We start from the raw sequence: 86,520 nt of genomic DNA, 5'->3' as shown, positions 1-86,520 counted from the left end.
ACGTCTATATAGCCCCGATAGGAGCCGGCTACCCTGCCTGTCGGCAGGCAGGCGTGTAGCGCGGATAGCGGGAGGGAGCGTGAACCGTTGCAGGGAGTGCTGCTGCCAAAAACAAAAAACGCCCCATGGATGGAGCGTTTTATTGGGTAAGTCTTACTATTTTATTTTTGATTGTAAACTTTCAAAGCATCTTTTAAAATGGCTACTGAACGTACTAAATCATCTTTTTTCAAGACATAGGCAATGCGCACTTCGTCCAAACCAACACCTGGAGTAGAATAAAAACCGGCAGCCGGTGCTACCATTACGGTTTCGCCATTGTTATCATAAGATTCTAAAAGCCATTGGGCAAAATCATCGGCATTTTCGACCGGTAATTGGGCGATGCAATAGAAGGCTCCTTTAGGAGTAGCCACTTTGACCCCCTCAATTTTTTGTAATTCAGTAATTAAAGTGTCTCTTCGTTCTTTGTATTCTGAAATCACATCGTCAAAGTAACTTTGAGGTGTTTCCAAAGCAGCTTCACTGGCAATCTGCGCATAGGTTGGCGGGCTCAGACGCGCTTGTGCAAACTTCATAGCCGTAGCCATGACCTCTTTGTTTTTGGAAACGATGCAACCGATACGGGCCCCGCACATACTGTATCTTTTAGAAACCGAATCAATCATGATGGCATGCTCTTCCAAGCCGGGAACATTCATGACTGAGAAATGTTTGTCATTTGCATCATAAATAAATTCACGGTACACTTCATCGGCAATCAGGAATAAATCGTGTTTTTTTACGATTTCAGCCAACTGCATGATTTCTTCTTTTGAATACAAATAACCGGTTGGGTTTCCGGGATTGCAAATCAGAATCGCTTTGGTTTTAGGTGTAATTAACTTTTCAAAAGCAGCAATAGGAGGCAAGGCAAAGCCTTCATCTATAGTAGAAATTACAGGAACCACTTTTACGCCTGATGCGGTTGAGAAACCATTATAGTTGGCGTAAAACGGCTCGGGGATAATAATTTCATCGCCTGAATCCATAGTACTTCCCATAGCGAACAACAAAGCCTCTGACCCCCCCGTGGTGATGATAATATCAGCAACATCTATAGGTAACCCGTGTGATTTGTAATACGCAGAGAGCTTGGTTCTGTAACTTTCAAAACCGGCCGAGTGGCTGTATTCTAATACTTTAATGTCGGCGTTTTTCACAGCGTTTAATGCCACATCAGGTGTTTTAATATCGGGTTGACCAATATTCAAATGGTATACTTTATGTCCTTTCTTTTTAGCAATTTCGGCATAAGGAACCAATTTTCTGATGGGTGATTCGGGCATTTGTTGCCCTTTTAAAGATATTTTTGGCATGATGATTTAGTTTGAGGTGCAAATTTGCGACTTTTTTAGCTTCCAAACAATTCCTGTGGCTACTTTATAAAGCGTTGAAAATTATTTTTTCTATAATAATTTTACTAAATTTATCCAAAATCATATGAGATGCGGATACCATTTGTCTTCTGTTTTATAGTATTCTCAATTACTACAGCTTTTGGTCAATCAAACTTTGAGATTGTTAATCACAAGAAAAAGATTGTTATCCCCTTCAAGTTCATTAATAATTTAATTTTTATCCCCATCAAAGTAAATGGAGAAGAGCTGACATTTTTGTTAGACACCGGAGTGGAAGAAACAATTCTTTTCAGCTTGGACGATAAGGAGCAAATACAGTTTTTCCATATTGAAAAATTAATGCTGAAAGGACTGGGCGGTCAGGATGCGATTGAGGCCTATAAATCTTCCAAAAATAAAATGGAGGTCAATGGTTTTACAGATAATGAACATGAAATCTACCTGGTATTGGATCAGGAATTTAATTTTTCATCACATGTTGGTATTCCGGTAAACGGAATCATAGGGTATCATTTCTTCAAAAACCATAAAGTCGAAATTAACTATGAGAGAAAAAAAATAATCGTCTATGCTAACGATAATGAGAAGATAGATAAAAAGCTCCAAAGAAACTTCTCCCGAAACACTATATATGTGGAAGAAAACAAACCGTATTATATTTCTAAAATAGAGCAATATGATAAAGTAGCACAAGCTAAACTACTGCTTGATACAGGAAACAGTGATGCCCTTTGGATTTTCCTGAACAAAACAAAAACCTTTGTCAAACCTGAAAAAACGATAAAAGACTTTTTAGGAAGGGGATTCAGCGGCGAGATATTTGGGCTTCGGGGGCGTATCGATAGTTTTAGTTTTGGTTACACTACATTCCATAATGCGATTACAACTTTTCCCGATTCAACGTCAATCCAAAATGTCAATTTCGTTCCCGACAGAATTGGCTCCATAGGAGGAGAGGTGCTGTCACGGTTTACGGTTGTTTTTGATTACCAAAACAATCTGATGTTTACAAAATCCAATGCCAAAGTAGATGATCCCTTTAATATTAATATGAGTGGAATAGAGGTGGAACATGCCGGATTGGAATGGACCAAATTAACAGAGGAAACCAACGGAATAAAAATTTATAAAGACGCGGATCAAGAACGAATCCAAAACAAACTTCAAATCCGTTTTGAGTTAAAACCGATTTTCAAAATTGCTAATGTGCGAGAGGGTTCTACTGCTGAAAAATGCGGGCTCAAAAAAGGAGACCGCATCCTCAAAATCAATGGACATACTACTCAGGAAATGACCATCGAGAAAATAAATGATTTACTCAAATCCGAAGAAGGAAAGACCATTCAAATGGAAATCGAACGCAATACGGTTCCCATGAATTTCAAGTTCCAACTCAAAAGCATACTATAAAAAAAAGCCCCGAAATTCGGGGCTTTTTTTATTGCATCATCGGACTGGTTTTCTTTTTCTCCAGCAAATTTACTACCGGTTTTTCAATGACCTCTCCTTTTATTTTCAACGCTATTCTGCCTTCCTCTACGTTTACAGCATTACTTTCTACTGTAATTGTTTTTCGGATAGGGCCGGTGTGCATATTGTATTTAACCGAAATCTGACCCGTTTTTCCCGGAGCTATAGGCTCTGTAGGTTTGGAAGGTACTGTACATCCACAAGTCGATTGCACATTGGTAATCACAAGCGGTTCGTCTCCTGTGTTGGTAAACACAAAAACTCTGACACCGTCATCATCTTCCTTGTTTACCGTCCCATAGTCTATTGTATTGTCCTTGTCCTTAAACTCAATCTTGGCACCCTTCTGTGCAAAAACCACGGTGTTTAAAAGGATGATCGTAATAAGTAAAACTTTTTTCATAGGTCAAATGTGTTATTTGGTTAGTAAAAATACTCTGTTTAAATTAATACACAAAAATTTAATTCTTAATTTTTTCTAAAGTAGTTATTAATTACTTTTGCAAATCAAATTACAAAAAGCATACCACCTTTTTTGAAGCGAATAGCCGGTGATTATCAGCTGTCCGTTTTCCCGCTTTCCACTCTTGCACGGCAACCGTTACAATCGGGGCTAAAAAGGAATTGTACCGCTCACTTGTAATCATAATGTCTAAATAATCTAAGAAGCTAATAATCTATATATGATTCCCGCACAGTTTAACGCCTCCGCCGTAGAAAAAAAATGGTACGACTACTGGATGAAAAACAACTATTTTCATTCCAAACCCGACCATAGAACGCCTTATACCATCACCATTCCGCCTCCCAATGTGACAGGAGTCTTGCACATGGGACACATGTTAAACAATACCATTCAGGATGTATTGATTCGTCGGGCGCGTCTCAAAGGATTCAATGCGTGCTGGGTACCGGGTACAGACCACGCTTCCATTGCTACTGAAGCAAAGGTTGTGGCAAAACTAAAAAGCGAAGGCATCAACAAAAACGATTTAACCCGTGAGGAATTCCTCAAACATGCTTGGGATTGGACAAACAAATACGGGGGTACCATCTTAGAACAGCTGAAACAATTAGGCTGTTCATGTGATTGGGACCGCACTAAATTCACCATGGACCCGGATATGTCGGCCTCCGTAATTCGCTCTTTCGTTGATTTGTATAACAAAGGCTATATCTATCGGGGTTATCGTATGGTCAACTGGGATCCGGAAGCCAAAACAACCTTGTCTGACGAGGAAGTAATCTATGAAGAACGTCAGGGGAAATTATACCATTTAAAATACCAAATCGTTGGCAGTAATGAGTTTGTAACTATTGCTACCACACGTCCCGAAACCATTTTGGGAGATACCGCCATTTGTATCCATCCTGATGATGAACGCTATACGCATTTGAAAGGAAAGCAAGCTATAGTGCCTATTTGTAATCGTTTCATTCCTATTATTTTCGACGAATATGTGGATAGGGAATTCGGAACCGGATGCCTTAAAGTAACTCCGGCACACGATGTAAATGACAAGGCATTAGGCGAAAAACACAATTTGGAAATTATCGATATTTTCAATGAAGATGCTACATTGAACAGTTTTGGTCTTCACTATCAAGGCAAAGACCGTTTTGTGGTACGCGAAGAAATTGCCCGCGAATTAGAAGATATTGGCGCTTTGGCTAAAACGGAAAACCACATCAACAAAGTGGGTACTTCGGAAAGAACCAAAGCCGTTATTGAACCGCGCTTGTCTGACCAATGGTTCCTAAGCATGGAAGAATTGGTAAAACCGGCCATCAAAGCGGTGTTAGAAACCGAAGAAGTAAAATTATATCCGTCACGTTTCAACAATACCTACCGTCATTGGTTGGAAAATATTCGCGATTGGAATATCTCCCGTCAATTGTGGTGGGGACAACAAATCCCGGCCTATTATTACGGAGACGGCAAAGAAGATTTTGTGGTCGCTGAAACGATTGCCGACGCAGTGGATTTGGCTAAGGCTAAAACAAACAATCCAAATTTATCAGCGGCTGATTTGACTCAGGATGCCGATGCGTTAGACACTTGGTTTTCTTCCTGGTTATGGCCAATGGCCGTATTCGGGGGAATCATGGATCCGGAAAACGAAGACTTTAAATACTATTACCCAACGAATGATTTGGTAACCGGACCGGATATCTTATTCTTCTGGGTGGCACGTATGATTATTGCTGGCTATGAATACACCGGAAAAAAACCATTTACCAATGTTTATTTAACCGGATTGGTACGCGACAAACAACGCCGTAAAATGTCTAAATCTCTAGGGAATTCTCCCGAGCCTCTCGAACTGATTGAAAAGTTTGGTGCCGATGGGGTAAGAGTAGGGTTGCTCTTGAGCGCTTCTGCCGGAAACGACATCTTGTTTGACGAAGAATTATGCAATAACGGTAAGGCTTTTGCCAACAAAATATGGAATGCTTTCCGTCTCATCAAAGGTTGGGAAGTAGCGGATATTGCCCAGCCGGAAAGTTCAAAAGTTGCCATCGAATGGTATGAGGCCAAGTTGCAGCAAACCTTAGCGGAAATTGAAGACCATTTTGAAAAATACCGTTTGTCTGATGCTTTGATGTGTATTTACAAATTGGTTTGGGACGATTTCTGTTCGTGGTTCCTAGAAATGATTAAACCGGGGTACCAACAACCAATTGACCGTACGACATTCAATAAAGCCATTGAAATGTTGGAAGCCAATTTGAAATTGTTACATCCTTTTATGCCATTCTTGACAGAAGAAATTTGGCAACATATAGCAGAAAGAACGCCTGAACAGGCTTTGATTATTGCAGAATATCCTAAAATGGCTTCTTATAATGAGAAGTTGATTGCCGATTTTGATTTTGCCATGGAAGTAATTGCCGGTATCAGAACAATCCGCAAAGACAAAAACATTGCCATGAAAGATGCTGTCGATTTAAAAGTGGTAAACCATGATAACGCCTCAACTTACTTTGATGCGGTGATTATGAAACTGGGAAATCTGGCGTCTTTGGAATACATTTCAGATAAGATTGACGGCGCTTTGACCTATCGCGTAAAATCAAACGAATATTTCATTCCGGTTTCGGGCAATATTGATATCGCCGCCGAAATAGCCAAGTTAACCGAAGAGCTCAAATATACACAAGGTTTCCTTCGTAGTGTTCAGGGCAAATTGGCCAATGAAAAATTTGTGGCCGGTGCACCACCACAGGTAATAGAAAACGAGCGCAAAAAAGAAGCAGATGCTTTGGCTAAAATTGCTACCATTGAGCAGAGTTTAGCCGGTTTACAATAATTAAAAAAGCCCCGATACATCGGGGCTTTTTTGTTTAAGTAAAAGGCTGTTGGTATTAAAACTTAAGTCCCAGTTTAAAGTACAAACCATTAAACTGTTCTATTTTTTGTTCGGCACCGTCTTTTTTCATTTTGCTGAAGTCGCTTTGGCTTTCCAATCCAATGCCTATGTTAAAGGCATCACTCAGGATAAATTTAAGCCCAACCTGACTGGACAGACCAAAATTCCAGCCCATGTTTTTGGTACTGGTTCTGTCAAGAGCGGTTTCTAATTCCTGTTTCAATAAGGTATTGGCATATACGCCTACACCAACGGTAAAGAATAGCTTGTCATTTTCCGGTTTTTCATTTTTAAACAAATTGAAATCCCCACTGAACTGCAAAGGAATACGGAGATAAGAGTTTTTGAGGCTGGCACTGTTGCCGGCAACGGTCGTATTCCCGTTGAATTCAAAATAACCGACACCGGTAGCGATATCAAACTTTCGGCCCAATTTAAAAGCAACCATAACGTCACTTCCGTTAATGTTTCCGTTAAGCGGGGCATTTCCGGTTGATTTCAAACGGGCAAATCCTAGTTTTCCGTTCACCGTAAATTCTGGGTAGTTGTTGGTTTTCTCCGGCGTAGTTTGTGCTACAGCGATGCCGGAAACTGCTACGAATAAAATAGCAAGTAATTGTTTTTTCATGATGATTGATTTTTGTTATTAATTGATGCTGCGAAAAAAAGAAATTTTTAGGTTACTAAACTTATTTTTATTAAAAAATTAACAAGTAGCATCGCCATTCACACAATACACTTTTTACTGCAATAATCCATCACAAATACGTCAGGCTTATTGTTTTCGTCTCTCAGGAGTGTTAGAGTACAGCAAATCTCTGGCTTCCACACAGGGTGAATCCTTTCTGCAATGGGGTGAAATCATTTTGCTATGGGATAAACCCATACTTCTTTGGGGTAATCCCATGCTTCTTTGGGGTAAACCCATACTTCTGTGGGGTAATCCCATGCTTCTTTGGGGTAAACCCATACTTCTGTGGGGTAATCCCATGCTTCTTTGGGGTAAACCCATACTTCAATGGGGTGGAATCATTTTCCAGAGGGGTAAAACCATTCTGCAGTGGGGTGAAATCATCCTGCAATGGGGTGAAATCGTTTTCCCATGGGGTTTTAACGTGCCCCCAAGCGCAGACGCTGCGAAACCAAATACATTTAATTTTTGAAATGAATGGTAAAAGTGGTACCCAACCCGGTTTGGCTTACGACATCAATATAGCCGCCCATATCCTGAACATGATGGTATACTAAATAAAGTCCGATACCCTTGCTGTCTTCATGATTATGAAAGGTTTGATTCAGCCCGAATATTTTATCCTTTACTTTCAGGATGTCAAAACCCCGACCGTTATCTGTAAAAATCAACTGGGTGGTATCGGTGTTTTTTTGAGAGGTAATGGTAATCACCGGAGGATGTTCCGGATTAGCATACTTGATGGCGTTGGTAATTAAGTTCAGGAAAATACTGTCCAGATAGGCTTTGTTGAATTGGACGGTTTCTGCCAAAGAAAAGTCATAAATCAAAGACGTTTTAGAATCTTTAATGAGTGACTGAATGGAACCGGTTACCGATTCCAGTGATTTTTCAAACGACAGTGATTCAGACTGTATAACCAAACTTTCATTATGACTGATGTTGTCTACATAATTGTCCAAGGTTTCTTTGAGTCCTTCGGTAGCTTTTTTCAACATGGCAATATATTCGCTGGTTTCTTCATCTACAATCTTAGATGTGTCCAGCAAACTGTAAACCGTAAGCAAATTATTCACTGGCGATCGCATATCATGAGAAGCCGTGTAGGTAAGTTTTTTTAAATCCTTATTGATTTTCTGAAGATTGGTCAAAAGAGCGTTGCGCTCTTCTTCCAGTTTTTTGAGATGAGTGACATTCTTGGCAATAGCATAAACCAGTTCCAATTCCCCCAAAGGCATAGAAGTCCATGATAACCAAACAATAGCACCACTTTTGGTTACATAACGATTTTCAAAATTCAATAAAGGTTTTCCGGCTCTGATATTGGCACGCATTTGTGAAGTAATCTCCCGATCTTCTTCATGAATAAAATGATTAATCGGTTCGGCCAATAATTCTTCAATAGAATATTCAAGCAATTGGCAGGCAGCAGGATTCACTTTTCTGAAGTAACCGTCAAAACCGGCAATGAATAATAAATCAGCCGAAAGATCAAAAAAAAGCTCCGTATTGTAGGTTTCGTACGGAATATTGTACTCTTCATTCATGGATAACAGTATTAGGGGGATGGTAAATTTAGAATAAAAAGTTTATAAAAGCGTTAATGCCGACAATAAAAAATCCCATTTCCGATGAAATGGGATTTAATATATTTATAAAGGGTTGAACACCGGGTAAAACCCAAGCAAACTCTTAGAATTGCTCTCTTCCTGCAAAGTGGAAAGCACCTTCAATAGCAGCATTCTCATCAGAGTCAGAACCGTGAACGGCATTCTCTCCAATAGAAGTAGCATATTTTTTACGGATAGTTCCTTCAGCTGCTTCCGCAGGGTTTGTAGCTCCAATTAAAGTTCTGAAATCTTCCACTGCATTGTCTTTTTCCAAGATAGCTGCAACAATCGGACCTCTTGTCATGAATTCAACTAATTCACCAAAGAATGGTCTGGCAGAGTGCACTGCATAAAATTTTTGAGCGTCAGCTACAGTCAATTGTGTTAATTTCATTGCTACAATTCTGAAACCTCCTTCAGTAATCATATTTAAAATCCCACCGATGTGTCCGTTTTCAACAGCATCAGGCTTAATCATAGTAAATGTTCTATTCGTTGCCATTTTTGTTTGTTTTATTTTAAAATTGGGTGCAAAAATAGACCTTATTTTGTGAAATAAAAAATCCTGCCCAATACTTGAACAGGATTTTTTTAATGATAGCCTTATAAAAGTTTATTCTTTTATCAATTTGGTAGTTAGGATTTTGCTCGCTGTTGTAATTTTAACAAAATAAATACCTTTACTCAGTCCAATAGCATCAATACTTACACTTTTTTCATTTGATTTGATAATCCCTAATTGTTTTCCGGTAACATCATATAGGGCAATTGATTCTATTGCTGCATCTGGTGTTGTTATTGTCCATCGATTTGAGGAAGGATTTGGGAAAACTGTAAATTCGGAAGAATCAAAATGAGCTGTTCCCAATAATTGATTGAATGAATAAGCCAAAGTATTTCGATTGAAAGTGACGTCATAAAAACCGTCTGCTATAACGGCAATATTGTTTGAGGAATTATAAATAGCCGTTCCCGACGGAAATGAGTTAGGGGTGTCGTTGCTTCCCCAATTCATCGTCCAATCCGAATTTTGACGAAACTTTACTTCTCCGGCCATCAGTGAAATGTTTGATAGGGTATATTCAATACCATCTGTTGTATTCATGAAAGTATCAGTAAACCAACTGCCGGATGTTGCAGAACCGATTAAGCCTATAGCTAAATAGGTAAAACTGTATAATCCTGATATTCTGTTGAAACTAACATTGTAAGTTCCGCTGGGAATGACGATGTTTTGAGCAGCATTGACTCCGGTTCCGTTTGGAAAACAAGTAGCTTGATCATTGGTACCCCAATTCAGTGTCCAACTGCTGTCTTGTCTGAATTTTGCCTCTCCGGCAGTAAAAGTATATCCGTTGAGCGTGTAATTAATACCATCATCAGTAAACATTTCTATATCAGTATCCCATCCGTTAAGGGCCGTACCAATAATACTAATTACAGGATAAGACGGATTTGTAAAGCTATAATCACCGGTATTTCGGTTAAACAAAACATCATAGGTCCCTCCGGTTACCTGAATATTAGGACCATCGTGAACGGCGTTACCGTTAGGAAAATTAACAGCTCCCCAATTGGTATCCCAAGTAGAGCCTTGCCTGAATTTTGCTTCACCGGTAACGAAAGTGTAGTCATTGAGTATATAATTAACTCCATCAAGAGTACTCATAGTTACATCATTATTCCATCCGTTAAGAGCATCACCCACCATATTTATGGTAGGATAAGCTGCATTACTAAAACTATAGGCTCCTGTATTTTTATTAAATACAACATTATAGGTTCCACCGGTCACAGCTATATTGGGTCCACCCAATGTAGCGCTTCCCACCGGAAAAAACGGAGCCCCCCAGTTTACATCCCAAGCACCGTTTTGTCTAAACTTTGCTTCACCAGTGGTGAAAGTATAATTGTTCAGGGTGTAAGTAATGCCATCAGTACTGTTCATTGTGATGTCGGTGGTCCAACCCGAAAGCGCTGTTCCAATCATGGAAACGGTTTGTGCATTAGTATGAAACGCTAAAAAAGATAAGAGTAAAAAAAGTAGTTTTCTTTTCATAATTAATAATTAAAGGATGCGGTTAATGGTATTAATTATAAAAGTAAGGAATGTTTTTTTAACATTTTTTAGTCTGCCCAAACGAAAACGTTTTCGTGTTGAAAACTTGTTTTAGAGGGTAATTATCGTAAAATGTTGATTCAAAGGCTGTAATTCGGCAAACAATTGTTCCAAAAAAGAGCCGTTGTGTTCTAAATAAAATGTCGAAAAATTGGCCTTCCGTTCTTGTAATGATTGGTTAGGGAAAAGCTCATTTTGCAATAGAAGAATACGCTCTAATTTCTCGGCATGAACTCTCTTTTCTGCTTTTAGAAATCGTTTTTCCAAATTCTCCAAACCTTTAATTTGTTTGGCTTCTTGTGCTTTTACAGCTCCAACAAAAGATTTATCCGTTTGTTGTGCTATGGCAGTCAGCTTATCAAATTGTTGCTTCAAGAATTCTTTTTGTGTGCTGAAATCCAAATTGATTTGAGAAAATTCAATGGCTTTCTTATTGTATAATTCCTGTTGATTACGGAATAGTTCCTGCCAGCTGAGATTCAGTTTGTCTGCTTTCTGAACTTGTTTATCAGTGGCTAAAAGGACAGAATTGCGCAAAAGCAATATGGGAAATGTAATTTGATTTGCTTCAAAATTGGAACGTAATTGCAACCAATAAGCCAACTCACCGCCACCGCCGATATAACAAAGGTTGGGAAGAATAACTTCTTGATATAAAGGTCTTAGAATAACATTAGGGCTGAATTTCTCTGGGTTTTGCTCCAATAAATCAAGAATTTCTTTTTCTGAGAAAGCCAAATCAGTATGATTCACTTTGTATTGCTGGTCTTCAAAAATAAGACGCTCTCTCAGATTATCCTCAATATAAAAAAGGTTGATTTCTCTCGGATTAACCTGTATCGTATACTCTTTTTCAAGAGCTGCATTGGTTGCTGTAACTTTTTGAAAAGACTTTTGTTCCGTCAATTCTTTTTGAATGTAAGGAATCATTATTTTTTTCAAAGAAACATCATCCCCGTCCAGAATAACCAATCCTTTTGCGCCAAATAGCTCATTCACCAAATAACGGGTGGCATCAGCTAAGGTGTTGTGATTCAGATAAGCTTCTTCAAACAAACTTCTTAAATGAGCGGCGTTTTCACCGAGACCTAATTCTTCGGTAAAAACGTCTAAAACTTCGGACAATCCTTCGTTGGTTAGTCTACCAACCGGACCTTGACTGGTACGGTCCCATTTTATTTTTACATTTTTAAAATGGAAATAGTTAATTTCTTCAAAATCATGATCCTCTGTAGCCATCCAGTAAACAGGCACAAAATGATGTTCCGGATAGGTTTGTTTTAAATCCTGACACAGCTTGATAACCGAAACTATTTTATACAAAAAATAAAGCGGTCCGGTAAACAAATTCAGTTGATGTCCCGTGGTGACCGTAAATGTTTGAGGGTCTGATAATTTTGAAATATTTTGGGAAGTAGCTTCAGTAAGGACAAAATTTTGATATTGCAGTTTCAAAGCTTCCACTAAAACAGTTCTGTTTGATAACGGAAAATTATTCCGTTTTTCATCTATTTGTGCCTTGAAATTTTCCAAAGAAGGAAATCGATTGTAAAACTTTTTCAACTCAGGTTTCTGATCTAAATAATCGACAATCAATTTAGAAAAGTATCCTGATTTTTGATAGCTGACAAAGTCGGTAGGCATAAGTAATAATGAATTATGGAGTGGTTATGAAACTTCCGAAAGTGTAAGTGTCTCCTAAGTAAAATGTACTGTTTCCCTTTTTCATAGTCACATTCTTTAAAACTATGGTGTGTTGAAAATCAGTACCTAAGGTTGTAGTGCTTACTTCAATAATTCCACTAATATTATCCACGCCATCTACACCATTCCATTCTTGTGATAGTATTGAAGTTGTAGGGGTTGGGGTGGTACACAAAAACTGGTCATTTATCACACCGGAATACAAACGGTAGGTTAACTTATGAGTGCTGTCAAGAAGTGCTGTACGTGGAGTAGTAGTTACTTCATTAGCAAATAAAGTAGCATAATCAGCTACATCCAAAATAAAGGCCTCACTACTGTTGAAATTAAAGATTCGGTTATCACAAGTGCTTTTTTGAGCCTGCTCATCAAAGCCCAATGCAAGTGGCGTAACATTTACGGTATAATTCCCGAAAACAAAAACACCGTTTCCATCGCCATACAATTGCGTGGTGCCGTCGGGTTTTAGGAAGGTCGTGTTCTTGAAAACAATATAATATTTGTAACCGATAATTTTAGTTTGATTGGTTGTTGCATTAGGAGCGCCATAAACTGCCGATACTGTTATTTGTAGGGTTCCGGATGTGGCTTCCCACTGCTCGCTTAATGCCGGCGTGGCACTGGGAACGGTTGGACAAAGATTGTCCTGACTCACATTGGCACTGTATTTTCGGTAAACCACATGAACACCGTTACCTATAGGAATTTCAAGAGGTTCTCCCGTTGGTGTAGGGTTGTTGGTAAAGACAGAAGAAGAAATTTCGAGATAAAGCATCTCATTGTCTTTAACTTTATACAAAACATCTTTATCTCCGCATTTTAGAATACTTCCTTCGGAAAAATCAATGACATCAACAGTTAAATTGCCGTCATCACAGGCATTGAAGATAAAAAGTAAAATCAGGAGGCTTAAAATGCGTTTCATTCGGATGCTAAATTTTTTAGCAAAAATAAGTTTTTTATACTATTAAAATTATCTTTTATCATTTAATTAGGACATGTCCTTTTTATATTTGCAACATGAAAAAAGTTTACCTTGATAATGCAGCTACTACGTCAATTCGTCAGGAGGTTATTGACGAAATGGTTAAAGTGATGCAAACGGAATATGGTAATCCATCGTCCACACATAGTGTTGGGAGAAGTGCTAAAGCGATAATTGAAACAGCCAGGAAAACCATTGCTAAATATTTACATTGTACGGCGCAGGAAATCCTCTTTACTTCGAGTGCCACGGAAGCAACCAATTGGATTTTAAGAAGCGCAGTCAAAGATTTTGGAGTAAGAAGAATCATTACTTCCAAAACTGAACACCATGCAACGTTGTATACCGTAAAGGCATTGCAGCAAGAGTTTGGCATTGAAATAGTTGAAGTAAATGTACTCCCGGACGGTAGTTTGGATTACAATCAATTCAAGGCATTATTTCCGAGTGAAAGAAAAACATTGGTTTCGTTAATGCATGTTAATAACGAAACGGGTGTTGTACATGATATTGCTCAAATAGGAGAGCTGTGTCACCAATATGATGCCTTTTTTCATTGTGATACCGTGCAGTCTGTAGGTAAAACAGAGTTGAATTTACAGGAACTGCCAATCGATTTTCTGGTAGCGAGCGCACACAAATTTCACGGTCCTAAAGGAATAGGGTTTGCTTTTGTTCGTAAAAATGTAGTATTGCAACCCATGTTGTTTGGTGGTGAGCAGGAAAAAGGCTGGCGAGCGGGAACCGAAGCAGTTCATCAGATAGCCGGTATGGCAAAAGCACTGGAACTGTCTTATGAACAGTTGCATGAAGAGAGAATTTACATAACCGAATTGAAGATGTATTGTCTCCAAAAATTACAGGAAGCTTTTCCGGAAGTGACAGTTAACGGTGAGAATACGTTATACAATATCTTAAATGTATTGTTGCCTTTTTCGGAGGCTAAAACAGCGATGATATTGTTCAATCTTGATATGAAAGGCATTGCAGTGTCACGCGGAAGTGCCTGTCAAAGCGGGAGCATAAAGCCTTCTCATGTTTTGGCAGAGATGCTTTCGGAAGCCGATTTGAAGAAGCCAAGCCTGCGTATTTCGTTCAGTCATGAGAATACCAAAGAAGAAATAGATTATCTGATAGAAGTTTTAAAAGAAATTTAAATTAAATTTGAATTTATAAAAAAGAAATCATCATGAGAAAAACAATTTTTACAATCATTTTAGCTTTAGGAATAACTACGATATCTTCCGCTCAGAAAAAAGGCGATGTTGAATTCGGGTTGAATATTGGATACAACAGTTCGAGTGTTTCGAATTCCAGAGAAACATCAGATTCAAAGTCAGGATTCAACTTCGGTGGATCAGCAGATTATTATTTTTCCAGAGCATGGAGTATCAAAGGAAAGTTGATTTACGATCAAAAAGGTTGGGACAACGGTTTTATTGAAGATTCACAAACCGGTTTTCAATACAATACTGACTACAGATTAAATTATTTAACAATCCCGATTATGGCCAATTGGCATTTTGGAAATGACAGAAACTGGTATTTACAGTTTGGTCCTTATATGGGTTTTTTGCTTAGTGCTGAAGAAACCCGTTTCGGGACTGATGTTAAAAAAGCTTTCAATACAAATGATTTTGGTTTGACACTTGGTATCGGTGTTAAAATTCCGGTTTCTGATAAAGTGAAATTGTTTTTCGAATTTGACGGACAAGGTGGTGTAGATGATATTTTTAAACAGAATGATTACTCTGCAGTAACCAACAGTCGTACCAGTATCAACTTCGGAGCTAACTTCTTATTGAAATAATTTCAAAGATTTATAAAAAAAGTCCCGATTTATCGGGACTTTTTTTATTTCACTAATACCATATATTGCCATGGTTTTAATTGTAAAGTGTCATCTCCTTTTAACGTTATTGGTGCTCCGGAAAACCATTCGGTGTAATTGCCTTTCTGGTGTTCAGCGTTTAGTTTTACAGTGGCCGGTTTGTCACTGTAATTGATTATTGAAATGATTTTATCTTTTTCTTTGGCTCTTGAAAATGAGATAACTTGTTCTTGTTTGTCGTTAAAAATACGAACCATAACGCCTCCTTCATTACCATTCCATAAAGCGCGATTGCGGTGTTTCAGTTCAAAAAGTTTTGTATACAATTCTTCATAAGGCATTTTGCTCCAGTCAATTTGGTCTTTATCGAAAAATTTGAGTGATCGGTCAAGTCCGGCTTCCTGCCCGCCATAAACTAATGGCATACCGTTAACAGTACCGCATAAAACCATGGAGGCTTTCAATCCGTCACCAAAATTGGCAACCATATTGCCGTTCCAGGAATTCATATCGTGATTGTCTGTAAACACCATCCGGTAACCGTCACGCGGAAAGGTGCTTACGTCGTGCGCCATATATTCTACCAAGCCGCCGATACTTTTTTTGTCGCGGGTTACAGCGGTCATTTTGTCAAATAAAGTCCAAGAATAGGTCATGTCGAAGGCCTTTTTATGCAAGTCGCGAGATTCCCATTCTGCGAGCATAAAAACCGGCTTCACAGCATCCATTTCGGCTCTTGCATTGTCCCAAAAATCAGTTGGGATAAAACCCGCAGTGTCGCAACGGTAGCCGTCAATATCAAAATCTTTAACCCAGTAAACCAAGGCTTCGGTCATGTATTTTCTGATACCGGGCTTTTCGTAATCAAAATCAATTACATCATCCCAATCATACCAAGGCGTGGGTTGAAAATGACCTTCTTCCGTTTTAGTATACCAATCGGGATGATCTTTCGCTAATTGATTATCCCAAGAGGAATGATTAGCCACCCAATCGATTATGACATGCATACCCATACTGTGGATTTTGTCTACCAAATGTTTGAAATCTTCTTTGGTTCCAAATTCCGGATTTATGCCATAATAATCTTTAACCGAATAGTAGCTGCCCAACGTACCCTTGCGTTTTTCAACACCGATAGGGTTGATGGGCATAAGCCAAATGATGTCGATTCCTATTGCTTTAATTCTCGGTAGATGGGATTCAAAGGCTTTAAAGGTACCTTCAGGGGTGAACTGTCTTACGTTAACTTCATATATGGTAGCATTTTTACTCCATTCAGGATGTTTGAGTTCTACATATTCATGGGGTTGGTATCTTTTGTCAGTATCGGAACCTTCTTTAGATTTGATACAGCTTACTAAAAACAATGAGATGAAAAGGAGTGTGGTCTTAGTTAAAGTTTTCATTTTAAATAAATAAGCCTAAAAGTAATAAAAAAACCGAAACTCATGTTTCGGTTTATATTATTTTCTTAATGACCCTTAATCGGTGAGTATGTCTGTTTTGTTCTGCATTATAAATACCTAAATGATCCAATCGGTCAATCCTAACTCTACCACTGGCATGGATGATGTAGTTGTTTTCCATCATGATACCCACGTGAATAATTTTGCCTTCTTCATTATCAAAAAAGGCCAAATCTCCAGGTTCACTTTCTTCAATAAAACTGAGAGCATCTCCTTGTGTTGATTGCTGCGAAGCATCACGTAAAAGCTTGTAACCGTTTAGTTTGTAAACCATCTGGGTAAAGCCTGAACAGTCTATTCCAAAAGGTGTTTTACCGCCCCATAAATAGGGAGCATTCAGATACATGTACGCAGTGCTAATTAAATCCGATTTGGGTTTGATACCGCTTATTCTCATGCCTTCAAATTCAAATCCTTCGGTGTTGATATCACTATGGTTTAAAAACGAAAGCGAGGCTCCCAGTGGAATCGGCAAAAGCATATTTTTTGCGTTGGTCACATATTCCACCAAATCAGAATTCAGGATTATGGCGTCTTTGGATAAATCTTTAAAATTCTTGTCGCTAATAATTTGGTATTGCTTAGAATCAACCCAGCCTTCGTAATCATCAAATTGTAATTTGATTTTTGCCCATTGATTTTGTGTTTCTAAAATCTCAAAATGCTCACCAAACAGTACCTGCGAAACAATCTCGCTACGGTCACTGGGCTCAGCTCGTAAAGGAATTATAGCAAGGTTACAAATGGCAAACATTCAGATATATTCTATATGATTAGGCTCTTTCTATCACTAGGGCAGAAGCACCACCACCTCCGTTACAGATTGCTGCGGCACCAATATTGGCATTATTCTGTTCCAGAACGTTAATCAGTGTCACGATAATTCGCGCTCCTGAGCATCCCAGCGGATGGCCTAAGGAAACGGCTCCTCCGTTTACATTTACTTTGCTGTTATCTAAACCTAGAATTTTAGCATTGGCTAAACCTACTACTGAAAAAGCTTCGTTAAACTCAAAAAAGTCTACATCAGCAAGAGACAATCCTACTTTGTTTAATGCTTTTGGTAATGCTTTGGCCGGAGATGTGGTAAACCATTTAGGTTCTTGTGCAGCATCAGCGTAAGATTTGATGTAAGCCAATGGTTTTAATCCCAATGCTAAAGCTTTTTCTTCACTCATCAATACCAAAGCTGCAGCTCCGTCATTGATGGTAGAAGCATTAGCCGCTGTCACTGTTCCTTCTTTAGTAAAGGCAGGGTTAAGAGCTGGTATTTTATCTAATTTTACATTGGTAAATTCTTCGTCTTTAGAAAAAACAATAGCATCGCCACGACGTTGCGGAATAGTAACCGGTACCACTTCGTTATCAAATTTACCTTCACTCCAGGCTTTAGCCGAACGCTCATAAGATTGAATAGCAAAAGCATCTTGTTCTTCACGGGTAATTTTATATTCAGTTGCGCACAAATCAGCGCTTACTCCCATGGCATTATTGTCATAAGCATCAACTAAACCGTCTTTTTGCATGCCGTCAACTAAAGTAGATGGGCCAAATTTCACTCCGTTTCTCATGTGTACATAATGAGGAATCAGGCTCATGTTTTCCATCCCTCCGGCTACTACTACTTCAGCATCTCCCATCATGATGGCCTGTGCTCCCTGCATTACTGCTTTCATTCCGGATGCACAAACTTTGTTTATTGTGGTACAGATTACAGTGTTTGGTAATCCGGCATAAATAGCCGCCTGACGGGCAGGAGCCTGTCCGACACCAGCCTGAACGACATTACCCATTAACACTTCATCAACCAGGTTGTAATCTAAATTAATTTTATCTAAAGCGCCTTTAATGGCTGTTGCACCTAAATGGGCAGCAGTAACGGTGGATAATGAACCCATGAAGCTTCCTATTGGGGTTCTTACTGCTGATACGATCACTACTTTTTTACTCATAATACTTGTTGTTTGTTTGTATTGCAAAACTAAACTTTTATTGCAAATTATGGAATTCAAAGCCCAATTATTCTTAAATCAATGAAAATAATAAAAAATGAAAAAGGCTACTGTATTGACTTTGAACTTGTTTTGTAAATATTTATTTTAATAGATAAAAAAAGAAATGAAATAGTTGTAAATTATAGAATGATAAATTACATTTGCAACCGCTTTAAGAAAATGTTCTTATACAATTTGAAAATTTAGGAGAGGTGCCGGAGTGGTAACGGAGCAGATTGCTAATCTGTCGACGGGTAACCGTCGCCAGGGTTCGAGTCCCTGTCTCTCCGCTTTCGGGGTGTAGCGTAGCCCGGTCATCGCGCCTGGTTTGGGACCAGGAGGTCGCAGGTTCGAATCCTGCCACCCCGACGAAAGAAGAAATTTTCTAAGAGCAAGGTCTCATAGCTCAGCTGGATAGAGCAACTGCCTTCTAAGCAGTAGGTCGAAGGTTCGAATCCTTCTGAGATCACAAATAATTGAAAAAGCCCAATAAAAATATCCAAACTTGTTTGAGTATTTTTATTGGGCTTTTTCATTTTCAAAGCGGAGCTTTGAAGGATGTTGCGCAGCAAAATCCTTTTGCGATTAAAAGACAAACTGTCAAAACAGGTGTTTTTTTAAAGAATGACACTCTGTTCCTAATCTTGCAATCTGTCACCATTGATGCTTTATCTATGACTTTCCCATACTTTAGCTATGTCGTAGGTATATAGGAGCCGGGGACTTACCCTGGTGAGTAATTATTGTTTCTGTAATTGTTTGACATAGAAAAGAACAAGATAATTTATTCTGAATGAAAAAAAGTATGCAACGTCTGACAACAGTGATATTACGGCACTTCAGACTGTGTATCGCTTCGTTAAGTTGAAGTAATAAGTCTGTTCCGCGTTCCTTCTTTGGTGATGGAATGTCTTATTTACTTTATCTCCTTGTCTCTGTAGTAGTTAATCAATAAATCCACAAATTTGCTGTAGCTCTCCAAGCCGTCTTTTTGCTGATTGGTCTTCAAAAACTGATCATAAAAAATATGGAATCCTTTATCGATAAAGGTGTCGTATTGTTCCCAAAACTGTTCACTTTCTTTAAAGTTTTCAAGAATTCCTTTGTTGATTGTCGGTTTCAGTTCTTTAAATCGTTCTTCATTTTTCTCGATAATACTACCCAGACAATAACGCAAAGCAGTAGTATAGGCTGAATATTGAAAGTACAAGTCTTTATTTTTGATGCAAGCCATAAAACCAATGAAATTGCATTCACTTTCACTGCCAAAGCCAATTTGGTGTGCCATTTCATGACATACCACATTGGGAAAACTATACATGGGTAATTTGTCATTAACCTGTGCCTCATTGGTAAAAGGATTTAAATATCCGCCAAATCCCATATACGTGAGCGGCAAACTTATTAAAGACTTCTTCCTGCTCGGAATTTCATATTGAAACATTGGGTATTGTTGAGCCAAGTTATCGTATCCGTTTTGTGTCAGTTTAAAAATACTGTCTTGAGAATATGGATTCACTACTTTCTTGTTGCGGTCTTTTGTCAGAGCAAATTGGACCTCATTAGTTTTTGCAATCAATTTTTCAGTGAATGAAATCAAATCAGCTTCGGTATATTCTCTGCAAATTTTCATCTTTTCAAAAAGAGGTAATCGGTAGTAATTGAATGCCCACAGCAAATGAAACAGAAAATAAACTACAGAAAGAAAACTAAGTGCCGACCAAACTTTGCTTTTCCAGTTGAGCTTACGTTTTTTGTAGAACCAATAAATGCAATAGATGATAACAATTCCATAAATGATATCACCTACTGAAAACGGAATTTTTCCCAAAACTGTTCTGGAAAAATGTGAAATCCAAACATACAGACCCTTGCTGTAAAGCTGCTCTACAGTTTCAGGAAAAAAAGCGAGTATCCTCAGTGCGATAATCTGAATCAGTAAAAATACGGGAAGTATGTATTTGCGTTTCAAGGCCAATTTTTAAAATGTAAATATAATCACAAATCAATTTCCAAAGTAGTTAAACTTTGTAACTTTGCGACTTTGAAACTAACAAACTAAAATATAATGAGCCAAGAAATTAGAAATCTGGAACCCAAAGCACTTTGGAATAAGTTCGCCGATTTAAACGCAGTACCTCGTCCGTCTAAAAAAGAGGAGCGAGTGATTGAATTCATGAAAAACTTCGGAAACAGCCTCGGATTAGAGACTTTTGAGGATGAAATACGCAACGTAATCATTCGTAAACCGGCCACACCGGGTATGGAAAACCGCAAACCTATAGTGTTGCAAGGCCATTTGGATATGGTGCACCAAAAGAATAACGATACCAATTTCGACTTTTTAACCCAGGGGATTGACATGTATGTTGACGGTGACTGGGTTCGTGCCAAAGGAACCACACTTGGAGCTGACAACGGATTGGGAGTTGCGGCTATTATGGCAATATTGGAAAGTAAAGACATACCGCATCCGGCTATTGATGCTCTTTTTACCATAGATGAAGAGACAGGAATGACGGGAGCTTTAAACTTAAAAGGTGGTGTGTTGAAAGGGGAAATACTATTGAATTTAGATACCGAAGAAGATGACGAAATTGATATTGGTTGTGCCGGCGGTATTGATGTTACGGCTACTCGAAAGTATACAGAAGAAGCAGTTCCTGAAGGTTCAGTGGGCTATACCATTACCGTAAAAGGTTTGAATGGCGGTCACTCCGGAATGGATATTCATAAAGGATTGGGGAATGCCAATAAAATCATGAATCGCTTGTTGTTTGACGGATTTGAGAATTTTGGTTTACAGATTTCTGAAATTAGCGGTGGTAGTTTGCGCAATGCGATTCCGCGTGAGAGCGTGGCCAAAGTCATTGTAGCCGGTATGTATGACGAGGCATTTGTTTTTGATATGCAAGAAATCATTAATGATATCAAAGCTGAATTTAAAACGATGGAACCCAATCTTACTATCGATATCGAAAAAAGCGATTTGCCTGCCAAGGTGATGGATTTAGGTGTTCAGGAAGGGTTACTTCGTTCGATTTATGCGGCTCATAACGGCGTCTATCGTATGTCTGCCGATATGGAAGACTTAGTGGAAACATCCAACAATATTGCCCGTGTTATTGTAAAAGACGGTGAAATTTCAATTCAGAATTTGACACGTTCATCAGTTGAGAGTTCTAAAATGGACTTGGCTAACGCTTTGCGTTCGGCCTATGAGTTGTTTGGCTGCGAAGTTGAATTTTCCGGTAGTTATCCGGGTTGGACTCCCAATGTGAATTCACCTATACTGGATGTTTTAGTCAATCTTTATGAAAAACAAAACGGAGGAGAAAAACCAAAAGTAGTAGCCTGTCACGCCGGTTTGGAATGTGGTATCTTGGGAACCAACTATCCGGGTATGGATATGATTTCGTTTGGACCGACTATTCATGGGGCACACAGTCCGGATGAGAGAGCTTCTATCAAATCATCCCAGAAATTCTGGAAGTTTCTTGTGGAAATTTTGGCGAATATACCCGAAAGGAAGTAAGCTGACGACACAAGTTAGTATGCAAATTATAATGAAAACCCGCTTAGCAATAAGCGGTTTTTTTACGCAAAATAATTAAGAAATTAAATATACTTTTAATACGAATTTTACGTTATACCGAAAACAGGCAATGATATGAAAAAACTATTTCTTTTAGCGATGCTTTCGCTGTGCTTTGGAGGCTGTAATAAGGACAACAAAGTATTACATGTTGAACGGGCTTTTTATTATTGGAAGAGCAACGATTTGGGCTATGCAGTTGAAGCTAAGTTGGCTTCGGACAGTATTAAAAAGTTATACGTCAAGTTTTTTGAAGTTGATTATTCGGAAGCTATGGGGAATTATCCACACGATAAGCTCAGCAACTATGGCAACTTTTTTGAACATGAAACAGGTATTGAGGTGGTGCCGACAGTCTTTATCAAAAACGAGATATTTAAGTACAATTCGGAGCGCGATTTGGATAAACTGGCTGATAATATTGTTTTTTTAATCAACAAAAGAGGAGGGAGCGGCTTTGGTAAAAACTTTGGCAAAGAAATTCAAATTGATTGCGACTGGACGAAATCGACCAAAGAGAAGTACTTTTATCTGCTGCGAAAAATCAAAGAACTGTCAAAGAAAGAAATCAGTTGTACGTTGCGATTGTATCCGTATAAATACAAGGAAATCATGGGCGTTCCGCCGGTTGATAAAGCCATGCTGATGTGTTATAATTTGATTAAACCTTTGACGAGCAGTGACAAAAATTCCATTTTAGATATCGCCGAACTCAAATCCTACCTCAACGAAAAGCGGAGTTACCCGTTGCATTTAGATGTGGCTTTGCCGGTTTTCAGTTGGGCACAATGGTATCAAAACAATCATTTTCAGGGTTTGGTTGATTTAAATCGAGAAGAGTTGAAAAGCTTTACCAAAGAAATTAAACCGATGTGGTATGAAGTGACCAAAGACACTTCTTTTCATTGGGCCGAATATTACCGTGTTGCCGATCAAATAAAATACGAAGATGTCTCAGCTGCAACCATCCAAGAAGCGATAGCCGTGATTAAAAAGAATGTTGAGATGGACAATGAAACGACTATTGCCCTTTTTGACGTAAGTGATAACATTTATATGCAATACAGCCATGAAGAACTTATTGGTTTTTATACTGCTTTTTCTAAGTAGTGTTTACAAAATAACCGCCTGCGGTTATACCCCTTATGGTGAAGATGTACGCTATTGCCTGTTTGGTCCGAAGTATTTTAATTTTAAAGAATATTCGGGGTTTTATTATAACAACTTTTTGTGGGGTTTTGATACGATGAGCGATTCGTTTCCCGACAAGATAACGTATGAAGCCAATATACTGGATTGGTACCGATACACTAAAATGAAAGTTTCCCTTGAGGAGATTGTGGCGTTTAATAATCAGTTAAAATTTACCGATATTCACCCGGGAAGCCCCAATGCTTTTGTGCAGTTTTTGTATAAAAACCACCGAAACGATGTGCTAAAGTATTTTAGGTACGCCAAAAAATGTGAAGATTTTAATGGTTACATGGGTAATAATACCTGGGAGCGTTCAGTGGATTATAAAGAAGCTTCCGCTGCGAAGTTTAGTGCCGAATTGTATCGTGCGTATCAAACTGAAAAAAATCTGATGCTGAAAAGAAAGTATGCGTTTCAATGCATCCGATTGGCGTATTACCATGGCGATATGGCGACGGTCAATCGCGTTTTTCATGAAGCTTTTGCCAAAGGCCAAAAAGATTATGTCTACTATTGGAGTTTGTATTTTTATTGTTTCGGACATAATGCAAAAGGAAATTACAACGACATCGCGGAGATTTTTGCTTACTGCCCTGAAAAAGCATTTCCAAGCCAGTTTTATTTCAATAGCGAATTTAACTTGAATACGGCTTTGTCATTTGCCAAAACACCGGAACAAATTGCCAATTTGTACGCTTACGCTTCGCCACGGATTATTACTAAAAATCTGGATAAGCTGAAAATCATTTACCAAAACAAACCCAAATTCAGAACACTCGATTTCTTATTGCTGCGCGAAATCAACAAGCTCGAAGATTGGATTTACACGCCTTACTATACCAATTACTCACCTTCAATTGAACAAGAAGATTATTACAGCGAAAGTGAGGCCAGCAAAATTACGACACTCACGTTGCGCGCCCGTTCTGACAAAGACCGTTTGTATGCGCAGGAAGTATTGCATTTTGTGCAGCAAGCCGATATGCGAAAAGTAGATAATCCGGCATTGTGGAAAGCAGCGGAAATTCAGTTGTTGTTTATGACACAGCAATATGATTTGGCATTGGCTGCCATTAAAACATTTGAAAGACAGTATCCTCATGAGAAAGTGAGTGCAGAAGTGTCCATGATGAAAGCGTTATGTTTAACGGCCCGACAACCTTTTGGTAAAGCGGTTATTGTAAATGAAGTTCAGGAAATCATTAAACAACATAGCGATGACCGGCGTTTTATTTTTGCATTGGGTCGTGAATTGGAATTTAAAGGCAATCTGCTCGATGGTTTGGCACTGATCTCCAATTTGAACCATTCCTGGTCTGAAATTGGTTCTAATGCCGATGATGTAGAGTGGCGTGGGAACCGCTTGTTGACTACCGATAATTTAGATGTGTTTTACAATTATTTTGATTATCTTGATTTTGTGTACGCTGCCCGTGATTTGCAGACGATTTTGAACGCTTTGAACCGGCTTTCGCCTGAGCAAAAGAAAAATCAGATATATCAAGTATTACTCCATGATAAAGACTATTTAACCGATTTGCTGGGGACTAAATACATTCGTGAAGAACAGTTGGGAAGTGCTTTACTAACTTTCAGATCAATCCGAAAATCCTACTGGGAAGAAAACTACAATGCTTGGGAACGCGGGCGATTTGATGAGTATTTGGAGTTTGACAGCAATCCGTTTTACACTCTTAAATACACTCCGGATTTTATCCCGCGTAAAGAGAAGTATTTTGTTAACAAACTCACCATCACGGAACATTTGATAAAATACCTAAGGCTGGCTAATGATGTCAACTGTAAAGACCGGGATTATTATTATTTCTTAATTGGTAATTGTTATCTGAATATGACTGATATGGGTAATTCCTGGATGATGCGGCGTTATAGTAGCTATACCACATATGATGATACTTATCTCAATGAATCCTATATTGATAATTTAGAATACCGTACCCGTGTCAAAACGATTCGTTATTATGAATTGGCCTATCAAAATGCGAAAACTGACAAATTCAAAGCGTTATGTTTGCACATGATGGATTATGCGCAAAAACAGTCGGGTGAAAAAACGGGTCGGGTGATACGGGAATATCCGCAATACTTTAATGAGCTGTCAAATTGCATTGCATTGTCAACTTATTTTAATGCCCGATAGTTTGTGTCATACGAAATTCACGTGGCGTGATGCCGGTTTTTTGCTTGAACAATCGGGTGAAATAGGAGTAGTTTTCAAAGCCCAAAGTATCGGCAATTTGATTGACAGTATAGTTGGGATTGATCAGTAGTCTTTTAGCTTCCAGTACTACTCGATTGGTGATACTTTCGGTCACGGTTTGATTGATGGTTTCTTTGCAAATCCGGTTTAAATGCTTTAATGTAATATTCATGTTTTCAGCATAAAACGATGGAGACTTCTGAGTTTTATAAAACTCTTCCAACAGTATTTCAAACGCCCTGATTTTGTAGTTGTAGGAATGGGTGGTGTGATTGTTTTCGGTTAAGTATAGCTGTGTTGTTTTGATGTGGATGCAGTCCAGTAAATTGAGAAAAACAGCGGTGTTGTTTTGTTGTAACAGCAATTCAAAATAGGGCAGGATTGCTGACAGTTTTTCCTCAGAAAAGATAATTTCAGGGGTGTTTCGCATCGATTGATAAAAAGGATAATCTTCAATTTTTCTATTGCCAAAATGCAGATTGTAACTTTCCCGGGTATAAAAAAGAATATAGCCCTCTATATCATTTGACAATTCCCAGTGATGCATTTGTCCCGGTTGTAACACAAAAAGACTTCCGGGTTTGATGGTAAAACGCTCAAAGTCGATTTCGTGCATGCCGCTGCCGGCGGTGAACAAAACCAGCAAATAAAAATTGTGCCGATGTGGTTTTTCTATAAAAGGGTGAGCTTTCAGATGGTTTTTAAAAGTGTTTACATACAAATTACTTTGCTGAATCGGAGTGCTAAAGTGCTGAATGTTGTAAACGGGATTATTTTTCAAAATGTCTTTTTTGTGCTATAATTAGCGAAGATACTAAACATTTGGTGTTCTTGAACCTTTTACCTTTGCAGAAAAAAATCATGTTAAACAGTTTGTATTATATTTTGAGAAATAAATGTCCTAATTGTCACAAGGGAGATGTTTTTGCGGACAAAAGTTTCTTCTTCAGTTTAGGCTTTCCAAAGATGCACGAGCATTGCAGTCACTGCGGCTTTAAGTATGAAAAAGAACCGGGTTATTTCTTTGGGGCTATGTTTGTCAATTATGCTTTGACGGTAGGTGAGGGTATTATTACCTATTTCTTGGCCAGTCCTTTTTTTGACAAAACTTTTGATCTTAGAATCATTCCGATTATTGCCACAGTCATTATTATCATGAGTTGTTTTAACATCAGGCTGTCAAGGATGATTTGGATATATATGTTTAAGAATTATTCGATGTAGATAAAAAAAGGTTCGCATAGCGAACCTTTTCAACTAATTTAAAATTAACCTAACAAAAATAAAAACAGTAGCGGGAAGACAATACCGGCCAAAGCCAGTTTCCAACCTCTGCGTTTAAAGTTAAATTTTCCAACCGGAATCATAAAAGCTCCGGTTATGGCGATGATAATCAAAGACAACCCGAAAATATCTCCGTAATAAATCCACCAAGAAGAAGAGCTTTTGTGCAGCTTCATCATTTGACTGATAACCGGTGTTTTGATATAAGAAACAATTTCACCTTTACCAGATTTCATGTCAATTTCGACATCGTGCTTTTCAAATGACATTTTGAACTTACCTTCATCTACTTTGTTCCGACGCATTTTATCGTCAATGCCTAAAGCTTTGCCTAACGAATCGGCAAATTTTTCATTGATTTTATCTTCTGCCGGTAAATTTACTTGTATCGTTTTGGTTTCTACGGTGTATTTTTCAGGATGCCAGCTTTCGCGGTGGTTCATCATGATGCCCGAAGCGGCAAAAGAAATAATCAATCCGATATAGAAATATCCTAAGTCACGGTGTAGGTTGCGGATAGTCGTTTGTTTCATTTGTTTAGAATTTATACGATAAAGTTGTGGTTAACATTCTCGGTGCTATTGGCGTTACTGTATTGTCATCATATACATAATAGCTTACCACATTGCCTAAGTTTGATAGTTTTGTTCTGATAGTGAAATTTTTAATGGTATAACCGACAGAGGCATCCAATTGTAAAAAGCCATCCACAGGAATTGGTTTTCGTGCTAATTCAGCTGCTGTAGAGGCATTGTTAGGTTTTAATCGCCCGCCTAAACGCTCTCCGATATAGGTGGATTGTAACCCAATTTCCAAACCTTTGCATTTTGTTGTTTCAAAAGTATAAAAGGCGCTGGCATTGGCAGTGTGTTTGGGTGAAAAGCGTAAATGTGTTCCGCTGTCATAAATGTTACTTTTAGTATATTTTGTTTCATTAAAGCTGTAACCGGCAATCAGTTTCAACCCTTTATGTTGACTTGTAATATCAACTTCAAGTCCTTTGCTTTGATAGGCTCCTGCCAGTTCTTTGATATTCGTATTGGTGTTTCCATTACTGAAATCCGTTTGTGCCAAATTACTATAATCGATTAAATACGTTGTTAAATTGGCTACTAAGTGGCCTTTAAGGAATTCGTTTTTAACACCAATTTCATATTGATTAATCGTTGAATGAGGCAACGCTTTTAAATTGATGTCTGTTCCGGTATTTAATACAAAAGAATCGGAATAGCTGGCAAATATGGAATTGGTTTTGGTAGGTTGGAACACAATACCCAATTTTGGAGAAACAATATTATCGTGTGTTTTAGTTTCCAAATTATCCCCAGTGGAGTAAGTGAATGTATTGGTCGTATTTTCCAAATAACTGTAACGTAAACCGGCCAGTACTTTTACTTTTTTGGTAAGTTCTATCAAATCCTGAAAATAAACTCCGACTCTTCTAATGTTGGCTAGCGCATTGGTATTTTTATCCATAGCGGGTATAACCGTATTAGCGTAAATAGAATTTTTGTCAAGGATTACCGTTGGATTATAAATGTTTATTTTATCATAATAAGTAATGTTTTTGTAAGCCAAAGTACTGGTGTTGCTTTGATCGGCATCTGCACCAAAAAGCAAAGTATGCTTGATTTTACCTGTGTTGAATGTTCCGTTTATATCCGCTTCAACCATACTGTAATCTTGTTCTGTATCCGTTTTTTGAACTCCTCTGGTCCAGTCTCCATTAGCTTGAACTAAATTAGTTGCGTTTGGTCTTAAACTGGATAGTAAGTTCGTACTGTATCCTTGGTAGGAGAAGAGTCCTTTTAGTTGCCAGTTTTTATTTAAATCATGATTAATGGTCGTGGTGAATCCCACTTGTTCGGAATCAAACTTCCCCCAATTAAATCCTAAGAATGAATTTCTGGGCAATTCAATTACTTTATAATCAATCGTCGCCAATCCAAAATCGGGTGTTCTGTTGTCTTTGGTATAATCTGCTTCAATTAAAACAGATGTTTTTGCAGAAATGTCAAGTAAAAAGGAAGTGTTGAAGTAAATTCTTTTGGTTTGTACATCGTCTCTGAAACTATTCCCTTGCTCGTAACTGCTGATAAAGCGATACGCTACGGTATTACTATTGTTTACAGCACCAAAAACATCTACAGTAGGCTTGAAGAAATTGTATTCAGTAGCTCTGAAGTTCAACTCCCCACCATGATCAAATCTTGGTTTTTTGGTAATCAAATTCAAAATTCCCCCCGGGGCAACGTTTCCGTACAACAGAGCCGAACTCCCTTTCAAGATTTCAATGCTTTCCAAAGAACTGGCTTCAGGTATTATAGAACCATTGATGCGAACTCCGTTTTTAAAGGTGTTACCTCCACTAAAGGTGAACCCACGAGAACCCAACTCTTCTTGGTTGTTTCCCGAAGCATTACTGGCCCCGGAAACGTATATGCCATTCGCATTTTTTAATGCTTCTGAGAGTCGTAACACTTGTTGTTGCTTGATGGTTTCTTTCCCGATAACCATTGAAGCTTGCGGTAAATCTAAAGGCTTGATGTTGGCTTTTCCGCTTTTAACGATTGTTTTTTGTTGTTGCGAAATGATAATGACTTCTTTAAGGACTTCTCCTTTTTTGTTTTTTACCGTATCACCTACGAAGGCGTACAATTCTTCATCTTTTGGGGTTTCTTGACCGAAACCTGAAGCACAAAGCATGAGTGTTAGGGCTAGGGTTTGGATATATTTACACATTTATTTAGAATAATTAAAAATAATGATGCAAATATAGAAATGGGAATCAAATAATAAAAGTTTATTTAGATTAAATATAAATAATAATTTTATTTGATTGATTATGTATGAATTAGAAATGAAAAAAAACTCACTATTGAGTGAGTTTTGATAAGTTTTTAGGGGAAATTAGACATTATTTTCGTTGCATCGGATAGCTTTCTTTCGATTCCTTTCCTTGTTGCTTGCCCGAAATCATGGCAATCAAATTATTTTCATTCACTTTTTTATAAGCTATTTTTTGCGGATAATCATGCGCCGGATTTTCAAACGTAAAAGTGTTTTGAACCTCAGAAGTCAACTTGAAATCAACAGCTTTGTCGTTGTTTTGCCCTGTTACAGTTGCACTATAAATCAGCTCATCATCCTTTTGCACCAATTGGATACTTTCAAAATGAACAGTATCTTTTGAATTGATAAAATAAGTATTGCCGGTGAAAGTGCTGTCATTTTCTTTTTTCCAGTTTTCGGCTAGCAAGCCTTCCGGCATCTTTTGTTCCCATGAACCAATCAACCAACTCAATTTTTCAATTTTATCGAATTTTTTGTGTGACTTTTTTTGACAGGAGATTAAACAGGCCGCCATTACGGTAGTACTTATTAATATAACAATCTTTGATTTCATGTTTATGGTGTTTGTTAATCGGTAAAATTAGTAAACTTATTTCGGATTCATATATTTCGGAAAAAAAGGAATCTTTTTTCTGATTTCAGAAAACTTTTTATTCACCGGATATTGTCGATTGGAGGTAATGTTGTTAAAGAATAAAGCAACTAAAAGTAGTAATGATGAACCCAGTAATACAGGTGAAATAACATACCAATAGCCTAGGTTTTTCAGTTCAGTCGACCCGGTAACTGCAATTAAGGCAGTGGCTCCTCCCGGCGGGTGTAATGTTTTAGTAATTTGCATCAAAACGATAGAAAGCGAAACGGCCAAAGGCGCTGTAATCCACAAAATATCAGGAGCCATTTTTTGAACAGTGACTCCAATAAGCGCTGAGACCAAATGCCCGCCTATTAAATTTCGGGGTTGTGCCAGCGGACTTTGGATTACACCATATACCAAGACGCTCGAAGCACCAAACGAACCAATCAGATAAATGACATCTGAATGAGGGAGCGTTCTCGACTGTAAATAAGCAATAATACCAATACCAATAGAGGAACCCATAAAAGCCCAGAAATGTTCTTTGGCATTAATTAACGTTTCTCTGTACAATATGTATCGGGTCCGACGGTAACCTCGTCTGATTTTTTTAATAGGCATACGGATGATTTAAGCGGTTTTGCTGTAAGTATAAACGGTAAAAGGAAAAATCATTTTTGAGGTATATTGGGCAATCAAACAAACCATAAGAATAGGGAAGAACAGGGAATAATTGTTAATCATGCCACAAACTAAAAACAAAGCGGTAAACGGCGCGTGAATGCTGGCACTCAGAACAGCAGCCATACCCATTACCATAAAATTAATCGGAATAACATTGGCTTTGAGATAGGTATTCAAAAGAGTGGCTACCAATAAGCCCAGGAATGCGCCAATAACAAGGCTAGGGGCAAAAACACCACCATCACCTCCGGCCGCCAGGGTAGTTGAAGTCGCTATGGGCTTTAACAGCAGTATACCGATTAAGGGTAGCAACGAGGTCAATGTGGCTACGGGGTTTGTTTCTGTAAAAATTCCCCTTACCGCATGATAACCATCACCGTACAATTGGGGTAACATTAGTAAACAAAGGCTCAAAATGCCGCCGCCTATGATGATTTTGTGATAATGCTTGTCGATTTTGCCAAACATTGTTTTAAAAAACAACACCGATTTGGTTAAATAAACCGAATTCAACCCGGCCAAAATACCAAGTACAATAAAATAAGGAATCGCATAAACATGCCAGGTTGTGATGGAGATAGGGAACAAAGGTTTTTCATCCATGAATAATAACAAAGCTGTGGCAACCAGTAGAGCAATGCCGTTAGTCAAGAAGAAAATCCGATTTTTTTTTCGGCTTATCACCTCCATAGAAAATAAAATACCGGCAACAGGGCTGCTGAACAGAACGGTAATTCCTGCAGTGATTCCTGCACAAATTAATTCGGATTTATACTTTTTAAATCTCTTTTCTTTTTGTTGTGCAACATTGCCAATAGCTGCCGTAGCGACTACCGTAGATACCTCAATCCCGGTCGATCCACCAAAAGCAACAGTCAGCAGACCATTAAAAAAATGAGAAGGAATTTTATATAGCGGCAGGTTTTTTGTTTTGGATTGGGCTACATCAAAAATCTCTTTAATCCCTTTGTTAGACTTCTTTTTGAACAGATAATGGCGTAAAAAATAAATCACAGACAAACCGAAAACAGGAAAACAAATGATGTATAACCAATGATGCGCTGCTTTTGAAAAGAAAATAGTTTCGTAATGTTCCGTTATATGCTTCAACGAAATACCCAGAAAAGCCGAAAGAAAACCAATCAGTACGGAAGCGACAATTAGTTTTTGAAGTAAAATAAAATGATATTGTCGTTTGATTCTGGAAAAGTTTGTCATTTGTAAAATAAGATTTTTACAAAATTAGTAAATCAATTTCCGAAACAATCCTAAAACCATCTTAAAACCGTCCTAAAAAAACTTGAAAACGGAAACTTTTAAGTTGGAACAAAAAGTTGTACTTTTGCGCTCGAAATAAAGAATACAACATGTTAGACAGATTGCAATATGTAAAACAGCGTTTCGACGAAATCTCGGATTTGATCATTCAGCCCGATGTAATCGCCGATCAGAAGCGTTATGTACAGTTAAATCAAGAATACAAAGGCTTAAAAGCATTGATGGAAAAACGCGACGAATATGTGCGTTTGACAGACAATATTGAAGAAGCCAACGAAATATTGGCTGATGGTTCAGATGCTGAAATGGTGGAAATGGCCAAAATGCAGATGGATGAAGCTAAAGAACGTTTGCCTCAGTTAGAGGAAGAGATTAAATTCATGTTAATCCCCAAAGACCCGGAAGATGCCAAGAATGTCATGGTGGAAATCCGCGCCGGAACCGGTGGAGATGAAGCCTCCATTTTTGCAGGGGATTTGTATCGTATGTATACCAAGTACTGTGAAGGCCGCGGTTGGAGAACATCAGTGGTGGATATGAATGAAGGAACTTCGGGAGGATTCAAGGAAGTGATTTTTGAAGTGACCGGTGAAGATGTTTACGGTACTTTAAAGTTTGAAGCCGGAGTACATCGTGTACAGCGCGTTCCGCAAACAGAAACTCAAGGTCGAGTGCATACATCAGCAGCTACTGTAATGGTTTTGCCGGAGGCGGAAGAGTTCGACGTTCAAATAGATATGAACGATGTGCGTATTGATTTCTTCTGCTCGTCAGGACCGGGTGGTCAATCAGTAAATACTACCAAATCAGCAGTGCGTATGACACACATCCCAACAGGCTTGGTAGCACAATGTCAGGATGAGAAATCACAGCATAAAAATAAAGATAAAGCCTTAACCGTTTTACGTTCGCGTTTGTACGAAATGGAATTGGCTAAAAAACAAGCTGAAGATGCTGTGAAACGTTCGTCTCAGGTAAGTAGTGGGGATCGTTCAGCCAAAATCCGTACGTATAATTATGCCCAAGGAAGAATTACAGACCACAGAATTGGTTTGAGTATTTTTGACTTGGATGGATTTATGAATGGAAACCTCCAAAAAATGATTGACGAACTTCAATTGGTTGCCAATACCGAAAAACTTAAAGAAAGCGAAGTTTTCTAATACAAAAAAAGGGTTGCCAATCGGCAACCCTTTTTGTTACTTATGAAACCTAAAGTCGGAATCCATAAGCAAGTCTCAAAGCAATTTGTCCCAAACCTGTTCCGGGGATATCATTTTCGAGAATCGGAAAATCACTGTAATGCTCGTAACGCAAACTAATATCTAAAGCATCAGTAGCATAACCTATTCCCGGACTAATCAAAAATGAGGTTTTATCATAATCATTGGTCACCGCGAAAGCCGCTCCAACCTCTCCTAATAAATACAATTTATCTTTTAGTACAAAGGCTTTAAATCCACCTTTCACGGGGATGTAACCTAAATCATTATCTTTTCCGCTTACAAAAAAATTACTGAAACCCGTGGTCAGCGTTAATGAATATCTTGTAGATAAATCATATTGAATTCTAACATCGGCTCCTAAATTGTAATCATAAGGATCTTTGGTTGGCAAGCCTCCATTTATGGCAAAGCCCAAACGGAACCCTTGGTCGTATTTTTTTTCTTTTGTTTCTTGTTTTGCCTCTTGTGCTAAAACAGTAGTGGTAGTAAACAGACACAAAACGACCACTAATTTTGCATTGCTGAAAATAGTCTTCATGGTAATTAATTTAAAGTTTTGCGTCGAGGTGTTCCTATATCTCTTTTCCTTTAATAATTCGGAGTAACACTGCAATAACGGCTATTAACAGTAAGATATGGATGATGGCTCCCACATTGTAAACAAGGAACCCAAACACCCATAAAATTACGAGTACCGCGGCTATAGTGTATAATAAATTTTGCATCGTTATATATTTTAAAAATTATAATTTAATGGCTAGGTATAAACTCAGAGCACTGTTTTTTCCGTCGGGAAAGGTGTAGGTTGTTCCGCCAAAGTTACCTTCTTTACCCACCGTATTCAGACCGTAATTGTATCGTAAACCCAAATGGGTAGCAGAAAAATCCACTCCGATTCCGGCAGACAAACCATAATCAAGTTTATGGTAGTTATCATTACTCAGATTGTCTTCAAAATTAAAACTACTGTTACTCGATTCGTTGGTAGCTTGCCCGTCAATCAAGTAAGCAGCGTAAGGGCCAAAGTGAATATTGAAATTGGGAGTTAAGTTTATTTTCAGTAACACAGGTACCTCAAAATAATTTAGTTTAAACCGAGAGGTTCCGCTTACGAAAGCATTATTATAAACCAACTCTGAACCTTTCCTGGAGAAATTAAACTCAGGCTGAATGGAAATGAAATGGGTGACCGGCAAGTTGGCATATAAGCCTAAGTTAAAACTCGTCAGTACATTATTGTCATCTACCTGATCAGTATAAAGGTTGGTGAAATTGACACCCCCTTTAATTCCGATTTCAGGGCCGCTACCCGTTTCCTTTCCTGAAGCGGTTTGTGCTTTAACAAAAGTAAAGCAAGAACAAATAACCAGAGATAAAATGATTTTTTTCATAACAGTAGCTTTTGATCTTATTACTTATTCAATCAACGACAAGGCATCAGAATTCGGAACCATAGATTGTAGCGGTCTTTTTATTCTTCCTTTGGGATTATAAGGAAACTCCTTTCTATGGACTTTGATGAATTGTTCAGGTGTATCATCTTCAAAGTCAGTGATAATTACCCTTTCATTTTTAAACAGGGAATAGCCTCCGTAGTTTGGAGGTAGTGCTACATCAACTCTCCAGATTTTGTCTTGTTGGTAACGATATACACCTTCTTTGAGATCATAGTAGGCTTCCATGTTCGGAAAATAATAATAACGCAATGCACAGTTAGTGACAGGGTCAATCTCTAATTTTTGTTGGGCAACATCTTGTGCTTTTCCGGATAAAAAAAAGAGAGATGCAAAGAGGATAAGATACTTTTTCATGGGACCGTTTTTTTAGTTCATTTCCTTTACATGCAATAATTCGAACCAATTATTACATTACAAATTTGCGATGCCTCGACATGAAATGTGTTACAACAATTTTTTTAATTGTTATACAATTTCCATAAGAAACGAAAAGAAGGGTAAAAGAAGCAGAGACTAAAGAAACGTAGGGCGTTCAATTAGCAATCCTCTGAAAGATAGATAGTAAATGTGGCTCCAACTGTAGGTTTGCCATGAGCAAAAATAAAACCTTTGTGATTCTCTACAATTTTTTTACAGATGGCCAAACCAATGCCGGTACCTGCATATTCGTTTTTATTGTGCAGTCGGTTGAATAATACGAATATTTTTTCGGCATAAATCTGCTCAAACCCGATGCCGTTGTCTTCAAAAGTAATTTTATAAAATTTATCCTTGGTTGTTTTCGGAATCAGTGCTTCATCAGCGGCAGTCACTTTTTTACAGGAGATTTTTATCTCGGGGACAACATTTTCCTTGCTGTATTTTAATGAATTACTGATAAGATTGGCAAATAATTGCTGTATTTGAAACGGAATGACTTTCATCTTCGGTAGTTTCTCACTGGTGATAACCGCATTTTTTTCTTCAATGGATTGTAGCAAATCGCTTTTGGCATTCTCCAGTAAATGATTCAGATTCACGGTTTCAAATACCTTTTCAGTTTTTGTAGCTCTCGAATATTGCAATAAATCATCTATGAGAATTCGCATTCTTTCCACTGAATTGTTGATTCGGTTTAAGTAATCTTTTCCGGTATCTGAAATGTTATCGTTCTCCTTTTCAGTCAGTCGCGATGCAAAAGTCTGAATTTTGCGCAGTGGCTCCTGCAAATCATGACTGGCTACATAGTTAAAGGCCAATAGCTCCTTGTTACTGGCTTCGAGTTCCAGATTTTGTTGCTCCAGCGATAAAGAGGCCAACACTTCATCCGTCACATCGCTGCTGGTTCCGATTAAGATTTCTTCTCCTGATTTGTTGATTACAATTCGGGCGGTTGTTCTGAAATAACGAACTTGCTTATCTTTACGGATGATCCTATAGGTAAACGGTGCCAAATGGCCTTCTTCTACCATGGTAATGGTAGCCTCTTGGTACGATGGCAAGTCTTCAGGGTGAAGGTATTTCATAAAGTTAGCCTGATTGGCACTGAAAGATTGAGGCTCGCAACCCAATAACCGATAAATATTATCCGAAAAGGTATAGTTTTGAGTACTCATGTTGAGTTGCCAACTACCAAAATTACCCACAATTTCGGCGAGATTACTCGATTCATTCATGATTACCAAATGGTTATTAGAGGCTTTTAATTTGTCCAAATCACGGGTAATCCGGATATATGAAATGGATATCAATACCAGTGTAATCAGCAGTATGACATAAACAAAAATAGGAGTGACTTTAATGGTGTCTTTATAATTCAATTCATGCTCTTTCAGATTTTTTTTCTCCAAAAGAATCATAGTGTTGATTTGACTCCGCACACTGTCCATGGTTTTTTTTCCAATGAGCAATTTGTTCTTCAGCTCTTTGTCGTTGAGGTCTCTTTTTAACGACATATGAAGCGCACTCGAAAGGTAATTTTGCCTTTTATTGATGTAAAACTTCAGCTTTCTTAAGTTGTCTTCCTGCTCCGGATCGTTATAGGTATACTGACGTACTTTTTTAAAGGAACTGTCAATCTTTTGCTTGGCATTCAGATACGGTTGCAAAAAAGTAGAGTCTTTGGTAATCAAAAAACCACGTTGTCCGGTTTCGGAATCTTTCAGATAGGAAAACAACCGCTCCAACTCAAGGTTCACATCATAAGAACGATTGACCCATCGGGAAGTATTGTTGAGCAGATTAATGTGTTTAAAGGTTACGGCCGAAATGAAAAATATAGCAAATATAGAAACCACAAAAATGCTTTTGAGAAAGATAGGTGAGGTATAAATTGCTTTCAATTTCATGGCTTATCGTTATAAACGCAACAAAAAATTATCTTTATTCAACCCTGATGTGTGGTATTGCCAATTAATCGTAACCACATCCGAAAGCACTTTTTTCAGCGTGTTGAAATCACTGGGCTTTTTAATGTAAATATTAGCTCCTTGTACAAAGGTCTCTTCAATGTGTTCTTCCGAAGATGACGTAGAAAAGATAGCAATGGCAATGTCATTAAATTTGGCGTCTCTTTTGATTTCACTCAAACATTCCAAACCGTTTTTTCTCGGCATATTCAAATCCAGAAATAACACATTGGGTAACACGGCTTCAGGATGATTTAAGTAATTCATTAGTTCCACTCCGTCATTAAAGGTGTTGACTTTTGTATTGATTTTCAGTTCATCAAAAGCATCGGTAAAAAACATTCGGTCATCTTCGTCGTCGTCAGCCAAAATAATATGGATATAATCTTTGTTCATGGCGGTTATATTTTAGTGGCGATTGCTCTTCGTTTCACAATAATACGCTGAAAGGCAGAAGGTGTAATACCGGTTACATTTTTAAACTGGGTACTCAAATGGGCAACACTCGAGTAATTAAGTTGGAATGCTATTTCGGTCAAACTCAAATCACTGCTTACAATCAACTGCTTGGCATACTCTATTTTCTGTAAAATAATATAATTCTCAATAGAGGTGTAGGTGGTGTCAGAGAATAAATTGGAAAGATAACCGTAACTGTGTCCCAATTTTTCGGCCAAATACACCGAACTTTTGACATTAACCAAATCAGGATTATGAATCATCTCAATAATGGTATCCTTAATTTTTTGAACTAAAATACTTTTTTGATTCTCTATAATCTCAATTCCATATGTTGCTAATTCTTCAGCCAAGTCAGAAAACTTGTGGTCATCTGCTTTTTCTAAAATTTCAACTTCACCAAAGCCCAATATGCGGTGTTTGATGCCATGCTTTTCGAGCTTTTCTTCCAATACTTTGCGGCAAACAGCGTTAAAGTCAAATTTGATAAACATTTTCATAAAAGAGAATTTGGGATTATAGTCGTAAATATAACAAATAATTCCCATCAAAAAAGCCGTAAACAAATACGGCTTTTTCTTTCTCTCTAACCCCAACTTTTTATTATTAGCCAAATGACAGTAGCAAGTACTAATCGTTTGCTTTACAAAGATAGTATGGGTACAAGTCAGGCGGGTTATATAATTTACCGCAATTGTTATAAAATTTCCATTTTCAGATTCTGGTTTGTACCTTTGCCGCCACACAACAACACCATGACAACACAACAACTCGTTCAACAGATTTACCACAAAAAAACATTTTTGTGTATCGGCCTCGATGTCGATTTGACTAAAATCCCAAAGCATTTATTAGAATCGGAAGATCCCATCTTTGAATTCAACAAAGCCATTATCGATGCTACACATGATTTGTGTGTGGCTTATAAACCCAATACGGCTTTTTATGAAGCGTATGGTATCAAAGGTTGGCAGTCACTACAAAAAACCATCAACTACATCAACGAAAAGCATCCGGATATTTTTACCATAGCCGATGCCAAACGCGGAGATATTGGGAATACGTCCACCATGTATGCCAAAGCTTTTTTGGAAGACTTAAATTTTGACAGCGTAACCGTAGCACCTTATATGGGCAAAGATTCTGTAGAACCTTTTTTGGAATTTGAAAATAAGCACGCGATTCTGTTGGCCCTTACTTCTAATGAAGGAGCGTTTGATTTTCAAACTAAAAATACGGAAGGTGAGGAGCTCTACAAAACCGTAATTAAGACTTCAACCAACTGGAAAAACGCCCAAAAACTAATGTACGTGGTAGGCGCCACCAAAGCAGAGTATTTTACGGAAATCAGAAAAATTATCCCCGATAGTTTTCTTTTGGTTCCCGGAGTGGGAGCACAAGGCGGAAGCTTGCAGGAAGTTTGCAGATACGGGATGAACAACAGTGTTGGATTGCTTATCAATTCTTCCAGAGCTATAATTTATGCTTCCACCGAAAGGGATTTTGCCGAAAAGGCCAGAGCGGAAGCTATGAAAATGCAACAGGAAATGGAAGCGATACTGCAAAACAAGTAGAGGATTGTGTCAACGTTTACAGACCAGTTAGGAAATACACACACTTTCAAAACGACTCCGAAACGTATCGTTTCGTTGGTTCCGTCACTCACGGAACTGCTTTACGACTTGGGCTTGGAAGAAAATATAGTGGGCATTACAAAGTTTTGCGTCAATCCTTTTCATTTCAAATCCACAAAAAAGATTGTTGGCGGGACTAAAAAGGTACATGTAGACAAAATACGCTCCTTACAGCCCGATATTATCATCGCCAACAAAGAAGAGAATACACTCGAAATGGTAAAGGAACTTTCAGAAATCAGTCCGGTTTGGGTAACCAATGTGATAACCCTGGAAGATAACCGAAAGTTGATTGAGGATTTTGGACAGCTTTTTAATAAAAGAACAGAAGCGCAAAAATGGCTCGATAAAATTGATTTTGCCTATACCGATTTCCAACACGTTATAAAGCAAGAAACCACCCGTAAGGTAGCGTATTTCATTTGGGCCAACCCCTATATGGTAGCCGGAGGCGATACATTTATCAATGAATTGCTCAAACTGAATCGCTTTGAAAACATCTATGACCACAACCCCAAATACGAGGGGAGATACCCTGAAGTGGTGATTCAGAAAATGCGGATTCAGGGCGATCCCGATTTAATATTACTGTCCTCAGAACCTTTTCCGTTTACCGATGAGCATGCCTTTGAACTGGGTCGTCATACTCATCATGCCAAAACCGTTTTTGTTGACGGCGAAATGTTCTCCTGGTATGGCAGCCGATTGGTCAAAGCGTTTGCGTATTTTAAAAAACTCCAACAAGCCATTAAATAAAAAATGCCGAAGTACAAGACTCCGGCATTTTTAAACTAACCCTAACCAAAATAATAAAAAACCAAATTTATTACACTACAAAGATACAGCGCCTTTTTGGCTATTGATGTTAAGGTTTTGTTATTCTTATGTTATTGATTTCTAAAAATTTAACAGTAAATTAAGAACTACTTTTTATCCTGTAAGGCAAATACCTTTTTAAGCAAATCTGAGGTTCTCGAATTCAAATCGGTCCGGATGTTTTTTTCCTCTACGGCAATCATTTTAAAAACACCTTCCAAGGCTTTATTGGTGGTGTAATCTGTTAAATCCGGATTCACTTTTTTGACCAAGGGCAACTTGTTGTATTTCTTAATAATCTCGGCCCAAACTTTATCAGCACCCACTTTGGCAAATGAATTTTTAATCACCGGATTAAACTTGCCATACAAAGGGGTAGTGGTCGTACTTTCCAAATAGGTAGTAGCCGAACGTTCATCACCCATCAGGATGTTTTTAGCATCCGTAAAACTCATGTTTTTAACCGCATCTACAAAAATAGGGGTAGACTCTTTTACAGCATCCTCGGCAGCTCGGTTCAACATCAGTATCCCTTTATCTGCTAAGGAACTCAGACCGGCTCTTCGCAAGGCTTTATCCACCTTTTGCAATTCTTCCGGCAACAATATCTTAACCATCTGATTTTTGTAAAAACCATCCACTGCGGTAAGCTTGGTAACTTGCTTTTCAATACCTTTATTCAGTGCTTCTTTAAGTCCTGAGGCAATGTCAGCATTGCTCAATACACCGGCAGAGGTTGGCAAATCCAGTGGGATGACTTTCTTAACTTCATTTTTAATTTGATCTAAGATGCTGATTTGGGAAAATCCTAAAACAGGAAATAACAGCAGTAAGGCGATTTTTGTTTTCATAGTAAAGATTTGAATTCCAAAGGTAAAAATTGATTTATAGGATTGTGTTAATTTTGGACTAAACTTCCCAAAAATTATGCCAATCGTTTACCTGATAATTTTTATTAATTACGTAAATTGCGGCACTAAAATTATCATATTCTCATAATGGAACCACAAATCCCGTACATTCCAAAAAATAAAGTCCGAATTGTAACTGCCGCTTCACTTTTTGACGGTCATGATGCTGCCATTAACATCATGCGACGCATCATCCAGACCACCGGAGTAGAAGTAATTCACCTGGGGCACGATCGTAGTGTTGAGGAAGTGGTGAATACCGCCATTCAGGAGGATGCCAATGCTATTGCCATGACATCGTACCAAGGCGGACACAACGAGTATTTCAAATACATGTATGATTTGCTGAAAGAAAAAGGAGCCGGTCATATTAAAATCTTCGGCGGCGGCGGTGGCGTAATTCTTCCCGAAGAAATTGCCGAGTTACAGGCCTACGGAATTACACGTATTTACGCTCCCGATGACGGACGTGCTATGGGATTGCAAGGGATGATTAACGATTTGGTACAACGTTCAGACTTTGCCATTGGCGATGTGTTGAATGGAGAAATCAATCATTTGGAAGAGAAAAACCCAACAGCTATTGCCCGTGTCATCTCTTCAGCTGAGAATTTTCCGGACGTAGCCAAACCTACATTAGACACCATACACGAAAAAAATAAAACGACCAATATCCCCGTACTCGGAATCACAGGAACCGGCGGTGCAGGAAAGTCTTCTTTGGTAGACGAATTAGTGCGTCGCTTTTTAATTGATTTCCCGGAAAAAACTATTGGTTTGATTTCGGTCGATCCTTCCAAACGCAAAACAGGTGGCGCCTTACTGGGCGATAGAATTCGCATGAATGCCATCAACAACCCTCGTGTTTACATGCGTTCATTGGCTACACGCCAGTCCAATTTGGCGTTGTCAAAATATGTAGCCGAAGCCATTCAGGTCTTGAAAGCTGCCAAATACGACTTGATTATCTTGGAAACTTCGGGTATCGGACAAAGTGATACCGAAATCATGGACCACTCGGATGTGTCCTTGTACGTGATGACACCGGAGTTCGGAGCCGCTACGCAATTGGAAAAAATCGACATGCTCGATTTTGCCGATTTGGTAGCCATCAATAAGTTCGATAAACGCGGTGCTTTAGACGCCATCCGTGATGTTAAAAAACAATACCAACGCAATCATAATTTATGGGATACCAATCCGGATGAAATGCCGGTAGTAGGCACCATAGCTTCGCAATTCAATGATCCGGGCATGAATACGCTCTACAAAAAAATCATGGATAAGATTGTAGAGAAAACAGGGGCCGATTTGAAATCTACCTTCCAAATCACCCGTGAAATGAGTGAGAAGATTTTTGTCATTCCGCCACATCGTACCCGATATTTATCGGAAATCGCAGAGAACAACCGCAAGTATGACGAAACGGTTTTAACGCAGGTTGAGGTGGCTCAAAAATTGTATGGCATTTACAAAACCATCGAATCGGTAAATAAAAAAGCACCTCATTTAGATAAATCCGGAATTGAGGCTAATTCATTGAATAACAACGAAGATAACAAAGAGTTTTTAAACCTTTTGGTTAAAGAATTTGACCGCGTAAAAATGAACCTTGATCCGTTCAATTGGGAAATCATCCTCACTTGGAATGACAAGGTAAACAAATACAAAAATCCCGTATACAGCTTCAAAGTACGCGATAAGGAAATCAAAATAGAAACCCATACCGAAAGCTTGTCGCATTCGCAAATCCCTAAGGTAGCCTTGCCAAAATATCAGGCTTGGGGCGATATCCTGAAATGGAACCTACAGGAAAATGTACCGGGCGAATTCCCATTTGCTTCAGGACTGTATCCTTTTAAAAGAGAAGGCGAGGACCCAACGCGTATGTTTGCCGGAGAAGGTGGACCGGAACGAACCAATCGTCGTTTCCATTACGTTTCTTTGGGTATGCCGGCCAAGCGTTTGTCTACCGCTTTTGACTCGGTAACTTTATACGGAAATGATCCTGATTTGCGTCCCGATATTTACGGTAAAATCGGAAATGCCGGAGTGTCTATCTGTTGCCTGGACGATGCCAAAAAACTGTATTCCGGTTTTGATTTGAGCCATCCGATGACCTCGGTTTCCATGACCATCAATGGTCCGGCACCTATGTTGCTCGGGTTCTTCCTCAATGCCGCTATCGACCAAAATTGTGAAAAATACATTATTGAAAATAACTTACAGGTAGAGGTAGAAGAAAAAATCAACGAAATCTACAAGAAGAAGAACTTACCAAGACCGCGTTACAATGGCGAATTGCCCAAAGGAAACAACGGTTTGGGATTAATGTTGTTAGGGGTTACCGGTGATCAGGTGTTACCTATTGAGGTCTACAACGATATTAAAGTAAAGACCTTAGCTCAGGTTCGTGGAACCGTACAAGCCGATATTTTAAAAGAAGATCAGGCACAAAATACCTGTATTTTCTCGACCGAATTTGCTCTCCGCCTCATGGGTGACGTACAGGAATATTTCATCCAAAAAAATGTACGCAACTTTTATTCGGTTTCCATCTCCGGTTACCATATTGCTGAAGCGGGTGCCAACCCGATTACACAGTTGGCATTCACCCTGGCAAACGGATTCACCTATGTGGAATACTACTTAAGCCGAGGCATGAACATCAACGACTTCGGACCTAACTTATCATTCTTTTTCTCCAACGGTATCGACCCTGAATACGCCGTTATCGGACGTGTGGCACGTAAAATCTGGGCCAAAGCGATGAAAAATAAATATGGTGCCAATGAAAGAGCCCAAATGTTGAAATACCACATCCAAACTTCGGGACGTTCGTTACACGCTCAGGAGATTGATTTTAACGATATCCGTACCACATTGCAAGCATTGTATGCCATTTACGATAACTGTAATTCCTTGCATACCAACGCGTATGATGAGGCGATTACCACACCAACGGAGGAAAGCGTACGTCGTGCCATGGCCATTCAGTTGATTATCAATAAAGAATTAGGTTTGGCTAAAAACGAAAACCCAATCCAGGGTTCATTTATCATAGAAGAACTTACGGATTTGGTAGAAGAAGCCGTATTGCAGGAGTTTGACCGCATCACCGAGCGCGGCGGCGTATTGGGTGCCATGGAAACCATGTACCAACGCAGCAAAATTCAGGAGGAAAGTTTGTATTATGAAACCTTGAAACACTCCGGAGAGTTCCCAATCATTGGGGTAAATACCTTCCTGAGTTCGAAAGGTTCCCCTACGGTATTGCCGGCAGAAGTAATCCGCGCAACCGAAGAGGAAAAACAATTCCAGATTCAAACCCTCGATAACCTGCACAAGGCATACCATGACAAAGAAGACGAACAAATTGAAGCCTTGCAGAATGCAGCCATCAACAACGAAAACATTTTTGAGGTATTGATGACCGCTACCAAATATTGCTCTCTGGGACAAATCACTGCCGGATTGTTTGAGGTAGGAGGACAGTACAGACGTAATATGTAATAACCATAAAATAGAGTAAAAGACCTTTCTTTGTGAAAGGTCTTTTTTTTCAAATGCAGCCAACAACTAAAACATTTCCCGACACGATCCTCGTTGGAATTAGCCAAACCATGACCTTTGCCCATGATCTATCGGTAGGCATGTGGCAAAACTTTATGCTGCGCCGTCACGAAATAACCAACAGGCTGGGAGAAGACTTGTACAGCATTCAGGTTTATCCTGTCGACTTTGATTTTGGTAGGCATACACCGTTTACCAAATGGGCAACCGCACCGGTACAGCCCAACACTCCCGTTCCTCAAGGTATGGAAACACTACTCATCCCTGAAGGTTTATATGCTGTATTTCTCTACAAAGGCATTCCTGCTGAAGCCGAACCGTTCTTCCGCTATATTTTTACAGAGTGGTTACCTGCTTCGGGCTATAGCTTAGACCACCGCCCGCATTTCGAAATCCTCGGTGCAAAATACCAACACAACAGTCCCGAATCGGAAGAAGAAGTGTGGATTCCCATTAAATACAAAACCAAGTAACCCTTTTTTTCAAGGGCTTCTAAAAAGCTTCTACATTGCCTCTAGATTGCCTCTAGAGTGCTGCTAGAGTGCCGCTATATTGCTGTAAGAGTGCCATAAGAGGTTTTGAAGAGTGCCATAACAGGATAACGATGGCGCTTTTTTAAATGAAATCAGTAGTAGGGTATAAAAATTATTACTTACATTTAACTCGCTTAAAACAAAACGCTTATGAATAAAACTACCCTCGCCTTAGTGATGCTGATTTCAACCTTAGGTTGGTCGCAAATCACCTACAACTCTTCCGATTTTGCGGATGTAAACGATAGCTATATCGTCAGTCACGCTATCGATTTGACAGCCTTTGATTTCACAGCAACCGGAGCCAATATGACTTGGGATTACAGTACCCTGTCTCCCAATACTCAGGATGTAATACTATGGGAAAACCCCAACAATACCGGTTATAAAACCTCCTGGTGTTTTTCCAACAACTACATCTTCAACTGTAATTCGCAGTTTACGGCCAATTTTAACCTGGCAACCCTCCAGCTTGACGGCATGCAGATTCAGGGCTACGGCTTGGATAATGTGTACATGCACAGCAAACTGAGTACGGCTAACTTTGCCAACAAAATGATTGGAGCCAATGTGTCCATGACCGGACTGACCCTGCCACTAACCATCAGCTATACCCAGCCGGATATTTTATACCAGTTTCCGATGAATTATAATGATTCCTATACCAATCCTACCGCTATTGCATTTAATGGCAACAGTATGGGGATACCCTTAACCTACAATTCGGTAGGTCAACGAGCCAATGTAGTAGAGGGTTGGGGTTCACTGATAACGCCGTTCGGAACCTTTGCCAATGTATTGAAGTTAAAATCGACTTTAACGGAAACCATTACAGTAGTAGCCAACGGACAAACAACTACCAATACCCAAACGACAATCAGTTACAAATGGTTTGATCCCGCCTATGGTATTCCGGTTTTGGAAGTGACCGGACAGGAAGTAGCCGGTTTATGGACACCTGCCAATACCTCGTATTTCGACATTCGAAGATGTTTACCGCCTAATGCCATGTTTACATACTATCCGGTGACCAGTGATTATGACCCGGCCACACAAACAGCATCGGTTTCGTTTATCAATTTAAGTACTAATTTTGACGTCTCTGATTGGGATTTCGGCGACGGTACGCCGCACAGTACTATCAAAAGCCCAACACACAGCTTCAGCTGTCCGGGTGTGCAGCAGGTAACGCTCACAGTGACCAATCAATTTTGTGAACCGGATGAAACGTCAACCGTAACGTTTCCGCTTACCATAACCGATTCACAAAATGCTTTTACCACAGGAGTAACAGTATCCGATATCGCGTTAACCGCCGATAGAACCCTGGCCGGTACGACCTACGAATGGCTCGATTGTGACAATGCCAATGAACCGATTCCTAACCAAACCGCCCAAACCTTTACACCAACAGTTTCCGGGAATTATGCGGTCGCTTTAACCACGAACGGTTGCACCAGTGTTTCTGATTGTTATGCTTTTACCACTTTGGGCGTTGTTAATTTTAACGACAATCCATCGATGCGCCTGTATCCTAATCCCACGAAAGACAAAGTAACATTGTTAAATCCGGGAATTGAAGTCCGCAAAGTCTATGTGTATAATGCGTTAGGAATGTTGGTAGGCAATGCACTCGACCTTAGTGCCAACGCTTCAGGGGTTTATTTGTTGAAGTTAGAAACAGACCGGGGACTTTTTACTCAAAAGGTAGTCAAGGAATAAATGTAACATGCAGAAGCCTCCCAAAACAGGAGGCTTCTATTCTTTGGACTCATTGAATTTTTTCTGTATAATTTTCAGTCGTTCCGCCCGGGAAGCCTTTTTTATTTTAGCTTTGTCCTGAGCCTTGTGAAGCTTGTCATTGTGCGCTTTGATGTTTTTGGCGTTATTTCTTCCCATAAGGCAAAAATACAAATTTCTGTTAAATACATACTTTGGCACAGCTATTGCTAGTAGTTTTATATCATTAATCTTTAATACAAAAACCATTATGAAAAAAATAACTCTTTTGTTAGCATTTATCGGGATGATAACGCTCCAAGGCTGCTCGGATAACGATACAGACACCGATACCATCAGCGAAGTATTTGAATATACTCAAGTAAATTTTACTTCCAATAACGGATACAGTCAACTGTTAACTTATCCGCATCAGATATACACTTCAGATATGGTGCTGGTTTACCGCCTTTCAGGTCAGTTTCAAGGCGAAGATATATGGAAGCCACTACCGGAAACCTACTTTTTTGATGATGGAACGTTAGATTTGCGTTATGATTTTGATTTCACTACCTATGATACTGAATTGCACATGGAAGGGTTTGACTTGGCCAATGTTTCTGCAAACTACAGTTTAAACCAAGTGTTCAGAGTCGTTATCGTTCCGGGTTATTTCGGTAAGAAAAGCAACGTTGATTTAAAGGACTACAATGCTGTTGTAAAAGCCTTTCATATAGACGAATCCAAGATTATCAAAGTACAGTAATCTTTCAGAGTCATGATAAAAAAAGCGGTATCCCACCGCTTTTTTTAGTAGGGTGAAATCCTTCCAACTTGTTAAAACTTCCAATTGTTGCTTGTAGAATGGGTTTTATGACAGTTATTCGTTAAAAATAGGTGAATAGTCCATTGCTGTAGGTAAATTGTGTTATAATCTTCAAAAAGAATAGTTAATATTGCATAATGATAAATAATGATTACTAAATAATGATTTCTCTTAAAAATAAACAATTCTCGCTGCTCCAAATCTTAGTATTTACCGTGGTGACGGTCGTCGCTACTTTTTTTCTGACTGGTTTCTGGAAAGACAAACAATTCGAAGCTAAGGAATCGGAAAGTTCAGTATCTGCCTGTAATTATAATATCAAAAGAATGAATGGATTTAAATTCATAAAGCCATTGATGTTTGTGGATGAGGAATGTGAATCAGATCAATTGAATGATATCAAACAAAAGGTCATAGCAGTAATCGAAAAATACAAGTCCATAGGGGATGCAAGCAGTGCTTCTGTATACCTTAGGGAATATGGGCATAACGAATGGATGTCAGTTAATGATACTGAAAAATACGATCCGGGTTCCCTGTTTAAAGTCCCTGTATTGATGGCTATTCTGAAAATGAACGAACTCAATCCCGGTTTTTTGAATAAAAAAGTGACCTATTCCAAACCCATTGATGCAGGTAAAATGATTGTTTACCCCTCAAAAACCATAAAGGTGGGGGAAACCTATACCATCAGAGAATTACTCAACTACATGATTAAGTATTCCGATAATGCTGCTACAATATTAGTTGAAAATAATATGGATAGTAAAGTGCTGCAGAAGCTATTTTCAGATATTGGACTGGATATTCCTAATATTTATGCTACCGAATTTAAATTTACTACCAGAGAGTACTCTTATTTTATGAGAGCTATTTACAATGCAGGTTATTTAAATGTTGACGACTCTGAATATGCAGGTGAACTATTGAGCCAGTGTGATTTTAAAGATGGTATCCTTAAAGGATTACCTGAGCATACAAGAGTTGCCCACAAGTTTGGAGAATCAGGCAACCAAACCGAAAAACAACTTCACGAATCGGGTATTGTGTATTTAGATAACAAACCTTACTTGTTAACCATAATGACTAAAGGAAAGGATTTTAAAAAGCTTTCCCAATTGGTTGGGGAAATCTCTCAAACAGTGTATGCTGAGATGGCCAGCCAGGCAAATAGTGCATTGTAATTATTTTATTTCTCCTAAAGTTAAACCTCAGTTCTCGATTTGAACTGGGGTTATTTTTTTAATTTATGGTAATCTTCGAGAACGGATTTTCTGCCTATGGTTTTGGTAATAATGTCCTTTTCCAAATCCCATCCTCGTGCAGGAGAATATTCTCGTCCATACCAAATAATCTGCAAATGCAAATCATTCCATAATTCCTTTGGAAAAATGGCTTTAGCATCTTTCTCCGTTTGCTGTACATTCTTTCCGTTGGTAAGATTCCAACGGTACATCAATCGGTGAATATGTGTGTCAACCGGAAACGCAGGAACGCCAAAGGCTTGAGACATTACTACACTGGCGGTTTTATGACCTACGGCCGGTAAAGCTTCCAATGCTTCAAAACTCTGAGGAACTTCCCCTTGGTGCTTTTCAATAAGGATTTGTGATAAACCATAAATTCCTTTTGATTTCATAGGGGAAAGTCCACAAGGTCTGATGATTTCCTTTATTTCCTCTACCGATAGTTTTACCATGTCATAAGGATTGTCTGCTTTGGCAAACAATAGGGGAGTGATTTGATTCACCCGAACATCAGTACATTGTGCTGAAAGCAATACTGCAATGAGTAATGTATATGGATCTTTGTGATCTAAAGGAATTGGGATTTGGGGATAGTACTCTTTTAACGTATTTATAACAAATGTTGCACGCTCTTGTTTGGTCATTTTAAAGTAAATTTGAATGGTAAATTTATAAAAACTTATACATCAAAATATGACAACACTGCAAAAAGGAGATCAAGCTCCTAATTTTACCGGATATGACCAAGATGGTCAAGCACATACATTAGCCGACTATAAAGGGAATAAACTGGTGGTTTTCTTTTATCCCAAAGCGGACACACCCGGTTGCACCGCCGAAGCATGTGATCTCAGAGACAATTTTGAACGTTTTAAAGCCAATAATTATGTCTTGTTAGGTGTGAGTGCTGATAGTGCTAAAGCACAATCTAAATTCAAAGCCAAATACAATTTACCTTTTCCGTTAATCGCAGATGAGGATAGAAAAGTAATAGATGCTTTTGGTGTTTGGGGTCCAAAGAAATTCATGGGAAGAGAATTTGATGGCATTCACAGAACCACATTTGTAATTAATGAAAATGGAATTATCGAGGATGTGATTACTACTGTCAAGACAAAAGAACACGCTTCACAGTTACTAGACAAATAGTTTATTTAATGAAGAAAGCCAAGATTTTAAAATCTTGGCTTTCTCTTTTATACTTTCTGTAAAATCTTATTGGGGTTGTATCCGAAAAGTTGATGTTGCTTGATAATTTCAGCGATACCTTCCGGAAGCAGTTTTTCCCAGCCCGGTGTACCGTCGCTAATCATTTTAAGCACTTCACGTGAAAATATTTTCAAGTGCGCTTTATCAAAGTCGGTGATGTCAACTACTTTTCCGTTGTAGGCAAAGAACTTATACAATTCTTTCATACGAGGATGTACTTTCAGGTTCTGAGAAGTTATGATTTCACCATTTTCATCTTCCATAGGATATAGGAATACTTTCAGGTCACGGTAGAATAATTTCCCGAAAGCCTCAAGTATACCTCCACTTAAATGGCGATAGTATTTTTCATCAAATATGTCCACTAAATTATTTACACCCATGGCTAATCCCATACGGGCTTTAGTATAACTTGAGAAATATTCTACTACTTTATAGTATTCCTGGAAATTGGAAATCATCACGGTCTGTCCTAAAGAACACAACAACTCTGCCCGGTCCATGAAGTCTCTCTCGTCAATTTCTCCTTCAGAACGAAGATTGGAAAGTGTAATTTCAAAAATTACAAGCGTATTGTCTTTTTCCACTTTGCTCTCTTCCAGAAACATTTTTAGCGACTTCTCATACATATCCATGTTTACCTGTGTCACAGGTCGGAAACTACCGCGTAGTGCTAATATGTTCTTTTTATAAAGAATTGAGGCCGGCAATATGTTCTTTCCGTCAGGACCAAACATCACGGCATCAGTCATACCATTTTTCACTAATTGTAAACTCATCAATCGGTTGTCAACATTGGCAAATCGAGGACCTGAGAAGTTAATTGTGTCTATTTCTAATTGGTCTTTATCTAAATGATCGTAGAGATAACGCAATAATTTTTTAGGATCATTGTATTTATAGTAGGCGCCGTAAATTAAATTCACTCCTAAAACTCCCAGTGTCTCTTGTTGTAATCGGGCATCGGTTTCTTTAAAACGAATGTGAAGGGTGATTTCGTTATAATCTTCATCCGGCTCAACCTGATATTTTATACCAACCCAACCATGTCCTTTGAATTGTTTTGCAAAATCAATAGTAGCAACAGTATTGGCAAAACTGAAGAATATTTTATTAGGGTGTTTATCTCTTTTTAAACGCTTTTCAATGAGTTCTACCTCATGATTCAGCATTTTTTTTAAGCGACTTTCGGTAACATAGCGTCCATCATCTTCAATACCGTAAATAGCATCGCTAAAATCCTTGTCATACGCCGACATAGCCTTTGCAATAGTTCCAGAAGAACCTCCGGCTCTGAAAAAGTGTCTCACTGTTTCCTGTCCCGCACCAATCTCAGCAAAGGTTCCGTAAATGTTCTCATTCAGGTTAATTCGCAACGCTTTATCTTTGATAGCCGGAACCGACTCAATGGCCTTGTCGCCTTTCAATTTAATGTTTGAAACAATATTATCCATAATAGTTTATATACATTGCAAAGTTAGTAAAATAGCTATTTTATAAAAAGATAATTAAGTCTAAATTTGTAATTAATTACTTTTAAACTCAATAGGTAAAACTAATACCTCAAAAACCGTGCTATGATGCAAATTTATTTTTTAGGTACCGGAACTTCGCAAGGAATTCCCGTTATTGGCAGCAGTCATCCGGTATGTCAAAGTAAGGATTTAAAAGACAGAAGGTTGCGGGTTTCAGTTTGGGTGACTTGGGAACAAAACTCTATTGTAATTGATTGTGGCCCGGATTTCAGACAGCAAATGCTAACTTCAGGATGTAAGCAACTGGATGCTATTCTTTTTACACATGAGCATGCTGATCACACGGCCGGTTTGGACGACATTCGTCCTTTTTTCTTCAGACAGCAACATGATATTCCGGTTTATGCGCATATTCGTGTATTAAAAAACCTGAAAAAGCGTTTTGATTATATCTTTGAAACTGAAAATAAATACCCCGGTGCTCCCGGAGTACAATTATTTGAAGTGCGGAATAACGAAGATTTTTATTTAAATCAAACTAAGGTTACTCCGATTAATGTAAATCATGCAAACCTTCAGGTATTTGGTTATCGAATTCAGGATTTTGTATATTTAACCGATGTGAAATCAATTGATGAAGCTGAAATAGAAAAATTAAGAGGGGTTAAGGTGTTGGTAGTAAATGCCTTGAGGGAAGAATCACATCATTCTCATTTTAGTTTGCAGGATGCATTAGATTTTATACATTTGGTACAGCCTCAAAAGGCTTATCTTACACACATCAGTCATTTGATGGGATTTCATGAAGAGGTGCAAAAACGTTTACCTTCCAATGTGTTTCTCGCCTACGACAATTTAAAAATAACTATTTAAGTTTATGAAAAAATCTTTGTTTCTTTATCTTTTTATCATTGCTGTATTGATAAACGTTTTTACCTATAAATATTTTTCAAGTAAAAATGGTGCAGAATTACAGTCGTTGACGGAAACCAATAAAAAACTTACCGATAGTATTACTTCTGTCTCTAACCAGTTGTATGATGCCAATGCTTTTTCTCTCGAGAATAATGATAGAGCCCAAAATTATTTGAATCAAAATGATATAAAGGCTTTTGATGAAAAAGTGAAACAGGCTCTTTTGGCCTATAATGATGCTCCAGAAGGCAATAAATATACAGATCAGCCTAAAATGGGAGAACAGAAATACATCATTAATAAGGTAAAATTGTTGAATCATCGTTGGATTATTGCTAATTACAGCAACGGTGAAATTTGGGGGGAAGTATTGTTGAAATATTTTGTCAATGAAGACCAAACGATTTCTTTCGAGATTATGGATTCATACTTATACCCAAAAGCATTAAATTAGCCTTTTATAATTCAAATCAATGAAAAAAATAATTACTCTTTTTGCTGTTGCTTTTATTTTTTGCTCTTGTAAGCTTAATGATCAACAAGAAGGCAAACAGGAAGTTACTGTTAATTCAACACCAAAAGACTCTACGGTAGTAAACGATAAAGACGAAAACGGTTGCTTGGCTTCAGCAGGTTATATTTGGTCTAAAGTCAACAAAGAATGTGTGAAGGGTTTTTCCGGAATTCAATTGAATCCTGTGGATAAACCGGACAATGAAGACGAAACCTTGAGTGCTTATGTATTGTTTAGCGAAGATGCCAAACAAGCCGAAATATTTCTTCCAAGAGACACTACTTCCATAGTGTTGACCAGAGCAGCCGAAGGCAAGCCATGGATTCTAAATGATTGGCAATTGGTACCATGGAAAGGATATGTGTTGAAAAAAGGAGACAAAAGTTTATTTTCCGGAGATGGGGAAATAGGAAAAAAAGTTACAGGAACCGATACTGAACAGTAAATAAAAAGCCTTGATTGACAAGGCTTTTTTTATATTAGGATTGCAGCCAATTTTTAAAGTCAAAGAAATTTTGCGGAGCAACACCATGACCTACAGGATATTCTTTGTAAACGGTTTCTATACCCAAATTTTTTAAAACCGGAATGGCATGACGGGCCCAATCTACAGGGATGACTTGGTCAACTGTTCCATGTGAAGCGAATATCTTAAGATGGCTAAAGTCATTTTTTGCAAAATTATCTACGGCCATATCCGTATTCAAATACCCACTCATAGCGACCACACGCTGTACTTTTTCAGGATAAGATAAGGCTACGGCATAACTTAAAATACTACCTTGACTAAAACCAATCAGCGTTATATTGTTGGCATCAATAGGATATGCCGCAAGTAATTCATCAATAAACCCGGCAATGATATCTCTCGAAATTCTGGCCTGATTGATATCGGAAAACTTATTTTCATCTGCATCAAAATTGATGGCATACCAAGCATAACTACCATACATCAAATCATAAGGAGCCCTTGCCGAAACCACATAGTACTCCTGCGGAAGCTCGGAGGCAAAGGAAAACAAGTCTTCTTCGTTGCTGCCATAGCCATGGAGTAATAGGAGTAAAGGATTCTTGTCTTTTTTGATAATTGGTTCTCTGTGAATGTAATATAAACTCATGGTTTTGTTTTTCTGTCTTAAAATTAGTAATAAAATATTGGCATTTATAAAAAAAATATATCTTTGGTAAAGTTATCTGTTCAAAAAGTACAATCAATTTTTTAATCAAAAATATGAAAAAAACAGCTTTAAGCTTGTTATTCCTGTTTTTCTGCACATTGGTGTTTTCTCAAAATGTGGTTACCATATCCTATGGGGAAACCATTAATTTAAGCAATGTCAATGATAAAATGCAGTTTTACATTAACGGTTCACAAGGAAAAGTCCATTTAAAGGGAGAGCAAATTAACAGGTATAAATTTGAGAAACCAGGCAACTATCAAATTAAAATTGTTGAGCGCAGTTCAAAGAAAGCAGCCAGTTGCGAGTCTCATGTTTTTCCCGAAGAAATAACCGTAAATGTTAGTCCGGTCAAAATGATTTTTGACTCAAAAAATATTGCTTTTTCTGAACCAATTCGCAAAAATGTCAGTACGGAACATATTATAATGACCATTCCGGTAATAATAAGTACTTATAATCATAAACCGGTAAAATGGAGAAATACATCTATTGATGTTGCGGGTTTGGGGTCAACTATTGTTGCTCGACCGCTTGACGAAACCAGTGAGTGGGTTGAGGGTACCCATATTGTTAAATATGCGCTCAGTGGATTGGTAAATCTGAACTCCTATTTGATGTTTGATTTTAAGGATATAAATAATCAAATACAATCTATCTCTCTTACAACTCCTGTCACAAACTAATAATGAAAAAAATACATTTTATTACAGCATTATTATGCCTTTTCGCTACGAATGTTGTTCATTCTCAATGTGGTGATTCCGAATTTTGTAATGCCAATTCAGGTTTATATTCTAATGATGACGCTGCGACCATTGCTTATGATAATATGGGTTCGGGATACCATGCCAGTTATATAAAGGCGCCCAATGGGGAATGGAAAGTATGGGGAGCCTATCTTGGAAATGATGGGTACAGTTCGGTATTGTCTCCATTGCTTGTAAATTCAACGAACTATCCTGCATTGACCGGTACGATATACAAAATAGGAATTGGTGCAACTACTCAACTTATAGTGCTTACTTCAACAGGATTATTTGTTGTAGGTTGGGAAGGAGATGTTTTGAACTATGCTTTGACCACATCAAGCACTTTTCAAAAATTAACAGTAAACGGTAAAGCTGATGGTTTACCTTTAAACGTGTCCCCTTTAGATGTAAAGATGCTTTTTGTTTCCAGTGATACGGTGATGATAACTACCTGTATAGGTGAAGTATATGTATTATCGCAAAATGTGGCTATCAGAGGTACCGGGTCTGTATCAATAGGAAGTCCCGTACAATGGTCAAAAGTGATGCAGGATGCCAATACCCCATTAACAAACGTTATTGTGAGCAGAGGCTCCGGGAGGTTTGCTTTTGCTTTAAAAGCAGACGGTTCACTATGGACTTGGGGAGATGGTACTTATTTAGGTGACGGGTCGGTGGCGACAAATCGTTATTATGCCACTCAAATGACATTGCCTACCGGTATGCCGGGAATTAAGATGATTCAAGGGACCAGTAACAGTGGTGCCAATCAATCCTATTATGTCTTGGGCACAGATAGAAAAATATACAGTTTAGGCTTTAACTCTTCGGGTCAATTAGGAGACGGGACGGCTGTCACCCGTACGGTATGGGTAAATGCCAAAGCGCCTAACAATACAGTTATAACCGATGCTGCCTGGATTTCTTCCAATGAGCATGATACCCTGTACCCCGGATTAGGGGTTATCAGAGCAGGCGGGCTTTTGCATACAGCAGGTAGCAACAGTTATTATATGATTGGGCGTACCGTTGAAGGAGGAGTTAATTATTTAAATATACCCGGAGGAGTACAGAGTACAGATGTCATTACCCACTGTGAAGTGGGAGGTCATTCAACCGCTTTAATAAAATTAGGAAGTGTACGTTATGGATATGTAGGGCATCGAATAGACGGATCTATGGGGGACGGAACGGCTAATGATTATAATCAACATACGTTTGATTTTATTACGCCTCCCATTGTAGCGGTTTGTGGTACGCTGTGTGCTCAACCGGTTGTCACTTCCAATTCACCAATTTGTCCGGGTCAGGATGCTGTCTTTACTATAACCGGAACTATAGGCGATATTATAAATTATAAGTTGAATAGCGGAACAACCCAAACCGTGACCATTGGCTCCGGGGGGACTGCCACGATATCAATTGCTGCAGCGACAACAAATCAAACGCTTGATTTACTCTATATATTAGGTGGAACCGGTGCTTGCTCAAACGCTCTGTCTCTTTCCAATACCATAACAGTAGGTACTAATGTCAGCCCAATCTTTACCCAAATACCTTCTATTTGTGAAGGACAGACTCTGAATCCTCTGCCGACAACTTCGGAAAACGGAATTACCGGCACGTGGTCACCCGCAATTAATAATTTGACAACCACTACTTACACCTTTACACCAAGCTTAGGCTCTTGCCAGTTGCCGACTACGATGACCATTACGGTGAGCCCGATGGGAGCTACCCCAACTTTTACTCCGATTGCGGCTGTTTGTGAAGGAGAGGTTTTAGCTCCGTTGCCTACCACTTCTTTAGAGGGAATTACCGGGGCCTGGTCACCAGCAATTAATAACTTAAGTACAACTACTTACACATTTTCCCCGTCAACTGCAGGTTGTTTGAATTCTGCACAAATGACTGTAGCCATTACTCCAAAAGTAACACCTCAGTTCACTTTGCCACAATCTGTTTGTGCCGGTGAGACTGTAAGCCCTTTGCCTTTGATCTCTACTAATGCTATTAACGGAACCTGGTCTCCTGCTTTTAACAATTCACAAACTACCACTTATACTTTTACCCCAAATTCAGGTATCTGTGCTAATCCAGTATCAGCGACTATTATTGTTAATCCTAATGTGAATCCAATTTTTACCCCGGTTCAACCTATTTGTGAAGGAACAATATTGAGTCCGTTGCCTACGACCTCAGTTAATGGATATAGTGGTATCTGGACTCCTGAAATTAATACTACGGTTACAACAGCCTATACATTTACACCAGCCTCAGGATTGTGTGTTTCACCGTTTACCATGTCAATAACAGTCAACTCTAAAGTGCATCCGGTATTTTCGGAAATTACCCCACTTTGTTATGGGGATCAACAGTTTAGTCTGCCGGCAGTTTCAGAGAATGGTATTTCCGGAACATGGCTTCCGATTTTAGATACTACACAAACTACCTCTTATACTTTTACACCCAATGCTACTGAGTGTGCCTATGCAGCCAGTTTAAACGTACCTGTATATGGTGATTTTGATTTTGAGTTTCAAGGATATTGTGAGGAAGGGAATTATAATTTAAGAATTGTTCCTTTGGCAGCCAGTTATAATGCTGATGCAGCGAGTTACAGTTGGTCTCTTAATACGGTTACTATAGCAAACAGTTCTGTTTTCAACGTATCAACATACTTGAATACTACTACCGCTGCTGAAGAATTGCCTTTAGTTTTTTCAGTAACGGTAACGAATGCTAATGGTTGTGCCAAACAAAAATCAATCACTGTAGACAACATTTATTGTGGCATTCAGAAAGGAATTTCGGCTAATAATGATGGATTAAATGATTCCTTCGATTTGCGTTTGTTGGATGTTAAACATTTGAATATTTACAATCGCTATGGGATGAAAGTGTATAGCAAAGGGAATTATTACAACGAGTGGAAAGGTCAGTCTGACAATGGAGATGACTTGCCGGATGGTGTATATTATTATGTGATTGATTTTAATAACAATACTTCAAAAACGGGTTGGATACACCTCAATCGATAAAAGTATTTAAATACTTTTAAAAACACGTTGGAATAAATTTCCCAATAGCGGAAGCGGTGTGGTTTCGCCTTTGGCTGCAGTAAAAATGCCGTAAATGGTTAACACCGAAATGAACACCCACATGGGTGCCGCCACAAAAATGCTTTCAAAACTACTGATGGAGACCCCAAGGATGATAAAGGTCAAAGTTAATCCTAGTCCCTGGCGGATGTGAAAAGAAGCAAACGGATTTTTACTTTCGGAGTTCATAGACAATGCAATTAACACCCCTACGATTAATATGTAGCTGGTAATGGCGGCCGTTTTTCCTTCGTCGATTGTCTGTTTATCCATGGGTTACTAATTTTCCTTGATTGTAGATTCCGATAGCTTTGCCTTTCATGGATTGTCCCAAGAAGGCTGAGTTTTTGGATTTAGACAAAATATTTTCTTTGTTAAAAGTCCAGTTTTCCTCTGTGGTAAATAATGATAGTGAAGCATTATTTCCTTTTTCAATAGGATGACTTTCAATATTTAAAATGGTTTTGCCAAAAGTTAGTTTTTCTATTATTTTGTCTAAAGGCAGGACAGTTTGTAAGGCACCAAACGCACTTTCCAATCCGATGGTACCGTTTTTGGCTAAGTCGAATTCCATCTTCTTATGCTCAATATCTATTGGGTTGTGGTCACTGGTGATACAGTCAATGGTATTGTCTAAAACACCTGCTAATAGCGCTTTTCTGTCGGCTTCTGTTCGCAACGGAGGTGTTACTTTGTAGCGCGTGTCAAAGCCCTGCAGTTTCTCATCCGTTAACACTAAATGATGTACGGAAACACTACAGCTTACATTCAATCCCTTGGCTTTGGCTTCCTTAATCAAGGCCACTGATTTGGCTGTAGAAACAGTAGGGATATGTAATTTTCCGCCTGTATATTCCAACAGAAATAAGTTTCGGGCTACGATTAGTTCTTCGGCCAGATTGGGAATTCCTTTCAATCCCAATCGGGTGGAAACAATTCCTTCGTTAGCCACACCGTTTCCTTTGATATTTTCATCCTGCGAAAAGGCAATGACCAATCCGTCAAAATCCTGCGTGTATTGCAATCCTATTTTGAGCAAATTGGCATTTGCCATACTCTTATTGTAATCCCCGAAAGCCACAGCTCCGGCATTTTTCATGTCAAACAGTTCCGCTAAATCCTTGTCTTCGCTATTTTTGGTCAAAGCACCAATTGGGAATAATTCAGTGGCTGCGCCGGCCGCTTTTTGTTTTACAAAATGAATTTGGGATTGGTTATCCATAACAGGATAGGAGTTGGGTTGTAACGCAATACCGGTGAATCCGCTTTTGGCCGCCACGGATAATCCGTTAGCGATGGTTTCACGGTCTTCCCACCCGGGTTCGCCCAGTGAAACACTGGTATCAAACCAGCCTTGCGAGATGTGCAAACCTTCCTGTTGCAATTCTTCGTGCGTATCAATATTAAGTAGGGAAGTACCTATTTCCTCAATTACGCCTTGTGTAATTTTCACGTCTACTGTTTGATTGTGAAAGGGACTTTGCGGGTCAACAACTTTGGCTTTTCGGATGATTAGGTTCATTTTACAAATTTTTGAATGAGTAATTCTATAGCTAAAAAGAGCAAGGCTAATACCACAAACACTTTCCAGATTTGCGTATCGGTTCTATCAGTTTGAATGGTGTTGAAGACGGTTTCAATGTCTTCGGTTTCTTTGAACTCAGCGGCTATGTCCGGATTGGCCAGAGCCAAATTGCTTTCTGTACGGTTGTAATTAAAGCTGATGTTTTGCAAAACATTTGCGCCGTTAAAGATACCAAAATTTCCGGCAACCGTAGGGTTATCGTTGAACGTCATTTTTACTTTGGTATTCAATAGCTGTTGTACCGGAATAAAACTTTCGGTTGCATTTTTTACGGTTATGATTTCGTCTTTGGACAGCAAAGCATCCACGATAAATGGTTGGCTCTCACCAATAACAATCGCATTCACACCGTTTTTCTGACTGTTTTGAGCCATATTGTAAAACGTTGGAACAATCAATGGGGAGTTTTGGAAGTTGCTGTTGGTTTTATTGAGAGGTGCGGCAAAAACATAGACCGAAGACAAGTCATTTGGCAATGAGGTCAGGAACGCTGTTTGATCTTCATAACTTAAAACGGTCGGTGTTGTACTCGTTATCCCAAATGCTGTTTTGGTTGATGGATATTGAAAGTTATCGATTTTCTTTTCAAAAACGCTACTGAACAACGGGTGATTGAAATTGATTTTGGTTACTTTCTTTTCAGCTGGTGTGGCGGGTTTGAATTGCAGGGTTCCGAACTGGGCTATAAAGGCATTTAGAGCTGCCGGATTACTTTCCGGAGCCGGAATGAGAATGAGGTTTCCGCCTTTGGCCACCAATGATTTGAGCGTGGTTTGCAGGGCTTGTGGAATCTCTTTTACCTCATTGAGCACAATAGCATCCTGTTTTTCCAGCAGGTTGTAGTCTAAATTGGCCAACGGGAAATTGGTATAGTTGAATTCATCATTGGTGTAAATCCTTGCCAGGAAATTACTTTTGTCAGTATCTCCAATGCTGATCACATTGGTTTTACTTGGTTTGGAAATACTAAAGTAATAGGTGTTGTCGTAGTTCAATCCTTTGTCATTGACGGCCGCATAACCATTGAAATCTTCTTTTGGGATGGTGAAGTTGACGGTTTTAGTCTTGGTTTCGAAATTGATGAGTGTTTTGGCAATCAGTTTGTTTTTATTGTATAAAGCAATAGGCACCTCATTGAAATCATCTCCGTTTGCTGAAAGGTTGATGCCTATTTCATAGAAATTATCTAAAGTTTGCCGGATGTACACGCTATCGATAGCGACGTTATTTTTTTGTTCTGCCTCGGGAATGATGAAATAGACGTTGTCTTCCTTTTTGAAGCCTTTGGTTTGCTTTACTTCTGACCCGACGGCATCAGTAATGACTATAATGTCTTTGTTGAAGGCCGACTTACGGGCATTGACTTTGGCAATCAGATTGTCTAGTTGGAACGGAGTCGCGCTGTATTTTAAGTCCTGCAGGTCTTTTTGGATTGATTTGATATCGGTGTTCCAATAGTTCTCGGAACAGGTGATTAGTGAAAAGTTTTGCGCTTGAGGCGTATGTTCCAACAAGTCCTGAACGGCGCGTTTTAAGAGTTCTCCCTTTTTCCCTTTGGCCTGCATGCTGAAGGAATTATCCAAAATGATGTACAGCTCGTTGTTGGCTTTTTTACTGTCTTTGGCGCTGAAAAAAGGTTGGGCAAAAGCTAGGATTAAAAAGGTGAGCAATAGCAAGCGGGTGCAGAGTAACAACCATTTTTTGATGGTAGAACTTTTACGGGTTTGTATGGACAGTTCTTTGAGGAATTGTACGTTGGTAAAGTATTCTTTTTTGAACCGTCGCAATTGAAATAAATGCACCAAAATTGGGATTACCAACAAAAAGAGAAAATAAAGAATTTCCGGGTGTTTGAATTGCATTTATCTAAAGTTTACCTCATTAAAGGCTTGTTTTTATTGGAATTCGGTGCCTCTTCGGCTTGTCAAAGATAATTATAGTTTTCAGTTTTTAATCACTGTTTTCAAAATTTTTATAAAGTTCTAAAGCGTGGCAAAAACGGTTTTCAGGCAACTATTTCTTCTTCTTTTTTGCAGCTCTGTTCTTCAATATGTTACGGTTGACCGAGGTGCCTGTCTTTTTCTTTGTTTTAGAGGGGCCTCCTAAGTTTACTTTTTTGTTTTTTTCTTTCTTTTCATGAAAGGAAGCACCGCCTTCGAGCTTTGGTTTTTTGAGCAGGAACTTCATTTGTTTTTTCTTGTCTTTCTCAAATTCCAAGAGACGTTCGGCTATGACAACGGTATCGGGAAGGGGAGCGAAACGGATTTCTTTTTCCATCAATACTTCGGCTTCGATCATGATTTCTTCCTCGCGCGGACTGATTAGACTGATGGCAACCCCTGATTTATCGGCACGGCCGGTACGACCGATACGGTGGATGTACTGCTCGGGGATTTCAGGAAACTCTACGTTGATTACATGCGAGATGTCTGATATGTCCAACCCTCTTGCCATAACATCTGTAGTGACGATACCTCTGATTGCTCCGGCCTGAAAGGCGGCCATGGTTTGCAAGCGGTAGTTTTGGGATTTGTTGGAATGGATGATTCCAAATTGCTCCGGGTAGATTTCCTCCAATTTATCAGCCAGTAAGTCGGCTGTCTTTTTATTGTTGACAAACAGCAGTACTCTTTCTAACGCCTCGTCTTTAAGCAATTCGACGATTAGATTGACTTTCGTCAGGAAATTGGGCGCTTTGTATCCTTGTTGGTCTATCTTTTCCAAAGGTGTTCCGCTGGGGGCCAGGGAGACTTCTTCGGGGAACTCAAAGTATTCTTCCAACATTTCGTCTACCTCATCGGTCATGGTGGCGGAGAATAAGATGTTCTGTCTTTTGTTTTTGAGCATGCTCAGAATGGACGTTACCTGGAAGCGGAATCCCTGATTGAGGATTTCGTCAAACTCATCGATGACCAATTTTTGGAGGCTGTCAAAACGGATTACGTTGTCGAGCGCCAGGTCCATGATACGTCCAGGCGTTCCTACCAAGACATCAATTCCCTGATACACGGCTGTTTTTTGGGTATTGATATTCACTCCTCCGTATACGCCCAGTACTCTTACCGACATGTATTGTGTTAGTTTTTCCACTTCGGCGGCCACTTGCACGACCAGTTCACGGGTTGGTACAATGATGACCACCCTTGGGGTATCGGTAGCGACAAACTTCCATTGTTTTAAAATAGGCAACAGATAGGCAAAGGTTTTACCCGTACCGGTTTGTGCAATCCCCATCATATCACGGCCCGACATAATCACCGGAAAGGATTTTTCCTGAATGGGAGTAGGCGTGGTCAGCCCTAATTCGTCGATGGCTTTTTGTAATGATTTGGGTAAGTTGAACTGTTCGAAAGTGCTCATTGCGGATGTGATTTATGTACGCTGTTATGCCAAATGTTGGCAGCGGATGGCGCAAAGGTAATGAATTCTGTGTTATGCGCCGACAGCAGAAGCACAAGACCGGAGATTGGAGGCGGTCATGTCGCAGGGGCAGGGCGATTTGACGGCAGTAAGTAATAGCTTTGTTGGGTATCAATTATACGATAACTATACGACAGCTATACGATAGTTATGCTAAAGCTATCCTGTTAAAGTTATTTTAATGTTTATGATACGGCGTTGAAAATCAGTATCTTTAACTCTGATTGAGCAGTATTTATTTTAAAAGAAGAGGCTATGGCACAGTTGGTTGGATTGTTGAAGTTTATCGGTACGTTAGGAAATATTACCTCGGTACGGACCAAGGAGGGGAGTTATATAAAAATGAAGAATTTGGTCCCGAAGTATAAGTATCAGCATTCCGCTTCGTATGCTGATTTCAGGATGCATGGGCAGTATATGCGCACGGCGTCGCAACTGTCGCGTTCGTTTCGGGTTTTGGGAGGCTTGTATTTGCGGGCGGGGAGTAACAGCAGGATGTATTCGCGATTGAATGCGTTATTGCTCCGACTGATTCAGTGTGATCCGGTTTCCCGCAAGGGAGAATTTCGGGCGGAGCTTGGTGTGCAGACGGATGAAGGGAAGGCTTTGTTATTGGATTTCGAGTTCAATAAATTCCTGTCTTTCGGCACGGTATTTAAATCGCATTATACTTTAAGTGATGATTTAAAAACTATTGCTATACAGTCGTTTAATCCTAAATACAATTTGCTTCAACCCAAAGGAGCCACCCATGTGCAACTGCAAACGGCTTTGCTGCGTTTTGATTTTGGCAGCGGGGCCGGCCAATTTGTTAAGGGGACTCCGGTTTTGATGCCTTTGAAGGACGCAACGGTCGATTTGTCTTTGGTTTGTGCGTTACCGGATTCGGGACCGGGGACGTTGTTGTCTTTTTTACAGGTCACCTTTTTTCAGGAGCTTAATGGGCAGCCCTATGCTTTGAAAGGCGATGAAGGGACCGTGGTGACCGTGATGGGGGTTGTGAATGATGAATGATGCCCTTCGACAGGCTCAGGGTGACAAAGGTGCTCTTTAATAGGCTCAGGGTAAACTCAGCTCAGGGTGACAATTTTGAATGTTGAGTGGTGAATGTTGAGTGGTGAATGTTGAATTTTGAATGATGCCCTTCGACCCTTCGACAGGCTCAGGGTGACAAATGTACTCTTTAATAAGCTTAGGGTAAACTCAGCTCAGGGTGACAAAGGTGCTCTTTAATAGGCTGAGGGAGAACTCAGGGTGACATTTGTGAATGATGAATGATGAATGTTGAATAATCAATGGTAGCCCCAAGGTAAACTCAGCTCAGGAGGACAGAAATATCTATTCCCGGTATTTGTTGAAAAACCAAACTTTAAGCCAGTCTGCCGTCAGGATGTAGGCTGCTACAATCAAAAGAATTGCGGAGAGGTTGATCAGCGGCAGCGGGGTGAGTCCCACTTCTGCAGCCAGGGGTGTATAAGGTAATCCGAGGGTCATGACAAAGCCGGCGACACTGAGGATGAACAAATATTTTCCCGGTTTGCTTTTGAAGAAGTTTTTGTGGGTTCGAATGATAAACAAAATGAACAATTCGGTCAGTATCGATTCTATGAACCAGCCGGTTTGGAATGCCGATTCTTTTACTTTGAGAACAAAGTATAAGGTTATAAAAGTAATCATATCAAATACTGAGCTGTGAATTCCGAAGATAATCATGTAGTTTCGGATGAATTTCAGATTCCATTTGCCGGGTTTGTTTAATTGTTCTTCATCCACATTATCTGAAGCCACCATGAGAAAAGGGAAATCGGTAATAAAATTGGTCAACAGTATTTGTTTGGGGAGCATGGGTAAAAAGGGCAGCAGGAGTGAGGCCATGGCTACGCTGAACATGTTGCCAAAAGTGGAGCCAGTATTGATAAAAATGTATTTAATGGTATTGGCAAAGGTTTTGCGTCCTTCCATGATTCCGTCTACCAGCACCATCAGGTTTTTTTCCATCAAGACGAAGTCGGCTGCTTCCCGGGTAACATCGGCGGCATTTTCAACGGATATCCCGACATCGGCAGCATTTATTGCAGAGACGTCGTTGATGCCGTCTCCCATGTAAGCAACGGTATAGGATTTGCGTAATGCCAGTATGATGCGCTCTTTTTGTTGGGGTTCCACTTCGGCAAAGATGTGTACTTTCTTGACTAATTGTTTGATTGCTTCGGGGCTGGTTTTTAGGAGTTCTTCCCCGGTCATGACCACCGGATTTTCGATGCCAATGGCCACCGCTATGGATTTGGCCACATTGCGGTTGTCACCGGTAATGATTTTCAGTTTGATTTGTAACTTTTTGAGTTCTTCTATGGTCTCGACTATGCCTTGTTTTATAGGGTCCTGCAAGAGGATGAATCCGGCAAAAACCATGTCGCATTCCTCTTTTTTGGCTATAGCGTCAGGGGTGATTTTTTTGTAGCCTATGGCTATCACCCGCAATCCTTTTTCACCAAAGCCCTGAAATTGGTCTTCCAGTCCTTTTTGCTGTTTTTCCATGGCCACTGTGGTGCCATCGGCTAATCGTACCGAATTGCAAATACTGAGTACCTCTTTGAAAGCCCCTTTGCTGATTAACAAGCATTCGGTATCGGTTTTAACGGCAATGCTTAAGCGCTTGCGAATGAAGTCGTAAGGCACTTCACTTAGCTTTTCCGCTGTTGTTTTGTGCTCGGGCTGCAACTGTTTTAACGCTTCGTCGATAGGGTTGCTGTAGCCGGTTTCAAAAAAGGCATTCCAGTAGGCCAGCTGTTTGACATATGGGTCTTCCGTGCCTTCGCTATTGACTAATCCGGTCACTTGAATTACTCCTTCGGTGATGGTTCCGGTCTTGTCTGTGCACAGCAAATTGACTTCGCCGAGATTTTGTATTGAAGATAATTTTTTGACAATGACTTTTTTAGCCAGCATTCTTTTGGCTCCAAAACTCATAGCTATGGTTGTGATGGCCGGTAGTAGTTCGGGAGCCATTCCCACCGCTAATGCCAGGGCAAATAAGGCCGATTCAATGACTTTTTTGTGATTGATTAAATTGATGACCAAAATAAAAAACGACAAGACTAATGTGATCCGCATCAGGAAAAAGCCAAAGTCTTTGATGCCTTTTTCAAAAGAAGTTTCGACGGTGGCGGAAGCACTTTGTGCGATGGAACCAAAAACAGTATTCTCACCGGTTTGAATCACGATTGCTTTGGCATTTCCGCTGACCACGTTGGTTCCTTCCCAAAGGCAGTTTCTTCTTTTTGCCAATTCGGTCTGTTTTTCGAGCACCCCGACCTCTTTTCGAACGGGATACGATTCTCCGGTTAAACTCGATTCGTTGACGTGTAATTCATTGGCTTCTATGAGTAAGCAATCCGCAGGGATGATATTGCCGGCGCTGAGCAAGATAATGTCACCGGCTACTACCGTGTCAGACGCCACTTCAAGGGAATTTCCATTGCGTAAAACGGTGCTTTTTAATGAAATCATGGATTGCAGTTTTTCTACAATCCGACCGGCTGTGCGTTCCTGAAAAAAACTCAATAAACCGGTTGAAACCACTATAAAAAGAATGATAAAAACATCGGACGTATCGCCTAAAAAAGCAGACAATACTACCGCTCCAATTAAGATGAGCATTAAGGGGCTTTTGAATTGGCTGAGGAAAAGAATCAAATCCCGTTTGCCCACCGAGGAATGTTTCTTTTTTATCCCTTTTTGCTTTAGAATTTTGGCGGCGGTTTGAGGGTCAAGTCCGCCAGGTGGAGTATTCAATTTTTCCAACCAATAGGCTGGGGTGTATTGCCAAAACGGTTCCGAGGATGTTGGTTTCATTTGGTTTGGGTATCAATGAATGGATTTGGTTCTCTTATTCAAAGATACTAATATTCTCAGATGTTGTAACACTGCTGTTTCAGACAGGGAATCGTGTTCTTTAAGAATCAGCAAACTGCAGTCTGGAGAGGTTTTTATAGATTCCGTTATCTATTTGCAACAATTCCTCGTGCGTGCCTTGTTCGGCTATTTTTCCTTCGTTGAGTACCAATATGGCATCGGCATTGCGGATGGTGGAAAGACGGTGGGCAATGATGATGCTGGTACGGCCTTCCATCAGGGTTTCTAAAGCCTGTTGTACCAGTTTTTCGCTTTCGCTGTCGAGAGATGAAGTGGCTTCGTCAAGGATTAAGATGCTTGGGTTTTTGAGCAGGGCACGAGCTATGGCAATGCGCTGGCGTTGTCCGCCGGAGAGTTTGATACCGCGTTCGCCCACCAGAGTGTCAAATTTATCGGGGAAGCCATTTACAAAGTCGAGTGCATTGGCCTGCTTGGCCGCTTTGAGGATTTCTTCTTCGGTAGCCTCCGGTTTGCCGTAGGCAATGTTTTCGCGGATGCTGCCTCCGAATAAAATCACATCCTGAGGGACGATACTCATGTTTCCACGCAGGTTTTCGAGGTCGTAGTCGTAAATACTTTTGCCGTCGATGAGGATTTGTCCTCCTTCAATATCATAAAAGCGAAGCAGGAGTGATGATATGGTTGACTTGCCTGCGCCGCTGGGTCCTACCAGGGCTATTTTTTGACCGAAGCGGGCGGAGAAACTGACATCTTTCAGTACTTGAATTTCTTTGCGGGACGGGTAGGAGAAGGCTACATTTCGGAAGGCTACTTCCCCTTTTAACTTTTCAGTGGTCAGGTTTGGATTGGCTTTGATTGCTTCGGGTGTTTCTTCGAGCAATTCAAATACGCGCTCGGTGGCTCCGACGGCTTTCTGGATTTGGGCATACAACTCGGCTATCCCGCCAAACGAGGCGCCTACAAAGGTGGAATATAAGACAAAGGAGATGAGTTGTCCGACACTCATTTCGCCGCTGATGCTTAGGGTAACCCCATACCATACTACGGCTACGATGGAGCCAAACAAACAAAAGATGATGAAGGAGGCAAAGTATCCCCGGTATTGCCCGCCCTTGATGGCGATTTTGACAATCTCATTAATTTTCCCTTTGTAGCGGGCTATTTCATACCATTCGTTGGCAAAAGCTTTGACGTTGCTGATGCCTTGGAGCGTTTCTTCGACAATCACCTGACTCTGAGCTACCTGATCCTGTACGTTTTTGGAATATTTTCGAATGAATCTGCCGAAGATTACGGCAGCCACGGCTACCAAAGGGACTACGGCGAGCATCATCAGGGTGAGTTTTAAGCTTTGGGTCGCCAACAGTATCACGCCTCCGATAATCAGGATGAACTGGCGGAGGAATTCCGCTATGGTAGTGGTTAAGGTGTCCTGTATTTGGGTTATATCCGAACTAATGCGGCTGTTGAGTTCTCCCACCCGTTTTTGAGAGAAGAACGACATCGGTAACTTAATCAAATTGCTGTATAGGGCCAGTCGAAGGTTGGCCAAGGTGTTTTCAGTAAAGTTGACAAAAAGCGACAGGCGGAAAAATGAAAACAACGCCTGAAAAGAGAGAATCGCGACCAGACTTAAAGCAATTGTATTGGCTTCCTCGTTGTTTTTGTTTTTCACACAGTCTACCAGCATTCCCATGAGTTTGGGAAAGGCCAAGGCAGTGGCTCCGGTGCACAGGAGGAATACTAAACCGACGTAGAATTTCCATTTGTGTTGGTTAGCGTATTTGAAGATGAGCAGTGCGTGGTTGAGTGAACTCGCTGTGAGTTTGGCTTTGGGTAAATCGTTTTCCTGAAATCGGGCCATGAGATATTGTTTTTTGCAAAAGTATTAGATATTGGAGATTAAATGAGGCAAACGTTTCTTAAATAAAACAAAAAAACTCCGGCAACAGCCGGAGTTTTTACATTAAAAAAGATTTATTTCTTTTTAGGTTCTTCTTTGACCTTGTCTTTGGTATCCATCATTTCCATGAGTTTCATACCCAACAAGCCACTGATGCCTCCTTCGGAACCGTTAGCCCCTGTGATTAAGACATCCGGAATCACCTTGATGTTTCCTTTACCGATTTCTTCCGTAACTTTATAACGGGTGAAGTTGTCGCCGCCCATAGCGGAAACCTGTAACTGATAGGCTTCTGCGGTTGATTTACCGATAGCCATGATTTTCTCGGCTTCGGCCAAACCTGTTTTGGAGATTTTCTCGGCTTCGGCACTGGCGTTTAAACGGGTGGCTTCGGCTTGGGCTCCGGCTCGGGCTTTGGTCGCTTCGGCTTCGGCCTGAGCACGCATTTTAGTGGCTTCGGCTTCGGCGTTTACATTCAGTTTCAAACTGGTCGCGTCTCCTTCCGCTTTTTTTACCGTAGCATCTGCGGTACGTTGCGCGATTTCCACACTTTGTGACGCACGAACAATTTCTTTCTGCATGTCGGCAATAGCGGTTTCCTTTTCCATCCCTTGGCGTTGTTCTTGTGCCATTTTTTGGGTTTGATAGGTTTTTTGCTCTTCTTCCGCAATCTTTCTGTCGGTTAAGGTTTTCATTAACGAATCAGGTGGTACAATGTCACCAATTAAGGTATCCACAGCGTTTACGTTGTATTCATCCAATACCACTTTGATATGGTTTTTAGCCGATTCCTGACGTTCTTTACGGGTGCTCAGGAACGAAATCACATCGCTCTCCTGAGCCGAGTTGCGGAAGTAGTTTCCGATGGTTGGCTCTAACACTTGGGAAACCAAGTTGGTCATGCTTCCGAAACGGGCAATTACTTTAGGTGCTTCGTTGGCCGGCACGTGAATGATTTGTGATACATCCAGGTTGAAAGGGAATCCGTCTTTGGAACGCACGGTAATGGTGGATAAATTATGGTCCAAATTGTGTGCCTCACTTCGGGCATCGGCCCAGTTCAAAACTAAGTTGGTTGTAGGAACCGGTTCCAGTTTGGTGGTGTATTTGTTCAAGGCATACTTTCCGGGTCCCAGCGGTTCCATCCATACCCCGCGTTGTCCTTTGGATACGATGTTACCGTGTTTGAAATGCTCACCGGTGACATCCTGACCGTCTTCTCCTATATACGAAATGACAACCCCAACATAACCAATCGGTACGTCGGTCATAGGGTTTTGTTCAATTTGTATGGCCCAAGTGTTGATGTAGTAAGATCCTGCCAGCATGACTTGTGGTTGAAGTCCACGATTACCGCCCTGCTCTAAGAACGAGTCAAAGTCCTGAAAGTTGTTGTGGTTTTCTACAAACTTACCTGCTATTTGTCCTTGTGGAATTGGTTCTCCGTCTAAGGCGGTTACCACTCCGATCATGTTTTCGTAAATCTTTACCTGTTCAACGATTATGATTTCGAATAAAAAGGTGTTGATACGATAGGAACCGGTAGTGATGAAAGCCGTTTGACGTCCTTTTTGTCCACCATTATTTAAAAAAGATGTAGCATCCTGAAAGTTGTCACTCTCTACTTTACGTGCTAAGATGCGTCCGGTTGGGATTTCCTTTCCGTCCTTACTTAATACCAGTCCAATCTTTCCTTCGGGGATGATGGTAAACGGTGTCATATCGATAGAGTACTGCCAAATCCACTTCATCCAGTATAGCCCCGGAGCCAGGGTTTGCGCCTGGTATCCGGCTTCGCCTTTGGTGGCAATGATTCTGCCGTCGGGCAATGATTTGTCGGCTCCGAAAAGCACGAATTTTTTGGTTACCAAGCCAATTTTGTCTTCGGGAACAATCACCATTCCGAAGAAGACACGTAAAACAAATTTGTAAAGAATGATTGATAATGCCAAAATGATTATCCACCAATAAGATAAAATTCCATCCATTGTTATTAGAATTAAATTAAAAAATGTTCAGTGATTTTTAGGGTAGAACCAATAGGAAAATAAGGGAGGTTTACATCGGAAAGGGTTTCCTTGTGATGACACAACATCTTGCGTTATTTTTTATGGTTGAGCTAGGGTAAAAATCTGTAATTGTACGGAAGCCTTTATTAAATGTTACAAATTCCTGACAGAATATTTTTTATAAAATCGATAAGTGGTTTGAAATCAGAGCAATAAAAAATCCGTTCTGTTTTCACAAAACGGATTCAATCTCAATTGGATTATTATGATTGTCTTTATTCCTGCATGGTGTGGTAAACGTTCATCACATCATCATCTTCCTCAATTTTTTCCAACAATTTTTCCACATCGGCTACTTGTTCCGGGGTCAATTCTTTGGTGATTTGCGGGATGCGCTCAAAACCGGATGACAGGATTTCAATGCCGCGGTTTTCCAATTCTTTTTGAATGGCTCCAAAACTTTCAAAAGGAGCATAGATTAAGATATCGTCTTCATCGGCAAAGATTTCTTCGGCACCGAAGTCAATGAATTCCAATTCCATTTCTTCGATATCGATGTTTTTATTCGGAATGCGGAAATTACACGTATGGTCAAACATGAATTCTACCGAACCTTGGGTTCCCATGGTTCCGTTGCATTTATTGAAATAGCTGCGGATGTTGGCCACGGTTCTGTTGTTGTTATCGGTAGCGGTTTCAATCAAAATTGCAATACCGTGCGGGGCATAGCCTTCAAACAATACTTCTTTATAGTTGGCAGTATCTTTGTCGGTTGCTTTTTTGATAGCGCGTTCTACGTTCTCTTTAGGCATATTAGCGGCCTTGGCATTTTGCATTACCGCTCTCAGGCGCGAATTGGCTTCGGGGTTAGGCCCGCCTTCTTTTACTGCCATTACGATATCTTTCCCAATTCGGGTAAAGGCTTTGGCCATGGCAGCCCAACGCTTCATTTTTCTTCCTTTTCTAAATTCAAATGCTCTTCCCATTTCTAAGGATATTTAGTTTTGTTAAAATCGATTGCAAAAATAAGTGATTATTCGATTAATGCAAATACTACTTCAATTGTTTAATGTCGTTTAAGATATTCACTGCTTCAACAATATGGTAGTTTCTTTTGATGTCTTTACTTCTTTCGGTATTGCAGCTTTTTAAATAGTCATCAAATTTTTGATTTTCACTGTCTATAGAATTTTGTTCCAGAACCATCGGGTATTCTTTTTCGGTGGCTGATTCAATCTCTTTCCACAAGGTATTTATTTTGGAAACATCATTATACACGGCATCAAAATTGAGCGCTATGGGAGGCAAATCGTTATCGTAAATCGGATTGATTTTATTGTTTAAAGCGATGATGTCATTGGCTTCCTTGCTGGTCTGCACTCTCTTTTTACTCAAACTGATTGCCTGGGCATAGGCTTCGTTAGGGATTCGGTTGTATTTTACAGCGACCTGAATTTCATCATTTTTCAAGGCCGTTTCCTGACTGTCCTCCCGGGGCATTTGTTTGTCAAAAAGCAGCGGAATTTCCACATCGGGTGTTATGCCTATATACTGATTGCTTTTGCCGGTGATGCGATAGAATTTTTCCAATGTGAGTTTCAGAAATTCGTCGTTATTGTCATCTACCGGAAAAACTCTTTGCATGGTTGCTTTGCCCAGTGATTTGTTGCCAATTACAATGGCTCGATTGTAATCCTGCATGACGTTGGTGAAAAATTCGCTGGCAGAAGCGGAGAAACCGTTAATCAGAATCACCATAGGACCGTTGTAAATAGTGCCGCGATTTACATCTTTTAAAATTTCTTTTCTGTTGTGATTGTCATTCATCACAGCCAGCGGCCCTTCCTCAATAAACAATCCGGAAGCCCGAACGGCTTCCTCCATTGAGCCGCCGCCATTATTTTCCAAATCAATGATGATGCCGTCAACATAGTCTTTCTGAAGCTTGTAGACTTCTTTGGTCAGATCATTACTCACGTTCGATTTTCCGTTTTCAAAAGTGGAATAAAAGCTTGGGATTCGTATGTAACCGAATGTTGCTTCCCCTTTTTTAATTTTGAAACTGAAAACATTGTTCTGATAATCCTTCATTACCTTTTTGACCAACTGCACGCTGTAAATTTCGCCGCTTTTTTTACGGAATGTGAAATCGGCGGTTTTGTAATCGCTGGAACTGATGATTTCAGAAATTTTTTTCATTGAAGCACAGGCAATTTCGTATTCGTCATTTCGGTACTTAATTTTCATCAGTTGGTCACCTTTGTCAATTTTCTCCGTGAAATAGGCCGAACTCCCCGGAATGATGTCGTCTACCGTCATTTCATCTTTTTCGGTCATGGAGACATAGAGACCGAAAGTCATGTTGTCTGAACTTACTGAAGAGAAGAAGGAAGACTTTTCATTTTGTGAAAAATATTCGGTATGCGGGTCAAAATAGGAGCAGAACACATTGATAAAAATCGATTGAAATTCAGCTTCAGTATGTTGATAGCTTTCTATTTTACATTTGGATTTTTCAAACGTTTTGGCCTTACTTGTTTCTGCCAACAAATCGAAATTAGCCGTCAACGAATCTTTATTGGTGCTCAATTCCGCCACATCGCGAAGGATATTGAACAAAATTCGTTTTTTGTACAAATGTTTGATTTCGGCTTCGTCTTTGGCATACGGAAATGCTTTTTTGGAAAACACTACTTTTTCGGGGCTTGTGAATGCAAAAGGTTCTTTTTCGATAGTATTTACAATGGAAACATAGCGAGAAACCGTTTTGGTGTAGGCCACATAAAAATCGTGCAGAAAATCACAGTTCCCGGAATTGATATAATCGTCGATTGTATACTCGTATTTTTTGAGCTGGTCAATTTCGGGAGCTGTGAAGAGTCGGTTTTCCTCATCCAACTGACTCAAAAAGGTTTTAAAAACATAAACCGACAGACTGTCGTCTACCGGTTTAGGATGGTAATGGTTTTCCTGAATCATCCAATTTATTCTAGCCAATGTTTCACAAGGATTTTTTTCAGTTTGACCAAACAGAAAAACAGGAAACAATAGAAAAATAAACGGTTTTTTCAAGAGACTTATTTTTTATAGAAAGGCATTTTCACCACCTTTGCTTTTACTTTGTTGTTGCGGATTTGGATGTAAATGTCGCTGTCCACTCCGGAGAATTCGGTTTTGACATACCCCATTCCGATTCCTTTGCCCAACGAAGGGGCCATGGTTCCCGAAGTAACGATTCCGATGTTGTTTCCGTCAGCATCTACGATTTCGTAATCGTGGCGCGGAATCCCTCTTTCAATTAATTCGAAGCCAACCAACTTGCGGGTCACTCCGGCTTCTTTTTGTTTTTTCAGGTTTTCGGAATTGGTAAAATCTTTATTGAATTTGGTAATCCAACCCAAACCAGCCTCTAATGGGGAGGTCGTATCGTTGATGTCATTTCCGTATAAACAGAATCCCATTTCGAGACGCAAGGTATCGCGTGCCGCCAAACCAATTGGTTTGATTCCAAATGCAGCACCAGCTTCGAATACTTTGTTCCAAATCTGTTCCACATTTTCATTTTTGCAGTAAATTTCAAATCCGCCTGAACCGGTATAACCCGTAGCTGAAATGATTACATTTTCCACTCCTGCAAACGGACCTACCTCAAAATGATAGTATTTGATTTCGGATAAATTGATTTCCGTTAGTGATTGCATGGCTTCTGCTGCTTTAGGTCCTTGAATGGCTAACAGGGAATAGTCATCGGATATGTTTTTCATGTCCACGCCTACATCATTGTGTGAAGAAATCCAATTCCAGTCTTTTTCAATGTTAGAGGCATTTACCACCAATAAATATTGGTTTTCTTTCATACGGTATACGATTAAATCGTCTACAATTCCGCCATTATTGTTAGGTAAACAAGAATATTGAGCTCGTCCGATTTCCAAGGTCGAAGCATCATTAGAGGTTACTTTTTGAATTAAAGCCAAAGCATTTTCACCCGTAAGTAAAAATTCGCCCATGTGTGACACATCAAATACACCCACACCATTTCGTACGGTTTCGTGTTCGGCATTGACGCCTTCGTATTGTACCGGCATGTTGTACCCGGCAAACGGAACCATTTTCGCGCCCAGACTTTCGTGAATGTGTGTTAATGCAGTGTTTTTCATTGTAAAATTTAGTTGTTTGTTGAAGTATTATTTATTTGTATTGTTTTTTATTTTCTGACGAAAGGTGGTAACAGTTTGGTGGAAACTTCCCCAAAGCCAATGCGTACCGAACGGTTTTGGCAGTAGCCTTTCATGATTACGGTGTCGTTATCGTTTATGAATTTACGTTCACTGCCATCAGCCATTTTTAACGGATTTTTTCCGCCCCAAGTCAACTCAAGCATCGAGCCAAAACTGTCAGGGGTTGGACCCGATATGGTTCCGGAACCCATCATGTCGCCTGAATTTACACGGCAACCGTTGGAGGTGTGATGTGCCAATTGTTGTGACATTGACCAGTACATGTATTTGAAATTGGATTTTGAAATCAAACTCGGAGCCACATTTTCGGGTTCTATGTAAACTTCTAAATTGATGTCGAAAGCATTTTTTCCTTTTTGTTGCAAGTAGGGCAGTGGCATCGGTTCCTGATTCGGTCCTTTACATCGGAACGGTTCCAAAGCATCCATAGTTACAATCCAAGGAGAGATGGAGGAAGCAAAGTTTTTGGCCAAGAAGGGTCCTAGTGGTACATATTCCCATTTCTGAATATCGCGGGCACTCCAATCGTTGAGTAATACCATTCCGAAGATATAATCTTCGGCTTCGTTGATAGGAATATTTTCGCCCATGATGTTGGCATCAGTAGTGATGAAAGCGGTTTCCAACTCAAAGTCAACCAAGCGAGACGGACCGAATACCGGCGTGCTTTCGCCGTTAGGCAAGGTTTGTCCCATAGGCCTGTGGATTGGAATTCCCGACGGTATAATGGTAGAACTTCTGCCATGGTAGCCTACCGGGATGTGTAACCAGTTGGGCAACAAAGCATTTTCGGGGTCACGGAACATTTTACCCACATTGGTAGCGTGTTCTTTGCTCGAATAGAAATCGGTATAATCGCCAATTAAAACCGGCAATTGCATCTCTACATCTTCCATTTTAAAAATGACAATATCCCGGTGCTCTTTGTTGTCTCTCAGTTTCGGATTACTTTGTTCAAAGATGTCACTGATGCGGTTGCGTACCAAACGCCAGGTCTTTTTTCCGTCCGAAATGAAATCGTTTAATGTATCCTGCATGAACATGTCGTCGGTAAGATCTATACCTTCGAAATAATTCAATTGCTGCAAAGCGCCCAAGTCGATAGCATAATCTCCGATTCGGGTTCCAATGGTAATCACATCCTCTTTGGTCAGAAAAACACCAAACGGAATATTTTGTATCGGAAAGTCGCTGTTTTCAGGGACGGGAAGCCAGGATTTTCGTTTCGGGTTGTTTGTTGTGATGGGCATTTTATAAGGAATTAGTTGTTGAAAAATTAAGCAATCAAATATATCATTTACTATTAAAGTAACAAACCATTTTTGTAATTTTGGACTCAATTTAACGAAATAATTTAAAATGCAACGCGACGAACAAATTTTTGACCTTATTCTGGAAGAACAAGACAGACAAATCCACGGAATCGAACTTATTGCCTCTGAGAACTTTGTGAGTGATCAGGTGATGGAAGCGGCCGGTTCGGTATTGACTAATAAGTATGCTGAAGGTTATCCGGGAAAACGATATTACGGTGGCTGTGAAGTAGTAGATGTTATTGAACAAATTGCCATTGACCGTGCCAAAGTTTTATTTGGTGCTGAATATGTAAACGTACAACCACATTCGGGTTCTCAGGCCAACACGGCAGTTTATGCGGCTTGTTTGAAACCCGGAGATAAAATCTTAGGATTTGATTTGTCTCACGGTGGACACTTAACTCATGGTTCCCCGGTGAATTTTTCCGGAAAATTGTACCATCCCGTTTTTTATGGTGTAGATCAGGAAACCGGCGTTTTGAACTATGATAAAATTCAGGAAATTGCCACTAAAGAGCAACCAAAAATGATTATCGCGGGGGCTTCGGCTTATTCCAGAGATATGGACTTTAAACGTTTCCGTGAAATCGCGGACAGCGTCGGAGCACTACTATTAGCCGATATTTCGCATCCTGCCGGGCTGATTGCCAAAGGCTTGATGAATGACCCGATTCCGTATTGTCATATCGTAACGACCACGACCCACAAGACTTTACGCGGCCCTCGTGGCGGGATGATTATGATGGGCAAAGATTTTGAAAACCCTTGGGGCTTGACTACACCAAAAGGTGAAATCAGAATGATGTCACATGTATTAGATATGTCGGTATTTCCGGGTAATCAAGGAGGTCCATTAGAGCATATTATTGCCGCAAAAGCAGTAGCTTTTGGAGAAGCCTTGTCCGATGAGTTCTTTACGTATGCCATGCAGGTGCAAAAAAATGCCAAAGCGATGGCAGAAGCCTTTGTCAAAAGAGGTTACAACATTATTTCAGGCGGAACTGACAATCATATGATGTTGATTGATTTAAGAAACAAAAACATTTCCGGAAAAGAAGCTGAGAATGCTTTGGTAAAAGCGGAAATCACCGTAAATAAAAACATGGTGCCTTTTGATGATAAATCACCGTTTGTAACGTCAGGAATTCGTGTGGGAACACCGGCTATTACTACCCGTGGTTTGGTAGAAAGTGATATGGAAACGATAGTGGCTTTGATTGATAAAGTAATCCTAAACCACACTGATGAGGCTATTTTAGAAGAAGTGGCTGAGGAAGTAAATGAAATGATGAGTGAGCGAGCTATTTTTGTTTTCTAAATCTTTTCAGAACAATAAAATTAAGCCTTCAGGAGTTCGCTTTTGAAGGTTTTTTTTATGACAAATGTTAGATTTTGATTGAATCAATTGTTGTACATTTGAAAGACAAAATTCATAAAAACCAAAGTTTAATGAAATTGCTCAAAGTTCTCTCTTTTGTTTCTATCCTCTTTATTTTTTCCTGTTCCAGAAAAGACAATGGTGAAATCCAACCCACCAAAGGCAGTATTACCGAGAGCGTCTATGCTTCAGGGGTCGTAAAATCTGAAAATCAATATACGGTATATTCCACGGTGAACGGTGTACTGCAAAAAATCAATGTTACGGTCGGTCAAACGATAGTTGAAGGGCAGTCACTTTTTGAAATCGAAAGTGATAAAGCCGCATTGAATACGGAAAACGCCCGTTTGGCCTACCAATTAAGTCTGGAGAACAACCGTTATACCCAAGATAAAATTGCTGAAATGGAAACAAAGGTTCAGGCGGCAAAAGACAAACTTGCTTTAGACCAATCGGTGTATTTCAGAAACAAAAACATCAAGCAATACAATGTGATTTCGGAAGTGGAGTATGAGCGGGTGGAATTGGCCTATAAAAATTCCAAATCCAATTATGAAGCTGCCTTAAGACAGTTGTCGCAGTTGAAAACACAATTGCAAAATGAGCAAAACCGCAATCGGAATAATTTGAAAATCAGTGAGAAATCACAAGGCGACTTTAATATAAAAAGCGCTTTTTCGGGCGAGCTGTTTGATGTGCTGGTGAAAGAAGGGACACTGATTACACCCCAAACTCCTTTAGCGATTATAGGAAAAAAGAATTCTTATTTACTGGAATTGGATGTAGATGAAAATGATATGGTTCGCGTGCAATTGGGACAAAAACTAATCGTTACCATGGACAGCTACAAGGACCAAGCTTTTGAAGCTACTGTTGATAAAATTTACCCCATTATGGATGTGCGTTCCCGTACTTTTAAGATTGAAGCACATTTCACCAATACTCCCGAAAAACTGTATCCAAATTTGACGGCTGAGGCCAATATTATTGTCAGAACCAAAAAAGAAGCACTCACCATTCCCAGAAATTACCTGATTGAGAACCAATATGTGTTGGTGAATGGCGATGAAAAGCGCAAAGTAAAGATTGGGTTGAGTGATTACCAACACGTTGAAATTTTAGACGGATTGACAGCAGAAGAAACCATCTACAAGCCGAAATAATGAATTTTAAACTCATCATTAACATAGCATTGCACTTACTGCGTGCCCGATTGAAGCAGACTGTTGTGGCCGGCGTTGGCGTTACTTTTGGTATTGCCATGTTTATCACCTTGGTGAGTTTTATGAACGGAATGAACGATTTGCTCGACGGATTGATGCTTAATCGAACACCACATGTTCGTTTATATAATGAGATAAAACCTTCTGAAAATCAACCTATATCGTATTCTGAAAAATATAAAAGCAATACCAATTTTATTGCTTCTGTAAAACCAAAAGACAGAGGTAAAGCGATTTACAACTGTAAATCGATTATACACGATTTAAAACAAGACAAACGGATTGTTGATGTGGCACCGAAAATCACTGCACCGGTATTTTTCAATTCAGGGACCATTGAAATTTCGGGGGTCATTAACGGTATTGATGTGTTGGCAGAAGAAAAACTATTCAAAATCAGCGAATACATCATTGAAGGTCAGGTGCCCGATTTGTTGGAGAACAACAGCATTATTATCGGAAAAGGATTAGCCGATAAAATGTTGCTGAAAAAGGGAGATATTATCAAAGTCACCACTTCCAAAGGTAATTTAGCTTCTTTAAAAATTGTTGGGATTTCACAAGTTGGAATTTCAGACATAGATGATGTAATGAGCTATACCTCTTTGGTTACGGCACAAAAATTGTTGGGCGAACCTACCAATTACATAACGGATATTCAGGTGAAAACTTTTGATATTACTACGGCTCCGGCTTTGGCCAAAGAATTTGCCGTAAAATATGATTTGGACACCATAGACTACCAAACGACCAATTCACAATTTGAAACCGGAAGTACTATTCGAAGTATTATTTCGTATGCCGTAGGGATAGTGTTGCTGATTGTAGCCGGTTTTGGGATTTACAATATCCTGAACATGATGATTTTTGAAAAAATGGACAGTATTGCGATTCTCAAAGCCACCGGATTTTCAGGCAATGATGTGAAGTGGATTTTTATTTCGTTATCTATGTTCATAGGTATAGCGGGTGGTATTTTGGGATTGTTGTTTGGCTATATTTTTTCTAGCATTATTGATGTGGTTCCTTTCAATACTGCAGCGTTGCCTACTATCAAAACGTATCCTATCAATTATAATCCGATGTTTTATATCATCGGGATAACTTTTGCATTAATTACCACGTTTATTGCCGGTTTGTTTCCGGCGTTGAAAGCCAGTAGAATAGATCCGGTGGAAATTATTAGAGGAAAATAACATGAGCAATACCGTTTTAGAAGCCAGAGGTTTGACCAAATACTTTTACGATCCGATAAAGTTTCAGGTTTTGAAAGGCATTGATATGACCATCAACCATGGGGAGTTTGTGTCGATAGTCGGCAAGTCGGGTTGCGGTAAGTCGACGCTGTTGTATTTGCTTTCTACAATGGATACCGATTATGAAGGTGAACTGTATATGCATGAGGAACTGATAACCGGAAAATCAGATGCAGCTTTAGCCCAAATCAGAAATGAAAGTATTGGCTTTGTATTTCAGTTTCACTATCTTTTGTCTGAATACAATGTGTTGAAAAATGTCATGTTGCCCGGTCTGAAACTCAATAAATTATCTGAAGAAGAAGTGGAGTACAATGCCATGAAACACCTTCAAACCCTTGATATGCAGGATCAGGCGCTCAAAACGCCCAACCAACTCAGTGGCGGGCAGAAGCAGCGTGTGGCCATTGCCCGGGCTTTGATTAATAACCCGTTGATTATTATGGGAGATGAACCGACCGGAAATTTGGACAAGAAAAACAGTGACTTGGTTTTTGATATTTTCAGTCAACTTACGCAAGAACACAACCAAACTCTGCTGATTGTAACCCATGACAATGATTTTGCGGCCCGAACCCATCGTATCATCACTATGCAAGACGGGAAAATCATTTCCTGAACGCTTAAGTTATTAGCGTATACATGTTTTAATGTTAAAAAAACTTAATATTTTTTTGATTTCTTAAAAAAAATATTATTTATTTGTCACTTTAACACTAAACCTTTAAACCCATTATGAAAAAATTATTTATCAGATTATCAGTTTTATGCTTGACTATCGCTATGGTAAGCTGTAGTAAAGACGACAGCAGCAGCCAACAAACGTTTACCCCTAAGGTGTCAACGATTGACTTATCTAAGATTGCTCCGGCCGGAATGCAAGATTCAGCACCAGGGGCCTACGCAATGTTGTCACAAATGAGTGGCTTCATGGCTATGCCGGCTGCTTATATGCATAATCCTAACGGAAAAACAAGTTCTAATACCGGAACGTATACTTCAGGTGGATATACTATAACTTACTCTTACGGAGATGATGGTACACAATACGATTTTAGCTTTGTAGGTACTAATGGTCAAGGTCAACAATGTTTCAGCGTTGCCGGTTGGGAATACATGGATGGAACTGCAGGTTCTTGGGATTATACCATCAATACAGCTGTTTTAGGAGATCCTAACGGAGGTAACTACAATGTAAGTTTTGATTGGAATACCAATAACCAAGGAGGTTACCACTTTGACATGACATTTGACATGGGAGATATGGATTATCACTATGTGATGAATACTTACGCAAATTATGCAGGTGATATTCATATTTACTCAGGTAATCCTTTAGCTTTAACAGATACTATTGTTTGGACTGCAACAGGAGGAACTTGGACAGATGCTAATGGTGAGGTAACTGAATGGACTAATTAGTAATCATTTTTATATAGTATAAAAAAGGATGTTGATTTCAACATCCTTTTTTTTTATAAAACTATTTCACAACAATTTGGTATTTTTCCAAAAGTCCTTTCAGCCCTTCCTTAGAGAAGATGGCTTTCTTCAATTTATTTTTCTCGGGATCTATAGTATAATCATAGCTGGTATAAAAATCTGCTTTGTTGGCAACGGTATCAATAAAGACCGCTCTGCGCAGGTTGCAATTGTCAAAAAAAGCTTCGGTTAAATCGCTTCCCATAAAATCTACGGCGATCATGCTACAATTGATGAATTGCATTTTTCTGAGTTTTAATGCATAGAATTGTGCATAATCCAACAAACAGTCTTTAAAGTGAAATTCATAAATCACCTGATCAGTCATCGCAAAATTTACTGCAGTAAAATCACAGTTCGTAAACTGTACGCCACGAAGTGAAACATAATTGATTTTGGTTTCCCTAAAATTACAGTCAAAGAAATTACAGTCTACAAAGGAAACACTCTGAAAGGTACATTGGGTGAAATCACAATTGATGAAAGTACAACCTTCATACTCTTTGTATTTGATTGCTGTTTCTTCAAAGTGAATGTCTTTAAACTCGCGGTCAAGTAAATAATCAGAACTCATAGTAACGGATGATTGAGGTTTCAAAGCTAAGGCAAAAGCAATGGATTTTCTATCAAAGAGGAGACAAAATATTTTGTTGCAAAAAAAATTACATAATTGAGTGTAAGCGTGAACAACATTTTGGTTCAAACTGCCCGAGCTTGCATTGTGCTGTCTTTTGAATTGCAACAAGAAGCTTTGTCGCACAGTACTTTAAGAAAATACAGGCTGTTATAGTATCTTTTTTGATTATTTTTTTAGGTTTTAAATCAATTTTGATTTGCAGGTTTATCAAATATGTCTATATTTGCACCCACAAAAAGGCCTCGTGGCGCAACTGAATAGCGCATCTGATTACGGCTCAGAAGGTTACTGGTTTGAATCCAGTCGAGGTCACTAAAAAATAAAAGCTCATACGAAAGTATGGGCTTTTTTTGTGATCATTTGGCTGAGCATGTGCCTAAACCATATCAATCCAAAGCTCTGCAGGTAACATAATAGCGCCAAGCGATGATTGCCATTTGCCATTTTTTGGCTTTGGCCAAATCCAATTGTTGTTTCGTAAAACTCGGTAAAATCAAGTGATTGAGTTTCGCTAAGAGTTTAAACATCGTTTCTTTGTTTTTGTAAAAATAAAAAAGACCACTGAAATAGTGGTCTTTTTGTATTATGCTTTTTGCATTTTAATGCTTGATCTGGCTTTTTCCAATTCTTTCTTGGCTTCTTCCATTTCTTTTTTGGCATCCTGCATTTCTTTTTTTGCCTGCTCTAATTCTTCTTTAGTGGTATCGTCAATCGGAGGAGAGTTCCTTTTGGATTTTGCTTTCGGTGCTTTGGGAGCCAAAGGAGCCATTGGAGCCATAGGTTCTCTGGCCATCAATTGATTCATTTGTTCCTGCATTTTTCTCATTTGCTCAGCCAAATCTCCAAAGCTGCCGTTTTGATTGAAATTGAATCCGGGCATATCGTCACCGCTGAAAGATTCTACTTTGTTGTTCTTTTTTATTTCTTCCAATTCTTCAGCCGAATAATCGTCTCCGCCTTCTATAACGTTTCCGTTTTCCAATACTAAGGGTTTCTTGCCGTCTTTTTTAATAATAATTTTAGAACTCGATTGCCCGAATGCATTTCCGTTTGGAAATTGATAACTGAATGATTGACCCGGCAATCCGCCATTGTCATCATTGAATTGGAATTGCTTCATAAAATTGTCATTGCCAAAACTATTGCCCATCATAAAATCAGCACCTGCCGGTTCTCCGAAACCGAGTTCATCTCCTTGTTTGAAAAAACGGATGGTATTGATAGGTTTTTTATTATCGCATTCCATGGCTCCTTTGTTGCCGTTGGCATCACTGTATTCCAAACGAATACCGGTAATTTCGCCTTTATCATTTCGTTTTACATTCGAATACGTAATGATTACTCCATGATCGGCTAAGGCTTTTACATCGTCTTTCATCTCCTGCTCCGGAGTGTTTTTGTTCCAAGTCATGTAAATATCATCACTTGGCATTTTATCCTGTAAAGGGTGTGATTTTTTTCCTTGCCCCAAAATAGTCAGCGGCAGTAACGGAATCATCACCAACAAATAAAACAATTTTCGTTTCATACCTTTAAAATTTAAAGTGGTTGTTAAAGTCTTTTAAATCAGTAACAAACTTAAAATGTTTGTCTTTTTCGCAAAAAGGGTTTGACACTTTTTTAACTATTTTTTTCTTTTCTGTTTCATATCGGCTTTGGCTTTGTCCAATTCTGCTTTGGCTTTGAGCATTTCCTCTTTGGCCTGAATCATTTCTTCTTTGGCTTTGAGCATTTCCGCTTTGGCTTTTTCCATCTCAGGTCGGGAGCGTTCCGCTTCAGTTTGTGCCCGATCCATTTCCGGCTTGTTTCTTCTCATTTCAGCTCTGGCTCTGTCCATTTCGGCACGAGCTTGTTGCATGCCTCGTCTGACTTCGGCTCTGATTTGCGGATTCAGGCGTTTGATTTGCAGTTGCACATTGGCTATCCCCTCATCGGCTATTTTCATAATTTCTTTCCCGTTAATGATAATTTTAGGTCGTTCTCCGTCTTCGTCATCATTGAAGGAAAAATTAAAGTTGCCGTCTTTCATAATTTTATCAATTTCGCCGTTATCGGAAATTACTTTTCCATTGATAACAATTAATGGCTTTTTGTCTTTTCCGTTGATGATGATGTTTTTGTCCGCATTCTCAAGGCCTATGATGTTCTCCGGAATTTCTACATTGACATCAATGTCTTCGTTGATTTCGGGGATACTGTCCTCATTATTGTGGTAAACAAATCCTTTTACGGCTTCAGGATGTGCAAAACCGGCATTGACAAAAATTTGCGGATTTTTAGGATGACCAAAACCGATAGCTTGGTCATTTTTGTAGAAGTGAATAGGCGCGATAGGCTCGTCACCATTTACCTGATTTACCCCTTTGTGTCCGTTTTTGTCTTTGTATTCTACTTTAATTCCGGTAATTTCTCCTGAGGTGTTTCTTTTTACTTTCGATACTTTCAGTGTAACACCGTGATCTTTTTTGAGGCGTTCGGCTTCTCTTTTTAATTGTTCATCGGAGGAGTTTTTGTCAATTTTGACGCGAACTTCGTCTCCGTTATGAAATCCTTTGGCAAATGCCTTTACAAAAGCGTCCTCTTCTTTTTCTTGGGCAATAACTTTAATTTGAAACAACAATACAAAGCCAACCAAGGCAGGAATAACGAGAGCGTATTTCCATGAGTTTCTTTTTTGAGATTGATGAGTGTTTAACATAACGATTCGTTTTTTGATTAATGATTGATAAAAATGATTGGTAATGGATAAGCAGTTTTGATGAGAAACTACTTTAAGTAAAGCTCTTTGATAAGCCTGTCTGTCATCAAGTTGAGCTATGGCTTTTTGATCGGCAATGTATTCCAGGTTTTGCGCTATGGCTTTCTTGTAAAGCCACACAAAAGGGTTAAACCAAAATACCACACAGAACAATTTGGCTACCAGTATATCAAAAGAATGTTTTTCACGGCTGTGGATTTCTTCATGTAGCAAAATACTTTGTAACTCACTGTCGGAATAAAAATCGGAGTTGTACACTATATAACCAAAGAAGGAAAACGGCGAAATGTTGTCTTCCAAATCAACCAAAGTGTAACCGTTTCTTTTAAAAACAGGCTTGTTGTGCAGCATTCGATACAGCGAAGTTAAATTAAGCACAATTTTGATCGCTAGTACACAAACAATCAGCAGATAACCAAACCAAATGAATTGCATCCAATCGAATGCTTCCACAACAGGCTCTGTTTTGTATGATGTAGGAACGGATTGGGAGTAGGCCACCAATTGCTCCATAGAGATTTTAGGTTTTTCCACCAAGACAATTTTGGTGATAAAAAATAGAGGTAACAGCGCTGCTGTAAACAACCCGGATAAGAGAAACCAACGATTGCCATCAAAAAAGGTTTCCTTTCGGACTAAAAAATGATATGCCAAATAGAACATGGCTATCAGTCCGCTGGCTTTTAAAAGGTATATAAAAACGATTTCCATCTTACTTTTTATTTTCGATGATGGCCAGTATTTCTCTTAATTCCTCAGCCGATATTTTATCTTCTTCGGCAAAAAAGGAAACCAGATTTTTATAGGAACTATTGAAATAATTATCAATGGCCGTGCTCATAAAACGCTTTCTGTAATCTTCCATTTTTACAATAGGGAAGTACTGATGCGTGTTGCCAAAGGCATGGTGTGATACAAATCCTTTTTCTTCCAGATTGCGGATAATGGTGGAAAGGGTGTTGTAGTGTGGCTGGTCTTCAGTTATTTCAGCCAGTACTTCTTTGACGAAAGCTTTTTTAAGCTTCCACAAGATTTGCATGATTTCTTCTTCCTTGTTCGTTAATTTTTGCATGATTGATTTATTTGAAATCAAACTTACAACTATATTTTTAGTTGACAAACTATATTTATAGTTATTTAACTATTTTTTAAGGAATTTAACGAGGACTATGAG

General features: G+C 39.3%; 74 protein-coding genes and 4 tRNA genes. 32 read left to right on the top strand and 46 right to left on the bottom strand.

The genetic code is table 11. The features are described 5' to 3' along the window. Positions 1–161 precede the first annotated feature (161 nt). The gene (locus ACSVH6_RS06520; RefSeq protein ID WP_438076725.1) at positions 162–1,358 is read right to left on the bottom strand and encodes a pyridoxal phosphate-dependent aminotransferase; all 1,197 of its coding nucleotides are present in this window, start codon (positions 1,356–1,358) and stop codon (positions 162–164) included. 129 nt (positions 1,359–1,487) lie between these two features. On the opposite strand from ACSVH6_RS06520, the gene ACSVH6_RS06515 reads away from it, so the two are divergent. Further along, entirely contained in the window at positions 1,488–2,810 is a 1,323-nt protein-coding gene (locus ACSVH6_RS06515; RefSeq protein ID WP_438076723.1) for a PDZ domain-containing protein, read from the top strand. A gap of 28 nt (positions 2,811–2,838) precedes the next feature. Here ACSVH6_RS06515 and ACSVH6_RS06510 read toward each other — a convergent pair whose 3' ends face one another. Next, entirely contained in the window at positions 2,839–3,273 is a 435-nt protein-coding gene (locus ACSVH6_RS06510; protein WP_438076721.1) for a DUF1573 domain-containing protein, read from the bottom strand. Between the two features lie 280 nt (positions 3,274–3,553). Here ACSVH6_RS06510 and ACSVH6_RS06505 point away from each other — a divergent pair, with 280 nt between their 5' ends. Beyond that, positions 3,554–6,181, top strand: a complete 2,628-nt coding sequence (locus tag ACSVH6_RS06505) for a valine--tRNA ligase (protein ID WP_438076719.1) — start codon at positions 3,554–3,556, stop codon at positions 6,179–6,181. Between the two features lie 55 nt (positions 6,182–6,236). On the opposite strand, the gene ACSVH6_RS06500 is transcribed toward ACSVH6_RS06505, so the two are convergent. The 6 genes from ACSVH6_RS06500 to ACSVH6_RS06475 all read right to left on the bottom strand — a co-directional run bounded on the left by ACSVH6_RS06500 (position 6,237) and on the right by ACSVH6_RS06475 (position 13,290). Next, positions 6,237–6,869 (bottom strand): hypothetical protein, encoded by a 633-nt coding sequence (locus ACSVH6_RS06500; protein ID WP_438076718.1) that lies wholly within the window; start codon positions 6,867–6,869, stop codon positions 6,237–6,239. A gap of 524 nt (positions 6,870–7,393) precedes the next feature. Continuing rightward, on the bottom strand, positions 7,394–8,479 hold the full coding sequence (locus tag ACSVH6_RS06495) for a sensor histidine kinase (RefSeq protein WP_438076717.1): 1,086 nt from the start codon (positions 8,477–8,479) through the stop codon (positions 7,394–7,396). Between the two features lie 145 nt (positions 8,480–8,624). Further along, entirely contained in the window at positions 8,625–9,044 is a 420-nt protein-coding gene (locus tag ACSVH6_RS06490; RefSeq protein WP_171223171.1) for a nucleoside-diphosphate kinase, read from the bottom strand. A gap of 111 nt (positions 9,045–9,155) precedes the next feature. After that, positions 9,156–10,601: a T9SS type A sorting domain-containing protein gene (locus tag ACSVH6_RS06485; RefSeq protein WP_438076715.1), complete on the bottom strand. Its 1,446-nt coding sequence runs from the start codon at positions 10,599–10,601 to the stop codon at positions 9,156–9,158. 111 nt (positions 10,602–10,712) lie between these two features. Beyond that, positions 10,713–12,305 (bottom strand): bacillithiol biosynthesis cysteine-adding enzyme BshC, encoded by a 1,593-nt coding sequence (gene bshC / locus ACSVH6_RS06480; protein WP_438076713.1) that lies wholly within the window; start codon positions 12,303–12,305, stop codon positions 10,713–10,715. 13 nt (positions 12,306–12,318) lie between these two features. Next, positions 12,319–13,290, bottom strand: coding sequence for a hypothetical protein (locus ACSVH6_RS06475; protein WP_438076711.1), 972 nt, complete (start codon positions 13,288–13,290; stop codon positions 12,319–12,321). Positions 13,291–13,385: 95 nt separating this feature from the next. Between ACSVH6_RS06475 and ACSVH6_RS06470 the strand changes: the two genes are divergently transcribed. Both ACSVH6_RS06470 and ACSVH6_RS06465 read left to right on the top strand, forming a co-directional pair. Then, positions 13,386–14,507: a cysteine desulfurase family protein gene (locus ACSVH6_RS06470; protein ID WP_438076709.1), complete on the top strand. Its 1,122-nt coding sequence runs from the start codon at positions 13,386–13,388 to the stop codon at positions 14,505–14,507. A 32-nt stretch (positions 14,508–14,539) separates the two neighbouring features. Further along, complete coding sequence (locus tag ACSVH6_RS06465; protein WP_438076707.1) at positions 14,540–15,160, top strand: porin family protein; 621 nt, start codon at positions 14,540–14,542, stop codon at positions 15,158–15,160. A gap of 44 nt (positions 15,161–15,204) precedes the next feature. Here ACSVH6_RS06465 and ACSVH6_RS06460 read toward each other — a convergent pair whose 3' ends face one another. From ACSVH6_RS06460 to ACSVH6_RS06450, 3 genes are read right to left on the bottom strand one after another with little or no spacing between them, the layout of a single operon-like run. Continuing rightward, on the bottom strand, positions 15,205–16,590 hold the full coding sequence (locus ACSVH6_RS06460) for an alpha-amylase family glycosyl hydrolase (protein WP_438076705.1): 1,386 nt from the start codon (positions 16,588–16,590) through the stop codon (positions 15,205–15,207). Between the two features lie 52 nt (positions 16,591–16,642). Further along, on the bottom strand, positions 16,643–17,404 hold the full coding sequence (locus ACSVH6_RS06455; protein WP_438076703.1) for an NlpC/P60 family protein: 762 nt from the start codon (positions 17,402–17,404) through the stop codon (positions 16,643–16,645). A 19-nt stretch (positions 17,405–17,423) separates the two neighbouring features. Continuing rightward, positions 17,424–18,602, bottom strand: coding sequence for an acetyl-CoA C-acyltransferase (locus tag ACSVH6_RS06450; RefSeq protein ID WP_438076701.1), 1,179 nt, complete (start codon positions 18,600–18,602; stop codon positions 17,424–17,426). Positions 18,603–18,850: 248 nt separating this feature from the next. On the opposite strand from ACSVH6_RS06450, the gene ACSVH6_RS06445 reads away from it, so the two are divergent. The 3 genes from ACSVH6_RS06445 to ACSVH6_RS06435 all read left to right on the top strand — a co-directional run bounded on the left by ACSVH6_RS06445 (position 18,851) and on the right by ACSVH6_RS06435 (position 19,113). Next, positions 18,851–18,934 (top strand) — tRNA-Ser (locus ACSVH6_RS06445). 4 nt (positions 18,935–18,938) lie between these two features. After that, positions 18,939–19,013 (top strand) — tRNA-Pro (locus ACSVH6_RS06440). A 26-nt stretch (positions 19,014–19,039) separates the two neighbouring features. Continuing rightward, positions 19,040–19,113, top strand: a tRNA-Arg gene (locus ACSVH6_RS06435). A 447-nt stretch (positions 19,114–19,560) separates the two neighbouring features. Here ACSVH6_RS06435 and ACSVH6_RS06430 read toward each other — a convergent pair. Continuing rightward, positions 19,561–20,616, bottom strand: a complete 1,056-nt coding sequence (locus ACSVH6_RS06430; protein ID WP_438076699.1) for a DUF3810 domain-containing protein — start codon at positions 20,614–20,616, stop codon at positions 19,561–19,563. Positions 20,617–20,712: 96 nt separating this feature from the next. Between ACSVH6_RS06430 and ACSVH6_RS06425 the strand changes: the two genes are divergently transcribed. The 3 genes from ACSVH6_RS06425 (at position 20,713) to ACSVH6_RS06415 (ending at position 25,594) form a co-directional block, all read left to right on the top strand. After that, entirely contained in the window at positions 20,713–22,179 is a 1,467-nt protein-coding gene (locus ACSVH6_RS06425) for an aminoacyl-histidine dipeptidase (protein ID WP_438076698.1), read from the top strand. Positions 22,180–22,314: 135 nt separating this feature from the next. Beyond that, entirely contained in the window at positions 22,315–23,349 is a 1,035-nt protein-coding gene (locus ACSVH6_RS06420) for a hypothetical protein (protein WP_438076696.1), read from the top strand. Then, positions 23,309–25,594: a hypothetical protein gene (locus ACSVH6_RS06415; protein ID WP_438076694.1), complete on the top strand. Its 2,286-nt coding sequence runs from the start codon at positions 23,309–23,311 to the stop codon at positions 25,592–25,594. The genes ACSVH6_RS06420 and ACSVH6_RS06415 overlap by 41 nt, the downstream gene beginning before the upstream one ends. Here ACSVH6_RS06415 and ACSVH6_RS06410 read toward each other — a convergent pair. After that, on the bottom strand, positions 25,581–26,435 hold the full coding sequence (locus tag ACSVH6_RS06410; protein ID WP_438076692.1) for a helix-turn-helix domain-containing protein: 855 nt from the start codon (positions 26,433–26,435) through the stop codon (positions 25,581–25,583). The two genes, ACSVH6_RS06415 and ACSVH6_RS06410, sit on opposite strands and share 14 nt — an antisense overlap. A gap of 80 nt (positions 26,436–26,515) precedes the next feature. On the opposite strand from ACSVH6_RS06410, the gene ACSVH6_RS06405 reads away from it, so the two are divergent. After that, positions 26,516–26,878, top strand: a complete 363-nt coding sequence (locus ACSVH6_RS06405; RefSeq protein WP_438076690.1) for a DUF983 domain-containing protein — start codon at positions 26,516–26,518, stop codon at positions 26,876–26,878. A 44-nt stretch (positions 26,879–26,922) separates the two neighbouring features. Here ACSVH6_RS06405 and ACSVH6_RS06400 read toward each other — a convergent pair whose 3' ends face one another. From ACSVH6_RS06400 to ACSVH6_RS06380, 5 genes are all read right to left on the bottom strand, one after another. After that, positions 26,923–27,471, bottom strand: a complete 549-nt coding sequence (locus ACSVH6_RS06400) for a PepSY-associated TM helix domain-containing protein (RefSeq protein WP_438076688.1) — start codon at positions 27,469–27,471, stop codon at positions 26,923–26,925. Positions 27,472–27,475: 4 nt separating this feature from the next. Beyond that, entirely contained in the window at positions 27,476–29,680 is a 2,205-nt protein-coding gene (locus ACSVH6_RS06395) for a TonB-dependent siderophore receptor (protein ID WP_438076686.1), read from the bottom strand. Between the two features lie 175 nt (positions 29,681–29,855). Beyond that, positions 29,856–30,344, bottom strand: coding sequence for a DUF6265 family protein (locus tag ACSVH6_RS06390; protein ID WP_438076685.1), 489 nt, complete (start codon positions 30,342–30,344; stop codon positions 29,856–29,858). Between the two features lie 36 nt (positions 30,345–30,380). Further along, on the bottom strand, positions 30,381–30,989 hold the full coding sequence (locus tag ACSVH6_RS06385) for an HPP family protein (RefSeq protein ID WP_438076683.1): 609 nt from the start codon (positions 30,987–30,989) through the stop codon (positions 30,381–30,383). 9 nt (positions 30,990–30,998) lie between these two features. Beyond that, positions 30,999–32,270, bottom strand: coding sequence for a chloride channel protein (locus ACSVH6_RS06380; protein WP_438076681.1), 1,272 nt, complete (start codon positions 32,268–32,270; stop codon positions 30,999–31,001). A 149-nt stretch (positions 32,271–32,419) separates the two neighbouring features. On the opposite strand from ACSVH6_RS06380, the gene prfA reads away from it, so the two are divergent. Continuing rightward, the gene (gene prfA, locus ACSVH6_RS06375) at positions 32,420–33,493 is read left to right on the top strand and encodes a peptide chain release factor 1 (RefSeq protein ID WP_438076679.1); all 1,074 of its coding nucleotides are present in this window, start codon (positions 32,420–32,422) and stop codon (positions 33,491–33,493) included. Positions 33,494–33,542: 49 nt separating this feature from the next. Here prfA and ACSVH6_RS06370 read toward each other — a convergent pair whose 3' ends face one another. From ACSVH6_RS06370 to ACSVH6_RS06340, 7 genes are all read right to left on the bottom strand, one after another. Further along, on the bottom strand, positions 33,543–34,094 hold the full coding sequence (locus ACSVH6_RS06370) for a hypothetical protein (protein WP_438076677.1): 552 nt from the start codon (positions 34,092–34,094) through the stop codon (positions 33,543–33,545). Between the two features lie 34 nt (positions 34,095–34,128). Continuing rightward, positions 34,129–34,281: a lmo0937 family membrane protein gene (locus ACSVH6_RS06365; protein ID WP_438076675.1), complete on the bottom strand. Its 153-nt coding sequence runs from the start codon at positions 34,279–34,281 to the stop codon at positions 34,129–34,131. Positions 34,282–34,299: 18 nt separating this feature from the next. After that, positions 34,300–34,947, bottom strand: a complete 648-nt coding sequence (locus ACSVH6_RS06360) for a porin family protein (RefSeq protein ID WP_438076673.1) — start codon at positions 34,945–34,947, stop codon at positions 34,300–34,302. Between the two features lie 24 nt (positions 34,948–34,971). Continuing rightward, entirely contained in the window at positions 34,972–35,367 is a 396-nt protein-coding gene (locus ACSVH6_RS06355) for a hypothetical protein (RefSeq protein WP_438076671.1), read from the bottom strand. 182 nt (positions 35,368–35,549) lie between these two features. Next, positions 35,550–37,340 (bottom strand): sensor histidine kinase, encoded by a 1,791-nt coding sequence (locus ACSVH6_RS06350; RefSeq protein ID WP_438076669.1) that lies wholly within the window; start codon positions 37,338–37,340, stop codon positions 35,550–35,552. Between the two features lie 9 nt (positions 37,341–37,349). Beyond that, positions 37,350–37,796, bottom strand: coding sequence for a response regulator (locus tag ACSVH6_RS06345; protein WP_438076667.1), 447 nt, complete (start codon positions 37,794–37,796; stop codon positions 37,350–37,352). A gap of 5 nt (positions 37,797–37,801) precedes the next feature. Then, on the bottom strand, positions 37,802–38,359 hold the full coding sequence (locus tag ACSVH6_RS06340; RefSeq protein WP_438076665.1) for a helix-turn-helix domain-containing protein: 558 nt from the start codon (positions 38,357–38,359) through the stop codon (positions 37,802–37,804). Positions 38,360–38,614: 255 nt separating this feature from the next. Between ACSVH6_RS06340 and pyrF the strand changes: the two genes are divergently transcribed. Together pyrF and ACSVH6_RS06330 are read left to right on the top strand one after the other, a co-directional pair. Beyond that, positions 38,615–39,433 carry an orotidine-5'-phosphate decarboxylase gene (gene pyrF / locus ACSVH6_RS06335; protein ID WP_438076735.1) on the top strand — a complete coding sequence of 273 codons (819 nt, stop codon included), beginning with the start codon at positions 38,615–38,617 and terminating at the stop codon, positions 39,431–39,433. A 6-nt stretch (positions 39,434–39,439) separates the two neighbouring features. Continuing rightward, positions 39,440–40,249, top strand: a complete 810-nt coding sequence (locus ACSVH6_RS06330) for an ABC transporter substrate-binding protein (protein ID WP_438076663.1) — start codon at positions 39,440–39,442, stop codon at positions 40,247–40,249. 167 nt (positions 40,250–40,416) lie between these two features. Here ACSVH6_RS06330 and ACSVH6_RS06325 read toward each other — a convergent pair whose 3' ends face one another. Continuing rightward, on the bottom strand, positions 40,417–41,160 hold the full coding sequence (locus tag ACSVH6_RS06325; RefSeq protein WP_438076661.1) for a DUF4197 domain-containing protein: 744 nt from the start codon (positions 41,158–41,160) through the stop codon (positions 40,417–40,419). A gap of 147 nt (positions 41,161–41,307) precedes the next feature. On the opposite strand from ACSVH6_RS06325, the gene ACSVH6_RS06320 reads away from it, so the two are divergent. The 3 genes from ACSVH6_RS06320 to ACSVH6_RS06310 all read left to right on the top strand — a co-directional run bounded on the left by ACSVH6_RS06320 (position 41,308) and on the right by ACSVH6_RS06310 (position 47,048). Further along, positions 41,308–44,733 carry a methylmalonyl-CoA mutase family protein gene (locus ACSVH6_RS06320; RefSeq protein ID WP_438076659.1) on the top strand — a complete coding sequence of 1,142 codons (3,426 nt, stop codon included), beginning with the start codon at positions 41,308–41,310 and terminating at the stop codon, positions 44,731–44,733. A gap of 53 nt (positions 44,734–44,786) precedes the next feature. Further along, complete coding sequence (locus tag ACSVH6_RS06315) at positions 44,787–45,266, top strand: GyrI-like domain-containing protein (RefSeq protein ID WP_438076657.1); 480 nt, start codon at positions 44,787–44,789, stop codon at positions 45,264–45,266. A 210-nt stretch (positions 45,267–45,476) separates the two neighbouring features. Next, the gene (locus tag ACSVH6_RS06310) at positions 45,477–47,048 is read left to right on the top strand and encodes a T9SS type A sorting domain-containing protein (RefSeq protein ID WP_438076655.1); all 1,572 of its coding nucleotides are present in this window, start codon (positions 45,477–45,479) and stop codon (positions 47,046–47,048) included. A gap of 36 nt (positions 47,049–47,084) precedes the next feature. Here the strand turns inward: ACSVH6_RS06310 and ACSVH6_RS06305 are convergent, their stop codons facing one another. After that, complete coding sequence (locus tag ACSVH6_RS06305; protein ID WP_438076653.1) at positions 47,085–47,225, bottom strand: hypothetical protein; 141 nt, start codon at positions 47,223–47,225, stop codon at positions 47,085–47,087. Positions 47,226–47,316: 91 nt separating this feature from the next. On the opposite strand from ACSVH6_RS06305, the gene ACSVH6_RS06300 reads away from it, so the two are divergent. Both ACSVH6_RS06300 and ACSVH6_RS06295 read left to right on the top strand, forming a co-directional pair. Then, positions 47,317–47,811 (top strand): anti-DarT factor AdfA family protein, encoded by a 495-nt coding sequence (locus tag ACSVH6_RS06300; RefSeq protein WP_438076651.1) that lies wholly within the window; start codon positions 47,317–47,319, stop codon positions 47,809–47,811. Positions 47,812–48,032: 221 nt separating this feature from the next. Further along, on the top strand, positions 48,033–49,055 hold the full coding sequence (locus tag ACSVH6_RS06295) for a serine hydrolase (RefSeq protein WP_438076649.1): 1,023 nt from the start codon (positions 48,033–48,035) through the stop codon (positions 49,053–49,055). 50 nt (positions 49,056–49,105) lie between these two features. On the opposite strand, the gene ACSVH6_RS06290 is transcribed toward ACSVH6_RS06295, so the two are convergent. Further along, a complete protein-coding gene (locus tag ACSVH6_RS06290) occupies positions 49,106–49,762 on the bottom strand; it encodes an endonuclease III domain-containing protein (RefSeq protein ID WP_438076647.1) in 657 nt (218 codons plus the stop codon). Positions 49,763–49,811: 49 nt separating this feature from the next. Here ACSVH6_RS06290 and bcp point away from each other — a divergent pair, with 49 nt between their 5' ends. Beyond that, positions 49,812–50,267 carry a thioredoxin-dependent thiol peroxidase gene (gene bcp, locus ACSVH6_RS06285; protein ID WP_438076645.1) on the top strand — a complete coding sequence of 152 codons (456 nt, stop codon included), beginning with the start codon at positions 49,812–49,814 and terminating at the stop codon, positions 50,265–50,267. Positions 50,268–50,314: 47 nt separating this feature from the next. On the opposite strand, the gene ACSVH6_RS06280 is transcribed toward bcp, so the two are convergent. Continuing rightward, positions 50,315–51,772, bottom strand: a complete 1,458-nt coding sequence (locus ACSVH6_RS06280) for a TonB-dependent receptor (RefSeq protein WP_438076733.1) — start codon at positions 51,770–51,772, stop codon at positions 50,315–50,317. A 135-nt stretch (positions 51,773–51,907) separates the two neighbouring features. On the opposite strand from ACSVH6_RS06280, the gene ACSVH6_RS06275 reads away from it, so the two are divergent. From ACSVH6_RS06275 to ACSVH6_RS06265, 3 genes are read left to right on the top strand one after another with little or no spacing between them, the layout of a single operon-like run. Beyond that, positions 51,908–52,675: an MBL fold metallo-hydrolase gene (locus ACSVH6_RS06275; RefSeq protein ID WP_438076731.1), complete on the top strand. Its 768-nt coding sequence runs from the start codon at positions 51,908–51,910 to the stop codon at positions 52,673–52,675. Positions 52,676–52,679: 4 nt separating this feature from the next. Further along, positions 52,680–53,171, top strand: a complete 492-nt coding sequence (locus ACSVH6_RS06270) for a hypothetical protein (RefSeq protein WP_438076643.1) — start codon at positions 52,680–52,682, stop codon at positions 53,169–53,171. Positions 53,172–53,190: 19 nt separating this feature from the next. Next, positions 53,191–53,676, top strand: a complete 486-nt coding sequence (locus ACSVH6_RS06265) for a hypothetical protein (RefSeq protein ID WP_438076641.1) — start codon at positions 53,191–53,193, stop codon at positions 53,674–53,676. A 34-nt stretch (positions 53,677–53,710) separates the two neighbouring features. Here the strand turns inward: ACSVH6_RS06265 and ACSVH6_RS06260 are convergent, their stop codons facing one another. Next, on the bottom strand, positions 53,711–54,349 hold the full coding sequence (locus ACSVH6_RS06260) for an alpha/beta hydrolase (RefSeq protein WP_438076639.1): 639 nt from the start codon (positions 54,347–54,349) through the stop codon (positions 53,711–53,713). A 113-nt stretch (positions 54,350–54,462) separates the two neighbouring features. Between ACSVH6_RS06260 and ACSVH6_RS06255 the strand changes: the two genes are divergently transcribed. Next, complete coding sequence (locus ACSVH6_RS06255; RefSeq protein WP_438076637.1) at positions 54,463–55,095, top strand: hypothetical protein; 633 nt, start codon at positions 54,463–54,465, stop codon at positions 55,093–55,095. Between the two features lie 2 nt (positions 55,096–55,097). After that, complete coding sequence (locus ACSVH6_RS06250; protein ID WP_438076635.1) at positions 55,098–58,202, top strand: gliding motility-associated C-terminal domain-containing protein; 3,105 nt, start codon at positions 55,098–55,100, stop codon at positions 58,200–58,202. 6 nt (positions 58,203–58,208) lie between these two features. Here ACSVH6_RS06250 and ACSVH6_RS06245 read toward each other — a convergent pair whose 3' ends face one another. The 4 genes from ACSVH6_RS06245 to ACSVH6_RS06230 form a co-directional block, all read right to left on the bottom strand. Then, positions 58,209–58,535 carry a hypothetical protein gene (locus ACSVH6_RS06245; protein ID WP_438076633.1) on the bottom strand — a complete coding sequence of 109 codons (327 nt, stop codon included), beginning with the start codon at positions 58,533–58,535 and terminating at the stop codon, positions 58,209–58,211. Next, positions 58,528–59,784, bottom strand: coding sequence for a dihydroorotase (locus ACSVH6_RS06240; RefSeq protein WP_438076631.1), 1,257 nt, complete (start codon positions 59,782–59,784; stop codon positions 58,528–58,530). The genes ACSVH6_RS06245 and ACSVH6_RS06240 overlap by 8 nt, the downstream gene beginning before the upstream one ends. After that, complete coding sequence (locus ACSVH6_RS06235) at positions 59,781–61,709, bottom strand: vWA domain-containing protein (RefSeq protein ID WP_438076629.1); 1,929 nt, start codon at positions 61,707–61,709, stop codon at positions 59,781–59,783. Before ACSVH6_RS06235 ends, ACSVH6_RS06240 begins: the two co-directional genes overlap by 4 nt. A 151-nt stretch (positions 61,710–61,860) precedes the next feature. Beyond that, the gene (locus ACSVH6_RS06230; RefSeq protein ID WP_438076627.1) at positions 61,861–63,207 is read right to left on the bottom strand and encodes a DEAD/DEAH box helicase; all 1,347 of its coding nucleotides are present in this window, start codon (positions 63,205–63,207) and stop codon (positions 61,861–61,863) included. 315 nt (positions 63,208–63,522) lie between these two features. Between ACSVH6_RS06230 and ACSVH6_RS06225 the strand changes: the two genes are divergently transcribed. After that, complete coding sequence (locus tag ACSVH6_RS06225) at positions 63,523–64,281, top strand: hypothetical protein (RefSeq protein WP_438076625.1); 759 nt, start codon at positions 63,523–63,525, stop codon at positions 64,279–64,281. Positions 64,282–64,605: 324 nt separating this feature from the next. Here ACSVH6_RS06225 and mgtA read toward each other — a convergent pair whose 3' ends face one another. The 7 genes from mgtA to fahA all read right to left on the bottom strand — a co-directional run bounded on the left by mgtA (position 64,606) and on the right by fahA (position 76,546). Continuing rightward, the gene (mgtA, locus tag ACSVH6_RS06220; RefSeq protein ID WP_438076623.1) at positions 64,606–67,122 is read right to left on the bottom strand and encodes a magnesium-translocating P-type ATPase; all 2,517 of its coding nucleotides are present in this window, start codon (positions 67,120–67,122) and stop codon (positions 64,606–64,608) included. 100 nt (positions 67,123–67,222) lie between these two features. Further along, positions 67,223–69,007: an ABC transporter ATP-binding protein gene (locus ACSVH6_RS06215; RefSeq protein ID WP_438076621.1), complete on the bottom strand. Its 1,785-nt coding sequence runs from the start codon at positions 69,005–69,007 to the stop codon at positions 67,223–67,225. Between the two features lie 113 nt (positions 69,008–69,120). Next, a complete protein-coding gene (locus ACSVH6_RS06210) occupies positions 69,121–71,034 on the bottom strand; it encodes an SPFH domain-containing protein (protein ID WP_438076619.1) in 1,914 nt (637 codons plus the stop codon). Positions 71,035–71,330: 296 nt separating this feature from the next. Further along, positions 71,331–72,041: a YebC/PmpR family DNA-binding transcriptional regulator gene (locus ACSVH6_RS06205; RefSeq protein WP_438076617.1), complete on the bottom strand. Its 711-nt coding sequence runs from the start codon at positions 72,039–72,041 to the stop codon at positions 71,331–71,333. A 67-nt stretch (positions 72,042–72,108) separates the two neighbouring features. After that, complete coding sequence (locus ACSVH6_RS06200; protein WP_438076615.1) at positions 72,109–74,052, bottom strand: S41 family peptidase; 1,944 nt, start codon at positions 74,050–74,052, stop codon at positions 72,109–72,111. A gap of 80 nt (positions 74,053–74,132) precedes the next feature. Next, positions 74,133–75,215, bottom strand: coding sequence for a glycine cleavage system aminomethyltransferase GcvT (gene gcvT / locus ACSVH6_RS06195; RefSeq protein ID WP_438076613.1), 1,083 nt, complete (start codon positions 75,213–75,215; stop codon positions 74,133–74,135). A gap of 47 nt (positions 75,216–75,262) precedes the next feature. Beyond that, the gene (fahA, locus tag ACSVH6_RS06190) at positions 75,263–76,546 is read right to left on the bottom strand and encodes a fumarylacetoacetase (protein ID WP_438076611.1); all 1,284 of its coding nucleotides are present in this window, start codon (positions 76,544–76,546) and stop codon (positions 75,263–75,265) included. Positions 76,547–76,655: 109 nt separating this feature from the next. Here fahA and glyA point away from each other — a divergent pair, with 109 nt between their 5' ends. From glyA to ACSVH6_RS06165, 5 genes are all read left to right on the top strand, one after another. Then, positions 76,656–77,930, top strand: a complete 1,275-nt coding sequence (glyA, locus tag ACSVH6_RS06185; RefSeq protein ID WP_438076610.1) for a serine hydroxymethyltransferase — start codon at positions 76,656–76,658, stop codon at positions 77,928–77,930. Positions 77,931–78,061: 131 nt separating this feature from the next. Further along, a complete protein-coding gene (locus ACSVH6_RS06180) occupies positions 78,062–79,153 on the top strand; it encodes an efflux RND transporter periplasmic adaptor subunit (RefSeq protein WP_438076608.1) in 1,092 nt (363 codons plus the stop codon). Then, on the top strand, positions 79,153–80,409 hold the full coding sequence (locus tag ACSVH6_RS06175; protein ID WP_438076606.1) for an ABC transporter permease: 1,257 nt from the start codon (positions 79,153–79,155) through the stop codon (positions 80,407–80,409). The genes ACSVH6_RS06180 and ACSVH6_RS06175 overlap by 1 nt, the downstream gene beginning before the upstream one ends. 1 nt (position 80,410) lies before the next feature. Next, on the top strand, positions 80,411–81,088 hold the full coding sequence (locus tag ACSVH6_RS06170) for an ABC transporter ATP-binding protein (RefSeq protein WP_438076604.1): 678 nt from the start codon (positions 80,411–80,413) through the stop codon (positions 81,086–81,088). A gap of 116 nt (positions 81,089–81,204) precedes the next feature. After that, positions 81,205–81,891: a hypothetical protein gene (locus ACSVH6_RS06165; protein WP_438076602.1), complete on the top strand. Its 687-nt coding sequence runs from the start codon at positions 81,205–81,207 to the stop codon at positions 81,889–81,891. A gap of 61 nt (positions 81,892–81,952) precedes the next feature. On the opposite strand, the gene ACSVH6_RS06160 is transcribed toward ACSVH6_RS06165, so the two are convergent. After that, positions 81,953–82,525 (bottom strand): pentapeptide repeat-containing protein, encoded by a 573-nt coding sequence (locus tag ACSVH6_RS06160; RefSeq protein ID WP_438076600.1) that lies wholly within the window; start codon positions 82,523–82,525, stop codon positions 81,953–81,955. A gap of 301 nt (positions 82,526–82,826) precedes the next feature. On the opposite strand from ACSVH6_RS06160, the gene ACSVH6_RS06155 reads away from it, so the two are divergent. Then, positions 82,827–82,900: transfer RNA gene (locus ACSVH6_RS06155), tRNA-Arg, on the top strand. Positions 82,901–82,974: 74 nt separating this feature from the next. Here the strand turns inward: ACSVH6_RS06155 and ACSVH6_RS06150 are convergent. The 4 genes from ACSVH6_RS06150 to ACSVH6_RS06135 form a co-directional block, all read right to left on the bottom strand. After that, entirely contained in the window at positions 82,975–83,115 is a 141-nt protein-coding gene (locus tag ACSVH6_RS06150) for an SsrA-binding protein (RefSeq protein WP_438076598.1), read from the bottom strand. Positions 83,116–83,171: 56 nt separating this feature from the next. Further along, positions 83,172–84,116, bottom strand: a complete 945-nt coding sequence (locus ACSVH6_RS06145; protein ID WP_438076596.1) for a hypothetical protein — start codon at positions 84,114–84,116, stop codon at positions 83,172–83,174. A gap of 96 nt (positions 84,117–84,212) precedes the next feature. Then, complete coding sequence (locus ACSVH6_RS06140; RefSeq protein ID WP_438076594.1) at positions 84,213–86,057, bottom strand: M56 family metallopeptidase; 1,845 nt, start codon at positions 86,055–86,057, stop codon at positions 84,213–84,215. Between the two features lies 1 nt (position 86,058). Then, on the bottom strand, positions 86,059–86,418 hold the full coding sequence (locus ACSVH6_RS06135) for a BlaI/MecI/CopY family transcriptional regulator (RefSeq protein ID WP_438076592.1): 360 nt from the start codon (positions 86,416–86,418) through the stop codon (positions 86,059–86,061). Between the last annotated feature and the right edge of the window lie 102 nt (positions 86,419–86,520).

Origin of the sequence: Flavobacterium sp. XGLA_31 (genome assembly GCF_051547105.1) — a bacterium.
Lineage (GTDB): Bacteria > Bacteroidota > Bacteroidia > Flavobacteriales > Flavobacteriaceae > Flavobacterium.
This window is presented reverse-complemented; position numbering and strand designations above follow the sequence as displayed.

Excerpts from the sequence above, each read along its gene's own strand:
- ACSVH6_RS06520 (WP_438076725.1), bottom strand. The coding sequence starts at position 1,358 with ATGCCAAAAATATCTTTAAAAGGGCAACAAATGCCCGAATCACCCATC.
- ACSVH6_RS06515 (WP_438076723.1), top strand. The coding sequence starts at position 1,488 with ATGCGGATACCATTTGTCTTCTGTTTTATAGTATTCTCAATTACTACA.
- ACSVH6_RS06510 (WP_438076721.1), bottom strand. The coding sequence starts at position 3,273 with ATGAAAAAAGTTTTACTTATTACGATCATCCTTTTAAACACCGTGGTT.
- ACSVH6_RS06505 (WP_438076719.1), top strand. The coding sequence starts at position 3,554 with ATGATTCCCGCACAGTTTAACGCCTCCGCCGTAGAAAAAAAATGGTAC.
- ACSVH6_RS06500 (WP_438076718.1), bottom strand. The coding sequence starts at position 6,869 with ATGAAAAAACAATTACTTGCTATTTTATTCGTAGCAGTTTCCGGCATC.
- ACSVH6_RS06495 (WP_438076717.1), bottom strand. The coding sequence starts at position 8,479 with ATGAATGAAGAGTACAATATTCCGTACGAAACCTACAATACGGAGCTT.
- ACSVH6_RS06490 (WP_171223171.1), bottom strand. The coding sequence starts at position 9,044 with ATGGCAACGAATAGAACATTTACTATGATTAAGCCTGATGCTGTTGAA.
- ACSVH6_RS06485 (WP_438076715.1), bottom strand. The coding sequence starts at position 10,601 with ATGAAAAGAAAACTACTTTTTTTACTCTTATCTTTTTTAGCGTTTCAT.
- bshC (WP_438076713.1), bottom strand. The coding sequence starts at position 12,305 with ATGCCTACCGACTTTGTCAGCTATCAAAAATCAGGATACTTTTCTAAA.
- ACSVH6_RS06475 (WP_438076711.1), bottom strand. The coding sequence starts at position 13,290 with ATGAAACGCATTTTAAGCCTCCTGATTTTACTTTTTATCTTCAATGCC.
- ACSVH6_RS06470 (WP_438076709.1), top strand. The coding sequence starts at position 13,386 with ATGAAAAAAGTTTACCTTGATAATGCAGCTACTACGTCAATTCGTCAG.
- ACSVH6_RS06465 (WP_438076707.1), top strand. The coding sequence starts at position 14,540 with ATGAGAAAAACAATTTTTACAATCATTTTAGCTTTAGGAATAACTACG.
- ACSVH6_RS06460 (WP_438076705.1), bottom strand. The coding sequence starts at position 16,590 with ATGAAAACTTTAACTAAGACCACACTCCTTTTCATCTCATTGTTTTTA.
- ACSVH6_RS06455 (WP_438076703.1), bottom strand. The coding sequence starts at position 17,404 with ATGTTTGCCATTTGTAACCTTGCTATAATTCCTTTACGAGCTGAGCCC.
- ACSVH6_RS06450 (WP_438076701.1), bottom strand. The coding sequence starts at position 18,602 with ATGAGTAAAAAAGTAGTGATCGTATCAGCAGTAAGAACCCCAATAGGA.
- ACSVH6_RS06425 (WP_438076698.1), top strand. The coding sequence starts at position 20,713 with ATGAGCCAAGAAATTAGAAATCTGGAACCCAAAGCACTTTGGAATAAG.
- ACSVH6_RS06420 (WP_438076696.1), top strand. The coding sequence starts at position 22,315 with ATGAAAAAACTATTTCTTTTAGCGATGCTTTCGCTGTGCTTTGGAGGC.
- ACSVH6_RS06415 (WP_438076694.1), top strand. The coding sequence starts at position 23,309 with ATGAAGAACTTATTGGTTTTTATACTGCTTTTTCTAAGTAGTGTTTAC.
- ACSVH6_RS06405 (WP_438076690.1), top strand. The coding sequence starts at position 26,516 with ATGTTAAACAGTTTGTATTATATTTTGAGAAATAAATGTCCTAATTGT.
- ACSVH6_RS06400 (WP_438076688.1), bottom strand. The coding sequence starts at position 27,471 with ATGAAACAAACGACTATCCGCAACCTACACCGTGACTTAGGATATTTC.
- ACSVH6_RS06395 (WP_438076686.1), bottom strand. The coding sequence starts at position 29,680 with ATGTGTAAATATATCCAAACCCTAGCCCTAACACTCATGCTTTGTGCT.
- ACSVH6_RS06390 (WP_438076685.1), bottom strand. The coding sequence starts at position 30,344 with ATGAAATCAAAGATTGTTATATTAATAAGTACTACCGTAATGGCGGCC.
- ACSVH6_RS06385 (WP_438076683.1), bottom strand. The coding sequence starts at position 30,989 with ATGCCTATTAAAAAAATCAGACGAGGTTACCGTCGGACCCGATACATA.
- ACSVH6_RS06380 (WP_438076681.1), bottom strand. The coding sequence starts at position 32,270 with ATGACAAACTTTTCCAGAATCAAACGACAATATCATTTTATTTTACTT.
- prfA (WP_438076679.1), top strand. The coding sequence starts at position 32,420 with ATGTTAGACAGATTGCAATATGTAAAACAGCGTTTCGACGAAATCTCG.
- ACSVH6_RS06370 (WP_438076677.1), bottom strand. The coding sequence starts at position 34,094 with ATGAAGACTATTTTCAGCAATGCAAAATTAGTGGTCGTTTTGTGTCTG.
- ACSVH6_RS06365 (WP_438076675.1), bottom strand. The coding sequence starts at position 34,281 with ATGCAAAATTTATTATACACTATAGCCGCGGTACTCGTAATTTTATGG.
- ACSVH6_RS06360 (WP_438076673.1), bottom strand. The coding sequence starts at position 34,947 with ATGAAAAAAATCATTTTATCTCTGGTTATTTGTTCTTGCTTTACTTTT.
- ACSVH6_RS06355 (WP_438076671.1), bottom strand. The coding sequence starts at position 35,367 with ATGAAAAAGTATCTTATCCTCTTTGCATCTCTCTTTTTTTTATCCGGA.
- ACSVH6_RS06350 (WP_438076669.1), bottom strand. The coding sequence starts at position 37,340 with ATGAAATTGAAAGCAATTTATACCTCACCTATCTTTCTCAAAAGCATT.
- ACSVH6_RS06345 (WP_438076667.1), bottom strand. The coding sequence starts at position 37,796 with ATGAACAAAGATTATATCCATATTATTTTGGCTGACGACGACGAAGAT.
- ACSVH6_RS06340 (WP_438076665.1), bottom strand. The coding sequence starts at position 38,359 with ATGAAAATGTTTATCAAATTTGACTTTAACGCTGTTTGCCGCAAAGTA.
- pyrF (WP_438076735.1), top strand. The coding sequence starts at position 38,615 with ATGACAACACAACAACTCGTTCAACAGATTTACCACAAAAAAACATTT.
- ACSVH6_RS06325 (WP_438076661.1), bottom strand. The coding sequence starts at position 41,160 with ATGAAAACAAAAATCGCCTTACTGCTGTTATTTCCTGTTTTAGGATTT.
- ACSVH6_RS06320 (WP_438076659.1), top strand. The coding sequence starts at position 41,308 with ATGGAACCACAAATCCCGTACATTCCAAAAAATAAAGTCCGAATTGTA.
- ACSVH6_RS06315 (WP_438076657.1), top strand. The coding sequence starts at position 44,787 with ATGCAGCCAACAACTAAAACATTTCCCGACACGATCCTCGTTGGAATT.
- ACSVH6_RS06310 (WP_438076655.1), top strand. The coding sequence starts at position 45,477 with ATGAATAAAACTACCCTCGCCTTAGTGATGCTGATTTCAACCTTAGGT.
- ACSVH6_RS06305 (WP_438076653.1), bottom strand. The coding sequence starts at position 47,225 with ATGGGAAGAAATAACGCCAAAAACATCAAAGCGCACAATGACAAGCTT.
- ACSVH6_RS06300 (WP_438076651.1), top strand. The coding sequence starts at position 47,317 with ATGAAAAAAATAACTCTTTTGTTAGCATTTATCGGGATGATAACGCTC.
- ACSVH6_RS06295 (WP_438076649.1), top strand. The coding sequence starts at position 48,033 with ATGATTTCTCTTAAAAATAAACAATTCTCGCTGCTCCAAATCTTAGTA.
- ACSVH6_RS06290 (WP_438076647.1), bottom strand. The coding sequence starts at position 49,762 with ATGACCAAACAAGAGCGTGCAACATTTGTTATAAATACGTTAAAAGAG.
- bcp (WP_438076645.1), top strand. The coding sequence starts at position 49,812 with ATGACAACACTGCAAAAAGGAGATCAAGCTCCTAATTTTACCGGATAT.
- ACSVH6_RS06275 (WP_438076731.1), top strand. The coding sequence starts at position 51,908 with ATGCAAATTTATTTTTTAGGTACCGGAACTTCGCAAGGAATTCCCGTT.
- ACSVH6_RS06270 (WP_438076643.1), top strand. The coding sequence starts at position 52,680 with ATGAAAAAATCTTTGTTTCTTTATCTTTTTATCATTGCTGTATTGATA.
- ACSVH6_RS06265 (WP_438076641.1), top strand. The coding sequence starts at position 53,191 with ATGAAAAAAATAATTACTCTTTTTGCTGTTGCTTTTATTTTTTGCTCT.
- ACSVH6_RS06260 (WP_438076639.1), bottom strand. The coding sequence starts at position 54,349 with ATGAGTTTATATTACATTCACAGAGAACCAATTATCAAAAAAGACAAG.
- ACSVH6_RS06255 (WP_438076637.1), top strand. The coding sequence starts at position 54,463 with ATGAAAAAAACAGCTTTAAGCTTGTTATTCCTGTTTTTCTGCACATTG.
- ACSVH6_RS06250 (WP_438076635.1), top strand. The coding sequence starts at position 55,098 with ATGAAAAAAATACATTTTATTACAGCATTATTATGCCTTTTCGCTACG.
- ACSVH6_RS06245 (WP_438076633.1), bottom strand. The coding sequence starts at position 58,535 with ATGGATAAACAGACAATCGACGAAGGAAAAACGGCCGCCATTACCAGC.
- ACSVH6_RS06240 (WP_438076631.1), bottom strand. The coding sequence starts at position 59,784 with ATGAACCTAATCATCCGAAAAGCCAAAGTTGTTGACCCGCAAAGTCCC.
- ACSVH6_RS06235 (WP_438076629.1), bottom strand. The coding sequence starts at position 61,709 with ATGCAATTCAAACACCCGGAAATTCTTTATTTTCTCTTTTTGTTGGTA.
- ACSVH6_RS06230 (WP_438076627.1), bottom strand. The coding sequence starts at position 63,207 with ATGAGCACTTTCGAACAGTTCAACTTACCCAAATCATTACAAAAAGCC.
- ACSVH6_RS06225 (WP_438076625.1), top strand. The coding sequence starts at position 63,523 with ATGGCACAGTTGGTTGGATTGTTGAAGTTTATCGGTACGTTAGGAAAT.
- mgtA (WP_438076623.1), bottom strand. The coding sequence starts at position 67,122 with ATGAAACCAACATCCTCGGAACCGTTTTGGCAATACACCCCAGCCTAT.
- ACSVH6_RS06215 (WP_438076621.1), bottom strand. The coding sequence starts at position 69,007 with ATGGCCCGATTTCAGGAAAACGATTTACCCAAAGCCAAACTCACAGCG.
- ACSVH6_RS06210 (WP_438076619.1), bottom strand. The coding sequence starts at position 71,034 with ATGGATGGAATTTTATCTTATTGGTGGATAATCATTTTGGCATTATCA.
- ACSVH6_RS06205 (WP_438076617.1), bottom strand. The coding sequence starts at position 72,041 with ATGGGAAGAGCATTTGAATTTAGAAAAGGAAGAAAAATGAAGCGTTGG.
- gcvT (WP_438076613.1), bottom strand. The coding sequence starts at position 75,215 with ATGAAAAACACTGCATTAACACACATTCACGAAAGTCTGGGCGCGAAA.
- fahA (WP_438076611.1), bottom strand. The coding sequence starts at position 76,546 with ATGCCCATCACAACAAACAACCCGAAACGAAAATCCTGGCTTCCCGTC.
- glyA (WP_438076610.1), top strand. The coding sequence starts at position 76,656 with ATGCAACGCGACGAACAAATTTTTGACCTTATTCTGGAAGAACAAGAC.
- ACSVH6_RS06180 (WP_438076608.1), top strand. The coding sequence starts at position 78,062 with ATGAAATTGCTCAAAGTTCTCTCTTTTGTTTCTATCCTCTTTATTTTT.
- ACSVH6_RS06175 (WP_438076606.1), top strand. The coding sequence starts at position 79,153 with ATGAATTTTAAACTCATCATTAACATAGCATTGCACTTACTGCGTGCC.
- ACSVH6_RS06170 (WP_438076604.1), top strand. The coding sequence starts at position 80,411 with ATGAGCAATACCGTTTTAGAAGCCAGAGGTTTGACCAAATACTTTTAC.
- ACSVH6_RS06165 (WP_438076602.1), top strand. The coding sequence starts at position 81,205 with ATGAAAAAATTATTTATCAGATTATCAGTTTTATGCTTGACTATCGCT.
- ACSVH6_RS06160 (WP_438076600.1), bottom strand. The coding sequence starts at position 82,525 with ATGAGTTCTGATTATTTACTTGACCGCGAGTTTAAAGACATTCACTTT.
- ACSVH6_RS06150 (WP_438076598.1), bottom strand. The coding sequence starts at position 83,115 with ATGTTTAAACTCTTAGCGAAACTCAATCACTTGATTTTACCGAGTTTT.
- ACSVH6_RS06145 (WP_438076596.1), bottom strand. The coding sequence starts at position 84,116 with ATGAAACGAAAATTGTTTTATTTGTTGGTGATGATTCCGTTACTGCCG.
- ACSVH6_RS06140 (WP_438076594.1), bottom strand. The coding sequence starts at position 86,057 with ATGGAAATCGTTTTTATATACCTTTTAAAAGCCAGCGGACTGATAGCC.
- ACSVH6_RS06135 (WP_438076592.1), bottom strand. The coding sequence starts at position 86,418 with ATGCAAAAATTAACGAACAAGGAAGAAGAAATCATGCAAATCTTGTGG.